General features: G+C 69.4%; 86 protein-coding genes, 2 tRNA genes and 4 pseudogenes (2 of these 92 cut by a window edge). 62 read left to right on the top strand and 30 right to left on the bottom strand.

The window, feature by feature from the left end:
• Nucleotides 1–1180, top strand: partial view of a PDDEXK-like endonuclease domain-containing protein gene (locus E1P53_RS00580; protein WP_131733170.1) — the end only. The gene continues 2990 nt to the left of window position 1, outside the view; the window shows 1180 of its 4170 coding nt (coding positions 2991–4170); its start codon lies off the left edge, out of view; the stop codon is at nt 1178–1180.
• Nucleotides 1181–1261: 81 nt separating this feature from the next.
• Here E1P53_RS00580 and E1P53_RS00575 read toward each other — a convergent pair whose 3' ends face one another.
• The 3 genes from E1P53_RS00575 to E1P53_RS00565 all read right to left on the bottom strand — a co-directional run bounded on the left by E1P53_RS00575 (nt 1262) and on the right by E1P53_RS00565 (nt 3630).
• On the bottom strand, nt 1262–2281 hold the full coding sequence (locus E1P53_RS00575) for an IS481 family transposase (protein ID WP_131733169.1): 1020 nt from the start codon (nt 2279–2281) through the stop codon (nt 1262–1264).
• A gap of 114 nt (nt 2282–2395) precedes the next feature.
• Nucleotides 2396–3208 (bottom strand): SIR2 family NAD-dependent protein deacylase, encoded by an 813-nt coding sequence (locus E1P53_RS00570; protein WP_280526242.1) that lies wholly within the window; start codon nt 3206–3208, stop codon nt 2396–2398.
• The gene (locus E1P53_RS00565; RefSeq protein WP_131733168.1) at nt 3205–3630 is read right to left on the bottom strand and encodes an HIT family protein; all 426 of its coding nucleotides are present in this window, start codon (nt 3628–3630) and stop codon (nt 3205–3207) included. Before E1P53_RS00565 ends, E1P53_RS00570 begins: the two co-directional genes overlap by 4 nt.
• Nucleotides 3631–4154: 524 nt before the next feature.
• Here E1P53_RS00565 and E1P53_RS00560 point away from each other — a divergent pair.
• Entirely contained in the window at nt 4155–13421 is a 9267-nt protein-coding gene (locus E1P53_RS00560; RefSeq protein WP_131733167.1) for a type I polyketide synthase, read from the top strand.
• Nucleotides 13422–13444: 23 nt separating this feature from the next.
• Nucleotides 13445–13837 (top strand): holo-ACP synthase AcpS, encoded by a 393-nt coding sequence (gene acpS / locus E1P53_RS00555; protein ID WP_040526511.1) that lies wholly within the window; start codon nt 13445–13447, stop codon nt 13835–13837.
• A gap of 21 nt (nt 13838–13858) precedes the next feature.
• On the opposite strand, the gene E1P53_RS00550 is transcribed toward acpS, so the two are convergent.
• Together E1P53_RS00550 and bcp are read right to left on the bottom strand one after the other, a co-directional pair.
• Nucleotides 13859–14491, bottom strand: a complete 633-nt coding sequence (locus tag E1P53_RS00550; RefSeq protein ID WP_109239289.1) for a TetR/AcrR family transcriptional regulator — start codon at nt 14489–14491, stop codon at nt 13859–13861.
• Between the two features lie 25 nt (nt 14492–14516).
• The gene (gene bcp, locus E1P53_RS00545) at nt 14517–15008 is read right to left on the bottom strand and encodes a thioredoxin-dependent thiol peroxidase (RefSeq protein WP_109239288.1); all 492 of its coding nucleotides are present in this window, start codon (nt 15006–15008) and stop codon (nt 14517–14519) included.
• A 146-nt stretch (nt 15009–15154) separates the two neighbouring features.
• On the opposite strand from bcp, the gene E1P53_RS00540 reads away from it, so the two are divergent.
• The 4 genes from E1P53_RS00540 to E1P53_RS00525 all read left to right on the top strand — a co-directional run bounded on the left by E1P53_RS00540 (nt 15155) and on the right by E1P53_RS00525 (nt 18558).
• A complete protein-coding gene (locus tag E1P53_RS00540) occupies nt 15155–15376 on the top strand; it encodes a DUF3618 domain-containing protein (RefSeq protein WP_006899555.1) in 222 nt (73 codons plus the stop codon).
• A 156-nt stretch (nt 15377–15532) separates the two neighbouring features.
• Nucleotides 15533–15605 (top strand) — tRNA-Lys (locus tag E1P53_RS00535).
• Between the two features lie 224 nt (nt 15606–15829).
• Nucleotides 15830–17035, top strand: coding sequence for a L,D-transpeptidase (locus tag E1P53_RS00530; protein ID WP_131733189.1), 1206 nt, complete (start codon nt 15830–15832; stop codon nt 17033–17035).
• A gap of 254 nt (nt 17036–17289) precedes the next feature.
• Nucleotides 17290–18558, top strand: a complete 1269-nt coding sequence (locus tag E1P53_RS00525) for a glycoside hydrolase family 183 protein (protein WP_371830979.1) — start codon at nt 17290–17292, stop codon at nt 18556–18558.
• Between the two features lie 515 nt (nt 18559–19073).
• Here E1P53_RS00525 and E1P53_RS00520 read toward each other — a convergent pair.
• Nucleotides 19074–20387 (bottom strand): dicarboxylate/amino acid:cation symporter, encoded by a 1314-nt coding sequence (locus tag E1P53_RS00520; protein ID WP_230824780.1) that lies wholly within the window; start codon nt 20385–20387, stop codon nt 19074–19076.
• Between the two features lie 461 nt (nt 20388–20848).
• On the opposite strand from E1P53_RS00520, the gene hisD reads away from it, so the two are divergent.
• The 18 genes and pseudogenes from hisD (at nt 20849) to E1P53_RS21070 (ending at nt 36648) form a co-directional block, all read left to right on the top strand.
• Nucleotides 20849–22189, top strand: coding sequence for a histidinol dehydrogenase (gene hisD / locus E1P53_RS00515; RefSeq protein ID WP_131733165.1), 1341 nt, complete (start codon nt 20849–20851; stop codon nt 22187–22189).
• Nucleotides 22186–23343, top strand: a complete 1158-nt coding sequence (locus E1P53_RS00510) for a histidinol-phosphate transaminase (RefSeq protein ID WP_131733164.1) — start codon at nt 22186–22188, stop codon at nt 23341–23343. The genes hisD and E1P53_RS00510 overlap by 4 nt, the downstream gene beginning before the upstream one ends.
• On the top strand, nt 23340–23963 hold the full coding sequence (hisB, locus tag E1P53_RS00505) for an imidazoleglycerol-phosphate dehydratase HisB (protein ID WP_109239285.1): 624 nt from the start codon (nt 23340–23342) through the stop codon (nt 23961–23963). Before E1P53_RS00510 ends, hisB begins: the two co-directional genes overlap by 4 nt.
• Nucleotides 23960–24598: an imidazole glycerol phosphate synthase subunit HisH gene (hisH, locus tag E1P53_RS00500; protein WP_006899563.1), complete on the top strand. Its 639-nt coding sequence runs from the start codon at nt 23960–23962 to the stop codon at nt 24596–24598. Before hisB ends, hisH begins: the two co-directional genes overlap by 4 nt.
• Nucleotides 24595–24894, top strand: coding sequence for a hypothetical protein (locus E1P53_RS00495; RefSeq protein ID WP_006899564.1), 300 nt, complete (start codon nt 24595–24597; stop codon nt 24892–24894). Before hisH ends, E1P53_RS00495 begins: the two co-directional genes overlap by 4 nt.
• Before the next feature lie 73 nt (nt 24895–24967).
• A complete protein-coding gene (gene priA / locus E1P53_RS00490; protein WP_006899565.1) occupies nt 24968–25711 on the top strand; it encodes a bifunctional 1-(5-phosphoribosyl)-5-((5-phosphoribosylamino)methylideneamino)imidazole-4-carboxamide isomerase/phosphoribosylanthranilate isomerase PriA in 744 nt (247 codons plus the stop codon).
• Nucleotides 25711–26544: an inositol monophosphatase family protein gene (locus E1P53_RS00485; protein WP_109239284.1), complete on the top strand. Its 834-nt coding sequence runs from the start codon at nt 25711–25713 to the stop codon at nt 26542–26544. The genes priA and E1P53_RS00485 overlap by 1 nt, the downstream gene beginning before the upstream one ends.
• Before the next feature lie 56 nt (nt 26545–26600).
• The gene (gene hisF, locus E1P53_RS00480) at nt 26601–27374 is read left to right on the top strand and encodes an imidazole glycerol phosphate synthase subunit HisF (protein WP_131733163.1); all 774 of its coding nucleotides are present in this window, start codon (nt 26601–26603) and stop codon (nt 27372–27374) included.
• A gap of 43 nt (nt 27375–27417) precedes the next feature.
• Entirely contained in the window at nt 27418–27786 is a 369-nt protein-coding gene (hisI, locus tag E1P53_RS00475; protein WP_006899568.1) for a phosphoribosyl-AMP cyclohydrolase, read from the top strand.
• Nucleotides 27787–27824: 38 nt separating this feature from the next.
• Nucleotides 27825–28004, top strand: coding sequence for a tautomerase family protein (locus tag E1P53_RS00470; protein ID WP_005196179.1), 180 nt, complete (start codon nt 27825–27827; stop codon nt 28002–28004).
• Nucleotides 28001–29593 carry an anthranilate synthase component I gene (locus E1P53_RS00465; protein ID WP_131733162.1) on the top strand — a complete coding sequence of 531 codons (1593 nt, stop codon included), beginning with the start codon at nt 28001–28003 and terminating at the stop codon, nt 29591–29593. The genes E1P53_RS00470 and E1P53_RS00465 overlap by 4 nt, the downstream gene beginning before the upstream one ends.
• Entirely contained in the window at nt 29590–30345 is a 756-nt protein-coding gene (locus E1P53_RS00460) for a Trp biosynthesis-associated membrane protein (RefSeq protein ID WP_131733161.1), read from the top strand. Before E1P53_RS00465 ends, E1P53_RS00460 begins: the two co-directional genes overlap by 4 nt.
• A gap of 203 nt (nt 30346–30548) precedes the next feature.
• Nucleotides 30549–31367 carry an indole-3-glycerol phosphate synthase TrpC gene (trpC, locus tag E1P53_RS00455; RefSeq protein WP_040526513.1) on the top strand — a complete coding sequence of 273 codons (819 nt, stop codon included), beginning with the start codon at nt 30549–30551 and terminating at the stop codon, nt 31365–31367.
• Nucleotides 31368–31428: 61 nt separating this feature from the next.
• Entirely contained in the window at nt 31429–32763 is a 1335-nt protein-coding gene (gene trpB / locus E1P53_RS00450) for a tryptophan synthase subunit beta (RefSeq protein ID WP_131733160.1), read from the top strand.
• The gene (gene trpA, locus E1P53_RS00445) at nt 32760–33569 is read left to right on the top strand and encodes a tryptophan synthase subunit alpha (protein ID WP_131733159.1); all 810 of its coding nucleotides are present in this window, start codon (nt 32760–32762) and stop codon (nt 33567–33569) included. The genes trpB and trpA overlap by 4 nt, the downstream gene beginning before the upstream one ends.
• Nucleotides 33570–33693: 124 nt before the next feature.
• Nucleotides 33694–34599, top strand: coding sequence for a hypothetical protein (locus tag E1P53_RS00440; protein WP_131733158.1), 906 nt, complete (start codon nt 33694–33696; stop codon nt 34597–34599).
• 82 nt (nt 34600–34681) lie between these two features.
• Nucleotides 34682–35636 (top strand): annotated as a pseudogene (gene lgt, locus E1P53_RS21075) (prolipoprotein diacylglyceryl transferase); the annotation flags it as partial.
• 412 nt (nt 35637–36048) lie between these two features.
• Nucleotides 36049–36648: a hypothetical protein gene (locus E1P53_RS21070; RefSeq protein ID WP_244941080.1), complete on the top strand. Its 600-nt coding sequence runs from the start codon at nt 36049–36051 to the stop codon at nt 36646–36648.
• A gap of 334 nt (nt 36649–36982) precedes the next feature.
• Here E1P53_RS21070 and E1P53_RS00430 read toward each other — a convergent pair whose 3' ends face one another.
• Together E1P53_RS00430 and E1P53_RS00425 are read right to left on the bottom strand one after the other, a co-directional pair.
• Nucleotides 36983–37312 (bottom strand): hypothetical protein, encoded by a 330-nt coding sequence (locus tag E1P53_RS00430; RefSeq protein WP_131733157.1) that lies wholly within the window; start codon nt 37310–37312, stop codon nt 36983–36985.
• A 54-nt stretch (nt 37313–37366) separates the two neighbouring features.
• Nucleotides 37367–37975, bottom strand: a complete 609-nt coding sequence (locus E1P53_RS00425) for a hypothetical protein (RefSeq protein WP_131733156.1) — start codon at nt 37973–37975, stop codon at nt 37367–37369.
• Nucleotides 37976–38305: 330 nt separating this feature from the next.
• On the opposite strand from E1P53_RS00425, the gene gltB reads away from it, so the two are divergent.
• The 9 genes from gltB (at nt 38306) to E1P53_RS20365 (ending at nt 52144) form a co-directional block, all read left to right on the top strand.
• The gene (gltB, locus tag E1P53_RS00420) at nt 38306–42877 is read left to right on the top strand and encodes a glutamate synthase large subunit (RefSeq protein WP_131733155.1); all 4572 of its coding nucleotides are present in this window, start codon (nt 38306–38308) and stop codon (nt 42875–42877) included.
• Complete coding sequence (locus tag E1P53_RS00415) at nt 42870–44375, top strand: glutamate synthase subunit beta (protein ID WP_131733154.1); 1506 nt, start codon at nt 42870–42872, stop codon at nt 44373–44375. Before gltB ends, E1P53_RS00415 begins: the two co-directional genes overlap by 8 nt.
• A gap of 173 nt (nt 44376–44548) precedes the next feature.
• The gene (gene pyk, locus E1P53_RS00410) at nt 44549–45973 is read left to right on the top strand and encodes a pyruvate kinase (protein WP_131733153.1); all 1425 of its coding nucleotides are present in this window, start codon (nt 44549–44551) and stop codon (nt 45971–45973) included.
• A gap of 81 nt (nt 45974–46054) precedes the next feature.
• Nucleotides 46055–46933 (top strand): acyl-CoA thioesterase, encoded by an 879-nt coding sequence (locus E1P53_RS00405; RefSeq protein ID WP_006899581.1) that lies wholly within the window; start codon nt 46055–46057, stop codon nt 46931–46933.
• Nucleotides 46930–47421 (top strand): hypothetical protein, encoded by a 492-nt coding sequence (locus E1P53_RS00400; protein WP_230824764.1) that lies wholly within the window; start codon nt 46930–46932, stop codon nt 47419–47421. Before E1P53_RS00405 ends, E1P53_RS00400 begins: the two co-directional genes overlap by 4 nt.
• Before the next feature lie 144 nt (nt 47422–47565).
• On the top strand, nt 47566–47751 hold the full coding sequence (locus tag E1P53_RS00395) for a vWA domain-containing protein (RefSeq protein WP_131733152.1): 186 nt from the start codon (nt 47566–47568) through the stop codon (nt 47749–47751).
• Between the two features lie 200 nt (nt 47752–47951).
• Nucleotides 47952–49937, top strand: a complete 1986-nt coding sequence (locus E1P53_RS00390; RefSeq protein WP_131733151.1) for an ABC transporter ATP-binding protein/permease — start codon at nt 47952–47954, stop codon at nt 49935–49937.
• Between the two features lie 106 nt (nt 49938–50043).
• Nucleotides 50044–51882: an AMP-dependent synthetase/ligase gene (locus E1P53_RS00385; RefSeq protein ID WP_131733150.1), complete on the top strand. Its 1839-nt coding sequence runs from the start codon at nt 50044–50046 to the stop codon at nt 51880–51882.
• Between the two features lie 124 nt (nt 51883–52006).
• Nucleotides 52007–52144, top strand: coding sequence for a hypothetical protein (locus tag E1P53_RS20365; protein WP_165484377.1), 138 nt, complete (start codon nt 52007–52009; stop codon nt 52142–52144).
• A 21-nt stretch (nt 52145–52165) separates the two neighbouring features.
• Here the strand turns inward: E1P53_RS20365 and eutC are convergent, their stop codons facing one another.
• The 3 genes from eutC to E1P53_RS00370 form a co-directional block, all read right to left on the bottom strand.
• Nucleotides 52166–52966 carry an ethanolamine ammonia-lyase subunit EutC gene (gene eutC / locus E1P53_RS00380; RefSeq protein ID WP_131733149.1) on the bottom strand — a complete coding sequence of 267 codons (801 nt, stop codon included), beginning with the start codon at nt 52964–52966 and terminating at the stop codon, nt 52166–52168.
• Nucleotides 52963–54372: an ethanolamine ammonia-lyase subunit EutB gene (locus E1P53_RS00375; protein WP_131733148.1), complete on the bottom strand. Its 1410-nt coding sequence runs from the start codon at nt 54370–54372 to the stop codon at nt 52963–52965. The genes eutC and E1P53_RS00375 overlap by 4 nt, the downstream gene beginning before the upstream one ends.
• A 99-nt stretch (nt 54373–54471) precedes the next feature.
• Entirely contained in the window at nt 54472–55083 is a 612-nt protein-coding gene (locus tag E1P53_RS00370) for a TetR/AcrR family transcriptional regulator (protein ID WP_131733187.1), read from the bottom strand.
• Between the two features lie 13 nt (nt 55084–55096).
• Between E1P53_RS00370 and E1P53_RS00365 the strand changes: the two are divergent.
• A pseudogene (locus E1P53_RS00365) lies at nt 55097–55624 on the top strand (alpha/beta fold hydrolase); the annotation flags it as partial.
• 8 nt (nt 55625–55632) lie between these two features.
• Here the strand turns inward: E1P53_RS00365 and E1P53_RS00360 are convergent.
• Nucleotides 55633–55848, bottom strand: coding sequence for a dodecin (locus E1P53_RS00360; protein ID WP_109239320.1), 216 nt, complete (start codon nt 55846–55848; stop codon nt 55633–55635).
• Between the two features lie 97 nt (nt 55849–55945).
• Here E1P53_RS00360 and E1P53_RS00355 point away from each other — a divergent pair, with 97 nt between their 5' ends.
• Entirely contained in the window at nt 55946–56353 is a 408-nt protein-coding gene (locus E1P53_RS00355) for a YchJ family protein (RefSeq protein ID WP_131733147.1), read from the top strand.
• Between the two features lie 5 nt (nt 56354–56358).
• On the opposite strand, the gene E1P53_RS00350 is transcribed toward E1P53_RS00355, so the two are convergent.
• From E1P53_RS00350 to E1P53_RS00335, 5 genes are all read right to left on the bottom strand, one after another.
• Nucleotides 56359–57759: an amidohydrolase family protein gene (locus E1P53_RS00350; RefSeq protein ID WP_131733146.1), complete on the bottom strand. Its 1401-nt coding sequence runs from the start codon at nt 57757–57759 to the stop codon at nt 56359–56361.
• 139 nt (nt 57760–57898) lie between these two features.
• On the bottom strand, nt 57899–58531 hold the full coding sequence (locus tag E1P53_RS00345; protein WP_131733145.1) for a DUF2461 domain-containing protein: 633 nt from the start codon (nt 58529–58531) through the stop codon (nt 57899–57901).
• A gap of 4 nt (nt 58532–58535) precedes the next feature.
• Complete coding sequence (locus E1P53_RS00340; RefSeq protein WP_244941079.1) at nt 58536–59411, bottom strand: DUF6670 family protein; 876 nt, start codon at nt 59409–59411, stop codon at nt 58536–58538.
• A gap of 11 nt (nt 59412–59422) precedes the next feature.
• Nucleotides 59423–59632: a hypothetical protein gene (locus tag E1P53_RS20615; protein ID WP_244941078.1), complete on the bottom strand. Its 210-nt coding sequence runs from the start codon at nt 59630–59632 to the stop codon at nt 59423–59425.
• Entirely contained in the window at nt 59629–60294 is a 666-nt protein-coding gene (locus E1P53_RS00335) for a CHAP domain-containing protein (RefSeq protein WP_371830978.1), read from the bottom strand. Before E1P53_RS00335 ends, E1P53_RS20615 begins: the two co-directional genes overlap by 4 nt.
• 122 nt (nt 60295–60416) lie before the next feature.
• Here E1P53_RS00335 and E1P53_RS00330 point away from each other — a divergent pair, with 122 nt between their 5' ends.
• Nucleotides 60417–61907, top strand: a complete 1491-nt coding sequence (locus tag E1P53_RS00330) for a phospholipase D-like domain-containing protein (protein ID WP_181954781.1) — start codon at nt 60417–60419, stop codon at nt 61905–61907.
• A 107-nt stretch (nt 61908–62014) separates the two neighbouring features.
• Here the strand turns inward: E1P53_RS00330 and E1P53_RS00325 are convergent, their stop codons facing one another.
• Nucleotides 62015–62620 carry a TetR/AcrR family transcriptional regulator gene (locus E1P53_RS00325; RefSeq protein WP_131733144.1) on the bottom strand — a complete coding sequence of 202 codons (606 nt, stop codon included), beginning with the start codon at nt 62618–62620 and terminating at the stop codon, nt 62015–62017.
• Nucleotides 62621–63121: 501 nt separating this feature from the next.
• Complete coding sequence (locus E1P53_RS00320) at nt 63122–63667, bottom strand: SbtR family transcriptional regulator (protein WP_131733184.1); 546 nt, start codon at nt 63665–63667, stop codon at nt 63122–63124.
• Between the two features lie 252 nt (nt 63668–63919).
• On the opposite strand from E1P53_RS00320, the gene E1P53_RS00315 reads away from it, so the two are divergent.
• The gene (locus E1P53_RS00315; RefSeq protein ID WP_131733143.1) at nt 63920–64915 is read left to right on the top strand and encodes a glycoside hydrolase family protein; all 996 of its coding nucleotides are present in this window, start codon (nt 63920–63922) and stop codon (nt 64913–64915) included.
• Between the two features lie 180 nt (nt 64916–65095).
• Here the strand turns inward: E1P53_RS00315 and E1P53_RS00310 are convergent.
• Nucleotides 65096–65172, bottom strand: a tRNA-Leu gene (locus tag E1P53_RS00310).
• Nucleotides 65173–65270: 98 nt separating this feature from the next.
• Between E1P53_RS00310 and E1P53_RS00305 the strand changes: the two genes are divergently transcribed.
• Nucleotides 65271–65894, top strand: coding sequence for an ANTAR domain-containing response regulator (locus E1P53_RS00305; protein ID WP_131733142.1), 624 nt, complete (start codon nt 65271–65273; stop codon nt 65892–65894).
• Between the two features lie 162 nt (nt 65895–66056).
• Nucleotides 66057–67421, top strand: coding sequence for an ABC transporter substrate-binding protein (locus tag E1P53_RS00300; RefSeq protein WP_131733141.1), 1365 nt, complete (start codon nt 66057–66059; stop codon nt 67419–67421).
• Nucleotides 67422–67498: 77 nt separating this feature from the next.
• Here the strand turns inward: E1P53_RS00300 and E1P53_RS00295 are convergent, their stop codons facing one another.
• Entirely contained in the window at nt 67499–68665 is a 1167-nt protein-coding gene (locus E1P53_RS00295; RefSeq protein WP_131733140.1) for an LLM class flavin-dependent oxidoreductase, read from the bottom strand.
• 207 nt (nt 68666–68872) lie between these two features.
• Here E1P53_RS00295 and E1P53_RS00290 point away from each other — a divergent pair, with 207 nt between their 5' ends.
• Nucleotides 68873–69634, top strand: a complete 762-nt coding sequence (locus tag E1P53_RS00290; RefSeq protein WP_131733139.1) for a helix-turn-helix transcriptional regulator — start codon at nt 68873–68875, stop codon at nt 69632–69634.
• 123 nt (nt 69635–69757) lie between these two features.
• Here E1P53_RS00290 and E1P53_RS00285 read toward each other — a convergent pair whose 3' ends face one another.
• The 4 genes from E1P53_RS00285 to E1P53_RS00270 are packed head-to-tail and all read right to left on the bottom strand — an operon-like array spanning nt 69758 to nt 74107.
• The gene (locus E1P53_RS00285) at nt 69758–70573 is read right to left on the bottom strand and encodes an ABC transporter ATP-binding protein (RefSeq protein ID WP_131733138.1); all 816 of its coding nucleotides are present in this window, start codon (nt 70571–70573) and stop codon (nt 69758–69760) included.
• Nucleotides 70573–71718 (bottom strand): ABC transporter ATP-binding protein, encoded by a 1146-nt coding sequence (locus E1P53_RS00280; protein WP_181954780.1) that lies wholly within the window; start codon nt 71716–71718, stop codon nt 70573–70575. Before E1P53_RS00280 ends, E1P53_RS00285 begins: the two co-directional genes overlap by 1 nt.
• Nucleotides 71711–72700: a branched-chain amino acid ABC transporter permease gene (locus E1P53_RS00275; RefSeq protein WP_131733137.1), complete on the bottom strand. Its 990-nt coding sequence runs from the start codon at nt 72698–72700 to the stop codon at nt 71711–71713. The genes E1P53_RS00280 and E1P53_RS00275 overlap by 8 nt, the downstream gene beginning before the upstream one ends.
• 3 nt (nt 72701–72703) lie before the next feature.
• Nucleotides 72704–74107 carry a branched-chain amino acid ABC transporter permease gene (locus tag E1P53_RS00270; protein ID WP_181954779.1) on the bottom strand — a complete coding sequence of 468 codons (1404 nt, stop codon included), beginning with the start codon at nt 74105–74107 and terminating at the stop codon, nt 72704–72706.
• 231 nt (nt 74108–74338) lie between these two features.
• Between E1P53_RS00270 and E1P53_RS00265 the strand changes: the two genes are divergently transcribed.
• The 7 genes and pseudogenes from E1P53_RS00265 to E1P53_RS20910 all read left to right on the top strand — a co-directional run bounded on the left by E1P53_RS00265 (nt 74339) and on the right by E1P53_RS20910 (nt 81899).
• A complete protein-coding gene (locus E1P53_RS00265; protein WP_131733136.1) occupies nt 74339–74911 on the top strand; it encodes a GNAT family N-acetyltransferase in 573 nt (190 codons plus the stop codon).
• A 91-nt stretch (nt 74912–75002) separates the two neighbouring features.
• A complete protein-coding gene (gene polA, locus E1P53_RS00260) occupies nt 75003–77750 on the top strand; it encodes a DNA polymerase I (protein WP_131733135.1) in 2748 nt (915 codons plus the stop codon).
• Nucleotides 77750–78850: an isocitrate/isopropylmalate dehydrogenase family protein gene (locus tag E1P53_RS00255; RefSeq protein WP_131733134.1), complete on the top strand. Its 1101-nt coding sequence runs from the start codon at nt 77750–77752 to the stop codon at nt 78848–78850. The genes polA and E1P53_RS00255 overlap by 1 nt, the downstream gene beginning before the upstream one ends.
• 237 nt (nt 78851–79087) lie before the next feature.
• Nucleotides 79088–79978: an ABC transporter substrate-binding protein gene (locus tag E1P53_RS00250; RefSeq protein ID WP_131733133.1), complete on the top strand. Its 891-nt coding sequence runs from the start codon at nt 79088–79090 to the stop codon at nt 79976–79978.
• A 1-nt stretch (nt 79979) separates the two neighbouring features.
• A pseudogene (locus E1P53_RS00245) lies at nt 79980–80958 on the top strand (amino acid ABC transporter permease).
• A gap of 35 nt (nt 80959–80993) precedes the next feature.
• The gene (locus E1P53_RS00240) at nt 80994–81746 is read left to right on the top strand and encodes an amino acid ABC transporter ATP-binding protein (protein WP_006899623.1); all 753 of its coding nucleotides are present in this window, start codon (nt 80994–80996) and stop codon (nt 81744–81746) included.
• A gap of 24 nt (nt 81747–81770) precedes the next feature.
• Entirely contained in the window at nt 81771–81899 is a 129-nt protein-coding gene (locus E1P53_RS20910; RefSeq protein ID WP_280526240.1) for a hypothetical protein, read from the top strand.
• Between the two features lie 72 nt (nt 81900–81971).
• Here E1P53_RS20910 and E1P53_RS00235 read toward each other — a convergent pair whose 3' ends face one another.
• The 3 genes and pseudogenes from E1P53_RS00235 to E1P53_RS00225 form a co-directional block, all read right to left on the bottom strand.
• A complete protein-coding gene (locus E1P53_RS00235; RefSeq protein WP_006899624.1) occupies nt 81972–82820 on the bottom strand; it encodes a class I SAM-dependent methyltransferase in 849 nt (282 codons plus the stop codon).
• Between the two features lie 36 nt (nt 82821–82856).
• Nucleotides 82857–83968 (bottom strand): annotated as a pseudogene (locus tag E1P53_RS00230) (class I SAM-dependent methyltransferase).
• Between the two features lie 75 nt (nt 83969–84043).
• Nucleotides 84044–84619 (bottom strand): 2'-5' RNA ligase family protein, encoded by a 576-nt coding sequence (locus E1P53_RS00225; RefSeq protein WP_131733132.1) that lies wholly within the window; start codon nt 84617–84619, stop codon nt 84044–84046.
• 422 nt (nt 84620–85041) lie between these two features.
• Between E1P53_RS00225 and E1P53_RS00220 the strand changes: the two genes are divergently transcribed.
• The 8 genes from E1P53_RS00220 (at nt 85042) to E1P53_RS00185 (ending at nt 93756) form a co-directional block, all read left to right on the top strand.
• Nucleotides 85042–85827: a polyphosphate polymerase domain-containing protein gene (locus tag E1P53_RS00220; protein ID WP_244941082.1), complete on the top strand. Its 786-nt coding sequence runs from the start codon at nt 85042–85044 to the stop codon at nt 85825–85827.
• 19 nt (nt 85828–85846) lie between these two features.
• Nucleotides 85847–86524: a DUF4956 domain-containing protein gene (locus tag E1P53_RS00215; RefSeq protein WP_006899629.1), complete on the top strand. Its 678-nt coding sequence runs from the start codon at nt 85847–85849 to the stop codon at nt 86522–86524.
• Nucleotides 86525–86530: 6 nt separating this feature from the next.
• On the top strand, nt 86531–88282 hold the full coding sequence (locus E1P53_RS00210) for a CotH kinase family protein (protein WP_131733131.1): 1752 nt from the start codon (nt 86531–86533) through the stop codon (nt 88280–88282).
• Nucleotides 88283–88466: 184 nt separating this feature from the next.
• Nucleotides 88467–89918, top strand: coding sequence for a 30S ribosomal protein S1 (rpsA, locus tag E1P53_RS00205; protein ID WP_006902488.1), 1452 nt, complete (start codon nt 88467–88469; stop codon nt 89916–89918).
• Between the two features lie 156 nt (nt 89919–90074).
• Nucleotides 90075–90827 (top strand): TetR/AcrR family transcriptional regulator, encoded by a 753-nt coding sequence (locus E1P53_RS00200; RefSeq protein WP_131733130.1) that lies wholly within the window; start codon nt 90075–90077, stop codon nt 90825–90827.
• A gap of 76 nt (nt 90828–90903) precedes the next feature.
• The gene (gene aztD / locus E1P53_RS00195; RefSeq protein WP_131733129.1) at nt 90904–92136 is read left to right on the top strand and encodes a zinc metallochaperone AztD; all 1233 of its coding nucleotides are present in this window, start codon (nt 90904–90906) and stop codon (nt 92134–92136) included.
• An 86-nt stretch (nt 92137–92222) separates the two neighbouring features.
• The gene (gene coaE / locus E1P53_RS00190; protein WP_006902491.1) at nt 92223–93119 is read left to right on the top strand and encodes a dephospho-CoA kinase; all 897 of its coding nucleotides are present in this window, start codon (nt 92223–92225) and stop codon (nt 93117–93119) included.
• Between the two features lie 166 nt (nt 93120–93285).
• Nucleotides 93286–93756: a hypothetical protein gene (locus E1P53_RS00185; RefSeq protein ID WP_131733128.1), complete on the top strand. Its 471-nt coding sequence runs from the start codon at nt 93286–93288 to the stop codon at nt 93754–93756.
• Between the two features lie 3 nt (nt 93757–93759).
• Here E1P53_RS00185 and E1P53_RS00180 read toward each other — a convergent pair whose 3' ends face one another.
• Nucleotides 93760–94335, bottom strand: a complete 576-nt coding sequence (locus tag E1P53_RS00180; protein ID WP_131733127.1) for a ribonuclease FAU-1 family protein — start codon at nt 94333–94335, stop codon at nt 93760–93762.
• Between the two features lie 107 nt (nt 94336–94442).
• Between E1P53_RS00180 and E1P53_RS20610 the strand changes: the two genes are divergently transcribed.
• The 4 genes from E1P53_RS20610 (at nt 94443) to E1P53_RS00165 (ending at nt 97953) form a co-directional block, all read left to right on the top strand.
• Nucleotides 94443–94778 carry a hypothetical protein gene (locus tag E1P53_RS20610; RefSeq protein ID WP_244941077.1) on the top strand — a complete coding sequence of 112 codons (336 nt, stop codon included), beginning with the start codon at nt 94443–94445 and terminating at the stop codon, nt 94776–94778.
• A gap of 3 nt (nt 94779–94781) precedes the next feature.
• Nucleotides 94782–95153 (top strand): hypothetical protein, encoded by a 372-nt coding sequence (locus E1P53_RS20605; protein WP_244941076.1) that lies wholly within the window; start codon nt 94782–94784, stop codon nt 95151–95153.
• A 20-nt stretch (nt 95154–95173) separates the two neighbouring features.
• Nucleotides 95174–97330: an excinuclease ABC subunit UvrB gene (uvrB, locus tag E1P53_RS00170; protein WP_131733126.1), complete on the top strand. Its 2157-nt coding sequence runs from the start codon at nt 95174–95176 to the stop codon at nt 97328–97330.
• Between the two features lie 173 nt (nt 97331–97503).
• Nucleotides 97504–97953 (top strand): universal stress protein, encoded by a 450-nt coding sequence (locus E1P53_RS00165; RefSeq protein ID WP_006902496.1) that lies wholly within the window; start codon nt 97504–97506, stop codon nt 97951–97953.
• A gap of 33 nt (nt 97954–97986) precedes the next feature.
• Here the strand turns inward: E1P53_RS00165 and E1P53_RS00160 are convergent, their stop codons facing one another.
• Complete coding sequence (locus tag E1P53_RS00160; RefSeq protein WP_006902416.1) at nt 97987–98889, bottom strand: hydroxymethylglutaryl-CoA lyase; 903 nt, start codon at nt 98887–98889, stop codon at nt 97987–97989.
• 409 nt (nt 98890–99298) lie between these two features.
• Here E1P53_RS00160 and E1P53_RS00155 point away from each other — a divergent pair, with 409 nt between their 5' ends.
• Both E1P53_RS00155 and E1P53_RS00150 read left to right on the top strand, forming a co-directional pair.
• Entirely contained in the window at nt 99299–107416 is an 8118-nt protein-coding gene (locus E1P53_RS00155) for a non-ribosomal peptide synthetase (RefSeq protein ID WP_131733125.1), read from the top strand.
• A protein-coding gene (locus E1P53_RS00150; RefSeq protein WP_165484376.1) for a non-ribosomal peptide synthase/polyketide synthase crosses the window boundary here: on the top strand, nt 107413–115343 show its start. It continues 18025 nt past the right edge of the window; only the first 7931 of its 25956 coding nucleotides appear in the window; its start codon is at nt 107413–107415; its stop codon lies beyond the right edge, outside the window. Before E1P53_RS00155 ends, E1P53_RS00150 begins: the two co-directional genes overlap by 4 nt.

Raw genomic sequence — 115343 nt, 5'->3', positions numbered from 1 at the left:
CGCGCCCGTCGGCCTCGCCGGGACCACGCTCGACGAGGCGTTCGCCGAACTCGACGCGGCCCTGCCGGATGTCCCGGAATACCTCCGCGACGGACTCACCCCACGGTCGAGTCTGTTCTCATTGCTGCGCAGCCGGCTCGGCAACGTCGTGGCGTTGCGGGAGCATTTCCGGTCGATGCCGGAGATCATCGAGTTCTCCTCCCGGCAGTTCTACGCCAACTCGCCGCTGATCCCCGTGCGGCAGTACGGCTCCGACCGTCTCGATCCACTGCGCACCGTCGCGGTCGCCGGGACGGCCACCGGCAGCGGGGCCTCGCTCGTCAACGAGGCCGAGGTCGAGGCGATCGTCGGCGCGCTGCGCTCCTGCCTCGACGACTCAGCTTATGACGGAATGGATTTCGGGGTCATCGCCCTCGCCGGAAGCAAACAGGCCGAGGCGTTGGAGAAGGCGTTGCGGGCTGCGGTCGACGACGAGACGTGGCGTGCGCGCCGTATCCGCGTCGGCACGCCCCCCGACTTCCAGGGCGACGAGCGACGGGTCGTCTTCTTGTCGATGGTGGTCTCCGATCCGTCCGCGATCTCGGCGCTGACCCGGGCCGAGTCCCAGCGTCGTGTCAACGTGGCCGCGACGCGGGCGATGGACCAGCTGTGGCTGTTCCATTCGATCGCCCTCGAGGACCTGAGACCAGGCGACCTCCGGTACTCGCTGCTGTCCTACATGACCGCGCACGAGGGCCTGTCGGTGCCTCCGATGCCTGTCGACGTCCCCGACGACCGGCGGGTGGAACCGTTCGACAACCTTCTCGAGCAACGGGTGTTCAACCGCCTGGTCGCGCTCGGTCATCACGTCACCCCGAAGGTCACCGTCAACAACCGGGTCATCGATCTGGTGGTCCTCGGCGCCGACGCGCGGATGGCCGTCGAATGCGACGCGGACGCCTTCGCGGGGACCGGGCGCCAGGCGCGGTCCGATCTGGAGCGTGAACGCGAACTGCGCCGCTGCGGTTGGGAATTCGTACGCGTCCGGGAATCGGAGTTCGAACTGGATCCCGATCGGGTGATGGAGCAGGTGGCCGCGGCGCTCGAGGCACGCGGGTGCAAGCCGGGGTCGGTCACCGCGAACCCCAGGGCGCCTGCCGCGCCGGCGTGGACGCCCATCAACCTGACGGCAGGGGAGTGAACCCGTCCGCGTGAGCAGGTGACCTCGCCCGCTTGCCGAGGCGCCCGCACAGCGCGTCCGGCCCCGTTGCCGCGGGAACGTCTAGGTGTACTGACCCGACAGGTTGGGTACGCGGTCGGCGGGTGAGTTGCCTCGGAGTGCGGTGTGGCCGCGTTCGTGATTGTAGATGCGAAGGAACTCGGGGAAGGCCGCGACGCGTTCGGTTTCACTGAGGTAGGGACGGGCGTAGGCCCATTCCTCCTGCAGGGTCCGGTTGAATCGTTCGACCTTGCCGTTGGTTTGCGGCCGGTACGGTCTGGTCCGCTTGTGCTTGATCTTGTTGTCGTGCAACAAGTCCCGAAATATGCGGGACCGGTAACACGACCCGTTGTCGGTCATCACTCGCGCGGTGGTGACACCGATCGAGGCGAAGTGCGCCAACGCCCGAGTCATGAACGCGGTCGCGGTTTCCTTCTTCTCATCAGCGAGGATCTCGGAGTAGGCGTAGCGGGAGTGGTCGTCGACGGCGTGATGCAGATACGCGTACCCCAGGTTGGGGCGGCCAGCAACTTTGCGGGTTCGTCCAGGCTCGCGGTGGGCACTGGAGTTGCGGGTGCCCTGGGCGCGGCCGTGTACGCGATGTCCACCGCCGTCGGGGATTCTGCCGAGCTTTTTGATGTCGACGTGGATCAAGTCTCCGGGCGCTTGGTGTTCGTACCGGCGGACCTCGCGTCTGCGGGCACGTACCGGCGCCCCGGTTGCCGGGTCGATCCACGACAGTCGTAGGCAGCCGTAGCGGGTGAGGATGCGGTGCACCGTGGAGACGTTCAACCCCAGGTGGTATCCGATCCGGGCTGGCCCCCAGCGGCGGGAGACGCGTAACCCGACGACCCGGCGTTCCCGGCGCCGGCTGGTGCGATGCGGACACGATCGGGGCCGGCTGGACCGGTCGACCATTCCGGCCGGCCCGTGGTCGCGGTAGCGATCCGCCCATCGCTTGGCCGTGGTGACTGAGACGTTGAACCGGTCAGCTGCGCGGCGCAGTGGCCACCGGTCGTCCACAACACACCGAGCCAGACGCAACCGGCCAGTCGGGGACAGCGGTGAATTACGGTGGGACATGAAGACCTCCGGGTTGAGGAGCGGTTCTTAGACAGCTCCACACCTCACTCGGAGGTCTTCCCTATGTCACGTCGACTCGCCGAACTCTGTACCTAACGTTCCGGGTCAGTACAGCTAGCCGATGGCGCGGAGGAGTGCGGGCAACCCGACCGCGGCCGAGACCCGCAGGCTGTGAGTCGCGATCGAGGTGACCGCCGACTCCGCGGGATTGAACTCGATGACCGGAATGCCTTGCCGTGCGGCGCGTTCGGGTAGTGAAGCGGCGGGATAGACGATCCCGCTGGTGCCGACGACGAGCACGACCTCGGCCGCCCGGAACGCCTGGTCGGCTCGCTGCCAGTCGTCGGCGGGCAGTGCTTCGCCGAACCACACGACGCCCGGGCGGACCCGCCCGCCGCAGCGCGGGCACGTCGGCGGGGTGACCCGCGGCTCGATGTGCTCGGTGTCGGGATCGGCCGGCGTCGGGTGTGCCTCGGGTCCGTCGTACGGGGTTCCGCAGTCGGCGCATCGAGGCGCGAAGAGACTGCCGTGCAGATGGCTGACGACGTTGCTCCCGGCGCGTTCGTGTAGATCGTCGACGTTCTGCGTCACCACCATCACGGTGCGGGAGGACCCCAGTTCCGCCAGCGCCCGGTGTCCGGCGTTCGGCTCGGCGGTGAGGACCTCCCGGGCGCGCCAGCGGTACCAGCCCCATACGAGGGCGGGATCGCGCTCCCAGGCCTCCGGGGTGGCCAGTTCGGAGGGGTCGAAGGTCTCCCAGAGGCCGGTCTGGGCGTCGCGGAAGGTCGCGATGCCGCTGTCCGCTGACATCCCGGCGCCGCTGAACACGGTGATCCAGTCCGCATCGCGGACGAGGTCGGCGACGGCGGCGGGGATGATCTCGCCGACCTCGGCGTCGGGCGACCCGGGCCCCGGTGCGGGGCTCACCCGGCGGCCTCCAGCGAGGCCCGCAGGAGTTCGGCGGTCTCGTCCGGGTCGGGGTCGCGGCGCACGACGAAGCCCTTGGCGAAGCTGAGCTTGTCGCCGGCCCGCCGGGGGACGACGTGGAGGTGTGTGTGGAACACGGTCTGAAACGCCGCGCGTCCGTCGTTGAGGGCGATGTTGACGCCGTCGGCCGCCAGGGGACCTCGCTTCATCGCGGTCGCGAGACGTTGCCCCGCGCGGAAGAGGGCGGCGCCGCGGGCCGGATCGAGGTCGTCGAGCCCGGAGGAGTGGACCCGGGGGACGAGCAGCGTGTGCCCGCGGGTGACCGGTCGGATGTCGAGGAAACCCACGACCTCGTCGTCGGAGTAGACGATCCGCCCCGGAGCCGTGCCCTCGACGATGGCGCAGAAGATGCAACTGCTCATGGGCCGACTCTAGGGCACCGGGGTCGGGGCTCGAGGGTTCTACACATGGGTGTCGGGGTCGCGACACGGGACGTGTGCCGCATCACATAACGGTTTCATAACGGTCTGTCGGGCGGCCGTTCCGGGTGCGCCGCGCGCTGATCGACGGCGCCTGGCCTGGGGGTTTCGCGACCCTTCGGATGGCCGTTGACATGGTGTTTCAAGTTACCCGCGGGGTTACTGATCGGTATACCGACAGGTCACCCGGAAACATGAGGAATCCCTCACTTTCGTGTGTCATCATGGGGACACGTTCACGCCGACGACGACTCGTGACGACGGGTCGTTGTCGTGAATGTCCCTGCGGGACAAGCGTGTTCATCAACTGTGCGTTTCGTCCGAACCCGGACGGGCCGCCGTGGTCCGAGTGTCCGACGCCACCGGCGCCGTGGACGCATCCATCTCACCGATGAGACCCGCGGCGCTCCCGCCTGCCACCGACACTCCGCCGACCGCCGAAGACAGACCACCACAGAGGAGTACCCGTGACCGTCGACCAGTTCCGCACCGGCTCGCAAGGCGCAGCCAACGCCGAACGCCCGACCACCACGCTCATCGATCGGCTCACGCAGGGCGAGCCCTACGCGATCAGTTTCGGCGGACAGGGAGGCGCGTGGTTGCCCACGCTCGCCGAGCTGGTGGTCGACGCCGACCTCGAGCACCGGATCGCCAAGATCGTCGAGGCGGCCGAGCGACTCCTCGATCCCGTCGCCGACCAGCTGGTCGTCGCGCGCGGCGACGGCTTCCACCCGCTGGCCTGGGTGCATGCCCACGACGCCGGCGAAGAGGTCCCGTCCGAGACCGCACTCGCCGACTTCACGCTCTCCGGCCCCGGCGTGCTGCTGACGCAGCTCGCCGCCGTCGAGGCGCTCCGCAAGCAGGGCCTCGACACCGCCGCGGTGCCCCCGAGCGCCGTCGTCGGCCACTCCCAGGGCTCGCTGGCCATCGACGCCGTCGGGGCCGAGGGCAACGCCGTCGAGGGCGGACAGGGGCTCCTGCTCGCGATCGCCCACCTCATCGGCGCCGCCGGCTCGCTCGTCGCTCGTCGCCGCGGGCTCGGCGTGACCACCGACGGCACCCCGATGCTCGCCGTCGCGAACGTCGCGCCCAAGCGCATCGACGAGATCCTCGCCGAGTACCGGGCCGGCCTGAACGAGGGCGACCTCGCCACCGCGCCGGTGGTCTCGATCAAGAACAGCCGCAACGCCCTCGTGCTCTCCGGGGCTCCGCGCCACCTCGCCGGCTTCGCCGCCCTGTGCGAGCGCATCGCCGCCGACGAAGCCGACCGGCGCAAGCGCAAGCTGACCGGCGGTGCCCCGTTCTCCCCGAGGTTCGACCATCTCCAGGTCTCGGTCGCCTTCCACCACCCGGCGATGGCCGAGGCGGTCGAGCTCGTGGGCGAGTGGGCCGGCGAGTGCGGCATCGATCGCGAACTCGCCACCCGTCACGCGCAATCCATCCTGGTCGACCACGTCGACTGGGTCGCCGAGATCGACGAGGTCGTCGCCGGCGGCGCGAAGTGGATCCTCGACTTCGGTCCCGCCGACACCGCCACCCGCCTGACCGCCCCGCTCGTGCGCGGCCAGGGCGTGGGGCTGGTGCCGGCCGCGCTGCGCGTGGGCCAGCGCAACCTGTTCACCCCGGGCGGCGTCCCCGAGGTCGCCGCGCCGTGGTCGCAGTTCGCCCCCACACTCGTCGAACTGCCCGATGGCCGCACCGTCGTCGAGACCGCCTTCACCCGCCTCACCGGCCGTTCGCCGATGCTGTTGGCCGGTATGACCCCCACCACCGTGGACCCGGCGATCGTCGCCGCGGCGGCCAACGCCGGCCACTGGGCCGAGCTCGCCGGCGGCGGCCAGGTCACCGAGGAGATCTTCGCCCGCAACATCGCCACCCTCACCGACCTGCTCGAGCCCGGTCGCGAGGCGCAGTTCAACGCGCTGTTCCTCGACCCGTACCTGTGGAAGCTGCAGCTCGGCGGGAAGCGGCTGGTGCAGAAGGCGCGTGCGCAGGGCGCCCCGATCGACGGCGTGATCGTCTCGGCCGGCATCCCCGAGCTCGAGGACGCGGTGGCTCTGGTGGAGGAGTTCGTCGAGGCGGGTCTGCGCTTCGTCGCGTTCAAGCCGGGCACGGTCGAACAGATCCGGCAGGTCGTGCGGATCGCCGCCGAGGTCCCGCACCACCCGGTCATCGTCCAGATCGAGGGCGGCCGCGCCGGCGGCCACCACTCGTGGGAGGACCTCGACGACCTGCTGCTGGCCACCTACGCCGAGCTGCGCGCACGGCCGAACGTCGTGATCTGCGTCGGCGGCGGCATCGGCACCCCCGAACGCGCCAGCGAATACCTCACCGGCGTCTGGTCGACGGCGCACGACCACCCGGTGATGCCGCTGGACGGCATCCTCGTCGGCACCGCGGCGATGGCCACCAAGGAGGCCACCACCAACCCCGACGTCAAGAAGATGCTGGTGGAGACCGCGGGCATCGACGAGTGGATCGGCGCGGGCCACGCCACCGCCGGAATGGCCTCGGGCCGTTCGCAACTCGGCGCCGACATCCACGAGGTCGACAACGCCGCGTCGCGGTGCGGACGTCTGCTCGACGAGGTCGCCGGCGACGCCGAGGCCGTGGCCGCGCGCCGCGACGAGATCATCGCGGCGATGGCCGTCACCGCCAAGCCGTACTTCGGCGACGTCGAGACCATGACCTACCGCCAGTGGCTCGAGCGCTACGCGACCCTGGCCGTGGGCGACGCGCACGGCGACCACCTGCCGTGGGCCGACATCACCTGGCAGCAGCGGTTCGTCGAGATGCTGCAGCGCACCGAGGCCCGCATGCACCAGCAGGACTCCGGGCCCATCCCGACGATGTTCGCCGACATCTCGACCACCGACGACCCGCATGCCGCGATCGACGCGCTGGGCAGCGCCTACCCCGAGATCGACACCGACATCCTGCATCCGGCCGACGTCGCGTTCTTCTTCGAGCTCTGCCGCACGCCGGGCAAGCCCGTCAACTTCGTCCCGGTCATCGACAAGGACGTGCGCCGCTGGTGGCGCAGCGACTCGCTGTGGCAGGCACACGATCCGCGCTACAGCGCCGACGAGGTCTGCATCATCCCCGGCCCGGTGGCCGTCGCCGGCATCACCCGCGTCGACGAGCCGGTCGGCGAACTCCTCGACCGCTTCGAGGCCCGGGTCGTCACCGACCTGAAGACCGCGGGCGAGCGCCCGGTGCCCGTCGCCTCGCGTCATCGCGCGGGTCGCGTGGACGAGGTCGGCGCGTTGACCGCCGTCATCGAATCCGCCGACGTGAGCTGGGCCGGCCGCATCGTGCCGAACCCGATCGCGCTGCTCGGCGACGTCGACCGCTGGACCGCCGTCGCGCCGGAGCGTGCCGAGCACGCCCCCACCGGTGCCGTTCTCGAACAGACCGCGTCCGAGGGCGACTCCGTCCGCTTCGACCTCGTCGTCCCGATCTCCGGTGCGTCCGTGCGCATCCCGATCGTGGCCGGCGCGGGGGTCCGCGACGGCGGCGCGCCGATCGTCGGCCTCGACGACGCGTCGGCCGCTATGCGCGAGATCCTCACCGTCGCCGCCGGCGGGTCGCTGGCCGAGGTGACCGACGGCGTCGCGACCACCACCATCACCTGGCAGCCCGACTCGGTGGCCGATCACGCCTCGGTGACCGGGTTCTCGCTGCCGGCGCACCTGCGTCCCACGACCCCGACCGAGCCCTTCGGGTTCGCCGTCCCCGACACCCTGGTCGGAGCCTGCTGGCCGAGCGTGTTCAGCGTCATCGGCGCCGCCCGCACCGAAGCCGGAACCCCGGTCGTCGAGGGTCTGCTCGATCTGGTCCACCTCGATCACGCCATCCACGTGACCGGCGAGATCCCCACCGAGGCCACCGATCTGACCGTGACCGCGCGCACGGGCGCGGTCCACGACTCCGAGGTCGGCCGGGTCATCGAGGTCTCGGTCGAGATCGTCGGCGAGGCCGGGCCGGTCGCGACGCTCGAGGAGCGCTTCGCGATCCGCGGCCGCCTCGGCGATGCCGAACTGACCGCCCCGCTGCGGGCCGGCGGCGCGCTCGACGACGAGCGTTCGGCCACCCGCAAGCTGCTGCGCACCGCCACCATCACCGCGCCGAGCCGCATGAACGGCTTCGCCGTGGTCTCCGGCGACCGCAACCCGATCCACACCGATGCCTCGGCGGCGAAGCTGGCCGGTCTCGGCGACCCGATCGTGCACGGGATGTGGCTGTCGGCGGCGGCCCAGCAGGTCGTCACCGCGACCGATGCGAAGAACCCGATCCCGTCGCCGCGTCCGCTGGTCGGCTGGACCGCCCGCTACCTCGGCATGGTGCGCCTCGGCGACACCATCACCGTGCGCGTCGACCGCGTCGGCCTCGACAAGGGCCGCGAGGTCGTCGAGGTCAGCGCCAAGGTCGGCGACGACCTCGTCATGAGCGCCACCGGCCTGCTCGCCGCGCCGCGCACCGTCTACGCGTTCCCGGGCCAGGGCATCCAGACCAAGGGGATGGGGCTCGACGCCCGCTCGCGGTCCAAGGCCGCGCGCGACATCTGGGACCGGGCCGACAAGCACACCCGCAAGGCGCTGGGCTTCTCGATCCTCGCCGTCGTCCGCGACAACCCGACCAAGCTCGTCGCCAACGGCACCACCTACCAGCACCCGGACGGCGTGCTGTACCTGACGCAGTTCACCCAGGTGGCCATGGCCACCCTGGGTGTCGCGCAGATCGCCGAGCTCAAGGAGGCCGGCGGCTTCGTCGAGGGCGCGATCACCTGCGGCCACTCGGTCGGCGAGTACAACGCACTCGCCGCGTGCGCCGGAGTGCTCCCGCTCGAGGCCGTCCTCGAGGTCGTGTTCCAGCGCGGCGAGGCGATGCACCACCTGGTGCCGCGCGACGAGCAGGGCCGCAGCAACTACCGGATGGCGGCCATCCGCCCGAGCCAGTTCGGCCTGGCCGACGCCGAGGTCACCGACTTCGTGTCCGGTCTCGGCGAGCAGGTCGGCGAGTTCCTGGAGGTCGTCAACCTCAACCTCCTCGGGTCGCAGTACGCGATCGCCGGCACCGTCCGCGGGCTGAAGGCACTCGAGGCGGAGATCGACCGCCGCCGTGCCGAATTCGGCGGCAAGCGGGCGTTCATCCTCATCCCGGGCATCGACGTCCCGTTCCACTCGACCGTGCTGCGCGCGGGCGTGCCGGAGTTCCGACACAAGCTCGAGGACCTGCTGCCGCATGAGATCGACGCCGACGTCCTCGTCGGGCGCTACATCCCGAACCTGGTGCCGCGCCTGTTCAATCTCGGACGCGACTTCGTCGAGGAGATCGCGGCTCTGGTGCCGTCGGATCCGCTGAACGAGGTCCTCGCCGACTGGGACTCCTGGGCCGCCGAGCCCGCCCGGCTGGCGCGCGTGATCCTGATCGAGCTGCTGGCCTGGCAGTTCGCCAGCCCGGTGCGCTGGATCGAGACCCAGGACCTGCTGTTCAGCGGCCCGGAGCGCAACGGCCTGGGCGTGCAGCGCTTCGTCGAGATCGGCCTGAAGGGTGCACCGACGCTGGCCGGCCTGGCGACCAACACCCTCAAGCTCGACGACTACGCCTCGGCCACCACGGAGGTCGTCAACGTCGAACGCGACTCGGACGTGATCCTGGCCAAGGACGTCGGACACGAGCCCGAGGAGGACGAGATCGCCGCCCCGGCAGAGGAGTCCGCCCCCGCAGACGCCGCCGAAGCCGCGGCCCCGGCCCCGGCCGCCCCGGCACCCGCCGCGGCCGCACCCGCGGGCGGGCCCCGTCCCGATGACATCGCCTTCACCCCGTCGGACGCGGTGAAGTCCGTCATCGCGCTGTGGACCAAGATGCGCGTCGATCAGATCGGCTCCGCGGACACCATCGAGGCGCTGTGCGACGGCGTGTCCTCACGCCGCAACCAGCTGCTGCTCGACATCGGCGGCGAGCTCGGGCTCGGCGCCATCGACGGTGCCGCCGAGGCCGACATGGTCGCCCTGTCGACGACCGTGGAATCCCTTGCGCGCGGCTATCGCCCGCTCGGCGCGGTCCTCACCGACGCCGTCAGCGACCAGATCCGCAAGGTGCTCGGCCCGCTGGGCAAGCGCCAGAACTACATCACCGACCGGGTGAGCAACGTCTGGCAGCTCGGGCCGGGCTGGGGACTGCACACCACCGTCGCGCTCGCCCTCGGCACCCGTGAGGGCGCCTCGGTGCGCGGGGAGGCACTGGGCAACCTGCTCGACGGTCCGGTCGCCAACGCCGACGCACTCGACGCGCTCATCGACCGGGCGGTCACCGCGGTCGGCGCCCAGAAGGGCATCGCCGTGAGCAAGCCCGCCGGCGACACCGGCGCCGGCGCAACGGTCGACGCGGCCGCGCTGGGAGAGTTCACCGAGCAGATCACCGGACGTTCCGGCGCCCTGGCGTCGGCGGCGTACACCATCCTGGAGAAGCTGGGCCTGGCCGAGACCGCCGATCTCGCCGAGGTCGCCGGCGATCCGAACGCCGAGATCGCCGAGCTGGTGAGCGCCGAGCTGGGCGCCGACTGGGCCCGCACGGTCGCACCCGCCTTCGACTCCGCCAAGGTCGTGCTCGTCGACGACCGGTGGGCCACCGCCCGCGAGGACCTCGTCCGGCTCTGGCTGACCGACGCCCACGAGGTCGAGGACGACTTCGAGGAGATCGTCGCCCGCTTCGTCGGCGCCGGTGCCACCGTCGCCGACCACGCCACCTGGTGGCAGGGCAAGGCGCTGTCGTCCGGGAACGCCGTGCACGCACGCCTCTTCGAGGCCATCGCACGGGCCGCCGAGGACACCGGGAAGGGCGTCTACAGCGGCGAGATCGCCGTCGTCACCGGTGCCAGCAAGGGATCGATCGCCTCGGGCGTCGTCGCCGGCCTGCTCGCCGGAGGCGCCACGGTCATCGCGACGACCTCGCGGCTGGACTCCGAGCGGCTCGCGTTCTACAAGAAGCTCTACCGCGAGAACGCCCGCACCGGCGCCGCGCTGTGGATCGCCCCGGCCAACATGGCGTCCTACGCCGACGTCGACGACCTGGTCGCCTGGGTCGCGGGGGAGCAGACCGAGAACCTCGGCGGCACCACCGCGGTCGTCAAGCCGGCGATGAAGCCGACCATGCTCTTCCCGTTCGCCGCCCCGCGAGTGGCCGGCGACCTCACCGAGGCCGGTGCCCGCGCCGAGCTGGAGATGAAGGTCCTGCTGTGGTCGGTCGAGCGGCTCATCGCAGGCCTGGCCGACGCCCACTCCGACCACGACATCGCCGCACGCCTGCACGTCGTGCTGCCCGGCTCGCCCAACCGCGGCATGTTCGGCGGCGACGGCGCGTACGGCGAGAGCAAGGCGGCCCTCGACGCGCTGGTCCAGCGCTGGTCGGCCGAGGAGTCGTGGGGCTCGAAGACCACGCTGGCCCACGCCCTCATCGGCTGGGTCCGCGGCACCGGACTCATGGGCCACAACGACGGCATGGTCGAGGCGGTCGAGGCCGCGGGAGTGCGCACCTGGAGCACCGACGAGATGGCCGCGAACCTGCTGACGCTGTGCACCCCCGAGCAGCGTGCCGCCGCGGTCGACGCGCCGATTCTCGCCGACTTCACCGGCGGGCTCGACGCCTCCACCGACCTCAAGGCGCTCGCCGCGACCGCAGCCGCGGCCGCGGAGAAGGCCGAGGACGACGCCGAGACACCGGAGCAGGCCACCGTGGCCGCGCTCCCGGCCCCGGCTCGCGCCCCGCGCGCCCTGCGCCCGCAGTGGCCGTCGATCAGCGCGCGGCCCGAGGACCTGGTGGTCATCGTCGGAGCCGGCGAGCTCGGGCCGTACGGTTCGGCCCGCACCCGCTTCGAGATGGAGGTCGACGAGAAGCTCTCGGCCGCAGGCGTTCTCGAACTCGCGTGGAACACCGGCCTGATCCACTGGGATTCGGCCCCGAAGCCCGGCTGGTACGACACCGAGACCGGTGACCCGGTGCCGGAGAGCGAGATCGCCGAGCGGTACCACGACGAGGTCGTCGAGCGTTGCGGCATCCGCCGCTACGAGGACGACGGCGCGATGGTCGACAACACCTCGCCGCTGCTCACCTCGGTGTTCCTCGACGAGGACCTCACCTTCACGGTGAACTCCGAGGCCGAGGCGCGCGCCTTCGCGGCCGCGAACCCGGAGAAGACCCGGATCGCCCAGACCGCCGACGGCGACTGGCAGGTCACCCGCCTGGCGGGCACGGAGATCCGTGTGCCGCGCCGGTTCTCGCTCTCGCGCACCGTCGGCGGTCAGATCCCGACCGGCTTCGACCCGGTGCGCTGGGGCGTGAGCCCGGACATGGTCGAGTCGATCGACCGGGTCGCGCTGTGGAACCTCGTCGCCACCGTCGACGCGTTCCTGTCGTCGGGCTTCACCCCGAGCGAGCTGATGCGCTGGGTGCACCCGGGCCTGGTCGCCAACACGCAGGGCACTGGCATGGGCGGCATGGCCTCGATGCGGGACCTGTACATCAACACCCTGCTCGGCGAGGCCAACGCCAACGACATCCTGCAGGAGGCCCTGCCGAACATCGTTGCCGCACATGTCGTCCAGTCCTACGTCGGCTCCTACGGCGCGATGATCCACCCGGTCGCGGCCTGCGCCACGGCGGCGGTGTCGGTCGAGGAGGGCGTCGACAAGATCCGGCTCGGCAAGGCGCTGTTCGCGGTGGCCGGCGGGTTCGACGACCTCGGCATCGAGGGCATCGTCGGTTTCGGCGCGATGTCGGCGACCGCCGAGTCGGCGAAGATGTCCGAACGCGGAATCGACGACCGCCGGTTCTCGCGGGCCAACGACCGGCGTCGCGGCGGCTTCGTCGAATCGCAGGGCGGCGGAACGATTCTCCTCGCCCGCGGCGACGTGGCCGCGCAGATGGGCCTGCCGGTCCTCGGCGTGGTCGCGTGGGCGCAGAGTTTCGGCGACGGTGTGCACACCTCGATCCCGGCCCCGGGTCTCGGTGCCCTGGGCGCGGCGCGCGGTGCGCAGTCCTCGCCACTGGCCACCGCGCTCGCATCGCTCGGTGTGTCCGCCGACGACGTCGCCGTGGTCTCCAAGCACGACACCTCGACGAAGGCCAACGACCCCAACGAATCCGAGCTGCACGAGCGTCTCGCCGACGCCATCGGCCGCAGCAAGGGCGCGCCGTTGTTCGTCGTGTCGCAGAAGTCGCTCACCGGTCATGCCAAGGGCGGCGCCGCCGCCTTCCAGCTGATCGGACTGTGCCAGATGCTGCGCGACGGCGTCGTCCCGCCGAACCGGAGCCTCGACTGCGTCGACGACCAGATGCAGGAGTACCCGCATCTGGTGTGGCCGCGCGAGACCCTGCGGCTGGGGGAGCGGTTCCCGCTCAAGGCGGGCCTGCTCACCAGCCTCGGCTTCGGTCACGTGTCCGGGCTCATCGCGGTGGTGCATCCGGAGGCCTTCATCGCCTCCCTCGCCCCCGAGGAGCGCGAGTCCTACCGCACGCGCGCCGCGGAGCGGGAACGCCAGGGCCACCAGCGCTTCCTGCAGACGCTCTGCGGCGGCGAGCCGGCCTACCAGCGTCCGCCGAACCGCCGGTTCGACGAGTCGGTCGACGAGCACGACGCCGAGGCGGGCCTGCTGCTCGACCCGCGGGTCAGGTTGTCCGAGTCCGACGTCTACCGTCCGGCGGATGCCGTCGGCGCCGACGAGCGATCGTGACGGACGGCGACGGTACAGCGGAGATGAGCGTTCTCGGAGTCGGGATCGACATCGTGTCGATCCCGGAGTTCGCCGAGCAGCTCCGGCAGCCGGGTACGACGTTCGCCGACCGGTTCACGGTCGGCGAACGTCGGGACTCGGCGGCCGGGACCGGCGACGACGCACGGCATCTCGCCGCCCGCTGGGCGGCCAAGGAGGCCGTGATCAAGGCCTGGTCGGTGAGTCGCTTCTCCCGGTCGCCCCTGCTGCCGCAGATCCGGCACAGCGACATCGAGGTCGTCACCGACACCTGGGGGCGGCCCGCCGTCCGCGTGTCGGGCGAGGTCGGAGACCACCTGCGCGACACCGTGATCCATGTGTCGCTGACCCACGACGGCGACACCGCCGCCGCGGTGGCCATCCTCGAGGGCCATTAGGGCGGTCAGGTCCGGCTCGGGTCAGCTCGTGACCTGCGTCGACTCCTCGAGGAGCAGGTAGCCGGCGAGCATCCGCTTCAGCTCGGCGACGGTCTCCTCGTGGTCGTGACCGTCCTGCACCGAGAAGCTCAGCAGCGAGTACGCGGTGTGGACGAGCACCTGCGACATCATCTCGCGGCGCTCACGCTGGGAAGGCGTGAGCGGCGCGAGCATCCGCGCGACCTGCGCGGCGAGCACCCGCTCGTTCTCCGACGCGGTCGCCCGCGTGGCCGGCGTCGACTGGACCGCGAGCCACACCGCCCGCCGCGACGGGTCGGTGCGCCACAGCGCGGCGAGGTGATCGAGGAACTTCTCGAGCAGGCTCGGCCACTCCAGCGACGGCACCTCGTTGGCGAAGGCGGTGAGCTCCTCGCGGACGTCGACGGTGTCCTGCCGGTCGAGCTCGCAGACGATCACGTACTTGTTGGCGAAGTACTGGTAGAGGGTTCCGATCGGGACCTCGGCCCGCGCCGCGATCTCCTCACACGTCAACGACTCGAACCCGACCTCGACGAGCAACTCGCGCGCGGCGTTGAGCATCGCCTGGAACTTGCGCCTGCTGCGCTCCTGGGTGGGTCGCTTACGCGGGACCAGTGGTTCGGTCGACCCCGTCATGGTTCTCGCTCACCGACTCCGCGGGTCACACCGACAGATCGCGACGCAGCTTCGCGACGTGCCCGGTGGCACGGACGTTGTACTGCGCGAGGGCGATCTTGCCGTCCTCGTCGACCAGGAACGTCGAGCGGATGACGCCGGTGACGGTCTTGCCGTACATCTTCTTCTCGCCGAATGCGCCCCACTCGGCGAGGACCTTCTTCTCCGGATCGCTCAGGAGGGGGAAGTTGAGGCCCTCCTTCTCGATGAACTTCTGAAGTTTCGCGGGCTTGTCCGGCGAGATGCCGAGCACCGCGAGGCCGGCCTCGTTCAGCTCGGCGAGATTGTCGCGAAAATCACACGCCTGCTTGGTGCAGCCCGGGGTGGCGGCCGCCGGGTAGAAGTACACGATGACCTTCTGTCCCGCGTAGTCCGACAACGACACCGGATCGCCGTTCGCGTCGGGCAGGGTGAATGCGGGTGCGCGATCACCGACGGACAGACGCTTTGCCTCGGCGGGGGGAGTGACCTCTGACATGCAAGTCAGGCTAGTCCATGGGCACCTGACGGCACGTGAGGATGTCGTAGCATCGAGTCGCCGCCGTTCGGCGGCGATCTTGACAGTCAGTGGCGCAGGCGTGAGACCGCGTGCGCCTGCAGCGAGAAGCGCCGGAAGGATGCACAGTGGCCGGAGATACCGAACGTATCGAGCAGGAGATCGCGAAGGCCCGTGAGGACCTCGCCAACACGCTCGACGCGCTGGCCGAACGCGCGAATCCGCAGCGTCTCGCAGACGACGCGAAGTCGCGTGCCCTGGCCACCCTGCAGACCCCGGCGGTGAAGTACACGATCGCTGGCGTCGGAGCGCTCGTGCTCGTGCTGGTGGTCCGCAAGATCGTGAGCTGAGCCGGCTGCGGGCCGCGTCGGGGTCTCCCGCCCGGCCGAGTCGGGGGAGAGCATCGGAAAAATCCTCTCCGACCAGGTGATTTCACATCTGGCGAGAGTGTCATGTAATGTTCTTTCCCGTCGCCGGGAGGCAAGCCCGACAGCGACAAACGGCAAGCGCCATTAGCTCAATTGGCAGAGCAGCTGACTCTTAATCAGCGGGTTCGGGGTTCGAGTCCCTGATGGCGCACAGAGATTCACAAGACGCCTCGCAGGATTGCGGGGCGTCTTGTGTCATGTCGGCGGGTTTCCGGTCACCGATGACCGGACACGCAGACGATCGGATGACGCGCCCCGGTGTTCGTCGCGGATTCTCGTATACTGGAGCGTGATTCGGGGAGGCAACTGCCGACCAGGTCACAAGAGTTGGTCGACTCAGGCGGGAGAGAGATGGGTATCGGTCGTACTCGACGGATGCCGCTGATGATCAGTGGTGTTCTGCTCGCGGTCATCGCACTCGTGACGTCGTGCTCACATGAGGCGTCCTACAGCGACAACGTGACCAGCTCGAGCCTCTTCGACGACCTGCTCAAGCCCGACATCGAGATCTCCACCGAGGACGACACCGCCGACGGCGCCAAGCCGCTCGCGGACAACTCCGTCGGGGTCCTGCCGGGCGCGCCGATCACCGTCAAGACCACCGAGGGCACGCTCAAGCGCGTCCTGATCACGAAGGCAGACGGCACCCCGCTCAAGGGACGCTTCGCCGACGACGACACGGTCTGGACGAGCGCCGAGGCCCTCGGCTACAACCGCACCTACACGCTCGACGCCGAGGCCATCGGCATCGGCGGCACGGTGAACAAGCGGGTGAGCTTCACCACGAGCAGCCCCAACAACCTCACCCAGGCCTACCTCACGCCGAGCCCCGGCGAGACCGTCGGCATCGGCCAGCCGGTCGCGGTGAAGTTCGACGAGCCGATCCCGAACCGACGGGCCGCCCAGCGGGCGATCAAGGTCACCACCGACCCGCCGGTCGAGGGCGCCTTCTACTGGATCAGCGACAGCGAGGTGCGCTGGCGTCCCAAGGAGTTCTGGAAGCCTGGCACCAAGGTGAAGGTCTCCGTGAACACCTACGGCATCGACCTCGGCGACGGCCTCTACGGCCAGGAGAACGTCAGCACCCACTTCACCATCGGCCGCAAGATGGTCATCACCGCCGACGACAACACCAAGCAGGTGGTCTTCGAGCGTGACGGCAAGGTCATCAAGACCATGCCGACGTCGATGGGCAAGCCGGGCGACGAGACCGACAACGGCATCTACCTGGTCGCCGACAAGCACGACCACATCATCATGGACTCGTCGACCTACGGCGTGCCGACGAACTCGCCGAACGGGTACCGCACCCCGGTCGACTACGCGACCCGCATGTCCTACAGCGGCATCTTCTTCCACTCGGCCCCCTGGTCGATGTGGGCGCAGGGCAACACCAACACCAGCCACGGCTGCCTCAACCTGAGCCCGGAGAACGCGCTGTGGGTCATGAACAACACGCTGCGCGGTGACCCGGTCATCGTGAAGAACACCACGGGCGGCACGCTGTCTGGCACCGACGGACTCGGTGACTGGAACATCCCGTGGGAGCAGTGGCGCAAGGGCAACGCGGACCAGGCCTAGACACACAAGAGACGGTCGATTCTCTGTTCCGCCGGCACTCGCTGGCTCGCCGCGGCCGTCGTCGCCGGAACCGCACTGGGCGGGACCACCGCCGCCGCCCACGCGAGCCGAAGCCGCAGCGAGAGCTGCCGAGTTCCGGCTGCGAGGCCGACCTGCCGCCCGAGCGCAAGCCCATCCCCGGAAATCCGCTGGACCTGCTCCCGCGCCTCCCGGACCGGCTGTCCATCCCGCTGCCGTACCCGCGAATCCTGCCCGTGCCCGAGCCGGCACCGGAGAAGCCCGTGGTGCGCATCCCGTCGGAGCCGCCGCCGAAGGACCCGTGTTCGGACCCGTGCCCGGACATCACCGACCCGCCCAAGCCGAAGCCGGGTGCCGGCGGGCCCGCGCTGAGCCTCGAGTTCCCCAAGATCACCCTCGACCCGGCGCCCAAGAACATCCCGGTCCCGGTGCCCAACCCGAACCCGCCGCCGCTGCCGCCCCGTCCCGCGAAGGTGAACCCCGGCGTCGACGCGGGTCCGGTCGCGCCCAAACCGACCCCGCCGCGGGTCTCGGGACACGAGTGGGTCGGCACCGTGACGGGCCAGGGCTCGACGAGCCGCACCGACAAGCGCTGGCAGATCAACGGCACCGACCTGGGGATCATGTGGGAGGCCGAGCCGGACAAGGTCGCGATCGTCTTCGGCGACACCTTCGGCAAGGGCTTCCGTCCGCCCGGCGCCAACGGCCGTGACTGGCGCAGCAACGTGCTCGGGTTCTCGTCGGACAAGGACCTCTCCGACGGCCTGTTCATCGACACGATGATCCAGGACAGCCGCTGCCACGCGGCCGAACTGCTGAGCGCCCGGCGTATCGACCACTACGAGATCACCGTCATCCCGACCTCGGGCTTCGCGGTCGGCGACCGGCAGTACATGAGCTACATGTCGGTGCGGACGTGGGGAGAGATCCCGGGCCTGTGGCTGACCAACTACGGCGGCCTGGCCTACTCCGACGACGGCGGTTCGACGTGGGTCAAGGATCCGTACGCGCGTTGGGACAACATCTTCGGCGTCAGCCAGTTCCAGGTGTCGTCCATGGTCCCGAAGGGCGACCACGTGTACATGTTCGGCACGCCCAACGGGCGTATCGGCTCGGTGGGTGTCGCCCGCGTGCACCGCGACCACATCCTGAACAAGACCGCCTACCAGTACTGGCGTGACGGCAAGTGGGTTCCGGCGCGCGACGGCAACGCGGCGTCGGTGATCATCGGCGGCCCGGCCGGCGAGATCAACGTCCGCTACGACGAGTCGACCGACCGCTGGCAGATGACCTATCTCGACGCGTTCCGGGGCGCGATCGTCCTGCGCAAGGCCCGGGAGCCGCAGGGCCTGTGGTCGGAGCCGTCGGAGCTCGTCCACTCGTCGAAGTACGCCCAGCTGTACGGCGGGTTCATGCACCCGTGGTCGGCGGGTGAGGACCTGTACTTCACCCTGTCGACCTGGACCGACTACAACGTCTCGCTGATGCGGGCGCGCGTTCGCTGAGTCGCGTCCCCGCGCCGGTCGGTCTCATCTGACTTCGAACGTCCTCGGCGTAGCGCTGATCGGGCGGATTCTGCATCGCCGTCGCGGGCGCTGCCGTGGTGGACGAGATCGTCGAGTCGCATAGCGCTCGAGATCGTCTTTCCACCTCGGCGGAGCCGCCAGGCGAACGACCGCACACATTCCGCACCGGGGATCGGTGATCGACGCGAGCGGGATGGGGCGAGGTCCGCCTCGAACACACGGCGGTTCCCGGCGCGCACGAGGGTGCCCGGCCGTGAGAGGAGGGACGCTCAGTCCTTGGGGCCCGGGATTCCGAGGAAGAACCCGATCCCGATGATCAGGCAGGAGACCAGAGCGACCACGAACATGACCCAGTAGGCAGGCATGTCGGTGACGTTACTGCGGGAAAACCGCCACCGCAGCAACTCTGGGACTATAGGGGGCCAAGGACCCGGAGGCGGTGGGTAACAAGGACGGACGGGACGCCGGGACCTTCGACGCGGGCGCGAGATCCGTCAGTCGGCGGCGTCGGCGGATGCGATGGCGTCCGCGTACTCGGCGACATCGATCTCCTCCGAGACCACCGCCTTGCGCTCGTAGTACACGTCGCGGTCGATCTCGTCGTCGGCGTTCGCCACGAGCATCGCGACGAAGGTGTCGCCGTTGACGTTGAGGAAGGTGCGGAAGATCCCGGTGAACCAGTCGACGGCGATGAGCAGTCCCACGGCCTCGAGGGGAAGATCCAGCGATGTGGCGAGGAAGGTCGCGACGACGGGGAAACCGCCCGGGACGGTGATCGTTCCCATGTTCAACAGGATCGCCAGTGCCATGCCGAGCGCGATCATCCCGATCGTCAGGTCCACGCCGCCGGCCTGTGCGAGGAACATCACCACGATCATGTAGTTGAGGACCGCGCCGTAGGAACCCATGGTCAGGCCGATCGACAAGGTGAAGTTGGCGACCTTCTGACTGACGCCGATCTTCTCGACGGTGTTCTTCAGGACGGTGGGAAAGGTGACCGCGGAACTGGTGGTGGTGACGGCGATCGCGGTCTGCTCGGTCAGCTTGCCGGGAAGCCGCCACGGATTGAGTCGCGTGCGTGCGGTGACCACGACGACGAACAGGACGAACAGGATCGCGACCCCGAGTGCGGTGGTGCCCAGGTACTTCAATGCCGTTGTCACGACGGAGAATCCGACGTCGCCGGACAGGGGTGCCAGCAGGCAGAACACGCCGACGGGAGCGATGTGCATGACGAGGCGGATCATGGTGAGCACGATCTGCTGGATCTGATCGACGAACGTGAGCACCCGATCGTCGCCGGACTTGGTGATCTGCATGCGCAGGGCCACGCCGAACAACAGGGCGAGCACGATGATCGGCACCATGGTCGCGGTCGACATCGCCTCGACGACGTTGGTCGACACGAAGTCACGAAGCGTGTCCTGCCAACCGGTCGTCTCGGCGGCGTCCTCGGTGAGGGTCGGGTCGAGCGTGCCGTCGAAGACCATGCCGGTCCCCGGCTTGATCAGGGTGCACAGAGCCCACGCGAGAACTGCGGCCACGACGGAGAATCCGATCATCCAGGTGAACGTGCGGACCACGATCCGGCCCGTTCCGGCGCCCGACATCGACGCCGTCGCGACGATGACCGAACTGAGAACCAGTGGAACGATGGACATCTGGATGAGTCGGATGAAGATGTCGCCGACGAACTCCAGGTTCGCGGCCCATTCCCCGACGATCAGGCCGAACACGAGACCGGCGATCGCGCCGATCCCGATCTGTACGGCGGGGTGTTTCAGGACTTTGGGATTCGGTCTCGTCACGTCGTGCGTCCTCGGGTTCGTCATCGGCCTTCGTTCCCGGGGACCGTACGCACGGCGTACTACCCGCACATGTCACAAATTTGTCGTCCAGATTTCACCGCTGGTGAGACGTGCGAAAAGTGTGCCGCCGATGACGGTGACGAGCGCCCTGTGCAGGTGTGCGGCAGACGACCTCACGGCGACAGGGGAGGTCCGACTGCCAGGGCGGTCGGGTACGAGCAGAACGCTGCGGGCGGAATCGTCCCAGGTCACGGTCCTACCTGCCCGATGCGCACCCGGCGCGGAGGCATCGGCTGGCGGCGTTCGGGCGGTGAGCGATCCGCGCGGTACGTGCGGCGACCGGGGTAACGCCCGCCACACGAGCCGCGCGGGTCGCGCGCCGGTGTTCGGTGCACGGAAAACCCACTGGCCGCCGACCCGTATCCTGGATGGGTAAATTCCCGCACCGACCAGGAGAGATCATGCTCGCCCGAATTGACCTGCGCGGTAGCACGCCGACGCTCGCCGAACTGCGTCGCGCGCTTCCCCGTGGGGGCACCGACGTCAATGCCGTCCTCGACACGGTGACGCCGGTGGTGCATGCGGTCGCAGAGAAGGGCACGCCCGCCGCACTGGAGTTCGGGGAGAAGTTCGACGGCATCAGGCCGCCCTCGGTGCGCGTCCCGGCGAAGGTCATCGCCGAGGCGCTCGAGGGACTCGACCCCCAGGTCGCCGACGCGCTGCGCGAGTCGATCACCCGCGCCCGCAAGGTCCACGCCGACCAGCGTCGGGAGACCACCCGCACCCAGGTCGTCGACGGCGGCGTGGTCAGCGAGAAGTGGATCCCGGTCCGCCGGGTCGGCCTCTACGTCCCCGGCGGCAATGCGGTCTACCCGTCATCGGTCGTGATGAACGTCGTCCCGGCGCAGGAGGCCGGCGTCGGATCGCTCGTCGTCGCCTCGCCCCCGCAGAAGGACTTCGGCGGCTGGCCGCATCCGACCATCCTCGCCGCGTGCGCGCTCCTCGGCGTCGACGAGGTGTGGGCCGTCGGCGGCGCCCAGGGCATCGCGCTGCTGGCCTACGGCGGCGCCGACACCGACCAGGCCGACGAGCCCAACGCGGTCCTCGACCCGGTCGACCTCATCACCGGCCCCGGCAACATCTACGTCACCGCCGCCAAGCGGCTCTGCCGCAGCGTCGTCGGCATCGACTCGGAGGCCGGGCCCACCGAGATCGCGATCCTCGCCGACGACTCCGCAGATCCCGGCATCCTCGCCTCCGACCTGATCAGCCAGGCCGAACACGACGTGCTCGCCGCATCGGTGCTCGTCACCGACAGCGTCGAACTCGCCGACGCCGTCGACGCGGCCGTCGAGCAGCAGGCCGCCGCCACCAAGCACCGCGAGCGCGTCGTCACCGCGCTGTCGGGGGAGCAGTCCGGCATCGTCCTCGTCGACGACGTCGAGGCGGGCCTCGCCGTGGTCGACGCCTACGCCGCCGAGCACCTCGAGATCCAGACCCGCGACGCCGCCGCCATCGCCGACCGCGTCCACAACGCGGGCGCGATCTTCGTCGGCCCGTACGCGCCGGTCAGTCTCGGCGACTACTGCGCGGGCTCCAATCACGTTCTGCCCACCTCGGGGTCGGCGCGCTTCGCGTCGGGCCTGTCGGTGCAGACCTTCCTCAAGGGCGTGCACGTCATCGACTACGACGAGGCCGCGCTGCGCGAGGTCGCCGACAAGGTCGTCACCCTCGCCGATGCCGAGGACCTGCCCGGGCACGGCGACGCGATCAAGCAGCGCTTCGCGGGGTCGCGCCGGTGACCGCATCCGACGCCGTGACCGAACGGACCGGCGGGCTCCCCGGCTCGGGCATCACCGTCGACGACCTGCCGCTGCGCGACAACCTGCGCGGCAAGTCGGCCTACGGCGCACCCCAGCTGAAGGTGCCGGTCATCCTCAACACCAACGAGAACCCGCACCCGCCGTCGCAGGCACTGATCGACGGCGTCGCCGCCTCCGTGCGGGAGGCCGCGGCGGAACTGCACCGCTACCCCGACCGGGACGCGGTCGCCCTGCGCACCGACCTCGCGGCCTATCTGTCGCGCGCCGCCGGAGTGCACCTCGGGGTCGAGAACCTCTGGGCGGCAAATGGTTCCAACGAGATCCTGCAACAGCTGTTGCAGGCGTTCGGCGGTCCGGGACGCAGCGCGCTCGGCTTCGTGCCGTCGTACTCGATGCACCCGATCATCGCCGACGGCACCGACACCGCGTGGCTGGTGGCCGCGCGCGCGGCCGACTTCGGACTCGACACCGACTACGCCGTCGCCGAGGTCGCCAACCGTGAACCCGACATCGTCTTCGTGACCTCGCCCAACAACCCGACCGGCGGATCGATCCCGCTCGCGGACCTGCGGCGCATCGTCGAGGCCGCGAAGGGCATCGTCATCGTCGACGAGGCGTACGCCGAGTTCTCGTCGGCGCCGAGCGCCGTCGAACTGATCGACGAGTTCCCGACGAAGGTCGTCGTCAGCCGCACCATGTCCAAGGCCTTCGCCTTCGCCGGCGGCCGCCTCGGCTACCTCGCCGCGGCCCCGGCCATCATCGACGCGATCCAGCTCGTCCGCCTGCCGTACCACCTGTCGGTGCTGACCCAGGCCGCCGCGCGCGCGGCACTGCGTCACGCCGACGACACGCTTGCCGGTGTCGCGAAGATCGTCGCCGAACGCCAACGCGTGGTGGCCGCCCTCGAGGAGGCCGGCTACCGCACGGTCGACTCCGACGCCAACTTCGTGCTGTTCGGGCGCTTCCGGGATACTCCGGCGTCGTGGCAGCGTTACCTCGATGCCGGTGTCCTCATCCGGGACGTCGGGATCGCCGGCCACCTGCGGGTGACCATCGGGCTCCCGCACGAGAACGATGCCTTCCTCGACGTCAGCCGCACGCTCGCATCAACAGATCTGGAGAACTCTCAGTGAGCATCCCCGCGCCTCGCATCGCGAAGGTCGAACGCACCACCAGGGAATCGTCGATCTCGGTCGAACTCAACCTCGACGGGACCGGCCGTACCGACATCTCCACCGGCATCGCGTTCTACGACCACATGCTCACCGCCTTCGGCCAGCACGGCAGCTTCGACCTCACGGTCAAGGCGGAGGGCGACATCGAGGTCGAAGGCCACCACACCATCGAGGACACCGCCATCGTCCTCGGTCAGGCGCTCGGTCAGGCCCTCGGTGACAAGAAGGGCATCCGCCGCTTCGGCGACGCCTGGATCCCGATGGACGAGACGCTCGCGCAGGCCGTCGTCGACGTGTCGGGTCGTCCGTACTGCGTGCACACCGGCGAACCCGACCACATGCTGACCGCGGTGATCGGCGGATACCCGGGCGTTCCGTACTCGACCGTCATCAACCGGCACGTGTTCGAGTCGCTCGCCCTCAACGCCCGCATCGCCCTGCATGTCCGCGTCCTCTACGGCCGCGACCAGCATCACATCACCGAGGCCGAGTTCAAGGCCGTGGCCCGCGCCCTGCGCGCGGCGACCGAATACGACGCCCGGGTGACCGGCGTGCCGTCGACGAAGGGAGCGCTGTGAAGCCCGACGTCACCATCCTCGACTACGGTTCCGGCAACCTGCGCTCGGCGCAGCGTGCGCTCGAACGGACCGGTGCCCAGGTCACCGTCACCTCCGACTTCACCACCGCCCTCGAGGCGACCGGACTCGTCGTCCCCGGCGTCGGCGCCTTCGCCGCATGCATGGAAGGGCTGCGCGCGGTCAAGGGCGAGCGCATCATCGGCCGTCGCCTCGCCGGTGGGCGCCCGGTGCTCGGCATCTGCGTGGGCATGCAGATCATGTTCGAGCGCGGCGTGGAGTTCGGCGTGGAGGCCGAAGGGTGCGGCGAGTGGCCCGGCGCGGTCACCCAGCTGCCCGCCGAGGTGCTGCCCCACATGGGCTGGAACACCGTCGAGGCGCCCGAGGACTCCGTGCTGTTCGCCGGTCTCGACGCCGACACCCGCTTCTACTTCGTGCACTCCTATGCCGCGCAGTCGTGGGACATGGACAACGTCGGGTCGCCGCTGGCGGCACCGAAGCTGACCTGGGCCGAGCACGGCGGACGCTTCCTCGCGGCCGTCGAGAACGGCGCGCTGTCGGCCACGCAGTTCCACCCGGAGAAGTCCGGCGACGCCGGGGCCCACCTGCTGGAGAACTGGGTGCGGGGACTCTCATGACCGACGGCACACCGCGCCGGGACGGGGCGGGGGCGGGTCCGGACGATACTCCGCGGCCGGGCGGCGGTTTCTCGATCGCCAAGCTCGCGTTCTACGCTCTCGGCGCCGGTGTGCTGGTCCTGGCGGTGTGCATCCCGATCATCGTCGTGTGCGCCAACTGGTCCCCGTTCGCCGGTCTGGCCGCCGCGCTGGTGGCGGTGGTCGCGATGATCGCCGCGATCGGTACGGTGGCAAACCGCATGGTCGACCGCGCGCGGGCCGAATTGCTCGCCGCGCAGGACCGGCCCCCGCACTGACTCCGGACCGCCCTCCGAACCCGACCCGATCCCACGATCCGACCCCCGCGAACAGACAGGAACAGATTCACCCATGGGTAGCACCCTCGAACTCCTTCCCGCCGTCGACGTCGCCGACGGGCAGGCGGTCCGCCTCGTCCAGGGCGCGGCCGGCACCGAGACCTCCTACGGCTCCCCGCGCGATGCGGCGCTGGCCTGGCAGAACGACGGTGCGGAGTGGATCCACCTCGTCGACCTCGACGCCGCGTTCGGCCGGGGCGACAACCGCGAGCTGCTCGCCGGTGTCGTCGCCGAGCTCGACGTCAAGGTCGAGCTGTCCGGCGGCATCCGCGACGACGAGTCGCTCGCCGCCGCGCTCGCCACCGGATGCACCCGTGTCAACCTCGGCACCGCCGCGCTGGAGAACCCCGAGTGGTGCGCCCGTGCCATCGCCGAACACGGCGACCGCATCGCCGTCGGCCTCGACGTCATCCGCGAGGGCGACTCCTACCGCCTGCGCGGCCGCGGCTGGGTGACCGACGGCGGCGACCTGTGGGAGGTGCTCGAGCGCCTCAACCGCGACGGCTGCGCGCGCTACGTCGTCACCGACGTCTCCAAGGACGGCACGCTGAAGGGCCCGAACCTCGAGCTGCTCGCCGAGGTCGCCGCCGCCACCGACTCGCCGATCGTAGCCTCCGGCGGCGTGTCGGCCATCGACGATCTCGTCGCGATCGCGGGCCTCGTCGACCAGGGCGTCGAGGGCGCGATCGTCGGCAAGGCGCTCTACGCGGGCCGGTTCACCCTGCCCGAGGCGCTGTCGGCGGTCGCCGGGGTCTGATGAGCGGAACCGAGAGCGCGCTCGACCTCCCGCGGTTGCTCGACACCGCGGGGGCCGTCCTCGACGACGCCGTCGAGATCTTCGTCGACGGCCTCGGTGCGCCGAGCGCGGTCTACAAGGGCGGCAAGGACTTCGCCACCCAGGTCGACCTCGACATCGAGCGCCGGATCACCGCGCAACTGGAGGATCGCACGCAGATCCCGGTCCACGGTGAGGAGTTCGGCGGCGCCGATCCGGTCGACGGCCCGGTGTGGGTTCTCGATCCGGTCGACGGGACATTCAACTACTCGGCGGGCATGCCGCTGACCGGCATCCTGCTCGGCCTCGTCGTCGACGGGGAGGCCACCCTCGGGCTGACCTGGCTCCCGCTGCTCGGCCGCAAGTACGCCGCACACGCCGACGGGCCTTTGCTGGTCAACGGCGAGGCGGTCGAGCCGCCACCCGACCTGGAGCTGGAGGAGGCGGCCATCGCCTATGGCTCGTTCAACGCCAAGGGCGGCGGCCGCTACGCCGGCGACCGGCGCGCCGACCTGTTGAGCGCGTTGAGCTCTCGCGTCGCCCGCATCCGGATGACCGGCAGCACCGGCGTCGACATGGCGTTCACCGCCTCCGGCGTGTTCGGCGGGGCGATCGCGTTCAGCAGGCACCCCTGGGACAACGCCGCCGGCGCCGCCCTGGTCCGCGCGGCCGGCGGCGTCGCCACCGACATCGCGGGGAATCGCTGGACGGTCACGTCGCCGTCGCTGGTCGCCGGCCGGCCCGGCGTCCACGCCGGGCTGATGAGGGTCATCCGGGAAACGGTCGGGGAGTGGTCGGAATCGCCCGACCTCTGAAGAGACGGACACGAGAACAGACGAATGAACAACGAGAACGCGAAGGAGACACGACGATGACGCTGGCGACCCGGGTCATCCCGTGCCTCGACGTCGACGCCGGACGCGTCGTGAAGGGCGTCAACTTCGAGAACCTGCGCGACGCGGGCGATCCGGTGGAGCTCGCCGAGCGCTACGACCGGGAGGGCGCCGACGAGCTAACCTTCCTCGACGTCACCGCGTCGAGCTCGGGCCGCTCCACGATGATCGACGTCGTCAAGCGCACCGCCGACCAGGTCTTCATCCCACTGACCGTCGGCGGCGGCATCCGCACCGTGGAGGACGTCGACGCGATGCTTCGCGCCGGCGCCGACAAGGTCAGCGTCAACACCGCGGCCATCGCCCGCCCGGAGGTGCTCGCCGAGATGAGCCGTCGCTTCGGCTCGCAGTGCATCGTCCTGTCGGTCGACGCGCGCACCGTGCCCGAGAGCTCGGAGCCGACCCCGTCGGGGTGGGAGGTCACCACCCACGGCGGGCGCAAGGGCACCGGCATCGACGCCATCGAGTGGGCACGACGCGGCCAGGACCTCGGCGTCGGGGAGATCCTGCTCAACTCGATGGACGCCGACGGCACCAAGCAGGGTTTCGACCTCCGCATGCTGAGGGCGGTGCGCGAGGCGGTCAGCGTGCCGGTCATCGCCAGCGGCGGTGCGGGCAAGGTCTCCGACTTCGCGCCCGCGGTGAAAGCCGGTGCCGACGCCGTGCTCGCCGCGTCCGTCTTCCACTTCGGCGAGCTCACCATCGCCGAGGTCAAGGAGGCGATGCGAAAAGAGTGCATCACCGTCCGATGAACCCCGCATCCCGCGCAGCACGGCACCAGGCAGGAGAACGCTGATGGCACTCGATCCCGAACTCGCAGCACGCCTCAAGCGGAACGCCGACGGGCTGTTCTGCGCGGTCGCGCAGGAGAAGGGCACCGGCGAGGTGCTGATGGTCGCGTGGATGGACGACACCGCGCTCGAGCGGACCCTCGCCACCCGGAAGGCGACCTACTACTCCCGCTCCCGCCAGGAATACTGGGTCAAGGGCGAGACCAGTGGGCACACCCAGTACGTGCACGACGCCCGGCTCGACTGCGACGGAGACACCGTCCTGCTCGTCGTCGACCAGGTCGGGGCGGCCTGCCACACGGGCAATCACTCCTGCTTCGACACGGAGTCGCTCACCTTCGGGGTCCCGCCGCGACCGGACTCCGCACAATAGTTCTCAACGTGATCACACCCGAAAGGCGGTGACGCTCCATGCCCCTCATCCAGATCTCGCAGACACCCGGACTCTCCGACCGCGTCAAGCGTGAGACGATCGCGGCGGTGACCGAGGCGTACGCCAAGGCCACCGGCAAGAACCCCGACTCGGTCTGGGTGACGATCACCGAAGTGCCGCGTACCCAGTGGGGCGTCGGCGGCGAGCCGCTCGGATGACCGGCGTGACGTCTGCGACGGGGGCTCACACGACGAGCCTCGAGGAGTTCCTGGATCTCGCCCGCGACCATCGCGTGGTGCCGGTGACCCGCAAGGTCCTGGCCGACTCGGAGACGCCGTTGTCGGCGTACCGGAAGCTCGCCGGCGACCGCCCGGGGACCTTCCTGCTGGAATCTGCGGAAAACGGCCGGTCCTGGTCGCGCTGGTCGTTCATCGGCGCCGGGGCGCCGTCGGCCCTGACCGTCGTCGACGGCCAGGCGCACTGGTGGGGTTCGGTGCCCGTCGGCGCGCCGGAGGGCGGCGACGCGCTCGAGGTGCTGGCCGAATCGCTGCGCATCCTCAAGACCGACCCGCTGCCCGGCATGCCGCCGCTGACCGGCGGGTTCGTCGGGTTCATGGCCTACGACATGGTCCGGCGCCTCGAGCGGCTCCCCGAGACCACCGTCGACGACCTGGGGCTGCCCGACCTGATGATGGTCCTGGCCACCGATCTGGCCGCCGTGGACCACCACGAGGGCGCCATCACCCTGATCGCCAACGCGGTCAATTGGGACGGCTCCGAAGAGCGCGTCGAAGAGGCCTACGCCGACGCGGTGGCCCGGCTCGACCGCATGACCGCGGCTCTCGCCGCACCCGCGCCGTCGACTGTTTCGGTCTTCGACCGGCCGAAGCCGGACTACACCGCCCAGCGCACGCTGGAGGAGTACAGCGGGATCGTGACCAGCCTGGTCGGCGAGATCGAGGCCGGCGAGGCGTTCCAGGTGGTCCCGTCGCAGCGTTTCGAGATGGACACCGAGGCAGACCCGATCGACGTCTACCGCGTCCTGCGGGCCTCGAACCCGAGTCCGTACATGTACCTGCTGCGGATGCCGGGCACCGAGGCCGACAGCGACACCGCTGCCCCGGACGCGATCGCCCGCAAGCCGTTCACCATCGTCGGCAGCAGCCCGGAGGCCCTCGTGACGGTCTCCGACCGGGTCGCGACCACCCACCCGATCGCCGGCACGCGCTGGCGCGGCGCCACCGAGGAAGAGGACCAGCTGCTCGGCAAGGGCCTGCTCGAGGACGAGAAGGAGAACGCCGAGCACCTGATGCTGGTGGACCTCGGTCGCAACGATCTCGGCCGGGTCTGTGAGCCGGGCACCGTCAAGGTGAGCGACTACCGCCACATCGAGCGCTACAGCCACGTCATGCACCTCGTCTCGACCGTGTCGGGCACGCTGCGTGCGGACAAGCACGCGCTCGACGCGGTGACCGCCTGCTTCCCGGCGGGCACGTTGACCGGCGCCCCGAAGGTGCGCGCGATGGAGCTGATCGACGAACACGAGAAGACGCGGCGCGGCCTGTACGGCGGCATCGTCGGCTATCTCGACTTCGCCGGCAACGCCGACACCGCGATCGCCATCCGCACCGCCCTGCTCGCCCGGGGCAAGGCCTACGTCCAGGCCGGTGGTGGCGTCGTCGCCGACAGCCAGCCCGAATATGAATACAACGAGGCCCGCAACAAGGCCACCGCGGTCCTCAACGCGGTCGCCGCGGCGTCCACGATGCGCCGGGTGGGCGAGCCCCCGGCAGGGGAGAACCCGTGACCACTGCCGACCAGCCCGCCGATCAGTCTGCCGAGCCGTCCGCGGCCACACCGTCGCGGCGGCCCCAGATCATCGCCGCGATCCTGATGGCGGCGACCGCCGCCGCGTTCTGGGGGGCGAGTCGGCTCACCTGGGCCACCGTCTCCGCCGAGGACGGGCTGTCGCCCCAGCGCGCCTTCGACGTGAAGGGTTCGGACTGGAGTCCGTGGCTGACGCCGCTCGCGCTGGTCTACCTGGCCGGCATCATCGTGGTGCTCGCGGTGCGTGGATGGGCGCTGCGCGTGGTGGCGATCCTGGTGGCCGCCGGCGGTGTGCTCGCGGCCTTCCCGGCGATCTCGCTGCTCACCGGCGGTGGTGACTCCGACTACGCCGCCGACGCCGGAGACATCCCCGACCGCTACGTCGTGCTGTTCGTCGACACCAAGGCTCCGGCGGCACTGCTGGTGCTTCTCGGCACCGTGTGCAGCGTCGCCGCCGGAGTGATGCTGCTGAGGGTGGCCCGGGGCGCGGTCTCGACGTCGAAGTACACGACCCCGGCGGCGCGCCGGGAGAAGCTCGAGAAGGAGATCTTCGCCGAGCACGAACGCCGCAAGAAGGCCGAGGCACAGGCGAAGGCCGCTCCCGATGCCGCCGAGGACACCGCCGCCGGTGACGACCTCGCGAAGTCCCGTGAGGCGAACGAGCGCATGATGTGGGACGCTCTGGACACCGGTATCGACCCGACCGACCCGTCGGACACCGACGACCGCTGACCGGGGGACCCGCGCGCTGACCGGGGGCGCCTGCGGATGGCAGACATCACATCCGGCCGCCGATGCGACAAGGCGCAGGTATCCCTTGACACGGCGCCGTGGACGGTGTCTCGGCGTCCGGGATCGGCCAACCCGCCGGAGGCCCGCGCGGCCCTCCGGTCTACCCTGAGATCACACGACTAGCGAAAGGGAACGGAGTCGCTGTGAGCATGCCCAACGTTCTCGCGTCGATCATCGAGGGAGTCAAGGCCGACGTCGCCGCGCGCGAATCGGCGATCGACTTCAACGCGGTGAAGGCTGCCTCGGCCAAGGCTCCCGCTCCCCGGGACGCCATGGCGGCGCTGCGCCAGCCGGGTATCGGTGTGATCGCCGAGGTCAAGCGCGCCAGCCCGTCCAAGGGGGAGCTGGCGACCATCGGCGACCCCGCCGACCTGGCCACGGCCTACGAGGAGGGTGGCGCCCGCATCGTCAGCGTGCTGACCGAGGAGCGTCGCTTCCACGGCTCGCTGGCCGACCTCGACGCGGTCCGCGCCGCGGTCGACATCCCGGTCCTGCGCAAGGACTTCATCGTGGGGCCTTACCAGATCCACGAGGCCCGCGCCCACGGCGCCGATGTCATCCTCCTGATCGTCGCCGCGCTGGAACAGAACGTCCTCGCGTCGCTGCTCGACCGCACCGAGAGCCTCGGGATGACCGCCCTCGTGGAGGTCCACACCGAGGAAGAGGCCGACCGTGCCCTGGAGGCCGGGGCGTCGGTGATCGGCGTGAACGCCCGCAACCTCAAGACCCTCGAGGTCGACCGGGACACGTTCGCCCGGATCGCCCCCGGTCTGCCGACCGAGGTCATCCGCGTCGCCGAGTCCGGCGTGCGCGGCACCGCCGACCTGCTCGCCTATGCGGGCGCGGGCGCCGACGCCGTCCTGGTCGGCGAGGGACTCGTCACCAGCGGCGACCCTCGTGCCGCGGTGCGTGAGCTCGTCACCGCCGGTACCCACCCCTCGTGCCCGAAACCTGTTCGCTGACAACGATGCAGGGGCCGTGTCCGGTCCGTGTCGTCGTCGGCCTGATCGACTGTGAGATGTTGTGACCGCCCATCCTGATTCGGCCCGTCCGGATTCGCCCGAGACCTCCGCCCTGCCCCCGGCCAGCACCGGGTTGACCACCCGTACGTCGATCGAGCCCGACGAGGGCGGCCACTTCGGCGTCTACGGTGGCCGGCATGTGCCCGAGGCGCTGATGGCGGTCATCGACGAGGTGACGTCGACCTACTTCAAGGTCCGCGCCGACGACGACGACTTCCTCGCCGAACTCGACCGTCTGCAGCGCGACTACGCCGGTCGCCCGTCGCCGTTGTACGAGGCGGAGCGACTCGCCGAGTACGCCGGTGGCGCACGGATCTTCCTCAAGCGCGAGGACCTCAACCACACCGGTTCGCACAAGATCAACAACGTCCTCGGACAGGCCCTTCTGGCCCAGCGGATGGGCAAGACCCGCGTGATCGCCGAGACCGGCGCCGGGCAGCACGGCGTCGCCACCGCGACCGCCTGCGCGCTGCTCGGCCTCGAGTGCGTGATCTACATGGGCCGCGTCGACACCGACCGCCAGGCGCTCAACGTGGCACGTATGCGTCTGCTCGGTGCCGAGGTCGTCGCGGTCGACAACGGCTCGGCCACCCTGAAGGACGCCATCAACGAGGCGATGCGCGACTGGGTCACCAACGCGCACAACACCTACTACTGCTTCGGCACCGCGGCCGGACCGCACCCGTTCCCGGTCATGGTCCGCGACCTGCAGCGCGTCGTCGGACTCGAGGCGCGTGCGCAGATCCTCGACAAGGCCGGTCGCCTGCCCGACGCCGTGACCGCCTGCGTCGGTGGCGGTTCCAACGCCATCGGAATCTTCCATCCCTTCATCGACGACGAGGGGGTGCGTCTCGTCGGTTTCGAGGCCGCGGGCGACGGCGTCGAAACCGGCCGCCACGCAGCGACTTTCACCGGCGGTACCCCGGGCGCCTTCCAGGGCGCCTACTCGTACCTGCTGCAGGACGAGGACGGGCAAACGATCGAATCGCATTCGATCTCCGCGGGTCTGGACTACCCGGGCGTCGGTCCCGAGCACGCCTACCTCAAGGACACCGGTCGCGCCGAGTACCGCCCGATCACCGATACCGAGGCGATGGATGCCCTCGCGCTGCTGAGTCGCCGCGAGGGCATCATCCCGGCCATCGAGTCGGCCCACGCCGTCGCCGGAGCCCTGAAGCTCGGCAAGGAGCTCGGCGAGGGATCGATCATCGTCGTCAGCCTGTCCGGGCGCGGCGACAAGGACGTCGACACCGCCGCACGCTGGTTCGGGCTCTTCGATCCGCCGCCGTCGCAGGACGAGGCCGTCACCGGGGGACAGCAGGGAGGAAAGGCATGAGTGCGGACGTGTTGGCGTCGAAGACGGGGCCGGTCTTCGCGAAGTGCCGCGAGGAGAACCGCGCCGCCCTCATCGGTTACCTGCCGGTCGGCTACCCGACCGTCGACGACTCGCTGACGTCCTTCCGGACGATGGTCGAGGCGGGGTGCGACATCATCGAGGTCGGCGTGCCCTATTCCGATCCGGTGATGGACGGGCCGACCATCCAGGAGGCCGCCGACGTCGCGCTCACCAACGGCGTGCGCGTCCGTGACGTGTTCACCGCGGTCGAGGCGATCACCGCGGCCGGCGGCAATGCGGTCGTGATGAGCTACTGGAATCCGGTGCTGCAGTACGGCGTCGACAGGTTCGCCCGCGACCTCGCCAACGCCGGCGGCTCCGGCGTCATCACGCCCAACCTCATCCCCGAGGAGGGGGCGGCGTGGCATGAGGCGTCCGACGAGTACGGCCTCGACCGCATCTACCTCGTCGCCCCGTCGTCGACCACCGAACGCATCGCGCTCACCGTCGACGCGTCGCGAGGATTCGTCTACGCGGCGTCGACCATGGGCGTGACCGGGGCGCGAGATGCGGTGTCGGACATGGCTCCCGAACTCTGCGCGCGTGTCCGCGAGTACTCCGACATCCCGATCGGCGTGGGTCTCGGCGTCCGCAATCGCGAGCAGGCCGCGCAGATCGCCTCGTATTCCGACGGTGTCATCGTCGGTTCGGCGTTGGTGACCGCGGCCAAGGCCGGCCAGGATCGCCTGGCCGCCCTGACCGCGGAACTCGCCGAGGGAGTCCGCTCGCGTCACGCGGTGGCCTGATCGGGGTCGAGCTGATTCTGGTCGGAGATCGTCAACCCAACCGTGTTGTCGTGAGCGATTCAGCGCAGAATTCTGAATATCGGAATATTAGCTAGCGCGCCTAGCTGACAATTGTATTTCAGAATTGTCGATTGTTGATTTCCTTTCTTCGTTGCTGTCCGAGTGGTCGGCTCGAAGAAAGGTGAAATCATGGGAGTTCGCGGTCGCCGTCTCGGCATCACCCTTGCGGTTGGTGCGACCGTGGCTGGAGGGGACTGGTGGCCGCGGCGAAGCCGATGCTGCACTGAGTTCACCGACTGTCACGGCGAACAATTCCGGAAGAACCATCAACATCACGGTCACCAATCCCAATCCCGCGGTCGATTCGGCGGAGAAGATCGGATCGATCTGTGGTCCGTTGGTTCTCGAGTACAGACTCGCGGGAGATGGAGGTGGTGAGCCATTTCGATGGTCGCCAGAACCTGATATCGACGCCGAGCCGGAGTCCATCGAGCAGGCTGCCGCGATGCTGGTCTCCGCGGGAATCGCGCCTCCCCAACGGTCTGCGTCATCGTCGGTGACGGTTCCCTCTGATGGTGTCTACATGGTGGGTGCCGTATGCGAATCCGATGTCGAACTGGGCGCCAGGAGTGTAGGGGGCGTGCCGCCGCTGGCAATCGGTGCCCAAACAGGCGTGCCCGTGAACGTCAGCGTCCAGGGACGGGGCATCACTGCATCGGTCACCAACAACACCGGTGTGGCCGGCTCGGTCTGCACCGCTGCGATCGGGGAGTTGGACTTCTCCCGGCCGGACCCGTACCGCTCGGAACCCAACTGGGAGAACCCGGGAACGGTGACTGTCACCGTTCCACGCGATGGGTACTACGCGGTGACGGGTGTCTGTGTCACAGAGGGCACACAGCCGGGCGAGGTCGAGGTGGTCAGCTACACCAAGCCGGCCAAGGTCGTGACCGTGCCCGGTGGAGCAACCCCCGAGGCCGACTGCGGCATGTCGCTCTGTCTCCCCGTTCGCGGAACGCCGACACCCTGACCCTGCCATCCGTCCGGGGGATCATCCCTCGACCCGAAACCGACCGCACGGAGAATCCCGTGCGGTCGGTTAGGGTTGCACCGTGATATCGCCGACCACGACGATGCTGGCCTACATCCCCAGCCCTCCCCAGGGCGTGTGGAACCTCGGACCCTTCCCGCTGCGTGCGTATGCGCTCTGCATCATCGTCGGGATCATCGTCGCGGTCTGGTGGGGCAACCGCCGGTGGGTGGCCCGCGGCGGGCAGGAGGGCGAGGTCCTCGACGTCGCCATCTGGGCCGTGCCGTTCGGACTCGTCGGCGGCCGTCTGTACCACCTCATCACCGACTGGCGCACCTACTTCGGGGCCGACGCGCCCAAGGAACCGCTCGACGCGCTCCGGATCTGGGACGGTGGTCTCGGAATCTGGGGTGCCGTCGCCCTCGGTGCGGTCGGCGCGTGGATCGGCGCACGACGCCGCGGCATCCGCCTGTCCGCCTTCGGCGACGCGATCGCGCCGCCGATCCTGCTGGCACAGGCCATCGGTCGGCTCGGCAACTACTTCAACCAGGAACTCTACGGCCGCGAGACGACTCTGCCGTGGGGCCTGGAGATCTACGAGCGCGTCAACGACTCCGGGTACGCCGACCCCGGGCTCATCGACGGCGTCTCCAACGGCGTGGTGGTCGCGGTCGTCCAGCCGACGTTCCTCTACGAGCTGCTCTGGAACGTGCTCGTCGTGATCGCACTGGTGCTCATCGACCGCACGTTCCGCATCGGTCACGGTCGGCTGTTCGCGCTGTACATCGCCGGCTACTGCCTGGGCCGCTTCTTCATCGAGATGCTGCGCGACGACCGCGCTGCCGTCGCGAACGACATCGCGGGCATCCGACCCAACCTGTTCACCGCGGCGCTCGTGTTCCTGGCGGCCATCGTCTACTTCGTCCTCGCGCCGAAGGGCCGCGAGCAGGGCCTCGAGATGTACCACCCCGAACGGGCCGCCGAACTCGAGGAAGAGGGCGTCGCCGGCTACGTCGACGACTGGTACGAGGAGGACTGGGACGCCGACGAGGTCGACGCTGCCACCGAGGTCGATGCCGACACCGTGGTCGATGACGGGCCGGTGGGAACCGATCCCGGTGTGGCCGTCGCCGACGACGAGCCCGCCGACGACGAGCCAGCCGCTGACGATGCCGCGGAGACGATCGAGATCGAACCCGAGGGTGCGGTGGACGAGACCGTCGAGCTCGCGTCGAGCGGCACCGCAGACGACGCTGTCTCGGACGACGAGGACGTCGCGATCGACTCCGACAGCACCGTGTCCGACGGCACCGATGTCGACGCCGAGGCAGAAGCAGATGAGGCGGGAACGTCCGGGTCGGCGCCAGAAGAGTCGGTGGCAGAAGAGTCGGTGGCAGAAGAGTCGGAGGCGGGGGAGCCGGAGGGCCCCGAGACCGCTGACGCGCCGCGGTGACCGCTGATGAGGTCACCGCGGACGAGGCCGCCGACGCCACCGTGTCCGCTGAGGCCGGCGCGGAGGCAATCGACGACGCGGGGGCAACCGACGACGCGGAAGCAATCGACGACGAGGAGTCCGGCGACGTCGCGTCCGCGGGGGCCGAGTCCGCGGGGGCCGAGTCCGTGGCTTCCGGGTCGGCCGCCGAAGGCGACGAGAGCACGGGCGACGCGACCGCTGCAGAAGAGACCGCTGTCGGCGAGACCCCGGACGGTGCATCGCCGGACGCCGAACCCACGGACGCCGAACCCACGGACGCCGAACCCACGGGCGCCGAACCCACGGGCGCCGAACCCACGGGCGCCGAGCCCGAAGAGGCCGCCGACACCGAGGCCGCTGACGTGCCGGTCGAGGAGCCGGCCACCGACGGAGACGACGAGTCGGCCTCGGACGTGGTCACCGGCACGCCGCCAGAGGCAGCCGACGATGCCGAGTCCTCCGACGAATCGGCAGCCGATGACGAGCCGGAAGCCGAGGCGGAGTCCACCGACGCGCAACCGGCGGAGCCCGATTCGGTCGAGGACGGCGGCTCGAGCGACCCGGACAAGGGCTGACGCCGGCAAGAGACGACGAGTACTGACGACCAGCACTGACGCTGTCGGCACCGGCTGAAGGGCCGCCGGTCCGGCGTCAGTCGCCCGCCTGGTCGGAGACCGGGTCGATCCCGTCGGAGACCGGTTCGATCGCTCGAACGCGCCAGTTCCGGTCCGCACCTCGCTGCAGGATCAGCCGACGCGCGGTCGAGCGCTCGCGGCCTTCCCGCCGACCCGACGAGGTCGACCCTGGCCGTGCCGTCGACGGTGTCCGTCGGGACCAACTCATGCGCCGGCGAGAGTCCGCTCAGTTCCTGCTCGACCGCGTCGAAATCCCAGCACGAGGGATCGACGGTCAGATCGGCGAGCGCCCGCGGATGTCGGTCCCGGGTGGCCAGCGCTCCCCACCAGAGGTGAGCGGCCGCGAGGGGGTCGCGGCGCAGTGCCTCGGCGGACGCCCCGGCGAGGTGCCGTGCGCCCGTAGCCACACCGTGCGCAGGGACGTGGTCGGGGTCATCGGTGGCGTCGGGTTCCGGTACCACCGGAGATCGATCGCGAAGGCAACTGCGAGCAATGCCAGGCTGACCCCGATCAGGACGAGGTCGGTCAACAGGTCGTCTCCGAAGAGGACTCCCTGTGCGTTCCACACCACGTCGAGGACCATCAGCGCGACGAGCAGGCGCACATCGGGCCAGCGCCAGTAGACGATCGCGGTTGCCAGCGCCCAGGGTGCCAGCCATCAGACACCCGCATGACCGTAGTAGAGGTGGTAGGCCATGCGTGCGGCGACGAGGACCGGAACGGCGAATCGTCCGGACACGCGGTAGAACCGCAGCACGGTGACCGGAGCTGCGACGACGAGGATCTCCTCGCCGATCCCGGCGGACACTGCGTCGAGCCAGTCGGTGGTCGCGGTGGCCTCCGGCGTCTCGAACCAGTTCAGCAGTCCCAACCGGTTGAACATGGGGATCGTGACGACACCCTCGAGAAAGAACGCGAGAGCGACGATCCCGGCGCCACCGAGCACGGTCTCGACGGGTACCCGGGCGGACGACCACGGCCACCGGCCCGGCGACGGCCACCACGGGCGGCGGAACCGCAGCGCGGCGACGACGCAGAGCGCGACGGTGATCGTCCACACCAGGCCGGCCACCGACGAGGCCAGGCTCGTCCCGATCTCGTGGACCACGCCGGCCGGCGCGGCGTAGCGGACGGATTCGAGAGTCTCCGGACCGAACACCGCGAGATAACCGACGCCGACCGATCCGATGGCGATGCCCGCCTGGGTCGTTCGAGTGTTCGCGATCAGTCGTTCACGCGCGGCCCGCCGGCCGCCTTCGACCCGCATCGCTGCAACGTAGCAAACAGACGCCGGTGGTTCGTTCCGCCGGATGACGCGGTGCCTCGGCACGCCAGAGCAGAGCGGGACGGGGCCGCGGTCGCCATCATCACAGGCCAGCGCACGGACACGGGCACCGGTGTTCGGATAGGATCGAATGCACACCGACGCGCGATCTCCCTCCGCCCGGTACCGCCCCGAGGCGCCGCCACGACGGTTTCGACTCGGCCCGATACCGATCTCGGCACGGTCACTCGCTCGGCGCGCAATTTCTCCTCGGGCCAGTGCTGTCCCAGTGGACACTCAGCAGATCCGACCTGTCGGATCGAGGAGGTAGTGATGCTGTTTTCCGCTCTCCCGGCCAAGCAGGGCTTGTACGACCCCGCGCTCGAATCCGATTCGTGCGGCGTCGCCATGGTCACCGACATCCACGGGCGCCGGTCGCACTCGATCGTCTCCGACGGTCTGCTGGCGCTGGAGAACCTCGAACACCGCGGCGCCGCCGGGGCCGAGGCCAACAGCGGTGACGGCGCCGGCATCCTCATCCAGCTGCCCGACGAGCTGTTGCGCGCGACCGTGGACTTCGACCTGCCCGAACCCAACGCGGCCGGCGACCACACCTACGCCGCGGGCGTGTGCTTCCTCCCGATGGATCCGGCGTTGCGGCGCAAGGCGATCGACCGTGTCGAGGCGCTGGCCGCCGACGAGGGGATCACGATCCTGGGCTGGCGCGACGTCCCGGTCGACCACGAGCACGCCGACATCGGCAAGACCGCGGTCGAGTGCATGCCGTACATGATGCAGCTGTTCGTGACCATCGATCCCGAGCCGGGCGCCGAGCGCGTCGGCGGTCTCGCGCTCGATCGCCTCGTCTACCCGTTCCGCAAGCAGGCCGAGCGGGTCACCCCGGAGATCGAAGAGGCCGGCACCGGCCTGTACTTCCCGTCGCTGTCGAGCCGCACCATGGTCTACAAGGGCATGCTGACGACGATGCAGCTGCCGCTGTTCTACGCGGACCTGCGTGACGAGCGGTGCACGAGCGCGATCGCGATCGTCCACTCGCGCTTCTCCACCAACACCTTTCCGTCGTGGCCGCTGGCGCACCCGTTCCGGTTCGTCGCGCACAACGGCGAGATCAACACCGTGCGCGGGAACCGCAACCGCATGCGGGCCCGTGAGGCGCTCCTCGAGACCGACCTGATCCCCGGCGACCTGAAGCGCGCCTTCCCGATCTGCACCCCGAACGCCTCCGACTCGGCGTCGCTCGACGAGGTGCTCGAGTTGCTGCATCTGGGTGGCCGCAGCGTGCCCCATGCGGTGATGATGATGGTCCCGGAGGCCTGGGAGAACGTCCCCGAGATGGTCCCGAAGCGACGCGCGTTCCTGCAGTTCCACGCCTCGCTGATGGAGGCCTGGGACGGGCCGGCCTGCGTCACCTTCACCGACGGCACGGTCGTCGGCGCGGTCCTCGACCGCAACGGCCTGCGCCCCGGTCGGTGGTGGCAGACCCGCGACGGCCGCGTGATCCTCGCATCGGAGGCGGGTGTCCTCGACGTGCCGGTCGGCGACGTCATCAGCAAGGGGCGGCTCGAACCGGGCCGGATGTTCCTCGTCGACACGGCCGCCGGCCGGATCGTCCCCGACGAGGAGATCAAGGGCGAGTTGATGAACGCCGAGGCGTACGACGAATGGCTCTACGCCGGGCTCCTCGATATCCGGACGCTGCCCGATCGCCCGGTGTACAAGCCGAATCACGACACCGTCGTGCGGCGCCAGCAATCCTTCGGCTACACCGAGGAGGACCTGCGGGTGCTGCTCACGCCGATGGCGGCGTCGGGCTACGAGCCGCTCGGTTCGATGGGCACCGACACCCCGATCGCGGTCCTGTCCCGCCGGTCGCGGCTGCTGTACGACTACTTCGTCGAACTGTTCGCCCAGGTCACGAACCCGCCGCTGGACGCGATCCGCGAGGAGATCGTCACCTCGATGGCGCGCGTCATGGGGCCCGAGCAGAACCTGCTCGAGCCGACCGCGGCGTCGTGCCGCCAGATCCTGTTGCACTGGCCGGTGCTCGACAACGCCGAACTCGCCAAGCTCGTCCACATCAACGACGACGGCGACCACCCCGGTCTGTCGGCGAAGGTGCTGCGCGCCCTCTACGAGGTGAACGAGGGCGGGGAGGGCCTCCGCAAGGCCATCGAGGATCTGCGCATGCGCGCGAGCCAGGCCATCGCCGAGGGGCACAGCACCCTGGTGATCTCCGATCGCCGGTCGGACAAGGACCACGCGCCGATCCCGTCGCTGCTCGCGGTCTCAGCAGTGCACCACCACCTCGTCCGCACCAAGGAACGCACCCGGGTGGCACTTGTCGTCGAGTCCGGCGACGCCCGCGAGGTCCACCACATCGCCACGCTCATCGGTTTCGGCGCGGCCGCGGTCAACCCGTACCTGGCGCTCGAGACGATCGAGGACCTGATCGGCGAGGGCGAGCTCACCGGCGTCACGCCGTCGAAGGCCTTCCGCAACTACATCGAGGCGCTCGGCAAGGGCGTGCTCAAGGTGATGAGCAAGATGGGCATCTCGACCATCAGCTCCTACACCGCGTCGCAGGCCTTCGAGGCGGTCGGCCTGTCGGCGGAGGTGGTGCAGGAGTACTTCACCCGCACCGTCACCCAGATCGGCGGCGTCGGGCTCGACGAGATCGCCGAGGAGGTCGCGATCCGGCATCGCCGTGCGTTCCCGGAGAACCCGACCGAGCAGGTCTACCGCCGGCTCGAGGTGGGCGGGCAGTACCAGTACCGCCGCGAGGGCGAGTTGCACGTGTTCACCCCGGAGACGATCTTCCTGCTGCAGCACGCCACCAAGACCGGTCGCGAGGAGGTCTTCCAGAAGTACTCCGACGAGGTCAACCGCCTGCAACGAGAGGGCGGCACGCTGCGCGGCCTGTTCGAGTTCGACCTGTCCGAGCGCGAGCCGATCCCGCTCGAGGAGGTCGAGCCGGTCGAGTCGATCATGAAGCGGTTCAACACCGGCGCCATGAGCTACGGGTCGATCTCCGCGGAGGCGCACGAGACCATCGCGATCGCGATGAACCGGATCGGCGGGCGGTCGAACTCGGGCGAGGGCGGCGAGGACGTCGACCGACTCTACGACCCGGAGCGCCGCAGCGCGGTCAAGCAGGTCGCGTCCGGCCGGTTCGGCGTGACCAGCGACTACCTGATCAACGCCACCGACATCCAGATCAAGATGGCGCAGGGCGCGAAACCCGGTGAGGGCGGCCAGCTCCCGGCGTACAAGGTGTACCCGTGGATCGCCAAGACCCGGCATTCCACACCCGGCGTCGCGCTGATCTCACCGCCGCCGCACCACGACATCTACTCGATCGAGGATCTCGCGCAGCTGATCCACGATCTGAAGAACGCCAATCCGCAGGCGCGGATCCACGTCAAGCTCGTCAGCGCGGTCGGCGTGGGCACGGTCGCCACCGGCGTCTCGAAGGCGCACGCCGACGTCGTGCTCATCTCCGGCCACGACGGCGGCACCGGCGCCTCGCCGCTGACCTCTCTCAAGCATGCGGGCACCCCGTGGGAGATCGGCCTCGCCGATGCCCAGCAGACCCTGATGCTCAACGGCCTGCGCGACCGGATCACCGTCCAGTGCGACGGCGCGCTGCGCACCGGCCGCGACGTCATCATGGCGGCGCTGCTCGGCGCCGAGGAGTACGGGTTCTCCACCGCACCCCTCATCGTCGAGGGCTGCATCATGATGCGTGTGTGTCACCTCGACACCTGCCCGGTCGGCGTCGCGACGCAGAACCCGCAGCTGCGTGCCCGCTTCACCGGGCGGGCCGAGCACCTGGTGAACTTCTTCCGGTTCATCGCCGAGGACGTGCGGAAGTACCTGGCGCAGCTGGGGTATCGCACGCTCGACGAGGCGATCGGCCAGTCTCACCGTCTGCACACCGACAAGGCGCTCGCCCACTGGAAGTCGAAGGGCCTGGACCTGACCCCGATCTTCCGGCAGGTCGAGGGCAAGGGGCCGAGCCGGCGGGTGCGCGACCAGGAGCACGGTCTCGATCGCGCACTCGACCAGACGCTCATCCAGCTCGCCGAGGGCGCGCTCGAGGACGCCCACCCGGTCACGCTCGAGCTCCCGGTCCGCAACGTCAACCGCACGGTCGGCACGTTGCTCGGCTCCGAGGTGACCAAGCGTTACGGGGCACAGGGGCTGCCCGAGGACACCATCGTCGTGAAGCTCGAGGGCAGCGCCGGCCAGTCGCTGGGCGCGTTCCTGCCGCCCGGGGTGACGATCCGGCTCACCGGCGACACCAACGACTACGTGGGCAAGGGACTGTGCGGCGGCAAGATCGTCGTCGCGCCGCACCCGGACTCGCTGTTCGTCGCCGAGGACCAGGTGATCGCGGGCAACACGATCCTCTACGGCGCGACGTCCGGCGAGGTCTATCTGAGAGGCCGTGTGGGGGAGCGGTTCTCGGTTCGCAACTCGGGCGCGACGGCGGTCGTCGAGGGCGTCGGCGACCACGCCTGCGAGTACATGACCGGTGGGCGGGTCGTGGTGCTCGGACCGACCGGCCGCAACCTCGCCGCCGGCATGTCCGGCGGCATCGCCTACGTCCACGCCCTCGACGAGTCGAAGGTCAACATGGCGATGGTCGAGCTGATGAAACCCGACCCCGACGACCTCGAGTGGCTGAAGGCGACCATCGCCGAGCACACGGAGCTGACCGGGTCGGCGATCGGTGCGTCGATCCTGGCCGACTGGCCGCGGCGCAGCCTCGCCTTCACCAAGGTCATGCCGACCGATTACAAGCGTGTCCTCGACGCGGCCCGCATGGCCGAAGCCGAAGGGCGCGACGTCGATTCAGCGATCATGGAGGCGGCACGTGGCTGATCCGCGCGGGTTCCTGGAGGTCCCGAAAAAGGAAGAGAAGTACCGGCCGGTCGCCGAGCGGATCCAGGACTGGGAGGACGTCCACGAGCACCCCGCCGACCCGGCGAAGGAGCTCGAGGAGGTCGGCACCCAGGCCCGGCGGTGCATGGACTGCGGTATCCCGTTCTGCCACTCCGGCACCGCGGGATGTCCGCTGGGCAACCTGATCCCGGAGTGGAACGACCTGGTCCGCCGTGGCCGGTGGGACGCGGCGAGCGCACGCCTGCACGCGACCAACAACTTCCCGGAGTTCACCGGCATGGTGTGCCCGGCGCCGTGCGAGGCGGCCTGCGTGCTGTCGATCAACGAGCGCGTCACCGGCGGCAGCGTCACCATCAAGCGCATCGAGAAGACCATCGCCTACGAGTCGTGGGCCGAGGGCTTCATCGGTCCCGAGCCGCCAGCGTCCAAGATAGGCAAGTCGGTGGGCGTCGTCGGCTCGGGACCCGCGGGTCTGGCCGTCGCCCAACAGCTCACGCGGGCCGGACACGACGTCACGGTGTACGAGCGCGACGACCGCGTGGGCGGCCTGCTGCGGTACGGCATCCCCGAGTACAAGCTGCCGAAGGCCGACATCGACCGCCGCATCGCCCAGATGCGCGCGGAGGGCACCGACTTCGTCGTCAACTGCGATGTCGGCACGGACCTGTCGGTCGAGGAGCTCCGCAACAGGCACGACGCGGTGGTCCTGGCCATCGGCGCGATGGAGGCCCGTGACAACCCGGTGCCGGGACGTGATCTCAAGGGCGTCCATCTCGCGATGGAGCACCTGGTCGCGGCCAACCGGGAGTGTGAGGGCGACGGTCCGTCGCCGATCACCGCGGCCGGCAAGCACGTGGTCATCATCGGCGGCGGCGACACCGGCGCGGACTGCCTGGGCACCGCGCACCGTCAGGGTGCGGCGTCGGTGGTGCAGCTCGACTACAACCCGGAACTGCCCGGTGAGCGTGACGACGATCGTTCGCCGTGGCCGACGTGGCCGCTGATCATGCGCACCTCGAGCGCACACGCCGAGGGCGGCGAGCGGCGCTATCAGGTGGCGGTCCAGCGTTTCCTCGGCGACGACGAGGGCAACGTCACGAAGATGGTCCTCGCCGAGGTGCGGGTCCAGCGCGACGCCGACGGCAACCGGGAGATCATCCCGGTCGGCGAGGAGTTCGAGATTCCTTGTGAACTGGCACTTTTCGCGATCGGCTTCACCGGGGTGCGGCGCACCGAACTGCTGAGCGGCCTGGGGATCGAGCCCAACCGTCGGGGAGCGATCTCGTGCGGCAGCGACTGGCAGACCGACGCCCCCGGGGTCTTCGTCTGCGGCGACGCCCATCGCGGCGCGTCACTGGTCGTCTGGGCGATCGCCGAGGGGCGGTCGACGGCCCGCGCGGTCGACGAGTTCCTCGTCGGCTCGTCGGACCTCCCGTCGCCGGTTCGTCCGGCGACGCTTCCGCTGGCCGTGCGCTGACCGCCAGGGGCGCGTTCTCCGGTCACCTGGACCAACACGCACGGGCGGCAGGTGTGACGTGAATTGCGTACCGGGGAGTAGCCGGGTGCCACCTGCACGGACACCCGGCGCACCGCCGGTGGGGGCCCGGTCGGCGCGTGGAGATGCACCTACGACGGGACTAAGGTGATGTTGTGACACGGCGAACCAAGATTGTCTGCACCCTGGGTCCTGCGACTTCCAGCGACGAGCGCCTCAAGGAGCTCGTCGCTGTCGGTATGGACGTGGCCCGGATGAACTTCAGCCACGGCAAACACGAGGACCACGCTGCCGTGTACGAGCGGGTCCGCAAGGCCTCCGACGAGGCGGGCAAGGCGGTCGGCATCCTCGCCGACCTCCAGGGTCCCAAGATCCGGCTCGGCCGCTTCGACGGCTGCGGCGGGAAGACCGTCTGGGAGACCGGCGAGCAGGTCCGCATCACCGTCGAGGACGTGGCCGGAGACCACGACCGGGTCTCCACCACCTACAAGAACCTGTCCGAGGACGCCAAGCCCGGCGATCGGCTGCTCGTCGACGACGGCAAGGTGGGTCTGACGGTCTCGGCGGTGGAGGGCACCGACGTGATCTGCACGGTCACCGAGGGCGGCCCGGTCAGCAACAACAAGGGCCTGTCGCTGCCCGGGATGAGCGTCTCGGTGCCCGCGCTGTCCGAGAAGGACATCGACGACCTGGAGTTCGCGCTCGGGCTGGGCGTCGACCTGGTGGCGTTGTCGTTCGTGCGCAGCCCGTACGACATCGAACTGGTCCACGAGGTGATGGACCGCGTCGGCCGCCGCGTGCCGGTCATCGCCAAGCTGGAGAAGCCCGAGGCGATCGACAATCTCGAGGCGATCGTCCTCGCGTTCGACGCGATCATGGTCGCTCGTGGCGACCTCGGCGTCGAGCTGCCGCTGGAGGAGGTGCCGCTCGTCCAGAAGCGCGCCATCCAGTTGGCCCGCGAGAACGCCAAGCCGGTGATCGTGGCGACGCAGATGCTCGACTCGATGATCGAGAACTCCCGACCGACACGCGCGGAGGCGTCCGACGTCGCGAATGCGGTGCTCGACGGCGCGGACGCGGTCATGCTGTCGGGGGAGACCTCGGTCGGCAAGTACCCGCTGGAGACCGTGCAGACCATGGACCGCATCTGCCGCGCGGTCGAGAACGGTCCGCGCGACGTGCCCCCGCTGTCGCACGTGCCCCGCACCAAGCGCGGCGTCATCTCCTACGCGGCCCGCGACATCGGCGAGCGTCTCCAGGTCAAGGCCCTCGTCGCCTTCACCCAGTCCGGCGACACCGTCCGACGCCTGGCCCGCCTGCATTCGCGGTTGCCGCTGCTGGCATTCACCCCCATCGAGGAGGTCCGCAGGCAGCTCGCCCTGAGCTGGGGCACCGAGACCTACATCGTCACCGACGTCGACACCACCGATCACATGATCGACCAGGTCGACCATCAGCTGCTCGAGGTCGGACGCCTCAAGCACGGCGACGTGGTGGTCATCGTGGCCGGCGCCCCGCCCGGCACCGTCGGTTCGACCAACATGATCCACATCCACCGCATCGGCGAACAGGATCACTGACCGACTCGACCCGAGCCGCCCGCTGCCGGCCGCTCGGGTCGGTGCGCGTACCGGTTGCGGCCGGTCACTAGGGTGGTTGGCATGACCGTGGAACACACCGGGGATCTCGGCAAGCTGCTCGAGCTGCTCGACGTTGAACGCCAGGACGAGGACCTGTTCATCGGACAGCATCCCGAGCAGGTCACGGCGCGCACGTTCGGCGGACAGCTGCTGGGACAGGGCGTGGTGGCCGCCGCCCGCACGCTCACCCGCGGCAATCCGCCGATCCACGCGCTGCACGCGCACTTCATCCGCGGCGGCGACGTGACCAAGCCGATGGAGTACCACGTCGACCGGTTCCGCGACGGCAAGTCCTTCGCCAACCGGCAGGTCACCGCCAAGCAGGACGGCGAGACGATCTTCACCATGCTGGTGGCCTTCCAGGACAACGCCGCCGGCCTCGAGCACGCGGTCGAGATCCCACAGGTGCCCTACCCGGAGGAACTGCCGCCTCTCGGTGAGCATTTCAAGGGCTACGAGGACCAGATCGCGACCTTCGTCAACGCGCTGCACCCCATCGACATCCGCTTCGCCAACGATCCGACGTGGAAGGCGAAGGAGTCGGGGACGAGGCTCACCGACAACCGGGTCTGGATGAAGGCCGACGGCGTGATGCCCGACGACCCCGTGATGCACGTTGCCGCAATGTGTTACGCGTCGGACACCACGGTCCTGGACTCGATCATCACCACCCACGGACTGTCGTGGGGCCTCGACCGGTTGTTCGCCGCGACGGTCAATCACTCGATGTGGTTCCACCGCGAGTTCCGCTTCGACGACTGGCTCCTGTACGCGACCCGCTCGCCGGTGGCCACCGGCTCGCGCGGCATGGCGTCCGGCCGGTTCTGGATGCGCGACGGGACGCTCGCGACGTCGGTCGTCCAGGAAGCCCTGATCAAGTACTTCCCGCCGCGGACGTGACCGGCGCGCCGATGAACCGGCCCCCGGTCGCCGACCACGAGATGTGGCTCGACCCGGGGCCCCGGCTGCCGCGGCGCAACTGGCAACGCCGGACCAGGCTTCCCGTCATCGTCGCGACCACGGTGGCGATGGTCCTGCTCGCCGCGCTCGCGATCGGTGCGGTTCTCCTGGGGGCGCTGCGGACGCCGACCTTCATCGCGAAAGGCGGGGTGGTCGTCGACTGCACCTCGCAGACCGCCGAGATCCCCGGCGGCACACCGATCACCCGGCAGTCGCCGGTCGTCATCTTCGACGCTGCCGGCGGCGAGGTCGCCCGGACCACGCTGACCGGGTTCGTCCGCGACGACGACGGTTGCCGGCTGACCTTCGAGGCGGACCGCGTGGAGTACACCGACGCCGGTTACCTCGTCCGCGTCGGCGACCGCTTCACGCAGACCGCGTCCGCCTCGGCCCTGCAGCAGGGAGTCGTCCTCCGGCCGGTCGGCTGAAGCGCGCCCGACCGGTGTCGCTCCGGCCGCCCTGCCGTCGGACACTCGCCTGGCGGTTCTGGTGTGCGGCAACGGGCCGTCGAGTCGGCCGTCCGACCATGCCGCGGTTGCCGGGACGTCACGACGCTCAGCCCGTCCGGTCCGATGAACCGGGTCGCCGTGCGCAACGCGGTCGACGGACTGACGCCGCGGGGATTCACCCCGATCGCCGAATCGCTCCGCCAGGCCGCGGCGACCCTGCCGAGCGATGGCGATGTCTCGATCGTGCTCGTCTCCGACGGCGAGGACACGTGCGGCGTCGAACGTCCACAAGAACGCCTTCCGGTGTGACGACCAGGGGACGAGGCCCTGATCGCCTCCTCGCACGATCACGGTTGCCCGGACATCGGGTGTGGCGCGGGTTAGACTGCGCCGGATCAGTGTTGGGCCCGGACCCGTTGTGTCGACGCGACGTTCGACGCCGACGCGTGCCTCCGGGTCGCGCCGCGAACCGGTCGCCCGGTCGTGACGCACGACGGTAGGGAGCGTGGGTGGACTACAGCAGAGACTGGAACAACGAGATCTGGGAGAGCCTGAAATGGCTCGGCATAGCCTCCGCCATCGCGATCGCGGCGATCCTGGTGATCGGCTTCCTGCTCGCCCGGTTCAGCCGATGGGGACGGCCGCTGTGGCGGATCATCGGCGGCTACTTCACCGAACCCGCCACGCGGGTCCGGGCCTGGATGTACTTTGTCCTGCTCACCGTGCTCGCGCTGGCCGGCGTCCGCGTGATCGTCCTGTTCTCCTATTTCAGCCGAGACCTGTTCAACGGCCTGCAGATCGCCGCCGAATCGTTCGCCCAGCCCGGGCCCGAGGGTGAGCAGCTGCTCCAGCAGGGCAAGGACATGTTCTGGTACTCGATGGCGGTGTTCGCCGTCCTGGCCACCATCCACGTGGTGCGGACGATGGTGGAGATCTACGTCGGCGCCGCCTTCGAGATCAGCCTGCGCAAGTGGATGACCGCCGGTGCCGCCGCGGACTGGATGGAAGGTCGCGCGTTCTACCGCAACCGTTTCGTCGACCTCGGCGGTGTATTGTCGCGCAGTGTCCTGCCGTTCCGCCGGCGGACGAAGACGTCGAACAAGGTCACCGACATCCATCCCGGAGTGGACAACCCCGACCAGCGCATCCAGGCCGACATCACCAACGTCGCCTCGGTCGGCTCGGGCCTGCTCTGGGGCGGCGGCGGCTCGTCGACCAACGGCGTGCTGACCGCGTTGGCGTCGATCGTGTCGTTCACCCAGATCCTGTGGGAGCTCTCGGGCCCGGTGACGCTGTTCGGCGTCGAGATCCCGCGGATGATGATGTGGCTGGTGCTCAGCTACGTGCTGCTGACCTCGATCATCGCGTTCGTACTCGGCCGGCCCCTCATCCGCCTCAACTTCTGGCAGGAACGCCTCACCGCGAACTTCCGCTATGCGCTGGTCCGGGTCCGGGACGGCGCCGAGAACATCGCCTTCTACCGCGGCGAGAAGGTCGAGCACAACGGCCTGATGGCACGATTCGCCGAGGTCATCAAGAACTACTGGCAGATCGTCTACGTCTCGATCATCTTCAACGGCTGGAACTTCGTGGTGAACCAGTTGTCGGTCGTGTTCCCGTACCTGGTCCAGGCGCCGCGATTCTTCGAAGGCCAGATCAAGCTCGGCGACATGCAGCAGACGGCGTCGGCATTCGGCGAGATGCACGACGCGCTGTCGTTCTTCCGCGAGAACTACGACACGTTCACCGGATTGCGCGCTTCGATCATCCGCCTCGACGGCCTCGCCGACGCCGACACCAAGTCGCGGACCATGCCCGAGATCTCGACCGTCGACCGCGACCGCGCGGTGCGACTGGCCGACATCGACGTCAAGACCCCGAACGGCGACGAACTGATCCACGCTCTCGACCTCTCGCTCGATCCGGGGGATGCCCTGGTCATCAAGGGGCGTTCCGGCGCCGGCAAGACGACGCTGCTGCGCGGCCTGGCCGGGCTGTGGCCCTACATCGACGGCGAGTTCGCGCGTCCGGCGGGCAACAAGACGCTGTTCCTTTCGCAGATGCCCTACATCCCGCTCGGCGACCTGCGGACCGCCGTCGCGTATCCGGCGCTGCCCGACGACATCGGCGACGACGCGATCAGAGAGGCCCTGGAGAAGGTGTTCCTGCCGCACCTGGTGGACCGCCTCTATGACGAGGAGGACTGGGCCAAGGTCCTCTCCCCGGGTGAGCAACAGCGCGTCGCGTTCGCCCGCATCCTGCTGACGCGACCGGAGGCGGTGTTCATGGACGAGGCGACCTCGGCCGTCGACGAGGGCCTCGAACACGCGCTGTACAAGCTGATCCGGACCGAGCTGCCGGACACGATCATCGTCTCGGTCAGTCACCGCAGCACCACCGACCAGCACCACACCCAGGTGCTTCAGCTGAGCGGCGACGGGGCGTGGACGGTGTCGCCGGTCGGTGCGGGCGCATCGCCGGGTAAACAGTTGTGACCTGCAATTTCTCGCTCTGAGGCCGTTCGTCCTGAATCGATCTCCCCGAGTCCCTCGACTCGCTAATGTGGCGCTCACCACATTCACGACGGCGAGTCGAGGGACCATGACCGCAACAGATCTGATCACGTTTCCCCACGAGACCGGGGTCGACGTCGCAACACTGCCCGCGGCATTCCAGCAGACGGTCACGGTGCGTCCCGACGCCGTCGCGATCCGGACGCTCGGCGGAAGTCGGCAGCTCACCTGGGCCGAGTACGGCAGGCGGGTCGAGGCCATCGCCGGAGGGCTTGCCGCGCTGGGTGTCTCGCGGGGCGACACCGTCGGCATCATGCTGACCAACCGCCCGGAGTTCCACCTGGCCGACACCGCTGCGCTGCATCTCGGCGCGGTGCCGTTCTCGATCTACAACACGAGCTCGCCCGAGCAGATCGAGTATCTGTTCGGCAACGCCGAGAACAGGGTCGTGGTCACCGAGCAGGTGTTCCTGCCGGTGATCACGGCTGCGAACTCGGGTGTCGAGACGATCGTCCTCGTCGACGGCGGAGGCGGCGACACGATCTCGCTGGACGAGGTCGAACGTCTCTCCCCGCCCGAGGGGTTCGACTACACCGCGTCCTGGCAGGCGGTGGAGCCCGAGGACCTCGCCACCCTCATCTACACCTCCGGCACCACCGGCCCGCCGAAGGGCGTGGAGATCACCCACCGCAACATCATCGCCGAGCTCGCATCCCTCGCCGACATCGTCGACGCCGGATTCGACGACCGAGCCATCTCGTATCTGCCGGCCGCCCACATCGCCGACCGGGTGTCCTCGCACGCGGCCAACATGGTGCGCGGCATGCAGCTCACGACCGTCCCCGATCCGCGGGAGATCGCGGCCGCACTGCCCGACGTCCGCCCGACGTTCTTCTTCGGTGTGCCGCGTGTCTGGCAGAAGATCCGCGCGGGCATCGAGGCCAAGCTGGGCGAGGAGACCAGTCCGGTCAAGAAGGCGCTCGCCGGGTGGGCCCTCGCAATGGGGAACAAGGCCGCCGAGGCGCGGCTCGCCGGAAGGGATCTCGGGATCCTCGACAAGATCCAGCACGATCTCGCCGACAAACTCGTGCTGCACAAGGTCCGTGCCGCGCTCGGCCTCGACGAGGTGGCCTTCGCCGGCTCGGGAGCCGCGGCGATACCGGTCGAGGTGCTGAAGTTCTTCCTCGGGCTCGGCATCCCGGTCCTGGAGGTGTGGGGGATGTCGGAGACCACCGGCGTCTCCACGATGACCACCCCCGACGACCTGAAGATAGGGAGCGTGGGCAAGCCCATCCGCGGCATCGAGGTCAAGCTCGCCGAGGACGGGGAGCTCCTGGTGCGCGGCCCGGTCGTCATGAACGGCTACCGCAAGCAACCCGACAAGACGGCCGAGATCATCGACCCCGACGGGTGGCTGGCCACCGGCGACATCGCGACCATCGACGCCGACGGGCACGTCACGATCGTCGACCGCAAGAAGGAACTGATCATCAACGAGGCCGGAAAGAACATGTCGCCCACCAACATCGAGAACACGATGAAGGCGGCGTCGTCACTCATCAGCCAGGTGGTGGCGATCGGCGACGGAAAACCGTACGTGTCTGCGCTGGTGGTCCTCGACCCGGAGGCCGTCGACGCCTTCGCCAGGCGCCACGATGTCCAGCAGTCCGATCTCGCCGGGTTGTCGTCGCATCCGCAGGTGGTGGAGGAGATCACCCGGGCGATCCGGGCGGGCAACGGGAAACTCTCCCGCGTCGAGCAGGTCAAACGGTTCACCGTCGTGCCGACCGCCTGGGAACCCGGTGGCGACGAACTGACCCCGACGATGAAGTTGCGCCGCAACCCCATCGCGACGAAGTACGCGACCGAGATCGTCGGCCTCTACGCGGCGCAGCCGGGCGATGCCGTCGTGGATCTCCGGTCATGACCGCCGCATCGACGCCCGGGCACGACGCCGATCGCGAACTCCGTCCGGTCGACTACGTCGTCGTGGAGTGGCCCGAGGGGCGGCCGAACTGAGAAGCCCTTCCATCGCCGTTACCGAGACGGCGGTGAGCAACCGGGTGTCGTGGCGGCCGGCGAACCGGTGGGCGCAGCAGGACGCGGTCGCCGGCCAGGACCCGCGGGCCCGGCAGCACCCCGACCCGCAGCACGCCGCCGCGCAGAAGGCGAAGATCCTCGGTATATGAGTCATCCCGCGCAGCGTCGCGTCAGGACTCGATGGTGGGTGCCGAGTCGTCGGCGTCGAGGGCAGCCTGACGCGAGGTGTCCTTGAGTGCGACGCCGGATCGACCGAGCTTGCGCGCCCCGTCGACCAGCGAGGCCGCGATCCGCGCGGCCACCTCGTAGTGCAACCCGTCGGGCGGGTGGATGTTGGAGATGCAGTTGCGGTCGGCGTCGGTGCGGCCTGGGCGCGGGAGGTGGGTGAGGTAGATGCCGAGGCTGTCGGCGACCGACAACCCCGGTCGCTCGCCGATGATGACGAGCAGCGTCGACACGCCGAGCGCCTCGCCGATGTGATCCCCGAGCGCGACCCGGGCCTGGGTGGCGATCACCGGAGGGGCGATCGAGTACCGGCCGTCGAACGCGTCGACGAGGGCCGCGAGGAGTCCGCGCGCATGGTCGACGACGGCGCGCGGGGAGAGCCCGTCGGCGATGACGATCCCGATCTCGCTGTCCGAGCGGGGAACCCGGGAGAGATCGGCCGGTGTGCGGCCCAGGTCCGGCCGCCGCAGGTACTCGCTGCGCGACGACGCCTGGCTGGTGACGATCACCGGCTCGTCGAGTCCCGAATCGGCCAGGGTGGCGGCGAACGCCTCGGCATCGAGCGGTTCGTGCACGGCGTCGCGGGCGGCCGCATGGGCGGCCTGGAATTCGAGGACGCGTCGCGTCGGCAGGGAGTTTCCCGCCCGGCCGAGGCCGATACGGGCACGCGTCGTGCGGCGCAGCGGTGCCCAGACGTCGGCATCCGCCGAATCCGTCTGGGGCGGTGTCTGTTCCGGAGTGGTCATCGTCCGGCCGCCAGGGAGAGCAGGGGAGAGGTCGCCGGGTCGACCGGCAGTATGCGGCCGTCGGCATCGGCCATGCCGAGCCTGGCCAGCCAGGCCTCGAACTCGGGGGCGGGGCGGAGGGCGAGTGCCTGTCGCACGTAGAGCGCGTCGTGGAAGGACAGGCTCTGGTAGCCGAGCATGATGTCGTCGGCCCCGGGGACGGCGATGACGAACGCCGCACCCGCGACACCGAGCAGCGTCAGGAGCGTGTCCATGTCGTCCTGGTCGGCTTCGGCGTGGTTGGTGTAGCAGACGTCGACGCCCATCGGCAGGCCGAGCAGCTTGCCGCAGAAGTGGTCTTCGAGGCCGGCGCGGATGATCTGCTTGCCGTCATAGAGGTATTCGGGTCCGATGAACCCGACCACGGTGTTGATCAGCAGCGGGTCCAGTGCGCGCGCCACCGCGTAGGCCCGTGCCTCGAGGGTCTGCTGGTCGACGGGCTTGCCACCGGTCCCGAGGTGGGCTCCGGCCGAGAGGGCCGATCCCTGCCCGGTCTCGAGGTACATGACGTTGTCGCCGACGGTGCCCCGCTTCAGCGACCGCCCGGCCTCGTCGGCTTCCTGGAGGATCGCCAGGTCGACTCCGAAGGCCTTGTTGGCTCCTTCGGTTCCCGCGATCGACTGGAACACGAGATCGACGGGTACACCCTGCCCGATGAGGTCGACGGTCGTCGTGACATGCGACAGCACGCACGACTGCATGGGGATGTCGTGGCGCTGCCGGATGTCGTCGAGCATGTGCAGCAGGTCGGCGGTCGCGTGGGGCGAGTCCGACGCCGGGTTGATGCCGACGACCGCGTCGCCGCATCCCATCAGCAGGCCGTCGAGTGTGGCGGCGGCGATCCCGCGCGGATCGTCGGTGGGATGGTTCGGCTGCAGCCGGGTGGCGATCCGGCCGGGCAGGCCGATGGTGGTGCGGAAGGCGGAGGTCACCCGGATCGCCGAGGCGACCAGGACGAGGTCCTGGTTGCGCATGAGCTTCGACGTCGCGGCCGCCATCTCCGGCGTCACGGCGGGGGAGATGCGGGCGATGCGTTCGGCCGCGTCCGGCGCCGTCGACGCCTCCAACAGCCAGTCCCGGAACCCGCCGACGGTCAGATGCGCGATCTCGGTGAACGCCTGCCGGTCATGGGTGTCGACGATCAGTCGCGTGACCTCGTCGGATTCGTACGGGACGAGCATCTCCTCGAGGAATGCCGACAGCGGGACATCGGCCAACTGCCATGCGGCAGCGGCGCGTTCGGCATCGGAGATGGCGGCGCACCCGGCGAGTTCGTCGCCGGAGCGGCGCGGCGTGGCCTTGGCCATCAGTTCGACCAGTCCGTCGAACTCGTACGTCGTCCCGGAGATGGTCTGGCGGTACCTCATCGGGAATCCTCAGCGCTCGTCATGGTGTAGGCGAGTCTAGGTTCGGCGCATCCGTGGCGCATGGCGAACGAACCGGCTCACAGGTACCGGGCGCGCCGATCAGTGGTCCGTGTCGGCGAGCCGGCTCGATGCGGTGTCCGGCGCGGGCTCGCTGCCCGTCGGCGACCCGGTGCGCGCCCTCGCCAACGACCGCGCGTAGGCGCCCATCGCCCGCCCGGCGGCGAGGATGGGTTCCGTCGACCGAAGCGTCCGCGCCATCACGAACGCGCCTTCGAGGGCGGAGACGAGAGCGAACGTCAGGGGGCGGGCATCGGGTTCGGGGATCCCGCGGGCGACGAACATCGATGTGCCCGAGTCGATCCACGACGCCATGACCTCGCCGGCCGCCTCTCGCAGCGCGGGTTCGGTGTCGGCGACCTCGCCGGCGACCGTGGCGACGGGGCACATGTTCAACCAGCCCGCGGATTCGATGGTGTCGGCGGCCGCGACGAATGCGGACTCGACGCCTTCGGCCGGATCGTCGATCGGAGCGAGGAGCATGGTGACGAGTTCGGCGTAGGCCGCGCCGGACTGTCTCAGTGCGGCGGCGGCGACATCGCGTTTCCCACCGGGGAAGTGGTGGTAGATCGAGCCGATCGGCGCCTGCCCGGCCTCGACGATCTGCTTCATGCCGGTCGCCGCGTAGCCCTGACGGCGCAGCAACTCGATCATGCCGGCCACGATGCGGTCCGTCGTCCTCCCGTGCGAGGCCTTCGACAACTTCCCGCCGGGCCTGCCCGGCAAGCTCGCCACGCTGGCGGTCCGGATACCCGGCGGGGTCACGACGGCGGCGCGGCAATTGCGGATCGGCTGGTTGCGGAGGCTGCCGATGCTGTGGGGGCAGATGGTGACGACTTCCGTCGGAGACCCCGTGCTGGACGAGCGGATGCGCGCGTGGACCGAACCCGTCCTGGCCGATGCCCGCATCCGCCGCGATCTCGTCAAGTACGCGCGAACGACGTTCGACGACGCGGAACTCGTGCGCAGGACCGAGGCGCTGCGTGATTTCGACGGCGATGCGCTGGTGTTGTGGGCGCCCGACAACCGGGTGATGCCACCCGAGCGCGGACCCCGGCTGGCCGGACTGCTGCCCCGCGGTCGATACGCGGAGATCCGCGGCGCCGCGGTGCTGTCGATGCTCGACGAGCCGGAGGCGGTCGCGCGCGAGATTGGCGGCTTCCTCGCCGGGGACCGCTCGCGCGGGCCGGGCTGATCACCCGATCAGGACGGCTCCTCGATCTTGAAGCCGACCTTGAGCGTGACCTGGAAGTGGGCGATCTGACCGTCCTCGATGTGGCCGCGGGTCTCCGTCACCTCGAACCAGTCGAGGTTGTTCACCGTCTGAGATGCGCGGGATATCGCGTTGCGGATGGCGTCGTCGGTGCCGGACTTCGACGACCCGACCACTTCGATGACTCGATAGACGTTGTCGGACAAGGCTTCTCCCATCGATCATGCCGACCGTTCGGGGTGGTGTCCGAACCGTTCGGCTCCTCCGGTGACCTGGTCTCTGTCTACCCCTATGATGCGGTGGATGAACCTCGAATCGGCAAACCGTGATCCCGATGCGCGATGTCCGTGCCTGTCCGGCTTCCCGTTCGGTGAATGCTGCGGGCCCGTCCTCGACGGCACCCGCCCCGCGCCGACCGCCGAGGCCTTGATGCGGTCACGGTTCACCGCATTCGTCGTCGGCGACCGCGAGCACGTGCTGCGTAGCTGGCATCCCCGCACCCGCCCCACCGACCTGTCCCTCGACGAGAAGATGCGCTGGTACCGGCTCGACGTGGAGTCGACGAGGGGCGGTTCGCCGTTCGACACCGACGGCGAGGTCACCTTCACCGCCTACTACCGGGTCGATTCGGACAAGGGGAAGCTGCACGAGCGCAGCCGGTTCACCAGGTACCGCGGGGAGTGGGTCTATGTCGACGGCGTCATCGCCTGACCCGATCAGCCGACGCGGACTCGCCGCCCCTGCACGTACACCTCGGCGATCGAGGACTCGCGGATTCCCATGAGCAGGGTGAAGAGCGTCTGATCCCGGGCGAGGTCCGGATCGTCGGATCGCACCGCGTTGTCGAGTCGCGCCTGCAGCGCCTCGTCGGGCCGCACGACGAGGAAGTCGGCCTCCTTGCCGGCGTCGAGGTTGCCGAATCGTTCCTCCATGTCGAGGGCGCGGGCGCCGCCGAGCGTGCCGAGGAACAGCATCTCGGCCGGATGCAGGGAGACACCGGCATCGCCGGGCTCGCTGATGTGCTGCTTGAAGGCGTCGCCGAGGACCCGGGGGATCAGCCACTCGTCTCCGCCGCCGAAATCGGTTCCCGCCGAGAGGTTCACGCCCGCCGCGACGGTCCGCTTCCACGGCATCGTGCCGGACCCGAGGAAGAGTTGGGAGATGGGGCAGTGTGCGATCGACGTCCCGGTCTCGGCCATCCGCGCCAGCTCGTCGTCCCGGCAGTGCACGGCGTGGGCCAGGATCGTGCGCCGGCCGAGCAGACTCTTGCCGCCGACCCGTGAACCCGGCAGGAATCTCCCGTCGTAGGTGTCGAGATACGACTCGACCTGATAGAGCGCGCGGGTGGTGTCGATCTCGCCGGTGCCCGGTCGGTTGTTCTCGTTGAGATGCGTGTGCACGTACACTCCGCGGTCGCGGTACTCGTCGTAGAGCTCGCCGAGATTGCGCAGCGTCTCGGGCGTGACCGACAACGAGAACCGGGGCACGATGGCCACGTGCACGAGCGAGGTCGCCGGGTCGGCGGTGTCGGCGGCGTGCCACCTGTCGATCTCCTCCCGCGTCAACCGGATCGCGTCCTCCTCCGAGGTGAGGAGGGGTCGGGCGGAGCCGCCGCCGACCGTCTGGATGCCGCGGCCGGAGACGATGCGCAGGCCGGCCGCGAGGGTCTCGGTGAACAGCGCGTCCTGCGCGTGGGGGAAGGCCGACCCGAACGCCATCATCGCCGTCGTGCCCGCGGCCGTACGCCGGCGGGTGAACTCGCGCGCGGCCGTGCGGGCGAACCCCGGATCGGCGAAGCGCGCCTCGGACGGAAAGATGCAGTGGTCGAGCCACTCGAGGAGCTGACCGCCCCCGTAGGAGTCGCCGGCGAAGGTCTGCGGGTAGTGGATGTGCGTGTCCACGAAGCCCGGGATCAGGTAGGCGTCGCGGTGTTCGTGGCGCACGGCGTCGGCGTATTCGGCCGGCACGCCGTCGCGCTCGCCGCAGTACTTGATCCGACCGTCGCCGCCGATGACCAGCGCTCCGTCCGGGATCGACACCAGCGCGCCGATCGATTCGGTGATCAGGGGGCTTCCGGTCAGGTGGAACACGTGCCCGTGATGAACGTGGTCGGTCATCGTCGACTCCTGGACATCACCCGGGGGGACGTCGTGAGATGGGGAAGGCACCGGCAAAGGATGGCACGGGTGGTGCCGACGTGCAGGTCGGGCGGGCACCGGGGCGTCGCCCACGCGGGCCGCGGCCGGCCGGCGCGGCTCAGACGGCGCCGTGTCGGTCGATCCACTCGATCAGCGGTTTGGCGGAGCGCCAGTCCTTGCGGACGCGGTCGACGAGTGCGGGCGAGTGGATGACCTCGTCGAACCCGTAGTCCTTGCCGACGAACAGCGACTTGTGCCGCAGGAGTTCGATGCGCGGGTGGTCGACGTCGTAGCCGCGGGGTGCGGTCTTGAGTCGCTCGCCGTCGACCTCCCAGCCGGCCTTGGTGAGCTTGCGCACGATGCGCACGAGTTCGGGGCCGTGCAGGTCGTCGTCGATGGCCCGGCGGATCGCGGCGAGCCGGTCGGAGGCGGCCTCGTAGAAACCGACCGCGACACGGACGCCGGGCGCCCCGATCTGGATGTAGTAGCCCGTGGCGGGGGCCACCTGGACGAAGGCGCCCTGATGGGTCTTGTACGGGGACTTGTCCTTGGAGAACCGTACGTCCCGGTACGGGCGGAACAACTTGGCCGGCCCGAACTCGTCGGCGAGTTCCTCGGTGAGCACGGTCATCGGCTCGGCGACCGCCGTCGTGTAGGTCTCTTTGTGCTGCTCCCAGAAGTACTTCGAGTTGTCGATCTCGAGGTCGTCGTAGAAGTCGAGGGCAGCTTCGGGGAAACCGGTGAAGCTCATGCACTCACCGTATCGGTGCGACCCGGCGTCCCGGACTCCTGTGCGGCGGCACGCGTTCGTCGATGTGCTCGGAGTAGCCCCGGGTGGTGAACTCCTCCCCGTCGAGGCGCACCTGCGCGCTGTACCCCGAGATGTACCCGCGGCCGATGGCGAAGCGTTGCGGACAGTCGTAGGTGCCGACGACCGTCATTCCGTCGCAACCGAACTCGAAAGTACGGGGCAACAATCGCGCGTTGCCGTGGGCGTCGACGGTCGGGGCGTCGTCGGTCTCCAGGACCCGGTGGTATCCGCCGTGGACCTTGCGGTCGGGTGTGCCGTCCATCGACCGGAAGATGACGTTCGTCTCCACGATCGCCCCGAAGGCGCCGAGTTGCGTGAACAGGATCTGCCGTTCGCCGGGCACGTCGAGCACGTGGTAGCTGAACCACTGCAGCGGCAACCGTCGGCGGGAAGCGCGGCGCAGCACCACGTAGGGACTCACACTGCGGGCGTACTCGAGGTTGCCGACGCCGGAGACCGGGGTGACCACCCCGCGGTGCGTGACCTCGCCCTCGTAGCGTCCGACGTGGCCGATGTGCCGCCACACCGGCGATCGCACGAACCATGTCGTCTCCGGGCGGCACCTCATGGTCACCCGCGCGTCGAGGTCGCCGGCGTGCAGGCGGATCTCGAAGTCCGGGTGGGTCCCGCTGATGGTCGCGAGCGTCCCGAACTCGGCGTGATCACGCGCGAACCGGCCGTCCCGTTCGATCGACAGCACCTCGCATGCGTAGGCGTTCTCGGCGCCGCTCGATGCCGACGCGACGATGATGTCCTGGGGATCGTCCGGTGCCGCCTCGTGCGGGAAGTCGAAGGCCTGCAGCCCGGTCGTCCCGCTCATGACCATCCGGCTCAGATAGCGATGCGGGTCGGGCGGTTCGGGAGCATGAGGCCGTGATCGCTCCAGCCGTAGCGGCGTGAGAGAGCGGTGTGGGGGAGCAGGTCCAGCGAATGGTCGAACGGCTCGTGCGATGCGCGATGGGCGGCGTCGGTGTAATGGCGGGCCACCGCCAGTGCCGGCCGGAGGTATCGCGGCGGTCGCGATGGGTACTCCGTGGTCATCGGGCCGCTCCGGAGTCGTCGAGCCGCCCGAATCCGACGACCCCGCCGTCGGACGACCAGTCCAGCTTGTGGACCCGGATCCTCCTCATCTCGTTGCCCCCGACCGTGACCGCCTCGTCGCCGTCGACCGCGACCACGATGTTCGTGTGCTGGCCCAGCGCCCAGGACCGGTCGTACAGGACGACATCGCCGACCCCGGGCGTGTGGTCGCCGACCGGTTTGAACCTGCCGGTGCCCTCGTAGAACTCCTGCAACGTGAACACGCCCGGGATGCGCCAGTGCCCGGAGTTGGGGTTGCGCAACGGCACCCCGGCCTCCCGCATGATCCAGCTGACGAAGTTCGCGCACCAGGGTTCGTCGGCGCCCTCGGAGTAGAAGGTGCCCGGCCGCTGCCTGGCGTGCTCGGCGCGCAGCAGCTCGACGATCCGGTACTGCGTCGGCGTCAGCTGCGACGCGTCGACCTGCGGGAACTCGGCCGTGTCCCACGGAAGCCACCGTTGCGGCACCGTGCGCCAGGCGACCACGCCGACCCCGAGGACCAGTATCACGACGACCACCGCGGCCAGGACGAACGGGCGGCGACGGCGTGGTCGGGGACGCGGATCCGTGCCGGTCGCGGGATCGGCTCCGGTGCGGGTCGCGGCATTGGGCTCAGGGCTCACCCCGCCGAGTGTAGGCAAACCATCCGCGCACGAGGCCACGCCGAATCCCGATGTCGGAACGGACGAGGCTGCGAGATGTTGGCACAATGGCCGGGCCGGGCCGGGGAGGGTGGAGAGAGACGATGGTGGACCAGACCGAGCACGCGCCGATCCTGCGGGTGGGCGAGACATGCCGGGAGATCGCCGCTGCCGGGCGGGTGGCGTGCATCGTCGACGCGGCCGATTACTTCGTGCACGCGAAGTCGGCCCTGCTGCAGGCCAAACGCCGTGCGGTGTTGATCGGCTGGGACGTCGACACCCGTATCCGGCTCGACCCGCGCTCGTCGGAGGGCGATGTGCCCGACGAACTCGGGGACTTTCTCAAGTGGCTGGTGGACAACCGGCCCGGATTGGAGATCTACGTTCTGCGCTGGAGCGTCGGCGCGTTCACCGGCATGTTGCGCGGCGTCGCGCCGCCCTTCGTGCAGGACCTGCTGACCGGGCGCCGGCTGCACTACCGGATCGACTCCGCCCATCCCGCCTCCGCCGCGCACCACCAGAAGATCGCGGTCATCGACGACCAGTTCGCCTTCTGCGGCGGGATCGACATGACCGTGGACCGCTGGGACACCTCGGAGCACCTGTCGCGCAACGAGTTCCGTCGTGGTCCTGACGGCGAGCCGCACGGTCCGTGGCATGACGTGACGGTAGCGCTCGACGGGGATGCGGCCCGGGTCGTCGCCACGGTGGCCCACGACCGGTGGGAGGCGGCCACCGGCGAGCGACTGGCCCCGCTCGTCGACAACACCGCGGGGCCCGACATATGGCCGGAGGGCCTCGAGCCGACCTTCACCTCCTGCGACGTGGGCGTCGCCCGCACCATCCCGCACTACGGCGACCGTCCGCAGGTCGAGGAGATCCGGAAGCTCTACCTGGCGGCCTTCGCTGCCGCGCGCCACACCATCTACATCGAGAGCCAGTACCTGGCCGCACGCGAGATCGCCGAGGCGCTCGCAGCACGGCTTCGCGAGGACGACGGACCGGAGATCGTCGTCGTGCTGCCCCGGCATTCCGACAGTCCCGTCGAGCGACTCGCGATGGACGGGGCGCGGCACAGACTGCTGAAGTTGCTGTGGCAGGCCGATGTTCACGATCGCTTCCGCGCCTACTATCCGGTGACCTCGGAGGGCGACCCGATCTACGTCCATGCGAAGGTCCTCGTCGTCGACGACGTCCTGCTGCGGATCGGTTCGTCGAACCTGAACAACCGGTCGCTGGGGTTCGACAGCGAGTGCGACGTCGCGATCGAGGCGGATGCCGACGACCCGGCCGACGCCGAGTTGCGAGCGAAGATCACCGGGTTCCGTGTCCGACTGCTGTCCGAGCACCTCGACGTGGCCGCGGACGAGTTCGATGCCGCTGTGCGGGAACGGGAGTCGCTCCTCGAGGCGGTCGAGGCGATGCGCAGCCCGGGGCGGACACTCGAAGAGTTCGACCGGGAGACGATCGACGACGAGGAATCGGTCATCGCCGAGAACGAACTCGTCGACCCGGAGGACGCGAGAACCCCGACGCTGGAACGGGTCTACCGGAGCGTGCTGCGGCGGGCCGGCGGCCGGCGGTCGCGCCACTGAGGCCCGGAGGTCTCCGGTCGCGGCGCTCGTACCCGGCGGCCTCGGACCCGGGGCTCTCGACCCTGCGGTCCTGCGGCCCTGCGACTCGAGGCATCCGGGGATCGCGGTCAGTCCGCGCGGACCCTGGCCGCCTCGATGGCGGGTGCGATGATCTCGGCGAGGTCGGCTGCGGCGTCGCGGTCGCCCTCGGGCGGCATGGCCACGAAGCTCAGGGCCATCCGGGTGGTCGCCCGACAGACGCGTTCGATGTCGTCCTCGGCCATCGACAGCCAGGTGGACTCGCGGAACGCCTGCGCCAGTACCTCGCTCGCGGTCGTGAGGATCGGTGCGGCGTCGGTGGTGATGAGCTTCATCAGGTCGGGCTTCGCCTCGCCGGACAACAGGGACGCGACGAGGGGGTCGGTCGCGACCCCGGCGAAATACTCGGTGAACGACGTCCGCAGCGCACCCGTCACGTCGTCGACGTGCGCGGCCAACGCCTCGGCCACATGTCCGGCGAACCTGCTCGCGAGGCGCACGGCGTACCCGCGGGCCAGTCCGTACCGGGAGCCGAACTCGTTGTAGACGGTCTGGCGGCTCACCCCGGTCGCGGCGGCGACACCGGACATCCGGACCTGCGACCAGTCCCGCTCCATGAGCAGGTCGTGCAGGCCGTCCAGGAGCGAGTTCCGGAGGAGCGACTTGCTGTCCTGCGCGTAGTTCCGGGTCTTCATCTCTCGCGCCAGTCCCTTGACCGTCGTGTCCGTTCGCGCCGCGGCGCGGTGTCGGCTCCTCGTGTTCTCACTCGCACAGTCGTGCGATGCCGCTGTGGACATTATCAGGGCTGTGTATGAGCACTGGACAAAGCGGGTGGCTTGTAAAATACACTTCCGCCGAGAAGATCCCTCGCGCTCTTCTGTCGGGGGAGGGCGCGAGGGATCTTCTCGGGGGGATTCAGATGCGGTGAGGGGACATCCGCGCCTGCTCGAGGGGCTCTGTCACCCCTCCGCGTCGGTGTGCTTGTCGACAGGTCGACTCCACATGTTCGATCGGGTACCCGGGGTTCCGGGTCCGGAAACTGACTGTTCCATCTGCAACGACGTTCACGGCGGTCTCGGCGCCAGTTGATTCGAACGGACGACACCGTGCGTGTCGGCCGCTGCATATATGTCCGCTGTGTCCATGTTGCTGTGTGTGCGTCGCTGCGTCGCTGCGTCGCCGCTGGTCCGGGGGTCTCACCGGGGACGCATGCCCGCCAGAAGGATCGACACCAGCCGGGGCACCAGCTCCGGGGTCGCGGCACTGACGGCTGCCGGCTGTGGGCGGGTGAGCAGGCCGATGCCGACGATGAGCTCGAGTGCCTGCAGGTCCCCTCGGACGAGTCCGGCGTCTTTCGCTGTGCCCAGTAGTTCTTCGACGCGCTCGAGCGTCTGTGTCTGCGTCTGCCGAACCGCGGTGGTGACGTACTCGGCCAGCGCCGCCGACAGCGCACCGAGGTCGAGGTCGACGAGTCGGTTCACGAACGCCGCCCACGTGTCATCGGGGGAGTCGGCGATGGTCGCCAGCGCTTCGTCGGCCGCGCGGGCGATGTCGGCGAGGATGGTCTGTGCGACCTCGTCGGCCAGCGCGTGCCGGGACTCGAAGTTGCGGTAGAGCGTCGCGATGCCCACCCCGGCGGCTTCGGCGACGGCCTCGAGGGCGACGCCTCCGCCCTGGGCGGCGAACAGGCGGCGGGCTTCTCGGACGATCGCCTCGCGTCGTCGTGCCGCGTCGGCCCGCATGGCCACGTCCCTTCTCCTCCGTGGGGCGGCTTCGGTGTGCACCGTCCATCACAACCGGTTGACAAGGCCAGTCTAACCGGAGGATCATCCTCCAGTATTAAGTGGAGGAAAAGCATCCACTTCTAGTGCTGAGGAGAATTGTGGTGCTGATCGCGATCCGGATCCGCTCGAGACCGCGCCGCCCCGGACTCGTTCGGCAACGGTTGCCGGAAACCCTCGCGCGGCCCCGGTGGCGTCGCCGATACTGCTGGCATGGTGCCGATCCGGGGAATCCGCGCTCGTCGTGACCGCTCTCGTCTCCACCTGGGTGCGCTCGCAGCCGCGCTGCTCGCACTGGCCGGCCTCGTCGTCGCCACACCCGGCACGGGTTCCGCCGCGGGGTGGCGGTACACCATGGTCGGGTTCAGCAACATCAGCCAACATCACATGGACGTCTACCAGTCCGGCGACGCGACGACCTTCCGGCCGCTGCGGATGTCGGCGTTCACACCGCCATCGGGCGTGGTGCGCGACCCCAGCATCTTTCGCGGCGCCGACGGCTGGTACCACGTCGCGTACACCACCGGTCGGGCCACCATCGGCTTCGCCCGCAGCCGCGACCGGGTGAACTGGGCGTTCACCCACGAGTACCCGGTGCCGTTGTGCTGTGCCCTCCTGCCCGGCAGCGGCGACGGCAGAGGGGTGTTCGGCTCCACGTCGGGTTCGTTGAGCTTCGGGTCGGCGGGGTCGAGCGACGGGCCGTCGTTGTCGCCGTTCACGACCAAGGCCTGGGCCCCGGAGTTCTTCGTCGAAGGCGGTCGGGTCCACCTCGTCCTGTCGATGTCGACCGGCGGCGGATTCATCCCGTACGTGATGACCGCACTGGACCCCGGTCTGCGGATGTGGACGCCACCCGTGCCGATCCTGAGCATCGGCGCCGACCATATCGACACCACGATCGTGAAGGTCGGCGGGACCTACCATGCGTTCGTCAAGAACGAGGGCAAGAAGACCATCGAGCACGCCGTCGCGGGCTCGCTCCACGGCCCGTACCGGTTCGTGCCGATCCGCAACTTCGGCCGTTTCGTCGAGGGCATGGCGGTGGTGAGGCTCCCGAACGGCAACTGGCGCATGTACTTCGACGCCTACAAGACGGGTCAATACCACTACAGCGACAGCCGCGACCTGTACGCGTGGTCGCCGGCCAAGGAGCTGCCGCGTCTGTCGGGCACGGTCCGGCACTTCGGGGTGATCCGGGAGTCAGCGTAGGTCCGCCAAGCCGCTGTGCGACCTCGTTTCGTCGATGCGACCTCAATCGAAGTCGCACCGTCGAAGTGAGGTCTGGCGGTGGTTTGCCGTCGCGATGCGAACGACATCACACAGGGCCGGGTCGGTGTGGCGCCGAGATGGCGGCGGGAAGTGGCAATCCGCTGCTGACCTGCGCGGATGTGGTGCCCCCGGTGAGACTCGAACTCACACTGGACGGGTTTTGAATCCGTTGCCTCTGCCAATTGGGCTACGGGGGCTCGTGCCCGGGATGACCCGTGCAGGAGCCAACTCTAGATGATCGGCCGAGTGCGCCTGCAACCGGTACTCTTCGGGGCAACCACGACGTGGAGGAGGGATGGTGACGGTGACCGACAGTGCGACGGCAACCACCGGTGAGGCCACGAAGACGCACCGTGTGCTCGTGGCCGAGGACGACTCGCTGATCCGCATGGACCTGATCGAGATGCTCCGCGAAGAGGGCTACGACGTCGTGGGGGAGGCGCCCAACGGGCAGGTCGCCGTGGAGCTCACCGAGACGCTGAAACCCGACCTGGTGATCATGGACATCAAGATGCCGGTCCGGGACGGCATCGACGCGGCGACCGAGATCGCCGAGAAGCGCCTCGCGCCGGTCGTGATGCTCACGGCGTTCAGCCAGCGCGACTTCATCGAGAAGGCCCGCGACGCCGGCGCGATGGCCTACCTCGTCAAGCCCTTCACGAAGGCCGACCTGGTGCCGGCGATCGAGGTCGCGGTGAGCCGGTATCACGAACTCAAACTCCTCGAGCGCGAGGTCGCCTCGATGAACGAGCGGCTCGAGATCCGCAAGCTCGTCGAACGCGCCAAGGGGCTGCTCATGGCGAAGCAGGGGTTGTCGGAGCCGGAGGCGTTCAAGTGGATCCAGCGCGCCGCGATGGACCGCCGGACGACGATGAAGGCGGTCGCGCAGGTCGTCGTGGAGACGCTCGGGACCAACTGACGGCAGAAGGTCATTGTTCGCAATGTCGGTGGGCGTAAAGGAGTTTCACGTTCTTTACGCGGGGGCAACAACATCGGACTAGCTTTTCTCCCACGATGTGCGGTTGGACGCGTCAGCTCGATGCGCCGCCTTCGTGACAAGAGAATCGCAAGGAGAGCATTGATGTCCTTTCGCTTTTTTACGAGCGGGGCAGTGGCCGTGACGGCGGCGGCAGCGCTCGTCGTCGCCGGCTGCAGCAGCTCTGACTCTGGTTCCGACGGAGGCTCGGCGGCGTCGGAGAGCGTCACCGTCGAATCCACTCCCGCCCCGCCCGGCCTGGGCCTTGCGCAGAAGCTGGCGTGTAACCCGCCGAAGGCCACGCCGGGGCCGGTGAGCACCGCGCCGCTGAAGATCGGCACCCTGCTGCCCGAGACCGGCTCCCTCGCGTTTCTCGGGCCGCCGATGGTCGCGGGCGTCAACCTCGCCATCAAGGACATCAACGCCGCCGGCGGCGTCCTCGACAAGCCGGTCGACCTGATCACCGGTGATTCCGGCGACACCACCACCGACACCGCCAACGCCACCGTCGACCGCGAGCTCAGCCAGGGCGTCCAGGTCATCATCGGCGCCGCGTCGTCGTCGGTGTCGCTGAAGGTCATCGACAAGATCGCCAATGCCGGCGCCGTCATGTTCTCGCCGGCCAACACCTCCGACGAGTTCACCTGCTACCAGGACAAGGGACAGTACTTCCGTACCGCTCCCGCCGACGTCCTGCAGGCGCAGGCACTCTCGCAGACCATGGCCGAGGACGGCGTGCAGCGCGTGTCCATCCTCGCCCTCAACGACCCGTACGGCACCGGGCTCGCCGACAACACCGTCCGCGATCTCGAGGCCGCGGGCGTCCCGTCCGACCAGATCCAGAAGATCATCTACGACCCGAACGCCCAGTCGTTCAACGCCGAGGTCGACCAGGTGAAGAAGTTCAACCCGGACGGCATCGCGGTGATCGGCTTCGAGGAGAGCGCCAAGATCATCACCCGCATGCACGAGGTGGGCATCGGCCCGAGCGACGGCAAGCTCGTCTACGGCGTCGACGGCAACATGGGCAACGCACTCGGCGAGGCCGTGGGAGACGGCCTGCTCAAGGGTATGAAGGGCACCACCCCGCTCACCCAGACCAGCGGTGAGTTCCAGTCCGCGCTGAAGGACCTCGACCCGAAGCTGATCGACTACAACTACTCGGGCGAGAGCTACGACGCCACGGTGCTGAGCGCGCTCGCCGCCGAGGCCGCGAAGTCGACCGACGGACGCGCCATCGCCGCCAACATCATCGGCGTCACCAACGGCTCCGAGGAGTGCGACTCCTACCAGGCCTGCCTGGATCTGTTGAAGAGCGGCAAGACGATCGCCTACGTCGGCAAGACCGGCAACCTGGCGTTCAACGCCGCCGGTGAACCCAGCGTCGGCTCCTACGGCATCCCGGAGTTCGATGACAGCAACCAGCTGCTGACCCCGACCCGCAAGTACGTGTCGGTGGCCGCGCAGTAGCCCTCACGACAAGAGACCCCGACCCGAAAGGGTCGGGGTCTCTTCGTCTTTCGTCGAAGGGTCCGCTGCCGGCCGTGTCAGGCCTTGGCGGCCAGCTCCTGCTGGTACTTGCGGGTCATGTGGTCAACGGCCTCGAGCTGCTTGGCGGCGTGGCCCTCCCGCACGGCACGGGCGTGCGCGGCGGCGTCGAGGGTGGCCTGCGCCTGTCCCTGGAAGTGCGGGAACACCTCCTGGGCGAACAGTTCCGCGGAACGCTTCGTGTCCTGGGGATTCGCCCAGTCGTGCCCCATCTGGAGCATGCAGCCGAAGCCGCCCGACTGATCCCAGAGCCGCTGCACCTGGGCGCGCGCCTGCTCGGGCGTGCCGATGACGCCGATCCCGGCTTCGTTGACGAAGTCGATCATCTCGGTGAGTCTGCTTCCGGAGACGGCCATCTGGGGGAACGCCGCCACGTGCTGGAAGTAGTCGAACCACTGCTCGATGCCGTACTCGACCTGCCGGTAGGCCTCGGCCTCGGTCTCGGCGATGTGGAACGGCCCGGCGAGCGTCCACTTGCTGCGGTCGACCGTCACGTTGTTCGCCGCCGCGCGCTCCTCCATCACATTCCAGTGGTGGCCGAGCGCGTCGAAGCCGTCCGCGGACAGCGTCGCGCCGATCGAGAGCAGTCCCAGTCCGTGGGTGCCCGCCAGTCGGGGTCCGGTGGGCGAGGCCACGGCGGCGACGACGATGTCGATGCCGTCGGCCGAGTACGGGGCCAACTGCAACCTGGCGTCGTACAACTCGTGTGTGCGCGTCTTGGCCGACACCGTCTCGCCGCGGAGCAGGCGCACGACGATGTCGAGGTTCTCCTGCAGCAGTTCGCGGGTGTCGGTGGGGTCCAGCCCGATCATCGCCGAGTCGGTGGGCAGCGAGCCCGGTCCGACGCCGAAGATGGTCCGTCCGCGGGTCAGGTGGTCGAGCTGCATGATGCGGTCGGCCGCCCACAGGGGGTTGTGGTACGAGAGCGAGGTGACGCCGGTGCCGAATCGGATGCGCGGTGCGCGCTGCGATGCTGCGGCGATCATGATCTCGGGCGACGCGATGATCTCGCTGCCGGCGGAATGGTGCTCGCCGAACCAGACCTCGTCGTAGCCGAGGTGGTCGAGGTGATCGACGAGGTCGAGGTCCCTTTCGAGCGCCGCCGTGGGGTTGCGGCCGGGTGCGTGGAACGGTGCCATGAAGTATCCGAAGCGAAGCCTGCTCATGGTGTCTCCTTGTCGATCAGCTCGGCCCGGCGGTCTGCCGGTCACGATCGAAACCCTAGGGAGAATGTGACGGCGGCCACAGTGCACGAAAGTGGACAAAATCGTGGAAACCCACGACGCGGCACACGTTGCGTGGCGTTGAATGTGCCCTGGATCACATCGTATTGGGTATCGTGCGGGGATCGCTTCGCGAGGAAGGAGTGGGCGTTGGCTGGTCGGTCGGTCGAGCTGCCCGTCGAGGAGTACGAACGGATCTTCGCGATCCTGGACGCGAGTTCGCAGGCCACGAGCCTGGACGAGTTCAAGAACGATCTCATGGTGGCACTCCACGAGCACTATGACTGCCTGAACACGACCTTCTTCACCGGCCCGACGTTCGTCACGGCGTTCTCCGACCCGGCTCCCGTGGTCACCGGCAGGATCACGCCGGTCATCGACGAGTATCAGGCCCGCTGGTACCCCAAGGACGTCTTCGCGTCGCCGCAGTCGAGGGCGGCGCTCGCGGCGCGGCCGGCGATCTCCGCGGACGACCTGCGTGGTCTGCCGAACGACTCGGTGACCTACCTGCAGGACTTCCTCTATCGCAAGCGGTTGCACAGTGCGTCGGTCATGCACCTCGACCTCGCGCACGGCTGCCATGGTCTGGTCGGCATGTTCGACTCACGGGGGAGGGAGCCCGACCCCGCGCGGCTCCACGCGATGGGCATCCTGGCGCGCCAGTTGTCAGAACGTGCGAAATCACTTCCCGGACAAGTTGTTCCCTCGTGGCGGGATCGGTTGACGCCACGACAGGTGCAATTGGCCGAACTGGTCGCCGACGGCCACACCAACGAGGAGATCGCAGAGATCCTCAACCTCGGACTCGACACGGTGAAAAAGTATGTGAGCCGGGTGTTCTCGGCCACACGGGTCCGCAACCGCGCGGAACTGGTGAAGCTGGTGTGCCTGGAGTCGATCGCCGCAGGGTGAGCGCGTGGGGTCTGGCCCCGCGCCCGGTCACCCCGAGTCCGGTCACCCCGAGTCCGGTCACTCTGCGTCGGGTCGCCGCCGGCCCGGTCGGTGCAGGTCCGGCCGGCGCCGACGGGTGGGCGGTCAGCCCTTCTTCTCCGACCTTCCCGCCAGGGTGCCGAGATAGAGTTCGACGATCTTCGGATCGGTGGCGAGGTTGCGCCCGGTGTCGGTGTAGGCATTGCGGCCCTGGTCGAGGACGTAGCCGCGGTCGCAGATCTGAAGGCATCGGCGGGCGTTCTGCTCGACCATGATGATCGAGACGCCGGTGGCGTTGATGGCCTTGCAGCGGATGAACACCTCGTCCTGGAACATGGGGGACAGGCCCGCCGACGGCTCGTCGAGCAGCAGCACCGCCGGGTCCATCATGAGCGCCCGGCCCATCGCGACCATCTGCCGCTCGCCTCCGGACAGTGCCCCGGCCTTGACCTTTCGGCGCTCGGCCAGCAGCGGGAAGAGTTCGGAGACGAACTCGAACCGCTGGGCGAAGGTCTTCGGGCGCAGGTACACGCCCATCTCGAGGTTCTCCTCGATGGTCAACGCCTGGAACACATTCTGCGTCTGCGGCACGTATCCCACGCCTTTGTCGACGAGGACGTGGGCCTTGGCCGCGGTGATGTCGTCGCCGCGGAGGGTGACCTTGCCCTTGCGCACCGGGATCAGTCCGAACAGGGTCTTCAGCAGGGTCGACTTGCCGGCGCCGTTGGGGCCGATGATGCCGACGATCTCGCCCTCGTCGAGATAGAAGTTGCACTCCGACAGGATGTCGATGCCGGGTAGGTAGCCGGCGGTGATGTCGTCGGCCCGCATGAGTGCGTCGATGGCGCGCTTGCGGTGCTCCTCCGGCGTGGCCGCGAGCTGCGCGGGTGTCAACGACGTGGAGTTCGCTCCGGTGCTCATCACTCGCCCTTCTTCTCGGGGTCGACGCAGTGGGACGCTGCGTCGTCGGTGACCTCGGGCAGTTCGGTGACCGGCTCCGAGAGGTCGCCACCCTCCTCGAGGGTCTGCTCGATCGCCGCCTCGACCTTCTCGGCGAGGACCGCGGTATCGCCGACCGGTCGGCCCTGGTCGTCGAACTCCAGCGCCATGTCGTGGTGGCCGCCGAGGTAGGCGTCGACGACGGCCTCGTTGTCACCGAGGTTCTCCGGCAACGACTCCGCGATGATCTGGCCCTGCGCCATGACCACCACCCAGTCGCTGATGTCGCGGATCACGTCCATGTCGTGCTCGACGAACACCACGGTCACGCCCTCGTCGCGCAGCGCCTTGATGTGCTCGAGCAGGCTCTGGGTGAGCGCGGGATTCACGCCGGCCATCGGCTCGTCGAGCATCACGATCTCCGGGTCGGTCATCAGCGCCCGCGCCATCTCCAGGAGCTTGCGCTGACCGCCCGAGAGCGAGCCGGCGAAGTCGTCGGCCTTGGCGTCGAGCCGGAACCGGCGGAGCAGTTCGTGTGCGCGCTCGGTGATCTCGGCCTCCTGCCTGCGCCACGTCCACGGCATGAGGGCGGACAGGAAATGCTCGCCGCGCTGCCCGGTCGCCCCGAGCTTGACGTTGTCGAGGACGGTCATCTTCGACAACGCCTTCGTCAGCTGGAACGTGCGCACCATGCCGCGGCGCGCGACCTGGTGGGGGACCATGCGGCCCAACGATTCCCCGTTGAGCGACCAGGTTCCGGTGTCCGGCCGGTCGAAGCCGGTGATCAGGTTGAAGAAGGTGGTCTTGCCGGCGCCGTTGGGGCCGATGAGGCCGGTGATCGCGCCACGCTGGATCTCCAGGTGGTCGACCTGGACCGCCTTGATGCCGCCGAAGCTGCGGGAGACGTCGTCGACGACGATGATCGGGTCGGGTTTGGCCGACCCGGGCACGGCGTCGACCCCGGCGAACAGGCCGGAACGCTCGGGGGCGGTCAGCATCTTGAGATCGCGTCGGGTGGCGCGGGTGCCCGCGATGCTCGCTTCGGTCTCGTCGAGGGCGGTACCGGCCGGGGCGGACGGTGCCGGGTGATCGTCGTCGGGAATCGAGTGGCGTCCCTCATCAGGCATCGAGCTGCACCTCCCTCTTGTTCCCGAGGAGTCCCTGTGGTCGGAACACCATCATCAGGATGATCGCCAGGCCCAGCAGCACGTAGCGGATCGCGCCGACCTGTTGCGCGGACAGGTCCAGCATGGGGTTGTCGCCGGACGTCGTCTGACGCAGCAGGGCGTCGGGGATGGCCAGCAGGAACCAGAACAGCATCGCGCCGACGACCGGTCCGAACACCGTGGCCGCACCTCCGAGGATCAGTGCGCCGTAGGCGAAGAACGTCTGGGCGGTCGAGTAGAAGTCGGGGTTGATCGATTGCGTCGCAAGCGCATTGAACACACCGGCGAGGCCGCCGATGCAACCGCCGAGGATGAGTGCCTGCATCTTGAAGAAGTAGGCGTTCTTGCCCAGCGACCGGGCGGCGTCCTCGTCCTCGCGGACCGCCTTGAGCACGCGACCCCACGGCGAGTGCACGAGCAGGTAGACCATGAGGCACAGGAGGAGCACGACCGACCAGCCGACCACCATCGACCACAGGTCGCCGCCGAGGAATTTCACCCCGAGGAACGAGTACTGCTTGCCGTTGTCGAACGGGCTGATCGAGAAGAACCCGCTCGCGTAGCCGTAGATGCCGTTGGTGGAGTGGGTGAAGCCGTCCGACGACGTCGAGCGGAACACCAGGCGCAGGATCTCCGACGCGGCGATGGTGACGATCGCGAGGTAGTCCGCCCGCAGGCGCAGCGTCGGGATGCCGAGCACCACCGCGAGCATGCCCGCCGCCGCGATGCCGACGATCGCGCCGAGCCACAGCGGCTGGTCGTAGTTGACCGCCATGATGCCGACGCCGTATCCACCGAGCAGCGCGAAGGCGATCTGCCCGAAGTTGAGCAGTCCGGCGTAACCGAAGTGCAGGTTGAGGCCGATGGCCAGGAGTGCGTAGAAGATCGCCGACGGGCCGATGAGCTGGGCGGCCGCGATCTGTAATGCCGAGACGATGTCCATGGGTCAGCCGATCCTCGCTCGCGATCCGAGAATGCCCTGGGGCCGGATGGTCAGGATGATGATCAGAATCAACAGGCCGCCGATGTACTTCAGGTCCGGGCTGAGGACGTAGGTCGACAGCTGCACCAGCAGACCGACGATGAGGCAGCCGAGCAGCGCGCCGTACGCGGTGCCGAGTCCGCCCAGCGTGATGCCGGCGAACATCAGCAGCAGGAGCTTGAAACCCATCTCCCATTGCACGCGCCCGCCGAGTTCGGAGAGCGCGAACATGACGCCGCCGAGGGTTGCGAGACCGCCGGCGAGTGCCCACACGAACAGGATCACCCGGTCGACGTCGATGCCCGACGACTCGGCGAGGTCCCGGTTGTCGGCGACGGCGCGCATCGCCTTGCCGATCCTGGTGCGCTGCAACATGACAGCGACCGCAAGCAGCACCACGATGCAGATGACGATGCACGCGAGGTTGACCGGGGTGATGGCGAACGGCCCGGAGCCGATCTGCTTCTGGGCCTGATAGTCGTCGAACGGCTCGGACCGGTCGGAGAAGAAGATCAGGATCAGGTAGCGGATCACCAGTGCCAGGCCGATCGACACGACCAGCATCGAGATCAGCCCGGTTCGTCGTCGCCGCAACGGTCTCCACAATCCCAGCTCGTTGGCCATGCCGATGCCGACGCCGACCACGATCGCGAGAAGCGTGGCGGGGATCAGGTGCAGTCCGACCTTCACGTTGAACACCCAGGCGATGACCGCACCCAGGGTGACGAGTTCGCCGTGGGCGAAGTTGGTCAGGCCCGTCGTGCCGAAGATCAGGCTGAGCCCGACGCCGGTGATGGCGATGATGAGGCCGAACCGGATGCCGTCGATGGCCAGGCGGGTCAGTTCGGCGACGGCCGACACCTCGGTGCCCGTGCGCACCTCGCCGAACGAGAAGATCACCGGCCGTGCCGTCCCGCCGCTGACGTCGACGGGCAGTTCGTTCTTCTGGACCGCGACATCGTCGGGGAGGCTCTCGGTGTCCAGGACGATGGTGTACGTGCCGGGCGGCACGTTGATGGACCACGCACCCGTCGGCGACGAGGTCGCCGTGCCGACGACGTTTCCGGAGGCGTCCTTGGCCTCGAGCTTCACGTCGGGGACCTTCTCGTCGCCGTTGCGCAGGACGCCGAACACGCGGACCTCGTTCGGCGCCGCCTCGGCGGTCGTCGCGCCGAGCAGGCCGCCGAGGAAGGTCGCCGCGAGAAACAGCAACAGCGCCAGTCCGATCGGCCGGGTCGGGCCGGACGACGCAGGACGAGGTGCCGGGAGACGGGTCTGGCGAGCAGGGGCCCGATATGAGCGACGCGAGGACGAGGGATCGGTGCGGTCGGCGGATACGGGCGGGGCCTGCAGGTCAGGCTCTGTCATCGAGGGTGGTACCTCCCTTGTGACCCGGACGGATGAGGTCCATCGGCTCGCGAACCCGCCGCGGTGGCCGGCGAAATGGCCGCTGCGAGTTCACCTTGCGGACCTTAACCGCAGCTGTGTCGCCGCGTGGCGACAACGACGTTTCCCGGAAGTTACAGTTCCCGCTGCGTCGAAGTGACCCGATCGGTGAATGTCCTCCTCGCCGACGGGGACGGGTTCTAGGCTGGTGTGATGGTGCCTGTCGTCGTCGACGAGACAAGAGATCTCGACCTGGTCAGCGCGCTTCTCGCCCAGGCCTTCGCCGATGACCCGGTCGTGGTCTGGCTCCACCCGGACCGCTCGAGGCACCTCCCGCTGTTCCGCACACTGGTCCGCCGGAGCCACGGCGTGAAGGCGACCTTCGATCTCGCCCTCCGCGACGGCCAGCCGGTCGGCGCCGCGGCCTGGGACCCGCCGGGTCACAAGATCTCGGCCCGGGCCCAGGTGTTGTCGACGCTCGAGTTCATGCGCGCGCTCGGCTCCCGGGCCATGCGGGGGATGAAGCTCGAGGAGGAGTTCGCCAGGCGACGCCCGAAGGAGCCGCACTGGTATCTGGGACAGGTCGGCACGCCGGTCCAGGGTGCCGGGATCGGTTCGGCCCTGCTCCGGCACCGCCTCGAACGGATCGAGGGGCCGGCATACCTGGAGTCGTCGAACGCCCTCAACGTCCCGCTGTACGAGCGGTTCGGCTTCGAGGTCACCGAGGAGTTCGAACTCCCCGACGACGGACCGAAGGTGTGGGCGATGTACCGGCCCATGCGCTGACGGCGCCCCGGCCGCCGGCGGCCGGCGAGGGCCACCAGGGCGTTCGGGCGGGCGGGTCCGGCTGTCGGCGCACATCACTAGACTCTGCGACGTGAGTCCAGCGCAGAGTTCCCCGGCAGCAACCCGTACCGGCAGCAAGGGCAAGACCAGGCAACCGGTCCTCATGCTCCTCGACGGTCATTCCCTGGCATATAGGGCGTTCTTCGCGCTGCCGGCCGAGAACTTCAAGACCCACTCCGGACAGACGACCAACGCGGTCTACGGCTTCACCTCGATGCTCATCAACCTGCTGCGCGACGAGGAGCCCACCCACATCGCGGCGGCCTTCGACGTCTCGCGCAAGACGTTCCGCTCGGAGATGTACCCCGAATACAAGGCCCAGCGGGCGAAGTCCCCGGACGAGTTCTCCGGGCAGGTGGAGCTCACCAAGGAGGTGCTCGACGCCCTCGGGGTCACGGTGCTGGCGATGGAGGGCTACGAGGCCGACGACATCATCGCCACCCTGGCGACGCAGGCCCGTGAGCAGGGATACAAGGTGCTCATCGTCACCGGCGACCGCGACTCGCTTCAGCTCGTCGACCCGTCGACCACCGTGCTGTACCCGCGCAAGGGCGTCTCCGATCTCACCCGGTTCACCCCGGAGGAGGTCGAGAAGAAGTACGGTCTCACGCCGACCCAATATCCCGACTACGCGGCGCTGCGGGGCGACCCGAGCGACAACCTGCCCGGCATCCCGGGCGTTGGGGAGAAGACCGCCTCGAAGTGGATCCGCGAGTACGGCTCGCTGGCCGCCCTCGTCGACCACGTCGACGAGGTGAAGGGCAAGGTCGGTGACGCGCTGCGCGCGAACCTCGCCTCGGTGCAGACCAACCGCCAGCTCACCGAACTCGTGCGCGACATGCAGCTGCCCGTCGGACCCGACGACCTCGCGATGGTCGGCTGGGACCGCGACCGCATCCACCAGCTCTTCGACGACCTCGAATTCCGCGTCCTGCGCGACCGCCTGTTCTCCACGCTGAGTTCCGTCGAGCCCGAGGCCGAGGCGGGCTTCGCCCTCGACGGGTCGATCCTCGGCGCGGGGGAGGTGGCGTCCTGGCTGAACGAGCACGCGCGCACCGGCCGCAGCGGCCTCGCCGTGACGGCGCCGCATGTCGTCGTCGGCTCCGATCCCGCCGGCCTGGCGATCGCCGCGGCCGACGGCGCGTCGGCGTACATCGACGTGACCACGCTGAACCCGGAAGACGATGCGGCACTGGCCGCCTGGCTCGCCGACCCGGAGGCGCTCAAGGCGGTGCACGAGGCGAAGTGGGCCGTCCACGCATTGCGTTCGCGCGGTTGGCAACTCGCCGGCGTCACCAGCGACACCTCGCTGGCGGCCTACCTCGTGCGGCCCGGCCAGCGGACCTTCAACCTCGACGATCTCGCCCTGCGGTACCTGCGTCGTGAGCTGCGCGCCGACACCGGAGCCGGTGAGGGTCAGATGTCGCTGCTCGACGACGACACCGACGGCAAGGTCGCCGAACAGCACATGCTCGAGGCGCGTGCGGTCCAGGAACTCGCCGACACCCTCGACACCGAACTCGAGCGCATCGACTCCAAGCCGCTGCTCACCGACATGGAGCTGCCGCTGTCGTTCGTGCTCGCCGATCTCGAGGCCGCGGGCATCGCGGTCGACGTCGACCACTTCAACGCCCTCGCCCAGATGTTCAACGACCGTATCCGGGCGGCCGCCGAAGCGGCGTACGAGGTGATCGGCGAGCAGATCAACCTTGGCTCGCCCAAGCAGCTGCAGGCGGTGCTGTTCGACAAGCTCGACATGCCGAAGACCAAGAAGACCAAGACCGGCTACACCACCGACGCCGACGCGCTGCAGTCGCTGTACGAGAAGACCGAGCACCCGTTCCTCGCCCACCTGCTCGAGCACCGCGACGCCACCCGGCTGAAGGTGACCGTCGACGGCCTGCTCAAATCGGTCGCCGACGACGGGCGCATCCACACCACCTTCAACCAGACGGTTGCCGCCACCGGCCGCCTGTCGTCGACCGAGCCCAACCTGCAGAACATCCCGGTGCGCACCCAGGCCGGGCGCGAGATCCGGCGCGGCTTCATCGTCGGATCGGATCCGGCCACCGGCACCGACTTCGAATGCCTGATGACCGCCGACTACAGCCAGATCGAGATGCGCATCATGGCGCACCTGTCGGAGGACGAGGGTCTCATCGAGGCGTTCAACACCGGTGAGGACCTGCACAACTTCGTCGGGTCGCGCGCGTTCGGCGTCCCGATCGACGAGGTGACCACCGAGATGCGCCACCGCGTCAAGGCCATGTCGTACGGACTCGCCTATGGTCTGTCCGCCTTCGGGCTCGCCGCGCAGCTGAAGATCAGCCGCGAAGAGGCCAAGGAACAGATGGAGCAGTACTTCGCCCGGTTCGGCGGCGTGCGCGACTACCTGCAGAACGTGGTGACCGAGGCCCGGCGCAACGAGTACACCGCGACGCTGTTCGGGCGCCGCCGCTACCTGCCGGATCTCAACAGCGACAACTGGCAGCGCCGCCAGGCCGCCGAGCGGATGGCGCTCAACGCGCCGATCCAGGGCACGGCCGCCGACATCATCAAGGTGGCGATGCTCAACGTCCACAAGCGCCTGGCCGCGGAGAAGCTGCGCTCGCGCATGCTGCTGCAGGTCCACGACGAGCTCGTCGTGGAGGTCGCCGCCGGTGAGCGGGACGCCGTGGAGAAGCTGGTGCGTGAGGAGATGGGCAACGCCATCACCCTGTCGGTCCCGCTCGAGGTGTCGGTCGGGTTCGGCCGGTCCTGGGACGACGCGGCGCACTGATGGCGTCGCCGCGCACGATCGGGGTCCTCCACGGAGACGGGATCGGTCCGGAGATCGTGCCCGCGGCGATCGCGGTCGCCGATGCCGCGGCCCGAGCCGAGGGCGTCGAGATCGAGTGGCGTGAACTGCCCTTCGGTGCCACGGCGATCGCGACGCACGGTAACCCCGTCCCGGACGAGACCCTGACCGCTCTCGACGGCCTGGGCCTGTTCGTGGTCGGGCCCCATGACTCGGCGTCCTACCCGGCCGAATCGAAGAGCCCGACACCGGGGGCCGTTCTGCGCGGCCGGTACGGGCTGTTCGCGAATCTCCGCCCGGCCAAGGCATTTTCGGGTGTCGCCGCGACGACACCCGACATCGACGTGCTGATCGTGCGGGAGAACTCCGAGGGTCTCTACGCCGACCGCAACATGGCCGTCGGCAGCGGCGAGTTCATGCCGACCCCCGACGTCGCGCTGGCGGTGGGACTCGTCACCCGGGCGGCGTCGGAGCGCATCGCGCGAGTCGCTTTCGAATCGGCACGCGAGCGGGCCGCGGCCCGGACTCCGGGCACCCGGAGGCCGGGCCGGGTGACGGTCGTGCACAAGGCGAACGTGCTGCGGATGACCACCGGCCTGTTCCGCGACGTGTGCCTGGAGGTCGCCGAGGAGTTCCCCGACGTCGAGGTCGACGACAAGCACGTCGACGCGATGGCGGCCCTCTTGGTGCGGCGCCCGGCGGACTTCGACGTCGTCGTCACCGAGAACCTCTTCGGCGACGTGCTCTCGGACCTTGCCGGCGAACTCGCCGGTTCCCTCGGCATCGCCGGTTCGGTGAACTGCTCGCGGACCCAGGTCATGGCCCAGGCCTCTCACGGCGCCGCCCCCGACATCGCCGGCCGCGGAGTCGCCAACCCGACGGCGATGATCGTGTCGGTGTCGATGGGCTTCCGCCGGTACGGGATCATGACCGACGACGCCGCCCTCGTCCGCGCGGCCGACCGCATCGACACGGCCGTTTCGACGACCTTCGCGTCGTCGGTCGCGACCGCCGACCTCGGCGGCACCGCCTCGCCGGGGGAGTTCGCGGACGCGGTGATCGACCGGCTGAACCAGGCGTGACCACGGCGTGAGCGCCCGTGACCGACCGACGTGCGAGCCGTGCCCGCTGGGGCGCGACACGAGAGACGCGCGAGAGTACATGCGCGAACACGCGGGTGTCCGGCCGGCGAACCCGACGCGAACTAGAGTGAGTTGGTCTGACCTGGTGACCGAGGACGAAGGGATGTGTTTGTGACACGGGCCTCGACACAGGGCTACCGGCGTTCGCGTCGGCCGAGAGGTGCGGCGGCGCGCCGGATGCGGATGTGGGGGTGCCTGCTGGTGGCCCTCGCCCTTGCCGTCACCGGGTGCGTGAACAACGAAGAACGCGAGCGCGCCAACCAGGTGACGCCGATCGACGTCGACGTGCAGAAGGTGCCACAGATCGCCGCGCTCGTCCCGCCCGAGATCGCGAGGACCGGCAGACTCGTGATCGGGGTGAACGTGCCGTACCAGCCCAACGAGTTCAAGGGACCCGACGGCCGGATCATCGGCTACGACGTCGATCTCATGAACGCCGTCGCCAAGGTGCTCGGCCTGACCCCGGAATACCAGGAGTCGCAGTTCGACACCATCATCCCGTCGGTGCAGGCGGGGACGTACCAGGTGGGCATGTCGTCGTTCACCGACACACTCGAGCGGGAGAAGCAGGTCGACTTCGTGACCTACTACAGCGCGGGTGTGCAGTGGGCGCAGGCGGCTGACTCCGACGAGGACATCGACCCGTCGAACGCCTGCGGCAAGCGCGTTGCCGTGCAGACCACCACCTACGAGGACACCGACGAGATCCCCGCCAAGAGCGCCGAGTGCAAGGCGAAGGGACTCGAGCCGATCGACAAGGTGAAGTTCGACAGCCAGGACGAGGTGGTCAACGCGCTGATCCTGGGCCGGGTCGACGCGATGTCGGCGGACTCGCCGGTCACCGCCTATGCGATCAAGCGCACGAACGGGAAGCTGAGGCCGGCCGGCGAGGTGTTCGACTCCGCGCCCTACGGCTGGGCGGTCCGCAAGGGATCGTCGCTGGCACCCGCGATGCAGAAGGCCGTGCAATACCTCATGGACAACGGACAGTACGAAGAGATCGCGGCCAACTGGGGGCTGCAGGAGGGCATGATCGATGTCTCCGTCATCAACGGGGCGGTGAGCTGAGATGACCTCACCGAACCCCGACACCGTCGCCGGCGAGCCCGAACCGATCAAGGCGGTGCCGCTGCGTCACCCGGGGCAGTGGGTCGCCGCGGCGATCATCATCGTCCTCGCGGCCCTGTTCGTCTACGGCGCCGCCACGAACGAGGCGTACGCCTGGGGCACCTACGGGCGGTACCTGTTCGATCAGCGCGTGATGTCCGGTGTGGGGTACACCCTCGCCCTGACCGTGCTGTCGATGGTCATCGCGATCGTCCTCGGTGTGGTCCTCGCCGTCATGCGGCTCTCGCCGAACCCGGTGCTGCGCGGAACCGCGTGGGTGTACCTGTGGGTCTTCCGCGGCACCCCGGTGTACGTGCAGCTGGTGTTCTGGGGCCTGTTCCCCGCGATCTACAAGAAGATCGACCTGGGCATCCCGTTCGTCCACCAGTTCGCCCGCCCACATCGACATCCAGACCCTCAATGCCGCATTCCTGTTCGCGGTGATCGGCCTGGGCCTGAACGAGGCCGCGTACATGGCCGAGATCGTGCGCGCGGGCGTGTCGTCGGTGGGCGAGGGACAAGTGGAGGCCTCGGTCGCGCTGGGCATGTCGTGGTCGCAGACGATGCGCCGCACCGTCCTGCCGCAGGCGATGCGCGTCATCATCCCGCCCACCGGCAACGAGCTGATCTCCATGCTCAAGACCACCAGCCTGGTGGCGGCCGTGCCGCTGACGCTCGACCTCTACGGCCGTGTGCGGGACATCTCGGGCGTCAACTTCGAGCCGATCCCGCTGCTGATGGTCGCCTCGACCTGGTACCTGATCGTCACCAGCATCCTGATGGTCGGCCAGTTCTATCTGGAGCGCTACTACGCGAAAGGCGCCACGCGTGCGCTGACCGCCCGGCAGCTCAAGGCGATGGCCGCCGAGGACGCGACCGACGCCGGCGGCGCAGCAGGTGGTCCGGGCGCCGGCCGTACGACCGGGGGAGAGAACGCATGACATCCAGCGCTGCGACGCCCGCTGCGGAAACGCCCATGGTCCTCGCCGACCGGGTGTGCAAGAGCTTCGGGTCGGTCCAGGTCCTCAAGGGGATCTCCCTGGAGGTGCCGCGGGGCACGGTGACGTGTCTGATCGGTCCGTCCGGATCGGGCAAGTCGACGTTCTTGCGGTGCATCAACCACCTCGAGGTCGTCAACGCCGGGCGCCTGTACGTCGACGGCGACCTGATCGGATACCGCGAACGCAACGGCAAACTGTACGAACTGAGCCCGAAAGACGCTGCCGCACAGCGCCGCGACATCGGCATGGTGTTCCAGCACTTCAACCTCTTCCCGCACCGGACCGTTCTCGAGAACGTCATCGAGGCGCCGATCCTGGTCAAGAAGAAGTCGCGCGCCGAGGCCGTCGAACGGGCCGAATACCTGCTCGACCGCGTGGGTCTGGCCAATCGGGCCGACGCCTACCCGGCCCAGCTGTCGGGTGGCCAGCAGCAGCGCGTGGCGATCGCCCGCGCCCTCGCGATGGACCCCAAGCTGATGCTCTTCGACGAGCCGACCTCCGCGCTCGACCCGGAGCTCGTCGGCGACGTGCTGAAGGTGATGCGTGAGCTCGCCGCGTCGGGCATGACGATGATGGTCGTCACCCACGAGATGGGCTTCGCACGCGAGGTGGCCGACCAGCTGGTCTTCATGGACGGCGGCGTGGTCGTCGAGAAGGGCGACCCGCGCGAGCTGCTCGCCGATCCGCGGGAGGAGCGGACGCGCTCGTTCCTGTCGAAGTTGCTCTGAGGCAGGCTTCTCCGGCGCGGGAAGGTGTGCGCCGCACCCAGGACCCTGCTCGACATCGCCACGCAGCGCACCGAGCAGATGCGCGGCGTCGGGGTCATGCGCGAGGATCGCCAGATCCCCGCCGTGGCGCCCGCTTCGATGTGCGCGGGGTGACCGCCGCGGTCACCGACCCCGAGGGCCGCCTGCGCGATTCGGGTCCGCTCGCGAGCGGGCGGCCCGCCGGTGTCACTCCGGCTTGTGGCTGCAGAAGATCGCGGTACCGGGGAAGTACTTGCCGCGGAACGGACTCCACTGTCCCCATTCGCGATCGTGGTCGTCGGGCCACTCGGGTTCGATGATGTCGTCGAGGATGAAACCGGCGGCCCGGAGTTCGCGTACCCGGTCGCCGATGGTCCGGTGGTGTTCGACGTAGGTGATGGTGCCGTTGTCGTCGGTCTCGGTGTACGGCGTGCGGTTGAAGTAGGGAATCCTCACCGTGAGACCGTCCGGGCCGGGGTCGTCGAGGAACATCCACCGCATCGGATGGTTGACCGCGAAGACCCACCGGCCTCCGGGCTCGAGCACGCGCGCGACCTCGGCCATCACGCCGGCCGAATCGGCGACGAAGGGGATCGCCCCGAACGCCGAGCACGCGATGTCGAAGGACTCGTCGGCGAACGGCAGAGCCTCTGCGGTCGCCTGGACCAGCGGGGTGCGCACCTCGTCGGCGGCCATGGCGTCGAGGCCGATGCCGAGCATGCGGCGGGAGATGTCGACACCGACCGCGTGCGCGCCGTGCGCGGTGAGCCAGCGGGCGCACGGCGCCGAACCGCAGCCGATCTCCAGGATCGTCCGGCCCTCGATCTCGCCGAGGAGGCCCCACTCGGCCTCCCGCACACCTTCCGGGCACCAGACGAAATCGCCGCCGCCGGTGTAGGTGCCCAGGAACTCGCCGTGCTCCTCGTGATAGGCCTGCGCGTCGTGATCCCACCACCATCGGCTGGCCCGGTCGCTGGTCGCGGAGTCCACGTCGCCGAGCAGGCGCGGCGGCCGGACCTGGGCGTCGGCGGAGTGTTCGTCCGGGGTGGCGGGCATGGGAGTGATGATATGCGGTGTCTCACCTCGTGCGGATCACGCCGTCTTCAGCTCGTAGAACCGGAAGAACGCGAAGTCCCGGATCGGTAGGACCTCCACGGCGGTGTACCCGGCGTCGAGGGCGTATTTCGCGAGTGTCGACGGACGGATGACCCTGCCGGTGGCGACCGACGGTGGCGAACTCATCGAGTCCGGCAGGCACACGAAGAGCGAGAACGCGTACATCAGACGATCGAGTTCGTCTGCGGGACCGGCGAACTCGGCGCTGACAGCCTCGTCCATCACGATCATCGGCGCGCCCGGTGCCAGTGCCTCGCGCACCGACGCCAGCACGTCGACGGGCCGGGCATGTCGTGGATGCACTCGAAGGCGAACGCCGCGTCGTACGGCCCGTGGGGCTTGGCGTCCTCGCCGCCTGCGACCTCGAACGTCACCCGATCGCTCAGACTCGCGGATTCGGCGTTGGCCCTTGCCATGTCGACGGAGTCGGCGTCGATGTCCAGTCCGACGAGGGTGGCGTCCGGGTAGGCGCGGGCGAGTGCGAGGGTCGAGTATCCGGCCCCGAACCCGACGTCGAGAATCCGTGCGCCCGGGCAGGACAGGATCTCGTGGAGGTGGCCGACCTCGGCGAGCGCGGGCGCCGGCCGGGTCTCGAACCACGGCCTGTTGAGCGCGGCCTGCGACTCGCGCGCGTCCGCGCCGAACTGCTCCCAGCTGACGCCCCCGCCGTGTCGGTAGGCCTCGAGGAGTTCCGGCAGCCTGGCGAACGACGCGGCGAACATCCGTGGGAGCGCACCGAGGTAGTCGAGACTGCCGGTGTCGGTGAGGACCTCGGCGATGCCGGGGGCGATGTCGAATCTCGGCGGCGTCGTGGACAGGTCCACATCGAGGATCGAGGACGCGGCCTGCATCTCGAGCCACTCGCGGGCATACCGCTCGTCGGTGCCGGTCTGAGAGGCGAGGTCGGCAGCGGTGAGCGGGCCGTGGTCGGCGAGGCACCGGTACCACCCCAGGCGCTCCCCGAGGTAGACGCTCATGGTCTCGGCGGTGGCGAGGGCGGAGGCCAGGAGGCGTCCGGCGAAATCCTCGGCGCTCGGTGCGGAGGTGGCGCGATCAGGGTGCTCGGGATCGTTCGCTGTGATCGCCATGCTGTGACGATGGCACCAGCTGCTTTCATGCAGGTCACAGAATGGTTGTGACTCGGTGGTCGAGAGTCGGGCCGCTCAGCAGGACCGGCCGGCGACGACGTGCTCGGCCTTTGCGTCGGGGTCCCAGCGGCGGACGGCGGTGAAGGTGCACCGCCGGCTGGGTGGGCCGAGCGATTCGAGGTTCGCCAGCGCCTCGCCCACCTGGTGGTGGGTGAGACGCCGCGCCAGGGTGATGTGCGGGGTCCATGCGCCGGGGGCGACGTGGTCGAAGGTGCTCGGTTCCTCCGATCCAGCGGCGGCGTCGTCGGGGTGCACGGTGTGCGCGCGGATCGTCCGGGCGACCACAGCGTGCAGCGACAGCAACTCGGGGTTCGGGACCACGAGCAACGCCAGCACATGGCGTGACCCGTGGCCGAACACGATCGGCGCGCCGACGAACGCCGGCAACGGCAACCGCTGCGCGACGGGCGCGAGCGCGGCGTCGGCCGCCGCGGAGATGTGGCGTGCGGCGAGCAGGGTGACGTGGGGGCGGTTGGTATCCGAGCGGACCCGCTGCGCGCTCGGTAGCCCCACCTCGGCGAGCGCGGTCCAGCGTCGCCGCAACCAGGCGTCGGAGTCGTCGTCGGGTAGCAGCTCGATCGAATGTGCCACGGCCTCGAGTGTGAACCAGGACCGGCGTCGAGCGTGGCCGGATTGTCCGATCCGCGCGCCCCGGGCCTACACTCCGGTGCGCCGACGCGCCGCGCCCCCCGGGACGTACAGCAACCTCCCAGGTTCACCGCAGGGTGGCCGAAGCTTCACCTGCTGGAGTGGTCGAGTCCGTTGTCGCGATGAGATGGGCGCGTCCGGTCGGTCACGGACGGGCGGCACATGCCCGTACCGGGTCGTCGACGGTGGAGAGCGTTGGGAGAGAAGGGAGCGCGGTGGGCGTCGCCAGGTGGTTGCGGCGGAATCGGTCCGGCGAACAGGCGGGTGAGCGGGTCGACGAACAGACGGAGGCGCTTCTCTCGACCCCGCGGCCCCAGGGTTTTCAGGAGACGGCCAGCAGGCTCCACGCGTTCAACCGCTACGAGATCAAGTACTTCGTCGACGAGATGAAGGTGCCGGAGCTGCGTCGCGAGCTCGCGGCCCGGATGGATACCGATCCGCACTCACCGCACGGTGGTTACCCGGTGACCTCGCTGTACTACGACACCCCGGACCTGCGCTTCTACTGGGAGAAGATCGAGGGCCTGAAGTTCCGCCGCAAGCTGCGGATGCGCCTCTACGGGGACCCTGCCGAATGCACCGAGGACACCCCGGTGCAGATCGAGATCAAGCAACGGGTCAACCGCGTCACCCAGAAGCGGCGCACCGCCATGCCCTACGGCAGGGCCCGGAGTTGGCTCGACGAGCGCAAGGAGATCGACTGTGATGACTCGCAGCGTCCCTTCGTCGACGAGGTGACCACCCTCGTCGGCAACCTCGACCTGCGTCCCACCGTGACCACCGGGTACCTGCGGGAGGCGTTCGTGGGGCGCGACGCAGATCTCGGGCTCCGTGTCACCATCGACCACAAGGTCCACGGTCGGGACCGCGATTTCCACTTCGGGTCCGGGGCGCAGAACCGCTTCACGATCCCGCCCCGGCTGGCCATCGTCGAACTCAAGGCCAATGAGCGCGTGCCCTATTGGGCCACCGACCTGACCGCCCGGATGAACATGTCGGTCGTCCGGATCTCCAAGTACTGCCAGTCGATCGAGGCGTTCGGCCTCGCCCCCCGATCGATCCTGGGCGCCCCGGAACTGATAGTGCCTCCCGACGTCGACGATCGGGTCCCCGATGACGTGTTCGACACGTACCCGACTCACACCGTGTAGTTAATTCTGAAAGAAGACAATGAATTTCGATTTCCAAGACCTGAGCGGCACGTTCACGACACTCGACATCGTCGTGGCGCTGTCGCTGTCGTTCGTGTTGTCGTCGATCATCGGCTGGGTCTACAAGTTCACGCACCGGAACGTCTCCTACAGCCAGTCCTACGTGCAGACGCTCGTGATCGTCGGCATGGTCATCTCGCTGGTCATGCTCGTGGTCGGCTCCAACATCGCGCGAGCCTTCGCCCTGGTCGGCGCACTGTCGGTCGTGCGATTCCGCAACGCCATCAAGGAGACCCGCGACGTCGGGTTCATCTTCCTGGTGATGGCCGTCGGCATGACGACCGGCACGCGGTTCTACGTGCTCGCGGTCGCGGCCACCATCGCGATCTGCCTCGTCATCGTGCTGATGAGCAAGTTCAACTGGTTCAAGCTCGACGTCCAGCGCCAGGTCGTGAAGGTGCAGGTCCCGCCGGAGCAGGAGTTCACCGCACGCGTCGAGGACGTGCTCATCGACAAGTGCAAGGAGTTCGAGCTCGTCTCGACCGAGGCGGTGCGGGCCGGGGCGCTGAACGAGCTGTACTACACGGCGCAGTTGAAGAAGGGCGTCAAACCGGCGGAACTCATCTCGGCGCTGAGCGCGGTCAACACCGGCCAGCGTGTCACCGTTCTCACCGGCTACGACCAGACCGACATCTAGACGACGATGGGCGACAGCGATCCGAACGACGTCGCATCCGCCGACACCGGCAGCGACACCGTGGCCGATCCCCGGCCGGCGCCCCCGCGCCGGCGTCTCCGTCACCGCATCCCGCGTTCGCTTAGACAGCACTGGAAACTCCCGGTGGCGCTGGCGGCCTTCGTGATCGTGATGGCGACCGTGTTCGGCGGCTGGAAGATGAGCCCGCTCATCACCGGCGACCCGGCGGTCGTCACGTCGGAGATCACCGACGACGTCGCGGGCACGGTCGACCTCTTCGATCCGTCGGTCCCGCACGAGCTCACGATCGAGATGAGCGACGCCGAGTACCGGTCGATGTTGTCGTCCTTCGAGAAGGACGGCAGCAAGGAATGGGTGTCGGCCCGGGTCGTCATCGACGGCACCCGACTCGACGACGTGGCGGTGCGGCTCAAGGGCAACTCGACGCTCATGGGGCTGCGCGGGGACCGCGGCGGCCGGCCGGGAGGGCCGGGTGCACCACCGGGGGCGCCGGGCGGTGGAGCGCCGCAGGGGCCCGACGCGCAGGTCGGACCGCAGCCACCTTTCCAGACCGATCCTGCGGACATGGAACGGATGCGGAAGATGATGACGCAGGTCGACAAGAACGACCCGACCTCGTTGCCGCTGCTGCTGAGCTTCGACGAGAACGTCGAGGGCCGCGCCTACCAGGGCATGACCGAACTGTCGGTCCGTCCCGGCAGCCCCGTCGTCAACGAGGCGACCGCGCTGACCCTCACCGCCCGCACCGGTCAGCCGTCGCAGCGGTACGCCTACGTCGCCTACACGATCAACGGCAGCCCGACGGCGACGAAGCTCGTGCTCGAGCACCCCGACGAGAGCTACGCGGAGCGGCTGTTCGACTCGAAGGGCTACCTCTACAAGGCCGACGCCGGTTCCCGGTTGAAGTACGTCGGCGAGGACCAGTCCGACTACTCCGGGCAGTTCAAGCAGATCAACTCCGCCGACAACGGCAACCTGCAACCGGTCATCGATCTCGCGCGATGGCTCGACCGGGCGAGCGACGAGGAGTTCGCCCGAGACCTGCACGAGTGGGTCGACGTCGAGGCCTTCGCGCGGTACGTCGCCACCCAGAACCTGCTGGGCAACGGGGACGACATGAGCGGCCCCGGCCAGAACTACTACCTCTGGTACGACCTCGAGGCCGAGAAGTTCACGGTGATCTCCTGGGACCTCAACCTCGCCATGGCCGGCGACCCGACCATCGGTCCGGACGACGAGGTGTCGATCGGGCCGATGCGGGCTCGCGCCGCCGAGGGAACGGGGCCGGCGGTCGCTCCGGGGCAGGTCCCGGCCGATGCGACGGGCAGGCCGGGCGCCGGCGCACCCGCGGACGCACGGGTTCCGGTGCCGGGGGAGGCACCCGGGCCGGCGGAGCAGAACCCGGCCGCGCGGTTCCCCGGCGGCGACGGTCCGCCGGCCGGCGGACCGGGCGGCCGTTTACCCGGTATGCGGGACGTCAAGAACCCCCTCAAGGTCCGCTTCCTCGCCCAGGCGACGAAACCGGGCGGGGCGTTCACCGAGCTGTATCACTCGGCGTACTGGGACCTCTACGACAGGATCTACGCGGACGGCCTGGCCGACGAGGTACTCGACGCGATCGCCGCGGAGCTGCCGGTGACCGACCGGATGACCGCGCAGGAGGCCTCGGAGTCCGTCGACAGCCTCCGGGCGTGGATCACACGCCGGTCCGCCGCACTCGCATCTCAGCGCGGATGAGCGGTGCCCTGCGACGGCATTTGTGCAGCACAACGCGTCTGGAGTAGGCTTGACGAACGCGCGTGCGCACTACTGCGCGCGATAGGCGCGAGCCCCGGTCGGCAAGCTCTTGACCAGGGGTTTCGCACCGAGACACACGTCAAGAACTGTACCTACTACACACCTGTCCGGAGCAACTCAACATATGTCGTCCCCCACGATCTCCTCGCCGCAAGTAGCCGTCAATGACATCGGCACGGCAGAGGACTTCCTCGCCGCCATCGACTCCACGATCAAGTACTTCAACGATGGCGACATCGTGGAAGGCACCATCGTCAAGGTCGATCGGGACGAGGTTCTGCTCGACATCGGTTACAAGACCGAAGGCGTCATTCCCTCTCGCGAACTGTCGATCAAGCACGACGTCGATCCCCATGAGGTCGTCAGCGTCGGTGACGAGGTCGAGGCCCTGGTCCTCACCAAGGAGGACAAAGAAGGCCGTCTGATCCTCTCCAAGAAGCGTGCGCAGTACGAGCGGGCGTGGGGCACCATCGAGGAGCTCAAGGAGAAGGACGAGGCCGTCAAGGGCACCGTCATCGAGGTCGTCAAGGGCGGCCTGATCCTGGACATCGGCCTGCGCGGCTTCCTCCCGGCATCGCTCGTGGAGATGCGTCGCGTCCGCGATCTGCAGCCGTACATCGGCAAGGAGATCGAGGCCAAGATCATCGAGCTCGACAAGAACCGCAACAACGTGGTCCTGTCGCGCCGTGCATGGCTCGAGCAGACCCAGTCCGAGGTCCGCAGCGAGTTCCTGCACCAGCTGCAGAAGGGCCAGGTCCGCAAGGGCGTCGTGTCCTCGATCGTCAACTTCGGTGCGTTCGTCGATCTCGGCGGCGTCGACGGTCTGGTCCACGTCTCCGAGCTCTCCTGGAAGCACATCGACCACCCGTCCGAGGTCGTCGCCGTGGGCGACGAGGTCACCGTCGAGGTCCTCGACGTCGATCTGGACCGCGAGCGCGTGTCGCTGTCGCTCAAGGCCACCCAGGAAGACCCGTGGCGTCAGTTCGCCCGCACCCACGCGATCGGCCAGATCGTCCCGGGCAAGGTCACCAAGCTGGTGCCGTTCGGTGCGTTCGTCCGCGTCGACGAGGGCATCGAGGGTCTGGTCCACATCTCGGAGCTCGCCGAGCGCCACGTCGAGGTCCCGGATCAGGTCGTCGCGGTCGGCGACGATGCGATGGTCAAGGTCATCGACATCGATCTCGAGCGTCGTCGCATCTCGCTGAGCCTCAAGCAGGCCAACGAGGACTACACCGAGGAGTTCGACCCCTCGAAGTACGGCATGGCCGACAGCTACGACGAGCAGGGCAACTACATCTTCCCCGAGGGCTTCGATCCCGAGACCAACGAATGGCTCGAGGGCTACGAGAAGCAGCGTGAGGCATGGGAGGCCCGCTACGCCGAGGCCGAGCGTCGTCACAAGATGCACACCGCGCAGATCGAGAAGTTCGCGGCTGCTGCCGCCGAGGCGGCCAACGCCCCGAGCGACTACTCGTCGGCGTCGGAGAGCCGTTCCTCGAGCTCCAGCTCGGGCGGTTCGCTCGCCAGCGACGAGCAGCTCGCCGCTCTGCGTGAGAAGCTGTCGGGCAACGCCTGACCCCTTCGCTGCCTGACGGCAGCGCGGTGAGCACACGAGAAGCCCTCCCGGGAAACCGGGAGGGCTTCTCGCATGTCTCCGGCCCCGTTCCGCGGGGCGGTTGCTGATACGGTGGGCGCAATCGTCACTCGGTACGCCGTACGAGATGAGGTCCCGATGCCACCCGCCGACGACGCCCGCACGCTCGTGCGGCTGCTGTGGCGTTCGGGTCCGGAGGCCGACGCCCGTCCGCGCCGTGGACCGAAGCAGCGGGTCTCGGTCGACGAGATCGTCGACACCGCCGTGGATCTCGCGGATCGCAACGGCCTCGACGCCGTGTCCATGCGAGCGCTTGCGACCGCGCTCGGAATCGGCCCGATGAGCCTCTACACCTACGTACCGTCCCGGGATGTCCTCGTCGCCCTGATGATCGACCGGGTCGCCACCGATCATCCGATGCCGGAACCGGCCACGACGCCGGCGGAATCGCTGGCGGCCATCGCCCGCGCGCTCCGCGACGAACTCCTCGCGCACCCCTGGCTGCTCGACGCCCCGCCGTGGCGTCATGTGCTCGGCCCCAACGGGCTCGCTCGGTACGAACGGCAGCTGGAGGCCCTCGAGTCCGCCGACCTCCCGGATCTCGACCGGGACCGAATCCTCAGCGTCCTCACGTCGTTCGTGGTCGGCAACGCGCGCGAGGCCGTCTCGGCGCGGACAGCGCCGTCGCGGAGCGGGATGAGCGATGCCGAGTGGTGGGAGGCCGTCGCCCCGGAATTGGACGCGGTGATCCCGGACGGCGCGTATCCGCTGGCCAACCGGGTGGGGTCAGCTGCGGGAGAGCTGTATCAGGCACCGGGGGCGCCGGCCGAGGTGTTCGAGTTCGGGCTGGCGCGACTTCTCGACGGGTTGAGACCGCTTCTCGGGGAGTGACACACGGTCTGGTGCCGCCTGCTTCCGGACTGATGCATTGTTGACAATAATTGTCATTAAGCGGTTCGATGTCCCGGTGTTCACATCACCGACAAGACTCATCCGATCCGTCCTCGCCGTCTCCGCGGCCGCCGTGGTCCTGGCGGGCTGTTCCGGCACGGACTCCCACCATGGCGAGGTTGCATCGCCCTCGTCCGGCCCCGTCGAACAGCGCAGCGCCACACCGCGTCTCGCGCTCAGCCACGACGGTGGCATCCTCGTGCTCGACGCGCAGTCGCTCGATCAGGTCGCCGATCTCCCCGTCGACGGGTTTGTCCGACTCACCAGTGCGGGCGACGGTCGGCACGTCCTGGTCTCGGAAGCCGGGGGGTTCCGGGTTCTCGACATGGGCACCTGGACGCGCAGGCACGGCGACCACGGGCATCACCAGACCGCCGAGCCCGCACTCACCGAGATGCGTTTCGGCGCAGACGAACCCGGGCACGTCGTGGTCCACGACTCACGGATCACACTGTTCAGCGACGGCACCGGGCAGGTCGACATCGTCGAACCCGCGGAACTCATGCGCGGCAAGGCCGTCTCGACGACTTTCACGTTGCCGCAACCGCACCACGGCGTCGCGGTCTTCCGTGGCGACGGGACGGTGGTCGTCACCCGTGGTGACGAGGAGAAGCGCACCGGCATCGCGATCCTCGACGCCTCCCGCAAGGAGATCGCACGCAACGACGAATGCCCCGGCGTGCACGGCGAGGCCGCGGCCGCCGACGGGCGCCTGACCTTCGGCTGTGAGAACGGCATCCTCGTCGTCGACGACACAGACATCCGGAAGGTCGACAGCCCGGATCCCTATGGGCGCATCGGAAACCAGGCGGGAGACGACTCCTCGCCGATCGTGCTCGGCGACTACAAGAGCGACCCGGACGCCGACATCGAGCGGCCCACCCGGATCTCGCTGACCGATACGCGCACCGGCCGGCTCCGCCTCGTGGACCTCGGCACCTCCTACAGCTTCCGGTCCCTGGAGCGTGGGCCCGGCGGTTCCGCGGTCGTCCTCGGCTCCGACGGGGCGCTGCACCTCGTCGACGTCGAAACCGGTGAGCGCACCGCCCGGATCCCGGTGATCGGGCAGTGGACCGAGCCCGACGAGTGGCAGTCGCCGATGCCGAATGTGGCCGTGCAGGACGGGATCGCCTACGTCAGCGATCCGGGTGCGAAGCGGATCGTCGCGGTCGACCTGACCTCGCGACAGAAGATCGCCGAGGCGGACGTGCCGCACGAGACCATCGAGCTGGTGGCCGTCACGGGCTGATCCCGGCGACTCGACCGTGTGTGGCCCCGGCCGGATCCGTGTGCCGGTGTGACCCGGCGCCGACGCGGTTTGTCAGACTGGAGGGCGTGATCAGGCTGGGGCTGACCGGCGGTATCGGGGCCGGTAAATCGACAGTGGCGAAGACCTTCGTCGAGCGGGGCGCGTACATCATCGACGCGGACAAGATCGCGCGCGAGGTCGTGGAACCCGGGACCGAGGGGCTCGAGAAACTGGTGGAGGCGTTCGGTTCGGACATCCTGTCGGCCGACGGCAGCCTCGATCGTCCTGCCCTGGCGGCGAAGGCGTTCGTCGACGAGGAGTCCCGGAAGAAGCTCAACGCCATCACGCACCCGCTGATCGGTGCGCGCACGCAGGAGCTCCTCGAGGCGGCGCCCGAGGACGCGGTCGTCGTCCAGGACATCCCGCTGCTGGTGGAGAACCACACCGCGCCGTTCTTCCACCTCGTGGTGATCGTCCATGCCGATGAGGACGTCCGGCTCCATCGCCTGACCACGATGCGCGGCGTCGACGAGGCGGACGCTCGGGCCCGCATCGCCGCGCAGGCCACCGAGGAGCAGCGGCGGGCCGTCGCCGACGTCTGGCTCGACAACTCCGGGACGCCCGAGGAACTCGCCGCGGCGGCCGCGGAGGTGTGGGACAGGCGCCTGGTCCCGTTCGAGGCGAACGTCCGTGCCCGACGCGCCGCGGAACCCGACCCCGAACTCATCGCACTCGAGCCGAACCCGGATGGCCCGTCGGCCCGCGTCGTCAACCGGCTATGGGCGATCGCCGGTGAACGGGCCGCGGCCGTCGAGGTGGTCGACGCGGAGAAGGTGCAGTTGCGGATCGTGGCGCGTGATGGCGCGGCGGCGGAGCAGCTGACCGATCTGCTCGCGGTCGGCGGGTTCGCGCCGGCGGAGCCGGGGGTCTACCGGTCGTGCGATCCCGGTCGTCCGGCGACGGTCGTCGTCGAGACCGCCTGACCACCGTCACCGGCATCCGCCAGATCTGACTACGAATGTTGCCAGATCTGGCCACAGCCGGGTTCCCGTCCTGCTAGTTTGCTGATCACAGGGGCCGGCGGGCGGTCGTACGACGCGCCGCCTGCCCTGTGCTCGGTGGACGGCTACTAAAGGTGAGGAGCACGGTATGTGGGGTTCGGGGCTCGTCAAGCGGACGCGGATCCTGTTCGGGGCGGCCGCATTCGGTGCGGCGATCGCGACAGGCGTGGTCACGGCTGCGCCCGCGAACGCGACGCTGCAGGCGATCGCGGTCGACTCGCTGCCCGGCTACGGATCGTCGTCCAACGGGTCGACCAACTATGCGATGTACGGGGCGGGTTGCGCCTACAGGCTGTCGGTGCTGGTGGGGGATCCGCGCTCGGCGAAGTCCAATCTCAAGGTCACCGACACCGTGAACGGCCGGACGGTCACCGTCTACGACCGCAAGCCGCAGACCGTCGAGGTCAAGCCCATCTGGCGGCCGGCCACGCCGGGCCGCCACGTGCTGACCGCCACGCTCGACGGTGCGGTCAAGACCCGGACGGTCACCGTGGGCGCGGGAATCCAGTTGCCGCAGTTCATCCGGAACGGCACGTGCTTCGTGCTGCCGACGTACTGAGCGTCAGGACGGCCCCGGCCGATGGTCGGAGAACATGACGACGCCGCCGACCTCGGCGTCGAGCCACGCCTGCACACCACCGTGCGTGGCGGCGCCCACCAGGGCCCGGGTCGCGATCTCGATCGCCTGCACGCACTGGTCGATGTCGAGGTGGCCGCAGCGATGGGCCTCGAAGACCTCGTCGACGTCGATGAGCTGCAGGGGCGACCCGGGCTCGTCGACGAGGTCGAGGTACCAGTCCTCGGCAAACCATCGGCCCTGCTCGTCGGGACCGTGGAACCGGCCGACGTCCAGATAGAGCCGCTGGTTCGCCCGGTATCCGCCCTGGTAGTGAAAGATGTTGGCGCGCAGCCCGAGTGATGGGAGGAGCCAGGACTCGAGGTGGTCGAACCGGGGATGCCCCGGTGCCGGTCGCGACATGTAGAGCCCGAAGTCGGTGACGCGGTACTCGTCGACCCGCCGCACGAAACCCTTGTTGTCCGTGTTCGTCATCGCCGGCACGTCGAACACCTCGCGCTTGGGCGGATGCATCGGGTGGGCGGCGACCGGCGAGGCGGCGGGACCGCTGTTGCTCGTCATGGCACCGAATCTAGTCAGTTGGGCAGCGGTTCTCAGGGTGAAATCGGTGGAGATCTCCCGGGTTCCACCGGATGTGCCGCGGGTCCCGCCGGACGCATGGTCGACAGATGAGCTCTGTCCCGGCTGCCGGCGCCACGCGGGCGCGCGTCGCCACCCGTTCCCGGCGCGGCACCCCGACACCCGCGCGGCAGGGGCGACAACTGCTGTTGTGGATTCACATCCTCTCCTCGGTGAGCTGGATGAGTCAGGCCCTCGCCCTGCTGGTGCTGCTGTCCCGGGGCGGAACCGAGGGCGCGGTCGCCGCGCACGTCCTCGACACGACGGTTCTGGTCATCTCCGCCAACGTGTCCGCGATGTCGGGTTTCCTGCTCTCCTCGACGACGCCCTGGGGCTTCTTCCTCCACCGGTGGGTGCTGGTGAAGTTCCTCATCACCGTCGCGTAGCTCGTGGTCGGCATCGCGGTGCTCTCACCCCGCCTGAACGAGGTCGCTGACCGGGCCGCGGCCGACGGCCAGGTGACCGTCCCGACGGGCCTGCTGATCTCCACGGTGATCATGGCGTCGCTGATCGCCTTCCAGGGGTGGGTGTCGGTGGCCAAGCCCTGGCCGCGGGTGCCCGGACGGTCGCGGACGAAGGCGCCGGTGCCGCGGCCGGGGATCGTGGCGGCGGCACCCGTCGCGCTCGTGGGTGACGTCCTGGTCTTCGCGATCCTCGGCCAGCCGATCCCGGTCTGCTCGCTGACGGCGCTGATCGCCGCGCTCGTCGGGCGCAGGGACGGTCGGCGGGAGGCCGAGCGCGCGGGAACATCGGTGTCGTGACGCGCGTTTACCCTGGCATCATGGCCTTTGCAGCAGAACGTCCCGTGCTCGCTCATTCCGAGTTCCGTCCGATCGGCGAGGTCGAGCGCACCGGCGGCCGGTTCGAGGTGGTCAGCGAATACGAGCCGGCCGGCGACCAGCCCGCCGCCATCGCCGAGCTGACCCGGCGGATCAAGGCGGGGGAGAAGGACATCGTGCTCCTCGGTGCCACCGGCACCGGCAAGTCGGCGACCACCGCCTGGCTGATCGAGCAGGTGCAGCGCCCGACGCTGGTGATGGCCCCGAACAAGACGCTCGCCGCGCAGCTCGCGAACGAGCTCCGGGAGATGCTGCCCAACAACGCCGTCGAGTACTTCGTCTCGTACTACGACTACTACCAACCCGAGGCGTACATCGCGCAGACCGACACCTACATCGAGAAGGACTCCTCGATCAACGACGACGTCGAGCGGCTGCGCCATTCGGCCACCTCGAGCCTGCTGTCCCGCCGCGACGTCGTCGTGGTCGCGTCGGTGTCGTGCATCTACGGCCTCGGTACGCCGCAGTCCTACCTCGACCGCTCGGTGCAGCTCGAGGTCGGGCAGGAGATCGACCGCGATGCGCTGCTCCGGCTCCTCGTCGACGTGCAGTACACGCGCAACGACCTGTCGTTCACCCGCGGCAGCTTCCGCGTGCGCGGCGACACCGTCGAGATCATCCCCTCCTACGAGGAGCTCGCGGTCCGCATCGAGTTCTTCGGCGACGAGGTGGAGGCGCTCTACTACCTGCACCCGCTCACCGGGGACGTGGTCCGTCAGGTCGATTCGCTGCGCATCTTCCCCGCCACGCACTATGTCGCCGGTCCCGAGCGCATGGAGCGGGCGATGGCCTCCATCGAGGCGGAGCTCGAGGAACGTCTGGCCGAACTCGAGGCGAAGGGCAAACTGCTCGAGGCACAGCGTCTTCGCATGCGGACCACCTACGACCTCGAGATGATGCGACAGGTCGGCTTCTGCTCGGGTATCGAGAACTACTCGCGCCACATCGACGGTCGGTCGGCGGGCAGCGCGCCCGCGACGCTGATCGACTACTTCCCGGACGACTTCCTGCTCGTCATCGACGAGTCGCACGTGACCGTGCCGCAGATCGGCGGCATGTACGAGGGCGACATGTCGCGCAAGCGCAACCTGGTCGAGTACGGCTTCCGCCTGCCGTCCGCGATGGACAACCGTCCGCTGACCTGGGACGAGTTCGTCGACCGCATCGGCCAGACCGTCTACCTGTCGGCGACGCCGGGACCGTACGAACTCGGCCAGTCCAACGGCGAGTTCGTCGAGCAGGTCATCCGCCCGACCGGCCTCGTCGACCCGAAGGTCGTGGTCAAGCCGACCAAGGGGCAGATCGACGACCTGGTCCACGAGATCAGGCAGCGCACCGAGCGGGACGAACGCGTCCTCGTCACGACCCTCACCAAGAAGATGGCCGAGGACCTCACCGACTATCTGCTCGAACTCGGCATCCGCGTGCGCTACCTGCACTCGGAGGTCGACACCCTGCGGCGCGTGGAGCTCCTGCGCCAGCTGCGGTCGGGCGAGTACGACGTCCTCATCGGAATCAACCTGCTCCGCGAGGGTCTCGACCTCCCGGAGGTCTCGCTCGTGGCCATCCTCGACGCCGACAAGGAGGGCTTCCTGCGCAGCACGACCTCGCTGATCCAGACGATCGGCCGTGCCGCCCGCAACGTCTCGGGCGAGGTGCACATGTACGCCGACAAGATCACCGACTCGATGCGCAACGCGATCGACGAGACGGAACGACGCCGCGAGAAGCAGATCGCCTACAACAAGGAACACGGCATCGATCCGCAGCCGCTGCGCAAGAAGATCGCCGACATTCTCGACCAGGTGTACCGCGAGGCGGAGGACGAGGCCGTCGCCGTCGGCGGATCGGGACGCAACGCGAGCCGCGGGCGTCGTGCGCAGGGCGAGGTGTCCAAGGCCGGCAGCGCCGGGGTCATCGAGAAGCGCGACGTGTCGACGATGCCGCGCGCCGAGCTCGCCGACCTCATCGCACAACTCACCGAGCAGATGATGAGTGCGGCCCGAGACCTCCAGTTCGAGCTCGCCGGCCGCCTGCGCGACGAGATCGCCGAACTGAAGAAGGAACTCCGCGGCATGGACGCGGCCGGGATCAAGTAGCGGCGCGGCCGGCGTGACCGACGCCGAACACGCCGGTTCATGTGCGGAAAGCCACGATCCGGGGGACAGGCGGGCCGTGGCAAACTAGTGTCCCGATGAAAGATCCCTGCAGTTTGGGGACCAACGAACGCCTCGCTGATGGGCAGCGGGGCGAATTCATGTCGGAGGTTGGGATGAGCGCATACGAGACCATCGTCGTCGGTACCGACGGCTCGGAGTCGTCGCTGAAGGCGGTGGAGCGTGCGGGGGCACTCGCAGGGGCTGACGGTGCACAGCTGGTGATCGCATGCGCGTACTTCCCGAACGAGCGTGGTGCCGGTGAGGCCGCCGACATCCTCAAGGACGAGGCATATCAGGTCACCGGGTCCTACCCGACCGAGGAGATCCTGCGCACCGCCAAGGAGCGCGCGGTGGCCGCCGGTGCGACCACCGTCGTCCAGCGTCCCGTCAAGGGCGCCCCGGTGGACGCGCTGCTCCAGCTCGTCAACGACGTCAAGGCCGACCTGCTCGTCGTCGGTAACCGCGGCCTCAACTCGATCGCCGGCCGGCTGCTCGGCTCGGTGCCCGCCGATGTCGCGCGCAAGTCGTCCTGCGACGTCCTGATCGTGCACACCACCGGCTAGCCGCCGCACGACGCATCGTCGTGAGTCCCCGCCTCAGCGGGCGTCCGGGAAACCTCCCGCGCGTCCGAGGAGGGCGGGGACTTCCTTTTCCAGCGCCGCGCCCAGCCAACCGGCCGCCTCGACGAGGGCGCCCATGTCGACGCCGGTGGTGACGCCGGACCGGTCGAGTGCGTAGACGAGGTCCTCGGAGGCGATGTTGCCCGTGGCGGCGGGGGCGAACGGACATCCCCCGAAGCCGCCGATCGAGGCGTCGAGCGCACTCGCCCCCGCGTCGAATGCGGTGAGCGCGTTTGCATATCCGGTGTTACGGGTGTTGTGGAAGTGCCAGCGCTGGGGGATGCCCGGGGCTCGCGCCGCGGTCAGTTCGGCAAGGTCGCGGACCTGGGCTGGGACGCCGACCCCGATGGTGTCGGCGAGCGCGATCTCGTCGGGCGCCTCGCCGTCGGTGAGGCGGGCGACGATGTCGCCGATCAGGTCCGGGGCCACTTCGCCCGCGAACGGGCAACCGAACGCGACCGCCACGGTGACGGTGGTGGCGAGCCCGGCCTTCTTGGCGTCGCGCACCACATCGATCGCCGCGGCGATCCCCTCGTCGACGCTGCAGCCCTGGTTACGCCGGCTGAACTCCTCGGTCGCGGGGACGACCGCATTCACCTCGTCGACCCCGGCGGTGAGAGCGCGCTCGAGGCCTCGCCGGTTGAGGACCAGCCCGATGTAGGAAACCCCGTCGGTGCGGGGAACCTGTGCCATCACCTCTTCGGCGCCCGCCATCTGCGGGACGCGCTTGGGATTGACGAAGCTGACCGCCTCGACGCGACCGACGCCGGCGTCGACGGCGCGGGCGATGAGTTCCACCTTGTCGTCGACCGTGAGGATCTTCTGCTCGTTCTGGAGGCCGTCGCGCGGACCGACCTCGACCAACTGCACGCTCGTCATCCCCCAATCTTGCCCCGCGGCGGATGTCCGATGCGACCGGGTCGCCCATCTTTTCCGCTGTCGGTCGAACGGCCTAATTCGGTGGGGCCGGTAACGATTCGGAACGGGCCAGAGTGGCTGCAGGAGACTCGTGTGACTCATGTGGTCACACGAGCCCCAAATCGGCCTGCCGTGATCTCCTCCCGGTGACGGAACCGAACATGCGCTGTAACACTTCGGATCTCAAATGTGATGTGAAGCGTATGATTCGAGGCTGTTCGGCGAACGCTTCGGGGGTGGTGGAAGCGGCGTCGCCGTTGGCACCTTTCGCCGAGACCACTATCGGACGATGCATGGATGACGAGACATCCCGAGCTCAGGGGATCCCGACTGTCGGGAGCGGGTCGGAGCGTGGGAAGGACACGGCGGCATGACCGAAATCGAGTTGCTCGACCTCACCGCCGCTCAACGTGCCATGTGGTTCGCCGAGAACCTCGACGATGATCACTCGATCACGGTTGCGCACTACCTGGACATCGTCGACGCCGGGCGTCCGTTCGACCGGGAGTTGTTCCGTCGCGGCGTGATCGAGGGGGCGCGCGAACTCGAGACCGCCTACACGCGGATCACCGAGGTCGACGGGGTGCCGAAGCAGTACATCGACTTCTCCGCGTCCTTCCCCGTCATCGAGATCGACCTGAGGGGCCAGCCCGATCCGGTCGCGGCGGCCGACGAGTGGATGCGCGCCGACCATCAGCGGCCGGTCGACCTGCGCGCGGATCCCGTTGCGATCGGCGCGTTCATCCGCGTCGCCGACGACCGCACGTTCTGGTACATGCGCGGCCACCACATCGCGTTCGACGGCTACGGCGCACTGATGTGCCTGCACGAGGCGGTGGCCCGATACAACTGCGCGGTATCCGGAGCGGAGCGTCCCGCGCCTCGGCGGGCGTCGCTCGCCGAGGTCGTGGCCGATGACGCCGCCTACCGGGAGAGCACGCGCTTCGCGAAGGACCGGGAGTTCTGGTCCGAGCGTGCCGCAGGGTTGCCCGAACGGGTCACGCTCGCCACCCACCCGGCGCTCACCGGCATCCACACCGACACCGTGGTCGCCGCGGGCATGCTCGACGCCGACCTCGAGGCCCGTGTGCGCCGGTGTGCCCGCGACCTCGACGCCTCTGTGGCCGCGATACTGACCGCCGCCTTCGCCGCCTTCCTGGTCCGGATGTCGGCGACCGACGACGTCGTGCTCAGCCTTCCGGTCACCGCGCGCACCACGGCGCGCATCAAGCACTCGGCGGGCATGGTGTCGAACATGCTGCCGCTGCGCGTGGACGGCGTGGGAGCCGCGACGTGCGCCGACGTGGTCGCCGCGGTCACCACCGAGATCACCTCGGTGCTCCGGCACCAGCGCTACCGGTCCGAGGACATCCGTGCCGCCGCAGGATTCGGCGACGCCGTCGGCACGGCGTTCGGGCCGCTGGTCAACCTGCTCCTGTTCGACAGGCCGATCGAGATCGAGGGCGCCCGGGTCGGCTACCACATGCTGTCGGCGGGCATCGTCGAAGACCTCGTGATGAACGTCTTCGCCGCAGGCCCGGACGCGCCGCTCGAGGTGGGCCTGCACGCGAACCCCGCCCTCTACGACGCCGCCGAGCTCCAGACCCACCGGAAGCGCCTGCTCCACGTGCTCGGCCAGTTCGTGGAGGACCCGAGGCGGCCTGTGGCCGATCTCGGCCTGCTGCTACCCGGGGAATCCCGAGGACTCGCGGAGTTCGGCGACGGGGGACCGGCGTCGGGGTTCTCCGAAGAACACGTGCTGGCGCCGTTCGTCCGGCGCGTGGCGTCGACCCCGGACGCTCCCGCACTGGTGTCCGACGACGCGACGCTGACCTACCTGGACGTGGCGCAGATCGTCGAACGGCTCGCCGGTCTGCTGGCAGCCGAGGGAGTGTCCACGGGCGACCGTGTGGTGGTGGCGCTCGACCGCTCGGTGGAGCAGGTCTGCGCCATCTACGCGGTCATGGCACTCGGAGCGGCCTACGTCCCGGCCGACCCCGCCGAACCCGAACACCGGCGAGCAGCCGTGGAGGCGATCGTCACGCCCCGTCTCGTCGTCGACGCGACCTTCGTGGAGACGCACCGTCGCGCCCTGCACGCCGAGGGCCGGCCGGGTGGCGACGTCGAATCGGTACTGACGGCGCTCGGCGAGCGAGTGTGCAACCGTGCGTTGCCGCCACACCAGCCCGCGTACATCATCTTCACCTCCGGCTCGACCGGGGTGCCCAAGGGCGTCGAGATCGATCACGTCGCCATCGGTCACCGACTCGCCTGGGTGCAGCGCGACCACCAGCTCACCGCGTCGGACGCGGTGCTCTACAAGACCCCCGCGACCTTCGACGTCTCGGTGTGGGAACTGTTGTGGCCCTTGCGGACCGGAGCGCGAATGGTGATCGCCCGACCCGGCGGGCACCGCGACCCCCAGTATCTGCGCGCGCTCATCTCGGCCGCGGGGGTCACGGTCGCGCACTTCGTGCCCTCGATGCTCGACGCCTATCTCGACGTCGTCGCACCGGCAGGTGTCGCCCCGTCGGGAGGGGACGCCTCCACCGGAGGCGCCGCGCTGCCGGCCTCCGTTCGTCTGGTGTTCACCTCGGGAGAGGCCCTGAGCGCACAACTGGCCCGGCGCCTGCTGAGCGGGTCGACGGCGGAGTTGGTGAACCTGTACGGCCCCACCGAGGCGGCCGTCGACGTGACCTCTCACCGGGTCACCGTCGACGAGGACTTCGTCCCCATCGGCCGTCCGGTCCCGGGCACCGTGGTTCGCGTCCTCGACCGTCACCTGCGTCCGGTGCCGGTCGGCGTGGCCGGCGAGCTCCACCTCGTCGGTCCGCAGCTCGCGATCGGCTATCACGCCGCCGCGGCGCAGACCGCCACCCGGTTCGTCGCCGACCCCCTCGGCGCCGACGGCGCGCGGATGTACCGGACCGGCGACCTGGTTCGCTGGACCGCCGACGGCGAGCTCGAGTACCTGGGCCGCACCGACCACCAGGTGAAGATCCGCGGACAGCGCGTCGAGCTCGGCGAGGTGGAGTCGACCGTCGCCTCGATGCCCGGTGTGGAGGCGGTCGCCGTCCTCGCGCGCCGCGACCTGGGTCCGGGACCGGTGCTGGTGGCCTACCTGCGACTCCGTCGCGTGGGCGCCGGCCCCGGAGAACCCGCCGCGCCGCAGATCGACGCCGAGGCGGTCCGGGCGTACTGCCGGCGCCGGCTGCCCGGTCACATGGTCCCGGTCGGCGTGGTCTTCGTCGACTCCTTCCCGACGACACGTTCCGGCAAGCTCGATGCCTCGGCCCTCCCGGCGCCGGATCTCTCCGGTGACCCGCAGGAGTTCCGCGCGCCGAGCACACCGGCGGAGAAGGTGCTCGCCGGGCTCCTCGCGGAAGCGCTCGGATGCGAGCGGGTGAGCGTCTCGGACAACCTGTTCTCACTGGGCGCCGACTCGCTGACGGCCGCGCGCATGGTCGCGCGCGCCCGCATCGACCACGGATTGTCGATCGCGCTCACCGACGTGTTCGACAGCCGTGATCTCGCCGACCTGGCGACTCGCGCCACCACCGTGACCGCAGACGGGCCGCGAACCCTGGAACCGCGCCCGCGTCCGAGCCGAATCCCGCTGTCGCAGGCGCAGACCCGGATCTGGTTCCTCAACCGGATGGCGCCCGCCGACCCCGGATACAACATGTCGGGCGCGCTGCGCATGAACCATCCGGTCGATCCCGGGACCCTTCATCGAGCCGTTCTCGACGTGCTCGACCGCCACGAGATCCTGCGCACCGTCTTCCCGGGCGTCGACGGCGAGCCGGAACAGCGAATCCTCGACACATCGACCGCCGCCGAGCAGCTCGACGCGACCCCGCTGCAGGTGGCCGACGGCCTCGAGGCGGCGCTCGGGGCGGTCGTCGAACGCGGTTTCGATCTCACCGATCAGATCCCGTTCCGCTATCGGCTCCTCACCGGCGACCCCGGCGGCGACGTGATCGTGCTCGTCCTGCACCACATCGCGGCGGACGGCCACTCGCTGCGCCCGCTGCTGCACGACCTGATGACGGCCTACGACAGCCGACGGGCCGGACACGAGCCCCGGTTCGCGCCGCTCCCGTTGCAGTACGCCGACGTCGCGATCGAACGGGCGGAGACCCTGGGCACCCCGGAGAAGCCCTCGTCGGTGCTCGTCGAGGGGTTGGAGTTCTGGCGGGACGAGCTCGACGGCGCGCCGGACCTGCTGCAGCTGCCCACCGATCGACCCAGGCCGCGCGTGATCTCCGGGGCGGGAGACCATCTCGACGTCGACCTGGACCCCGAACTCACCGCGGGAATCCGCGGGCTCGCCGCGTCGCTGGCCGTCACCCCGTTCGCGGTCTTCCAGTCCGCGCTGGCGCTCACGCTCGGGCGGCTCGCGGCCACCGACGACGTCAGCATCGGAACCGCCGTGGCGGGACGCGACGACCCGGCCGTCACCGACCTCGTCGGCATGTTCGTCAACACGGTGGTGCTGCGCACCCGCCTGCGACCCGCCGACACGGTGCGCGATCTGGTCGTCGGCGCCCACCGGCGCTGTGCCCGCGCGATGAGTCACGCCGACGTGCCGTTCGAGCGCGTCGTGGACGCCGTCGCCCCGCAGCGCTCGGCATCCCATTCACCCTTGTTCCAGGTCGCACTCACCGTGCAGCCCGATCAGCTCGCAGAGCTGTCGCACTGGACCGGCTCGGCCGAGATCCTCGACGCACGGGTGCCCGCGGCGAAGTACGACGTCACCGTCTCGGTGACCGAGCGCGCCGACGACTACGCCGTCGAGTTCTCCTATGCCACAGACCTGTTCGACGCGGAGACCGTCGCCTCCATGGCCGATCGTCTCCGTCGGGTGCTGGAGCAGATGGTGGAGCGGCCCGAGCGTCGGCTGACCTCGGTCGACGTCCTCGGGCCTGCCGAGGTGCGGGCCCTGACCGAACCGCGGCGGGGTCGGGTGCCGGAGGCGACCCTGCCCGAGCTGCTGGAACGGGGCGTCTCGGCCGCGGACCCGGCATCGATCGCACTCAGCGTCGACGAGGGCTCTCTCACCTGGGCGGACATGACGGCGGCCGTCCATCAGATCGGCCGTGCGATCGCCGGACGCGGGATCGGCCCGGGCGACGTCGTCGCCGTGTGCATTCCCCGCTCGGCGCGCATGGTGCTGTCGATCCTCGGCATCGCGATGAGCGGCGCGGCGTTCGCCGTGCTCGACCCGAGGCTCCCGGCCGGGCGCCGGGCGTCGATGCTGGCCGACTGCGGTGCGGGACTCCTGATCACCGTCGACTCCATGACCGGCGGTGACACCGCGGCCGCCGAAGGCGGGGCCGTTGACGTCGAGCAGTGGGTCCTCGACGACCTCGACGTCGAGCTGAGCTTCGTCGGGGTCGGCGACCACCCGCTGTCCGACGCCGAGCGAACCCGTCCCGTCCACGTCGACGACCCGGCATACCTGCAGTTCACCTCCGGGTCCACCGGGAGTCCGAAGGCCGTCGTCATCACCCATGCCGGGCTCGCGGAGATGGTCGCCGAGCAACACGCGATCCTCGGGATCAGCCCGCGTGCGCGTGTGTTGCAGCTCGCCGCACCGGGTTTCGACGTGGGCGTCTTCGAGATCCTCCTCGCGATGTGCGCCGGTGCCGAACTCGTGGTGTCGCCCGCGGACGTGTTCGCCGGCCCCGAGCTCGAAGAGGTCATGACGAGCCGGCGGGTCACCCATGCGGTGGCCACTCCGACCGCGCTCGCGACGATCGACCCGGAGCGGGTCTGCGACCTCGAGGTCATGATGACCGCCGGCGAGGCGTGCCCGCCCGAACTCGTCGAACGATGGGATGCCGCCGGGTGCCCGCTGGTCAACTGCTACGGACCGGCGGAGACGACCATCTGGGTCACGGTCTCGGAACCGATGCGTGCGGGTCGTCCGGTCTCTGTCGGGCAGCCGATCTCGGGGGTCGGTGTTCGTGTGCTCGACGCGAACCTGCGTCCGGTGCCCGCAGGCGTCGTGGGTGAGCTGTACCTGACCGGTCGTGCCCTGGGGCGCGGCTATCACGGCCGTCCCGGGCTCTCCGCGAGCCGGTTCGTGGCCGACCCGTTCGGAGACGGCGACCGGATGTACCGCACCGGCGATCTGGTGTCCCGGACATCCGATGGGGATCTGATCTACCACGGCCGCAACGACTTCCAGATCAAGATCCGCGGCATGCGGGTCGAGCCGGGCGAGGTCGACTCGGTGCTGGTCGAGCATCCCGACGTGGAGAACGCGGTCACGGTGGGCACGAGCACGCCGAACGGCGACACCGTGCTGGTGTCGTACGTGACCGGTCCGCCCGGATGCACTCCCGCTCCCGAGCAGATCCTCGACCACGCCGTGGCCCATCTCCCGGCCCACCTCGTCCCGCACACGGTCCGGGTGCTCGAGGAGTTCCCGGTGACCCGCACCGGCAAGGTGGACCGGCGCGCACTGCCCGCAGTCGAGATCTCGCCGGCTCGCGAGTACGTCGCTCCCCGTAGCCGTCTCGAGGCCGCGGTGGCGCAGGTGTTCGCCGAGGTGCTCGGGTTGCAGGCGGTCAGCGTGCACGACGGCTTCTTCGAACTCGGCGGCAGCTCGCTGTCGGCGACCAAGGTGACCCACCTGCTCGAACAGCACATCGACCGGCGCGTGCCGCTGTCTCTGCTGTTCGAGAACCCCACGGTGGCGAGCTTCGTCGCGGCGCTCAACAGCGTGGACGCCACAGGGGTCGGACGGGTGCTGACGCCGCGCAACCGTCCGCACATCGTCGAGTTGACCGGGACCCAGCGTGCACTGTGGACGCTCAACCAGATCGACCCGTCGTCGTCTGCCTACAACGTCGAACTGACCCTCGAGCTCGACGGCCCGCTCGACGTCGAGGCGCTCGTCGGGGCGCTCGCGGACGTCATCGTGCGTCACGAGCCGCTGCGCACGCGCTACCCGCTGCACGACGGCGAGCCCGTCCAGTTCATCGTGCCGACGGCCGACGCGGTCCGCGATCTCCGCGTCCCGATCGTCGAGACGACCCCGGATCGTGTCGAGGCGGAGATCGAGGCCGTCGTGAAGCCGGGCTTCGACCTCACCAAGACGGTGGCGACGCGCGCGGCGATCTTGCGACTGGCGGCCGACCGTCATGTGCTGGTCTTCGCGGTGCACCACATCAACGCCGACGGCGGGTCGCTGTGGCCGATGGCGCGCGACCTCACGGCCGCCTATCGGGCACGGGTGGCCGGCGAGACCGGCCGGTGGTCGCGGGCGGCCGAGCGCACCCGGGTGCAGTTCGCCGACTACGCCTTGTGGCGCGCCGAACGGCTGTCGACCCGGCGCCCGGACGGGAACACCGAGGAGCAGCACCAACTCGACTACTGGCGGCGGCGACTCGAGACGGTGCGCGAGCCCGCAACCGTGCCGACCGCGAGGCCGAGGCCGGCGCGCCCCCGGCATGTCGGGGGACTCGTCGACTGGTCCGTCGCTCCGGAGACCGCTGGTGTCATCAATCACCTTGCGCGCGTGAACAACACGACGCAGTTCGTGGTCTTGCACGCGGCGCTGGCGGTCCTCGTCGCACGCCTGTCGGGGCACGACGACGTCGTGATCGGCACCCCGTTCGCCGGCCGCGACGACCCGGCCCTGGCGGACATGGTGGGCATGCTCGTGACCACCGTGCCCCTGCGCACGCGGGTCTCGATCGACGAGCCCTTCGACGATCTGCTCCGGCGTGTCCGCACCGAGGACATCGCCGATCTCGCGCACGCCGAGGTGCCGTTCGACCAGATCGTCGACCACCTGAACGCGGCGGGCGTGGGCCCGGCGCGACGCGGCGAACAGAACCCCTTGTTCTCGGTGATGATGTCGTACCAGAACCTCGAACTGCCCGACGTCCGTCTCGACGGGCTCACCGTGCGGGTGCGGCCGCCGGCGACGTTCCCCGCGAAGGTCGACCTGGAGGTGATGGTCTTCCCGACCGACCTCGACGGCGTGGACCGCGGCGGCGCACTCGGGGGTCGCATAGTCTACGACACCGACCTGTTCGACCCGGCCGAGGCCGAACGCATCGCACGCCGGTACGAGAGCCTGCTCGCCGACATCGCCGCGCGTCCGTCGGCGCCGGTGGGCGATCTGACGATCTGGTCCGCCGAGGAGCAATCCGCTGCGCCCGAAAGTGATCTGCCCTTGCACGACCTGGTGTCGCAGGTGGCGGCAGGCCACCCCGACGCCGAGATCGGTGTGCCGGGCGCCCCGGCGATCACCTTCGCCGACCTCGAGGCCACCTCGGTGGCGATGGCGATCTCCATGCCCGACGCGGACCCGGCCGAGGCGCTCGCGGTGGCGGTCACGACCCTGCTCGCCGACGCCGACCGCACACTCGACGAGGTCCTCGCGTGCATCCGCCGGTCGGCCGAAGGCATCCTGCGCCCGACGCGGGGGACGGCCGGCGACGGTACTCGAAATCGGGTGGAACCCGCGTGACCTCGAGTACCTCGGCTCCGCGCAACGTACCGGGCGCTGGGGCGGCGATCGCCCAACCGCTCGCGGTCCGACGCCTGGCCCTCGCTGCCGCGCACGCCCCCGACACGGAGGCGATGACGGGTGCCGGCGGGCCGGTCACGTTCGCCGATCTGCATCGCAGGGTCGCCACGGCGGCGACGACGCTCGCCGGTCGCGGCGTCGATCCCGGCACCGCGATCCGCGCGACCGTCACCGCTCTGCTGCCGCGAACAGGGAAGACGCCGGCCGAGCTGGCCGCGGCCGCGCAGACCGTTCTCGCCGACCTCGACCGGCGCATCGACGACCTCCTGGGAACCGGCGACCTCGAGTCGCTGCCGGGGCTGGTCCGGGTGTCGGCTCGCAGACGCGGGGATGCGGTCGCGCTCACCGACCTCGACGGGACCTCGATGTCCTATCGCGAGCTCGACGAGCACACCGACCGGCTCGCGCAGGCGCTCGCCGCCGCGGGCGCCGGCCCGGAAACCCTCGTGGGCGTGGCGATGCCGCGCACCACCGGACTGATCGTCGCGCTCCTGGCAGTCCTCAAGACCGGTGCGGCCTATCTGCCGTTGGACCGGACGCATCCGCTCACGCGCCTGCGGTCGATCGTCGACGACGCCCATCCGGTGCTGGTGCTGGCCGACGCCGAGACCGCCGCCGCGTGGTCGGCATCGACGGAGATCTCGGCCCGGACCCTCACTCCGGACGAACTCCTGGCCTGGTCCGAGGAGAGGCCGGCGCCGCGACTGCCGGAGCGGATACGCGCCCATGCCGCTGCATATGTCATGTACACGTCCGGGTCGACCGGTGTCCCCAAGGGCGTCGTGGTCACGCACGACAACGTCGTGTCACTGCTCGTCGCACTCGATCTCCTCGTCGACAGCACCTACGACGACGTCTGGTCGATGTTCCACTCGTACGCGTTCGACGTCTCGGTGGGGGAGATCTGGGCCGCGCTGGTGGCCGGAGGCCGCCTGGTGGTGCTCGACCACGCGACGACCCGCGCACCCGATGACGTGGTCGAGGTGTTCGACCGCGAGGGCGTCACCGTCGCCAACTTCACCCCGTCGTCGTTCTACCAGTTCGCCGCCGCGGTGCGGCCCCCGCACGGGCGGCCGCTCCCGCGCGCACTGCGCAGGCTGCACTTCTCGGGCGAGTTGCTCGACTACGAGCACGTGCGGAAGTGGCAGGCCGACCGCGACGCAGACGGCTCCCCGACGCCTCCGGGAGCCGATGTCGGCGGTCCCCAACTCAACAACATGTACGGGCCGACGGAGACCACGGTCTACATGACCCGGCGCGAACTCACCCGCCGGTTCGTCGACGCCGCAACGGCGTCCGACATCGGCGGACCGCTGTTCGGGTCACGGGTCCATGTGCTCGACGGCCGGCTCGCCCCGGTGCCCGACGGTGTCCCCGGCGAGCTGTACGTCTCCGGCGTCCAGGTCACCCGCGGCTTCCTCAACCGGCACGGCCAGACCGCCACCCGCTACGTGGCCGACCCCTTCGGCCCGCCCGGTTCGCGGATGTACCGGACCGGCGACATCGGCGTCGCGCGCGACGGTTCGATCGAGTTCGTCGGTCGCCGCGACGGCCAGGTCAAGCTGCGCGGATTCCGCATCGAGCTCGGCGAGGTCGAATCGGCGATGTCCGCGCTCGACGGCGTCGACGCCGCGGGCGCCGCGGTACGCATGCGCGGCGACACCGAGCATCTCGTCGGCTACCTGGTGCCGACCGCGGGCGCGGAACTCCCCGACGAGGCGATGCTGCGCACGCTTCTGGGCCGGGCCCTGCCGGACTACATGGTGCCCACGCTCTTCGCCACCCTCGATGCGCTGCCGCTCACCGTCAACGGAAAGCTCGACCGGGACCGCCTGCCGGATCCGGGCACCGCCGACGAACCGGATGCGATCGAGCCGCCCGCGACGCCGGTCGAGTCCGGCCTCGCCGACATCGTCGGGGAGATCCTCGGCATCGACGAGGTGAGTGTCACCGCGTCGCTGTTCGATCTCGGCGGCAACTCGCTCACCGCGACCCGGGTCGCCGCGCGGGCGGCGGAGGTCTTCGACGCCGCGGTCGCGGCCCGCGACCTGTTCGGCGCTCCCACCGTCCGGGGGTTGGCCGCGATCATCGAACAGCGGCTCGCCGAGGAGGGTGACGGCGACCCCGGTGCCCGCCCCCGGCCGCCGTTGCGACCGGTGGACCGTTCCGGACCGCTTCCGCTGTCTCCGGCCCAGCGACGCATCTGGTTCCTCGAGATGCTCGATCCCGGCGGCGCGGCCTATCTCATCCCGGCGGTGCTGCGACTCCGGGAGAAGCCGGACGCCGCCGGCGGGCTCGACCCCGCGGTGGTGGCCGCCTCCCTCGACGACCTGATCGTCCGGCACGAGTCCCTGCGCACCCGGATCGTCGCCGAGGACGGCATCCCGCGACAGGTGATCGATCCGCCCGGCGCCGGCCGCCACGACGTACAGGTCGATCCGCCCCTGGACCTCCGCGACGCCGGCGACGCGCAGGTCGAGGTGACCATCCGCGACATCGCCACGCGCGGTTTCGATCTCGCACGACAGGCGCCGGTCCGCGCCCGCCTGCTGCGGGTGGCCGACGACGAGTGGACGCTCGTCATGGTCATCCACCACGTCCTGGGCGACGGCGGGTCGATCGGTCCGATGGTCACCGATTTCGTCCGGGCCTACCGGGCACGGGCGGAAGGACGCGCGCCGGAGTGGGAGCCGTTGCCCGTCCACTACGTCGACTACGCGGTGTGGCATCACGAGGTCCTCGGCGACGTCACCGATCCGTCGTCGCTGGCCGCGCGCCAACTCGACTGGTGGAGAAAAGAACTCGCCGACGTCCCGGAGCTGGCCGAACTGCCGCTCGATCGTCCGCGGGAGGCTGTCCGCGACGACTCCGGTGCCGAGCTGTCCACCGTGATCGACGGGCAGACCTGGGCCGCGCTCCGCGACCTCGCCGACCGGCACGGGGTCACCATGTTCATGTGCGTCCACGCACTGCTGGCGGTGACGCTCCTGCGGTCGGGCGCCGGCGACGACCTCGTCATCGGCACGCCGGTGGAAGGCCGCGGCGAACGCGGTCTCGACGGACTCATCGGCATGTTCGTCAACACCCTCGCTTTGCGCACCCGCATCAGGCGCGACCTCGGCTTCACCGAGGTCCTCGAGGTGTGTCGCGAGGTCGACGTCGCCGCGCTTGATCACGCCGACCTGCCGTTCGAGACGGTCGTCGACGAGGTCGTCACGACCCGCGACACGGCCCACCCGCCGCTGTTCCAGGTCGCGCTGGCCTTCCAGAACTCCGACCGGCCCACCGTGGAACTGCCGGGGCTGCTCGTCGCCGAGGCGCAGGCGCCGGTCACGGCCGCGAAGACCGATCTGCAGGTGACCGTGCTCGACGCGCCGGGCCGCCCCCGCGACGCCGACACGCCCATCGTCATCACCTACGCCACGGCGCTGTTCGACGCGGACACGGTCGCCGCGCTCGGGCAACGGATGGTCGATGTCGCCCGCGCCGTGATCGAGGCGCCCACCGCGCCGGTCGGAGACCTGCCGGCCGGGCCTTCCGACGCTCCCCGCGCGGTCGTCGCTGCCCCGTCCCTCGCGCCGGCACGGCGGACGCTGCCCGACCTGCTCGCCGACGCCGCGGCACGGCATCCGGACAACACCGCGGTCACCGACGGCGAACGGTCGCTCACCTACGCCGAGCTCGACGCGGAGTCCAGGCGCGTCGCCGCCGCCCTGCGAGGCCGCGGGGCGCGGCCCGGAACGGTTGTCGCGCTGGCGGTTCCGCGATCGGTCGACGCGGTGGTCGGGTTCTGGGGCATCGCGCGGACCGGAGCGGCGGTCGGTCTCGTCGACCCCGCACAGCCGGCTGATCGCATCCGGTTCATGGTGGGCACACTCGGAGCCCGGATCGGACTGGCGGCCGACCCGGTGGACCGGATCGACGCCGACGGCCCGCGGTGGTCGACGATCGGGAACCTCGCGGGCACCGCGGACGACCCCGACGGCGCCGATCTCGACGCGCCGGGCGTGATCCCGCACGTCGACGACACCGCCTACGTGATCTTCACGTCCGGCTCGACCGGACGTCCCAAGGGGGTCGCGGTCACCCACCGCGGGCTCGCCGACCTCGTGGCCGACGCACGCGGACGCCTCCGGCTCACCCCGGAGTCGCGTGTCCTGCGGTTTGCCGCACCCGGATTCGACGCATCGGTCTTCGAGATGCTGGTCGCCGTCGCGGAGGCCTCGACCCTCGTCGTGGTCCCGCCCGGGGTCACCGGCGGTCACGAGCTCGCGGAGATCCTCACGGCCCGGTCGGTCACCCATCTGACCGTCACGCCGACCGCGCTCGCCACGGTGCCCGCCGACGCGGTCGACGGCGTCCGGGTGGTGTGCGTGGCCGGTGACGCCTGCGCACCCGAGCTCGTCCGGACCTGGTCCACCGGCCGCACGATGCTCAACCTCTACGGGCCCACCGAGGCCACCATCTGGTCCACCGCCTCGGAACCGCTACGGCCCGACGCGCCGGTCACGATCGGCGGCCCGATCTCCGGGGTCGGGGTCGCCGTCCTCGACCCGCGTCTGCACCCGGTCCCACCGGGGGTGGCCGGCGAGCTCTACCTCCTCGGTCCGGCGCTCGCGGCGGGTTACCTCGGGCAGCCGGCGCTGACCGCGGAACGCTTCGTCGCCGCGCCGTTCGGCGGGCCGGGGGAGCGGATGTACAAGACCGGCGACCTGGTCCGCCCGCGCCTGCGGGACGGCCGATGGGAGCTGGAGTATCTGGGCCGCGACGACCTCCAGGTGAAGATCCGCGGATTCCGGATCGAACTCGGCGAGATCGACGCGGTGCTGTCGGATCATCCGGCGGTGGACTTCGCGACCACGTCGGGCATGCGCCACCCCACCTCGGGGGAGACCGTCCTCGTCTCCTGGGTCCGGTGGGTTCCGGGCGCCTCAGCCGACCCGCGGGACCTCGTCGGGCACGCGACGCGACGACTGCCCGCGTACATGGTGCCGGCGGCGATCGTGCCGATCGAGGAGATCCCGCTCTCGATGACCGGCAAACTCGATCGGGCCGCCCTGCCGCTGCCGGAGTTCGCCCGAGCCGAGTTCGTCGCACCGCGGACCGACACCGAACGCGCAGTGGCGGCGGTCTACGCCGAGGTCCTCGGACTCGCGGACGGCGATCAGCCGGTCTCGGTGCTCGACTCGTTCTTCGACCTCGGCGGCACATCTCTGTCGGCGACGCGCGTCGTCGCCCGGATCGGGGACCGGCTCGGCGTCGACATCGGCGTCCGCGCCCTGTTCGAGGCGCCGACCGTCGAGTCGCTCGCCGCGGCGGTGGACGCCCGCGACCCCGGCAGTGCGGCAGGGGTCCGGGCACCCGGCCCGCAGGCCCGGCCCGAGCACATCCCGCTCTCGTATGCGCAGCGCCGGATGTGGTTCCTCAACCAGTACGAACCCGACTCCGCGGCATACGTGATCCCGATCGTCGTCCGGCTGCACGGACGCGTGGACATCGCCGCGATGCGTGCGGCGATCAACGATCTCGTCGAGCGCCACGAGGTGCTGCGCACCGTCTATCCGACCGTCGACGAGACACGGGATGAAGACGGCCCGGCGACCGCCGAGCCCCGACAGCTGATCCTCGGCGCGCATCCGGACCTGGTGCACGTCGGGCACACCCTGGTCTCCGGCGCCGACGTCCTCGACGCGGAGATCGCCACCACCCTCACGACGCCCTTCGACGTGACGCGGGATCTGCCGCTGCGCGCGCGAATCCTGAGCACCTCCGATCACGACCACGTGCTCGTGATGGCGCTGCACCACATCGCCGCGGACGGGGAGTCGGCGCCGGTCCTGGCGCGCGAGCTCGCCGAGGCCTACGCCGCGCGCCGGGAAGGCGGGGCGCCGGCCTGGGAACCGCTTCCGCTGCAGTACGCCGATTTCGCCATCTGGCAACGGATCCGGCTCGGCGAACCCACCGATCCGTCGTCGGAGATGGCACGGCAGCTCTCCTTCTGGGTCGACCGGTTGCGGGGCCTGCCCGACGTGCTGCCGTTGCCGACCGACCGGCAGCGCGGTCCGGCACCGGACCTGTGCGCGGCGACGACACGGTGGTCGTTGCCCGAGCAGACCGCGGCCGCCCTGCGCAGACGTGCGGCGGGGAAGCGGGCGACGTTGTTCATGGTCGTCCACGCGGCGGTCGCCGCCACGCTGGCGCGCCTGACCGCCACCGAGGAGATCGCGGTCGCCACCCCGGTCGCAGGCCGCGGGCACCGCGACATCGACCGGCTCGTCGGCATGTTCGTGAACACGCTGATACTCCGCGTCGATGTCGACCCCACCCTGACCTCCGGGGAGCTGCTCGATCGTGTGGTGGCCGCCGACCTGGCGGCGTTCGACCACTCCGACGTCCCGTTCGAGCGTGTCGTCGATGCCGTCGACCCACCGCGCATGGACAACGTCGAGCCGCTCGCCCAGGTCATGCTGGTCCACACCGCCGGCACGGGCGACCTCGCCACCGCGAGGCTCGGCGACCTCGACGCCGAGTTCGTCGAATTCGACGACACCACCGTGAAATTCGACCTCACCATCGGGGTCCGGGAAGACGCCGACGGTGCACTGACCGGGTCGATCACCTACGCCGAGGCGCTCTTCGACGAGTCCACCGCCGAGATGATCGTCGCCTCGCTGGTGTCGATGCTCACCGCGCTGGCCGGCTCTCCCGACGCCGCGATCGCCGATATCCCCATCCTCACCCCGACCGAAGCGGCGGTCCAGCGCGAGCTGTCGACCGGGCGCGAGGTGACGCTGGTCCCCGAGACACTCGCCGAGGCGTCCCTGACCGGGTATCGGATCGCCCCGGACGCCGTCGCCGTGCGCGCCGACGGCCGCTCGCTCACCCACCGGGAATTCGTGGCCCGGGTCGCGGTCCTCGCCCGTGAGCTCATCGACGCCGGCGCCGGACCCGAGGACGCCGTCGTCGTCTGCATTCCGCGCTCGGTCGAGCTCGTCATCGCCGTACACGCGGTCCTCGCAGCCGGCGCGCAGTACGTCCCGGTGGCGCCGGACACCCCGCCCGAACGGGTGCGCCACATCCTCGACATCTCCGGCGCGGACATCGGACTCGTCGCCGCCTCCACCGCGGTGGCCGGTGACGACGATCCGCCGGCCGATCTCGTGAGCCGGCTACTGGTGGTGGACTCCACCACCCCGGTCGACCTGGACACGCCCGTCGTCACCGACGCCGACCGTCGCTCGGCGCTTCGGCCCGACAACGCCGCCTACACCCTGTTCACCTCGGGCTCCACCGGGCTGCCCAAGGGCGTCACGGTGACGCACCGTGCGGTGGTCAATCGATTGCGCTGGGGCATCGACGAATTCGGGATCGGACCGGACGACGCGGTGATGCTCAAGACCCCGGTGGGCTTCGACGTGTCCGTGCCCGAACTCTTCGTCCCGTTCATGACCGGCGCCCGCCTGGTCATCGCCCCCGACAACGCGCACCTCGACCCGCAGGCGGTCGCCCGGCTGATCGACGCCGAGCGTGTCACGACAGTTCATTTCGTGCCGTCGCTGCTGACGGTCTTCGTCGAGACCCTCCGCGCCGTCGCTGGCACGGGCCGGGCCGCGCACCTCCTGCCCACCCTGAGACACCTGTACTGCTCGGGCGAGGCACTAGCGCCCGCGACGCTGCACGAGGTCGGCGCCGTGCTGCCGCACGTGCAGGTCCACAACCTGTTCGGTCCCACCGAGGCCGCGGTGGAGGTCTCGTCGGCCACCCTCGACCCCGATCTCGATGTCGTGCCGATCGGCCGTCCGGTCTGGAACACCGGGACCTACGTTCTCGACGCGCGCCTGCGGCCGGTCCCGTTCGGCGTCACCGG

It is taken from the genome of Gordonia paraffinivorans (assembly GCF_900683595.1).
Classification (GTDB): domain Bacteria; phylum Actinomycetota; class Actinomycetes; order Mycobacteriales; family Mycobacteriaceae; genus Gordonia; species Gordonia paraffinivorans.
The sequence above is the reverse complement of the archived record's forward strand: the minus strand, read 5'-3'. Positions and strand labels throughout refer to the sequence as shown.

Excerpts from the sequence above, each read along its gene's own strand:
- E1P53_RS00425 (WP_131733156.1), bottom strand. The coding sequence starts at position 37,975 with ATGCGGGTCGAAGGCGGCCGGCGGGCCGCGCGTGAACGACTGATCGCG.
- E1P53_RS00200 (WP_131733130.1), top strand. The coding sequence starts at position 90,075 with ATGCCACCCGCCGACGACGCCCGCACGCTCGTGCGGCTGCTGTGGCGT.
- E1P53_RS00300 (WP_131733141.1), top strand. The coding sequence starts at position 66,057 with ATGTCCTTTCGCTTTTTTACGAGCGGGGCAGTGGCCGTGACGGCGGCG.
- E1P53_RS00375 (WP_131733148.1), bottom strand. The coding sequence starts at position 54,372 with ATGAGGTACCGCCAGACCATCTCCGGGACGACGTACGAGTTCGACGGA.
- E1P53_RS00160 (WP_006902416.1), bottom strand. The coding sequence starts at position 98,889 with ATGACGAGCGTGCAGTTGGTCGAGGTCGGTCCGCGCGACGGCCTCCAG.
- acpS (WP_040526511.1), top strand. The coding sequence starts at position 13,445 with ATGAGCGTTCTCGGAGTCGGGATCGACATCGTGTCGATCCCGGAGTTC.
- E1P53_RS00210 (WP_131733131.1), top strand. The coding sequence starts at position 86,531 with ATGGGCGACAGCGATCCGAACGACGTCGCATCCGCCGACACCGGCAGC.
- E1P53_RS00370 (WP_131733187.1), bottom strand. The coding sequence starts at position 55,083 with ATGATCGAGTTGCTGCGCCGTCAGGGCTACGCGGCGACCGGCATGAAG.
- E1P53_RS00155 (WP_131733125.1), top strand. The coding sequence starts at position 99,299 with ATGACCGAAATCGAGTTGCTCGACCTCACCGCCGCTCAACGTGCCATG.
- E1P53_RS00305 (WP_131733142.1), top strand. The coding sequence starts at position 65,271 with ATGGTGACGGTGACCGACAGTGCGACGGCAACCACCGGTGAGGCCACG.
- E1P53_RS00395 (WP_131733152.1), top strand. The coding sequence starts at position 47,566 with ATGAACCGGGTCGCCGTGCGCAACGCGGTCGACGGACTGACGCCGCGG.
- E1P53_RS00275 (WP_131733137.1), bottom strand. The coding sequence starts at position 72,700 with ATGGACATCGTCTCGGCATTACAGATCGCGGCCGCCCAGCTCATCGGC.
- hisD (WP_131733165.1), top strand. The coding sequence starts at position 20,849 with ATGCTCGCCCGAATTGACCTGCGCGGTAGCACGCCGACGCTCGCCGAA.
- E1P53_RS00265 (WP_131733136.1), top strand. The coding sequence starts at position 74,339 with ATGGTGCCTGTCGTCGTCGACGAGACAAGAGATCTCGACCTGGTCAGC.
- E1P53_RS00320 (WP_131733184.1), bottom strand. The coding sequence starts at position 63,667 with ATGCGGGCCGACGCGGCACGACGACGCGAGGCGATCGTCCGAGAAGCC.
- E1P53_RS00350 (WP_131733146.1), bottom strand. The coding sequence starts at position 57,759 with ATGACCGACCACGTTCATCACGGGCACGTGTTCCACCTGACCGGAAGC.
- E1P53_RS00240 (WP_006899623.1), top strand. The coding sequence starts at position 80,994 with ATGGTCCTCGCCGACCGGGTGTGCAAGAGCTTCGGGTCGGTCCAGGTC.
- E1P53_RS00495 (WP_006899564.1), top strand. The coding sequence starts at position 24,595 with ATGACCGACGGCACACCGCGCCGGGACGGGGCGGGGGCGGGTCCGGAC.
- E1P53_RS00550 (WP_109239289.1), bottom strand. The coding sequence starts at position 14,491 with ATGACGGGGTCGACCGAACCACTGGTCCCGCGTAAGCGACCCACCCAG.
- E1P53_RS00165 (WP_006902496.1), top strand. The coding sequence starts at position 97,504 with ATGAGCGCATACGAGACCATCGTCGTCGGTACCGACGGCTCGGAGTCG.
- E1P53_RS00330 (WP_181954781.1), top strand. The coding sequence starts at position 60,417 with ATGGTGGACCAGACCGAGCACGCGCCGATCCTGCGGGTGGGCGAGACA.
- E1P53_RS20615 (WP_244941078.1), bottom strand. The coding sequence starts at position 59,632 with ATGACCACGGAGTACCCATCGCGACCGCCGCGATACCTCCGGCCGGCA.
- E1P53_RS00485 (WP_109239284.1), top strand. The coding sequence starts at position 25,711 with ATGAGCGGAACCGAGAGCGCGCTCGACCTCCCGCGGTTGCTCGACACC.
- E1P53_RS00185 (WP_131733128.1), top strand. The coding sequence starts at position 93,286 with ATGTGGGGTTCGGGGCTCGTCAAGCGGACGCGGATCCTGTTCGGGGCG.
- E1P53_RS00405 (WP_006899581.1), top strand. The coding sequence starts at position 46,055 with ATGACCGTGGAACACACCGGGGATCTCGGCAAGCTGCTCGAGCTGCTC.
- uvrB (WP_131733126.1), top strand. The coding sequence starts at position 95,174 with ATGGCCTTTGCAGCAGAACGTCCCGTGCTCGCTCATTCCGAGTTCCGT.
- E1P53_RS00285 (WP_131733138.1), bottom strand. The coding sequence starts at position 70,573 with ATGAGCACCGGAGCGAACTCCACGTCGTTGACACCCGCGCAGCTCGCG.
- trpA (WP_131733159.1), top strand. The coding sequence starts at position 32,760 with ATGAGTGCGGACGTGTTGGCGTCGAAGACGGGGCCGGTCTTCGCGAAG.
- E1P53_RS00280 (WP_181954780.1), bottom strand. The coding sequence starts at position 71,718 with ATGCCTGATGAGGGACGCCACTCGATTCCCGACGACGATCACCCGGCA.
- E1P53_RS00325 (WP_131733144.1), bottom strand. The coding sequence starts at position 62,620 with ATGAAGACCCGGAACTACGCGCAGGACAGCAAGTCGCTCCTCCGGAAC.
- E1P53_RS00385 (WP_131733150.1), top strand. The coding sequence starts at position 50,044 with ATGACCGCAACAGATCTGATCACGTTTCCCCACGAGACCGGGGTCGAC.
- E1P53_RS20610 (WP_244941077.1), top strand. The coding sequence starts at position 94,443 with ATGAGCTCTGTCCCGGCTGCCGGCGCCACGCGGGCGCGCGTCGCCACC.
- bcp (WP_109239288.1), bottom strand. The coding sequence starts at position 15,008 with ATGTCAGAGGTCACTCCCCCCGCCGAGGCAAAGCGTCTGTCCGTCGGT.
- E1P53_RS00295 (WP_131733140.1), bottom strand. The coding sequence starts at position 68,665 with ATGAGCAGGCTTCGCTTCGGATACTTCATGGCACCGTTCCACGCACCC.
- hisF (WP_131733163.1), top strand. The coding sequence starts at position 26,601 with ATGACGCTGGCGACCCGGGTCATCCCGTGCCTCGACGTCGACGCCGGA.
- E1P53_RS00180 (WP_131733127.1), bottom strand. The coding sequence starts at position 94,335 with ATGACGAGCAACAGCGGTCCCGCCGCCTCGCCGGTCGCCGCCCACCCG.
- hisI (WP_006899568.1), top strand. The coding sequence starts at position 27,418 with ATGGCACTCGATCCCGAACTCGCAGCACGCCTCAAGCGGAACGCCGAC.
- E1P53_RS00235 (WP_006899624.1), bottom strand. The coding sequence starts at position 82,820 with ATGCCCGCCACCCCGGACGAACACTCCGCCGACGCCCAGGTCCGGCCG.
- gltB (WP_131733155.1), top strand. The coding sequence starts at position 38,306 with ATGCTGTTTTCCGCTCTCCCGGCCAAGCAGGGCTTGTACGACCCCGCG.
- E1P53_RS00530 (WP_131733189.1), top strand. The coding sequence starts at position 15,830 with ATGCCGCTGATGATCAGTGGTGTTCTGCTCGCGGTCATCGCACTCGTG.
- E1P53_RS00575 (WP_131733169.1), bottom strand. The coding sequence starts at position 2,281 with ATGTCCCACCGTAATTCACCGCTGTCCCCGACTGGCCGGTTGCGTCTG.
- eutC (WP_131733149.1), bottom strand. The coding sequence starts at position 52,966 with ATGACCACTCCGGAACAGACACCGCCCCAGACGGATTCGGCGGATGCC.
- E1P53_RS00465 (WP_131733162.1), top strand. The coding sequence starts at position 28,001 with ATGACCGGCGTGACGTCTGCGACGGGGGCTCACACGACGAGCCTCGAG.
- E1P53_RS00470 (WP_005196179.1), top strand. The coding sequence starts at position 27,825 with ATGCCCCTCATCCAGATCTCGCAGACACCCGGACTCTCCGACCGCGTC.
- priA (WP_006899565.1), top strand. The coding sequence starts at position 24,968 with ATGGGTAGCACCCTCGAACTCCTTCCCGCCGTCGACGTCGCCGACGGG.
- E1P53_RS00355 (WP_131733147.1), top strand. The coding sequence starts at position 55,946 with ATGAACCTCGAATCGGCAAACCGTGATCCCGATGCGCGATGTCCGTGC.
- E1P53_RS00250 (WP_131733133.1), top strand. The coding sequence starts at position 79,088 with ATGCGGATGTGGGGGTGCCTGCTGGTGGCCCTCGCCCTTGCCGTCACC.
- E1P53_RS00255 (WP_131733134.1), top strand. The coding sequence starts at position 77,750 with ATGGCGTCGCCGCGCACGATCGGGGTCCTCCACGGAGACGGGATCGGT.
- E1P53_RS00270 (WP_181954779.1), bottom strand. The coding sequence starts at position 74,107 with ATGACAGAGCCTGACCTGCAGGCCCCGCCCGTATCCGCCGACCGCACC.
- E1P53_RS00315 (WP_131733143.1), top strand. The coding sequence starts at position 63,920 with ATGGTGCCGATCCGGGGAATCCGCGCTCGTCGTGACCGCTCTCGTCTC.
- E1P53_RS00565 (WP_131733168.1), bottom strand. The coding sequence starts at position 3,630 with ATGAGCAGTTGCATCTTCTGCGCCATCGTCGAGGGCACGGCTCCGGGG.
- rpsA (WP_006902488.1), top strand. The coding sequence starts at position 88,467 with ATGTCGTCCCCCACGATCTCCTCGCCGCAAGTAGCCGTCAATGACATC.
- E1P53_RS00215 (WP_006899629.1), top strand. The coding sequence starts at position 85,847 with ATGAATTTCGATTTCCAAGACCTGAGCGGCACGTTCACGACACTCGAC.
- E1P53_RS00340 (WP_244941079.1), bottom strand. The coding sequence starts at position 59,411 with ATGAGCGGGACGACCGGGCTGCAGGCCTTCGACTTCCCGCACGAGGCG.
- E1P53_RS00345 (WP_131733145.1), bottom strand. The coding sequence starts at position 58,531 with ATGAGCTTCACCGGTTTCCCCGAAGCTGCCCTCGACTTCTACGACGAC.